Here is a 112,274-nt window from a genome sequence, read left to right as displayed (position 1 = left end):
TCGCCCCACCAATACTTGGTTTGCGTTCCGCCGCGAGCCGCGTATTCCCATTCGGCCTCGCTCGGGAGCCGATACGGCTTCTTCGTCGCCTGCGACAGAAAGGCGGCATATTGCTGCGCGTCAGTCCAGCTCACGTTGCTGACCGGCGCATCGTCCTTGCCGGTCGCGGTGAAACCACACGCGCCCGCAGCCGCGCATTCGTTCCACTCCCGCACCGTCACCGGATATTTTCCGATCGAGAACGGCTTGACCGTGACCTGGTGGACGGGACGCTCGGTCGGATCATCATTGCTTCCCATCGCGAAACTGCCGCCGCGAATGGCGATCATTTCGGGCTCGCGCACAGGCGTCGCGGACGCGCTTGGCGCCGGCGCGGGCGATGAAGGCGCCGAAGCCAATGAGGGAGACGGTTGCGGCGCCTGCGGCGCCGCTTCGCGCGGCGGAGCTTGCGGAGCGGGGGACGGCGCCGGAGAAGCGGCGGGCGTTGCGACCTGCTCGCCCACCCTGCCCTGAGGCTGTGCCAGCAAATACCAGAGTGCGCCGGCGGCAATGACGAGCAGCGTGATGCCCAGGAGAAAGATCAGCGTGTTCTCGCGCCGGCTTCTCGTCTTGCCGACGGCATCGGCATCCGGCAGCACCCGATAGACGCGCACGGGATCGGTGATGTTCTTGACCTTGCGGTCGCCGAGCGACTCATAGCCGCACACGACCTTGTGCTTGATCTGTTCGTAGATCGCGCCGGAGATGTAGACCTGCCCCGGCTCGGCGATGCCCTCGATACGCGTGGCGATGTTGACGCCGTCACCATAGATGTCGTCCGGCTCCACGATGACATCGCCGAGATTGACGCCAATCCGATATTCGAGCCGGGAATGCTTGGGAAGCGAGGCGTTGCGGCCGATGAGATTCTGCTGGATGACGATGCTGCATCGGACGGCCTCCACGGGACTGTCGAAGATGGCGATGAAGCCGTCGCCGGTCGTCTTCACCAGGCTTCCATGGTGTTCGATGATGCTGGGCTGGATGAGATCCCGCTCGATCCGCTTGACGCGAACATGCGTGCCTTCCTCGTCGGCCTGCATCAACCGACTGTAGGAAGCGATGTCACCAACGATGATCGCGGCGAGTCGACGAGGCACTCCGCTGTGTGGCGGCGGCTCATCCTGATTTCCGGATCTGAAGTTGCGAATTTCGCCCATGCGGGGAGGACTCCAGAAACTTGCGAGGCTGCCCCAGCTTACGACTGCCAAAGGCGGCCGTCTGTGAAGGCTATCACATTGACGAACCGAGACAATGTCGCAGCGATCGCCGGCGTCGGGTTCCGTCGAACCAAAGCGCTGCGCGCATTGAACCTTCTTGATCGCAGCAATGACTAAAGCCCGGCCCAGAGCCTGCTGGCCCGTGTCCCCTACCCGCGGCTCACACGCGCGACGTGCGAACGTTGAACGCGGTGCAGCTGCCGGGCGTCTAACGGACAGCAGTTCTGTTGTGCTGCGGTAAGGTCGTCACATGAAGCTCTTTCTCATTGCTGCCCTGGCTTTCGCTACCCTGACCGACGTCGCCCATGCCGATGAGGCCGACAAGATCCGGGAGACCACAAAGGCCGAAGCCGACGCCTTCAATGCGCGGCTCCATGCGGGGACGCCCGGCACCAAATCCTATGCCTGCTTCGTCCGCCGCTACGATGCCGAGCATCTGGCGCGGCACTCCAAGCAGAAGGTGGCTTCCATGAAGCTGCTGATCTCGGCGGAGACCGACAAGGAGGACAAGCAGCTGCACAATTCCTTCCGCCTGGGTTTTCGCTATCGCCATCGCTCCGGCGATTTCGACTCCAGCGGCTCATGCGGCAGCCACGCGGTGCTTCTCAGCCAGGGGGACGAGGTCCGCCTGGGCTGCGGCGTCGACTGCGAAGGCGGCGGGATCGAAGTGGCGCTGTCCAAGGACAACAAGTCCGCGATCGTCCGCCTCGAGCGGATCAGGGTCTGGCAGAACAACAAGCCGGACGACGACGCCGAGCAATCGCTGGTCGCCGGCGCCGACGACAAGATTTTCCGTCTCGACCGCACCGACAACAGCGAGTGCGCCTCGCTCGTGACCGACCGCAAGGAACTCGCCGCACTGCGCCACAAGTGATATCTGTCGCGCGAACTCGGTCGAGCCGAAGGAGATCGCCATGAACCGACGGAACATCTTGTGGAGCGCCGTCTCGGCCCTGGGCGCGGCGCTCGGCACCTCCAGCGCGAAAGCTGCGACGGAAGCCGGCACGGGCAACAAGCTGAAGGTCGTCTATCATCTCAACGAGGCCGAGAAGGTCAATTTCGTGCTCGGCAACATCCAGAACCACATCGATGGCGTCGGCGGTCCCGAGCACGTGACCCTCGCGCTGGTGATCCACGGGCCGGCGCTGAAAGCGTTTCACGCGGCGCAGGCCAATCCCGATGTCAGCAAGCGCGTAGGCGCGTTCTCCAGGGACGGCATCGAGCTCGCCGCCTGCGGCAACACCATGAAGGCGCAGAACGTGACGCTCAAGGATCTGCTGCCTGGCTTCGTCAGCGCGGAGAACGGCGGCGTCGTCCGCCTCGCCGAATTGCAGTCGCAGGGATATCTGTATCTGCGGCCTTGAAGCTGCGGACCGCCCACCACGTGGTCATCGCCGCGGAGCAATCCAAAATCTTTCGCGGAGGTTCGCGCTTGACTTATCCATAACTCTGTAGTTATGAGTTTATCCATAACTCCATAGTTATGGATTGCCTATGCCTGCCGCCCACGACCTCCTGTTCCGGACGCTCGCCGACCCGACCCGGCGGGCGATCTTCGAGCGGCTGTGCCGCGAGGGGGAGCAGACGGTCGGGGCACTGACGGCGCAATCCGGCGTGTCGCAGCCGGCCGTGTCGAAACATCTCGGCGCCCTGAAGCAGGCCGGCCTGGTGCGCGACCGCCACGAGGGACGCCAGACCCATTACAGCGCGCGGCCCGGCGCGCTCAATCCGCTGATCGACTGGACCGGCCAGATGGCTTCCTTCTGGCAGAACCGGCTCGACGCGCTCGACGATCTCCTCAAGAGGATGGACCAATGATCGAAACCGCGACCGAGAAGCGTTCAGTCGTCATCGAGCGTGAATTTGCCTATCCGGCTGAACGGATCTGGCGCGCGCTGACGCAGCCGCATCTGATCGAGGAATGGCTGATGAAGAACGACTTCAAGCCGACCGTCGGTCATCGCTTCAACCTGCGCGGCGAATGGGGCGGCGTGCTGGACTGCGAGGTGCTCACCATCGAGCCGCAGAAGACGCTCGCCTACACCTGGAATTTCTCCCACGAGGACGCCGCGTTCGACCTCAAGAGCGTCGTGACCTTCACGCTGACGCCGACGAACTCCGGCACGCATTTGCGCGTCGAGCAGGCGGGCTTCAGCCCCACGCAGAAGCAGGCTTTCGGCGGCGCGCATGCGGGCTGGAAGCAGTTCTTGGCCAGGCTGGACGACGTGCTGGCGCGGGCAGGCTAGCTCCGCTTGCGCCAGTTCCAATCAGTTGCAAGGGAGGCCCCAATGAGCACGCATATGTGGATTCGGCAGATTCATCGCTGGCTGTCGATGGCCTTCACGCTCGCGGTCATCGCCAACATCGTGGCGATGATCATGCAGGTCCAGGCCGTGTGGATCGGCTTCCTCGCGCTGGTGCCGCTGATCCCGCTGCTCGCGACCGGGCTCTATCTGTTCGCGCTGCCCTATGTCCGCCGCGGCACCCGCGTGAACGAGGCGTGATGATGAAGACGGCGAAGAAGACCGGCGCAAAGGACGCGAATGCGGCTTCGCCTTCCAAGATGATCGACGGCCGGATCAAGGAGCTCGGCGACTGGCGCGGCGCGATGCTGGGGCGAATCCGCGGCCTGATCAGGGAGACCGACCCTGATGTGGTTGAAGAGTGGAAATGGCGCGGCGTTCCCGTGTGGGAGCACGACGGCATCATCTGCACCGGCGAGACCTACAAGGAAGTGGTGAAGCTGACCTTTGCCAAGGGCGCTGCGCTGAAGGATCCGGCCGGGCTGTTCAATTCCAGCCTTGATGGCAACGTGCGGCGCGCGATCGATATTCGCGAAGGCGTAGAGATCAACGAGAAGGCGTTCAAGGCGCTGATCCGCGCGGCGGTGGCGCTGAATGCGTCAAAGGCGAAGAAGAAGCCGGCGAAACGATCGGCTTAGAACTTCGTGTAGCCACGAACGCCTTCCTTCTCCCCTTGTGGGAGAAGGTGGCGCGCTTTGGAGCGCAATTGCGCTCCTGAGCGCGCCGGATGAGCGGTCTCTCTCGACACGGGAAAGTGTGGAGAGACACCCCTCACCCCAGTGAGTTTGCGTCTGCCAGCGGCGCTGCCCTCTCCCACAGGGGGCGAGGGCACATCAACGCACATCTCGCGGTATTGCTTCGCCCAATCGGCCGCCTCAGGCCACCGCCGCGGGAATCGGACGCGGGCTGACGACGTATTCGCGCAGGACCTTGTCGTTGGCATCGACCTCGATCAGCGCGACGTCGTAGGTCCAGAGATCGGCGAGGTGCTGGAGCACGCGCTTGGCGTCGGTCTCGTTGAGCTGGGAGCCCTTGATGACGTGGTGATGCAGGATCAGCCGGCGGTCGCCGGCGAGGTCGACGTCGACCACCTCGATATTGGCGTCGATGAAGCCGACATCGTGCTGCCGCGCCAACTCGCGGCGGACGCGGCGGAAACCGCGCTCGTCGTGGATGGCATCGACGCGGATGCCGGCGCGCTCCTCGGGATCGTCGTGCAGGTGGAACATGCGGAAGTGCCGCATCAATTTGGGGCTCAGGAACTGGCCGATGAAGCTCTCGTCGCGGTAGTTGGCCCAGACGTCGCGCAGCACGCCCATGACGTCGTTCTTGCCGGCGATGTCGGGGAACCACTCGCGGTCCTCGTCTTCCGGCCTGGTGACGATGCGCTCGATGTCCTGCATCACGGCAAAACCGAGCGCGTAAGGGTTGAATCCCGAGAAGCGCGGGTCGTCGAACTCGGGCTGGAACACCACGTTGGTGTGCGATCCGAGGAATTCGAGGAAGTTGCCGTCGGTGATGCGGCCCTGCTCGTGCAGCTTGGTCATGATGCGGTAGTGGACGTAGGTCGCCGTCCCCTCGTTCATCACCTTGGTCTGGCTCTGCGGATAGAAATATTGGGCGATGTGGCGGACGATGCGCAAGAGCTCGCGCTGCCAGGGCGCCAGCCGCGGCGCGCTCTTCTCCAGGAAATAGAGCAGATTCTCCTGCGGCAGGCCGAGCAGCTTGCGGCGGCGCTCGATGCTGAGCGCGGACCGGCTCTTTGCGACGCCCTTGGGCACCGTGCGCCAGAGATCGTTGAAGACCTCCTCCTCATGCTGGCGGCGGCGCCCTGCCCGCTTCTCCTCGGCGCGCAGATCGAGCTTCTTCTTGCCGGGATAGCGGTCGATGCCGTGCGACATCAGCGCATGCGCGGCATCGAGCGTGCGCTCGACCTCGATGCGGCCGTAGCGGTCCTCGCACTGCATGACGTAGTTCTTGGCGAAGTCGAGATAATCCAGAATGCCGTCGGCGTCGGTCCACTGCTTGAACAGATAGTTGTTCTTGAAGAAATGGTTGTGGCCGAAAGCCGCGTGCGCGATCACCAGCGTCTGCATCGTCGCCGTGTTCTCCTCCATCAGATAGGAGATGCAGGGCGAGGAGTTGATCACGATCTCATAGGCGAGCCCCATCAGGCCCTTGCGATAGGACGCCTCATGGAAAGCGAAGTGCTTGCCGAACGACCAGTGCTTGTAGAACAAGGGCATGCCGACCGAGGAATAGGCGTCCAGCATCTGCTCGGCCGTGATGACCTCGATCTGGTTCGGATAGACGTCGAGCCCGAGATCCTTCAACGCCACCTCCTCGCAGGCATCGGTGATGCGCTGCAAGGTGTGGAAATCCCAATCGGCGCCTTCGAACAATCGTTCCGTCATGGAGCGGTCTTCTCCTGGGCAGTTTCGCGGCGCTGGAACAAGTCGTGGAACACCGGAAAGATCTCGCTGCGCTCCGAGACTTTGCGCATCGAGAGCGGTGCGCCGCTGTTGCGCAGGCGCTCGTAGAGGGTCCAAAGCGAGGAGTCGGAGAGATCGAAGGCGCTGCCGCCTGCTTCCCCGACCTCGAGATAGGCGAAGAACTGGCAGACCGGCAGGATTTTCTCGGTCAGCAGGAGCCCCGTGAGCTCGCCGTCGGAATAGGAATTGTCGCCGTCGGAGGCTTGCGCGGCGTAGATGTTCCAGTCCGACGGGTTGAAGCGCTCGCGCACGATTTCATGCATCGCCTGGAGCGCGCTGGAGACCAGCGTGCCGCCCGAGGCCGGGCCGTAGAAGAAGGTCTGCTCGTCCACCTCCTCGGCGCGGTCGGTGTGGCGGATGAAGACGATCTCGACATGCTTGTAGCGGCGCTTCAGGAACACGTAGAGCAGCATGTAGAAGCGCTTTGCGAGATCCTTCATGTGCTCGGACATCGAGCCGGAGACGTCCATCAGGCAGAACATCACGGCCTGCGCGACGGGCTTCGGCACCGTCTCGAAGCGCCGGTAGCGGATGTCGAGCGGATCGATGAAGGGGATGCGCTTGGACTTCGCCTTCAGCCTCTCGAGTTCAGCGACCAGCTCCGTGCGCTCGTCCTCGTCCGTGCATGCGGCGATGGCGGCTTCCAGCTCCTCGATCTCGTCCTTGCGGGGACGCTTGAGCGCGATGCGGCGCGCAAGCGCGAGCTTCACCGTCCGGCTCACCGAGATGTTGGCGGGCGAGCCCGACATGGTGTAGCCGGCGCGCTGGATGCCCTCGCTCTCGGTCTGCGCGATCTTGCGCTTGGCGAGATCCGGAAGCTCGAGGTCGTCGAGGAAGAGATCGACGAACTCGTCGCGGGAAAGCACGAAGCGGAAGGCGTCCTCGCTGTCGCCTTCGCCGGGGCCGGAATCCTTGGCGCTGCCCTGGCCGGAGCGCTGCAGATAGTCGCCTTCGACGAACTTCTTGTTGCCGGGCAGGACCATGTCCCGCGTTCCGCCTTCACGGCGGAAGCGCGGCTCGTGCATGCCGTCGAGGGGAATCGTGACTTCACCACCCTCCAGGACGTCCTTGATGTCGCGTTCCTGCGAGGTCTTCTTGACGGCGCCCTGCACCAGGGACTTGGCCCGACGCAAGAACCGCTGACGGTTCTCAAGACTCTTGCCGCCTGGATTCAGGCGCCTGTCAATAATGTGGATGGGCACTTTTCCATTCGCCTCCCAGGCGCATCAACCGGCCTGCTTCACGCGCATGTACCATTCGACGAGCCGGCGAACCTGACGCTCGGTGTAGCCACGCTCCACCATGCGCGCCACGAATTCGCCGTGCTTCTTCTCCGTCTCGCCGTCCTTCTTCGACCCGAAGGAGATGACCGGAAGCAGGTCCTCGACCTGGGAGAATATCCGCTTTTCGATCACATCGCGAATCTTCTCGTAGGAGGTCCAGGTCGGATTCTTGCCGCCGTTCTGGGCCCGCGACCGTAACGAGAATTTGACGACCTCGTTGCGGAAGTCCTTGGGGTTGGCGATCCCCGCCGGCTTCTCGATTTTCGTCAGCTCCTGGTTCAAAAGCTCGCGATCGAGCAGCTGGCCGGTGTCGGGATCCTTGAAGTCCTGGTCCTCGATCCAGGCGTCGGCATAGTCGACGTAGCGATCGAACAGGTTCTGGCCATAATCCGAGTAGGACTCGAGATAGGCCTTCTGGATCTCGTTACCGATGAACTCGGCATAGCGCGGCGCCAGCTCCGCCTTGATGAATTCGAGATAGCGCTTCTCGGTCTCCTCCGGCAGCTGTTCGCGGCGGATCGCCTGCTCCAGCGCGTACATCAGATGCACGGCGTCGGCGGCGACCTCCTGTGGATCGTGGTTGAAGGTCGCAGCCAGGATCTTGAAGGCGAAGCGGGTCGAGACGCCGTCCATGCCCTCGTCGACGCCGGCGGCGTCGCGGTATTCCTGAACGCTGCGCGCCTTCGGGTCGGATTCCTTCAGGCTCTCGCCGTCGTAGACCCGCATCTTGGCGAACAGGGTGGAATTCTCGTGCTTGCGCAGGCGCGACATCACCGAGAACCGCGCCAGCGTCTCCAGCGTCGAAGGCGCACAAGGAGCCGACGCGAGCTCGGAGCCCTGGATCAGCTTCTCGTAGATCTTCTGCTCCTCAGTGACCCTGAGGCAGTAGGGCACCTTGATCACGCAGATGCGGTCGATGAAGGCTTCGTTGTTCTTGTTGGCCTTGAAGCTCGCCCACTCCGCTTCGTTGGAGTGTGCGAGGATGACGCCCGTGTACGGGATCGCGCCGATGTTCTCGGTGCCGATGTAGTTGCCTTCCTGCGTTGCGGTCAGCAGCGGGTGCAGCATCTTGATCGGAGCCTTGAACATCTCGACGAACTCGAGCACGCCCTGGTTGGCGCGGTTGAGGCCGCCGGAATAGCTGTAGGCGTCGGGATCGTTCTGGGCGTAGGTCTCGAGCTTGCGGATGTCGACCTTGCCGACCAGCGAGGAGATGTCCTGGTTGTTCTCGTCACCGGGCTCGGTCTTGGCGATCGCGATCTGGCGCAGCCGCGACGGCTGGATTTTTGCGACCCGGAACTGGGAAATGTCGCCGCCGAAGGCCTCGAGCCGCTTGTAGCACCACGGGCTCATCAGGCCGGTGAGACGACGGCGCGGAATGCCGTACTTCTCTTCCAGCATCGGGCCGAGCTGATCGGGATCGAACAGGCTGAGCGGGCTTTCGAACACGGGCGAGAGTTCGTCGCCGGCCTTGAGCACGTAGATCGGATGCACTTCCATCAGCGACTTGAGCCGCTCGGCGAGCGAGGACTTGCCGCCGCCGACCGGGCCGAGCAGGTAAAGGATCTGCTTGCGCTCCTCGAGACCTTGCGCGGCGTGACGGAAGAAACCGACGATGCGCTCGATGGTTTCTTCCATGCCGTAGAAGCCGGCGAAGGCCGGATAGGTGCGGATAGTGCGGTTCAAAAAAATACGGCCAAGGCGTGGGTCCTTGGCCGTGTCAATCGTCTGAGGCTCACCGATCGCCGCTAGCAGTCGTTCGGCCGCGTTCGCGTATTTCATGGGATCGCTTCGACACGATTCCAGATATTCCGCCATCGACATGTCGTGCTGGCTTCTCGCCTCGAACGACCGAGCGAAAGCGTTGAACAAAGAATCGTTGTACATGATCCCTCTCCGCGTGAGTTCCGCTACAAGCTGAAACGAAAGCAGTTACCGGACCGTTCCTCAGGCCGTTTCGAATCAGCGTGAGCACATGACGATCATTGGACACCCGGGTGCCAACTCGACGCAACGCACAACGTAGGCACTCTATGAGTTACGAACAGGCACATGCCTGTAATTTGTGCGAATCTTTGTCTATATTGGCTCATTTCCAGAAAATGTCACTCGGTCGCAACATCCGGGCATTCCCGGGGATACGTCCATCCGGCAATGCAGCATAGCGATCCGGGCGCGGCGATCTTATGACACTTGTACGGCGAAGCCTTGTACGCCGAGCCTTTTACCTCGAAGCCTTGTACCTCGAAGCCTTGGGGACGGCGTTCATCTTCCTGCTGCAATGCAGTGCGCGGGCTGCTGGCTGCGTGACAGTCGCGGCAAGCGCGCAGCAGTGTATCAAAATCGGTCGCCAGGCCCTCCGACCGGATGACGATGCGATCATCGCGCAACCGGCCAAGGCGCCGATGGCGTACAGCTGCCGCCGCAACGTCGGCGTCTGCACGATCGTCTTGCAGCCGCGGCATTCTCGTGGTCGCCAAGCCCGTCCCACAGTCGAAGGCGAAGCTTGCACTGAGCAGGTCGGGGCAAAGCGTGCCGCGACCAGCAGCCGCGGTTGCGTTGCGCATCGACTGATTTCGAGATCGCACGATGCGTCGACGCTTACGGCGGACGCAACCCATTGCTGGCTGTCGGCGACGGCCAGCGCAAATCTTCATGAGGGCCTGCACGTGTCTCCCGCAGCATCGCCACTCGCGGCCACACCGCATCACAACACCCGCTGGATCGCCATGATCGCGACGGAGTTACACTGGAGGGTATGACGTCCATACCCTTGATTGGTTCCCTCCCGGGAGCATGTAAGCTACAGGATAGCGCGTCAGGACCGGCGCGGAAACCCCTCGTCCGCAGGCTTGGAGATAAATAAGCATCATGAATCCCGTCAAAGAACTGGAAAAGCACGGACAAGCGGTCTGGCTCGACTTCCTGGCCCGTGGCTTCATCGCCAAGGGCGACCTGAAGCGGCTCATCGACACCGACGGCGTCAAGGGCGTCACCTCGAATCCGTCGATCTTCGAGAAGGCGATCGGCAGCTCGGACGAATACGATGCCCCGATCGGCAAGGCGCTGAAGCGCGGCGACCGGAACGTGGCCGACCTGTTCGAGGCCGTCGCGGTCGAGGACATCCAGAACGCCGCCGATGTGCTCCGCCCGGTCTATGACCGCCTCAAGGGCGGCGACGGCTATGTCAGCCTGGAAGTCTCGCCCTATCTCGCGATGGACACATCAGGCACAGTCGCCGAGGCGCGGCGGCTCTGGAAGGACGTCGGTCGCAAGAACCTGATGGTGAAGGTGCCGGCAACGCCGGAGGGCCTGCCGGCGATCGAGCAGCTGATCGGCGACGGCATCAGCATCAACATCACGCTGCTGTTCTCCAAGGCGGTGTACCTCGAAGTGGCCGAAGCATACATCGCCGGGCTCGAAAAATACGTCGCAGGCGGCGGTGACCCCTCGCATGTCGCGAGCGTGGCGAGCTTCTTCGTCAGCCGCATCGACTCGGTGGTCGACAAGCAGCTCGACGAGAAGATCGCGCGCGCCAACGATCCGTCCGAGAAGGAACGGCTCGCCGCGCTCAAGGGCAAGGTCGCGATCGCCAATGCCAAGCTCGCCTATCAGGACTACAAGCGCCTGTTCTCGGGTCCCCGCTGGGAGAAGCTCGCCGCCAGGGGCGCCAGGCCGCAGCGCATGCTGTGGGCCTCCACCGGGACCAAGAACAAGGATTACAGCGACGTCCTCTATGTCGAGGAGCTGATCGGTCCCAACACCATCAACACCGTGCCGCCGGCGACGCTGGATGCGTTCCGCGACCATGGCAAGCCGCGCGACAGCCTGGAGGAGAACGTCGAGGACGCAAGGCGCGTGCTGGAGGAGCTGGAGCGCTCCGGCATCTCGCTCGAGGCGATCACCGAGGAGCTGGTCAAGGACGGCGTCAAGCTGTTCGCGGATGCCGCCGACAAGCTCTACGGCGCCGTCGCGCACAAGCGCGCGGTCGTGCTCGGGCCCGCACTCGACCGCCAGCTTCTCTCGCTCGGCCACGGGCTGGGCAAGGCCGTGACTGAGAGCACCGAGGACTGGCGGGCGTCCGCCAAGATCCGCAGGCTGTGGCAGCGTGACAAGTCGGTCTGGACCGGTGCGGACGAGGACAAATGGCTGGGCTGGCTCGACAGCGCAGCCAAGGCCGACATTGCCGATTACGAGGACTATGCGGGCCGCGTGAAGGGCCAGAAATTCTCCGATGCCGTCGTGCTCGGCATGGGCGGATCGAGCCTGGGGCCCGAGGTGCTGGCCGAGACTTTCGGCAAGAAGCCCGGCTTCCCGAAGCTGCACGTGCTGGATTCCACCGATCCGGCGCAGGTGCGGGCGATGGAGGCGAAGATCGATATCGCCAACACCGTGTTCATCGTCTCCAGCAAGTCCGGCGGCACCACAGAGCCGAACGCGATGAAGGACTATTTCCATGAGCGGGTCGCCGAGGCGGTCGGGACCAAGGTGAAGACCGGCCATCGCTTCATCGCAGTCACCGATCCCGGCTCGTCGCTGGAAAAGGCGGCGAAGAAGCTGAGCTATGCCCGCGTCTTCCATGGCGAGCCCTCGATCGGCGGCCGCTATTCGGTGCTATCGCCCTTCGGCCTCGTGCCGGCGGCGACCGCGGGCGTCGACGTCAAGACCTTCATCAAGCATGCGCTGGCGATGGCCCGCTCCTGCGGGCCGGACGTGCCGCCAGCCGAGAACCCGGGCGTGCAGCTTGGCCTCGCCATGGGCCTGGCAGGCCTCGAGGGCCGCGACAAGGTGACGATCCTGGCGTCGAAGAAGATCGCCGATTTCGGCGCCTGGGCCGAGCAGCTGATCGCGGAGTCCACCGGCAAGGAAGGCAAGGGCCTGATCCCGATCGAGGGTGAGCCGCTCGGCGATCCCGGCGTCTATGGCAACGACCGGTTCTTCATCGACATCCGTGTCGACGGCGAAGCGGATGCCGCCCATGACTCGAAGCTCGCGGCGATCGAGGCGGCGGGTCATCCCGTCGTGCGCATCGTCATGAAGTCGATCGAGCATCTCGGCCAGGAGTTCTTCCGCTTCGAGATGGCGACGGCGGTGGCCGGCAGCATCCTCGGCATCAATCCGTTCGACCAGCCGGACGTGGAAGCGGCCAAGATCAAGACCCGCGAGCTCACCGCCGCGTTCGAGAAGACCGGCGCGCTGCCGGAAGAGCAGCCGGTGGTCAGCACCGACGAGGCCGATCTCTACACCGACGAAGCCAACGCCACCGCACTGCGCGCCGCCGGCGCCAATGGCGATCTCACCTCCTGGCTGAAGGCGCATCTCTCCCGCTCGAACCATGGCGACTATGTCGCCCTGCTCGGCTATATCGCGCGAGACAAGGCGACGATCGACGCGCTCCAGGCCATGCGGTTAGAGGTACGCGAGAAGCGGCACGTCGCGACCTGCGCCGAGTTCGGACCGCGCTTCCTGCACTCCACCGGACAGGCCTACAAGGGTGGCCCCGACAGCGGCGTGTTCCTCCAGATCACGGCGGACGATGCCGGGGATCTGCCGGTGCCGGGTCAGAAAGCCAGCTTCGGCGTCATCAAGACGGCGCAGGCACGCGGCGATTTCGACGTGCTCACCGAACGCGGCCGGCGTGCGCTGCGTGTGCACCTGAAGGGCGGAGTCAAAAAAGGCCTCGCGGCGCTCAATGCGGCGCTCAACGACGCGCTGAACTAAGGGAATCTCTCACATGCAACTCGGCATGATCGGCCTCGGCCGGATGGGCGGCAACATCGTTCGCCGCCTGATGCGACAGGGACATTCGACCGTGGTCTACGACAAGGACGCCAAGGCCGTCGCGGGCCTAGCGGCCGACGGTGCGACAGGTTCGGCGACGCTGGAAGAGTTCGTCGCGAAACTCGAGCGGCCGCGCGCGGCCTGGGTGATGCTGCCTGCGGGACGCATCACCGAGACGACGATCGAGACGATCGCGGGGGTGATGCAGGAAGGCGACGTCATCATCGACGGCGGCAACACCTTCTGGCAGGACGACGTCCGGCGCGGCAAGGCATTGAAGGCGCGCGGCATCCACTATGTCGACGTCGGGACCTCCGGCGGCGTCTGGGGCCTCGACCGCGGTTATTGCATGATGATCGGTGGCGAGAAGCAGGTGGTCGACCGGCTCGATCCGATCTTCGCCGCGCTCGCGCCCGGCGCCGGCGACATTCCGCGCACGGAGGGACGCGAGGGCCGCGATCCCCGCATCGAGCAGGGCTACATCCATGCCGGCCCCGTGGGCGCCGGCCACTTCGTCAAGATGATCCACAACGGCATCGAATACGGCCTGATGCAGGCCTATGCCGAAGGTTTCGACATTCTCAAGAATGCCAGTATCGAGGCCTTGCCGGCGGATCACCGCTACGATTTCGATCTCGCCGACATCGCCGAAGTGTGGCGGCGCGGCAGCGTGATTCCGTCCTGGCTGCTCGACCTCACCTCGACGGCACTCGCCGACAGCCCCCAGCTGTCGGAGTACTCCGGCTTCGTCGAAGATTCCGGTGAAGGCCGCTGGACCGTGAATGCGGCGATCGACGAGGCGGTGCCGGCCGAAGTCTTGACGGCGGCGCTCTACACACGTTTCCGTTCCCGCAAGGAACACACCTTCGCCGAAAAAATTCTCTCTGCGATGCGTGCAGGGTTCGGTGGCCACAAGGAGCCGAAGCAGCCGGGCGCGGCGAAGCCCAAATGAGATCGAGCAGGACGTAACAAGCGAAGGCCGAACATTCGTGACAAAAGACCCGCAGCCAAAGCGCAAGCCGGAAAATTGCGCCTTCGTCATCTTTGGCGTGACCGGCGACCTCACCCATCGGCTGGTGATGCCATCGCTGTACAATCTGGCGGCCGAGAATCTGTTGCCGGAAAAATTCTGCGTCGTCGGCGTCGCCCGCAAGAGCCAGTCGGATGACGAGCTGCGCGACAGCCTGATGAAGGGCCTGCGCGAATTTGCGACGCGGCCTGTCGACGATGACATCGCCAGGCAGCTGCTGCAATGCGTCACCTTCGTCGAGGCCGATCCGAAGGACCCGCCGTCGTTCGACCGCTTGCGCGCGCATCTGGATTCTCTGGAGTGCTCGCAAGGCACCGGCGGCAACCGCCTGTTCTACCTCGCGACCCCGCCGGCCGCATTCGCGCCGACCGCGCGGGAGCTCGGCCGCACCGGACTGATGAAGGAGAACGGCGCCTGGCGGCGGCTGGTGATCGAGAAGCCGTTCGGCACCGATCTCGCCTCGGCCCGCGCGCTCAACGCCGAACTCCTGAAGATCATGGACGAACACCAGATCTACCGGATCGATCACTATCTCGGCAAGGAGACGGTGCAGAACATCCTGGTGCTGCGCTTTGCCAACGGCATGTTCGAGCCGATCTGGAATCGCAACCACATCGACCACATCCAGATCACGGTGGAGGAGAAGCTCGGCGTCGGCCATCGCGGCGGCTTCTATGATGCCACCGGTGCATTGCGCGACATGGTGCCGAACCATCTGTTCCAGCTGATGTCCCTCGTCGCGATGGAACCGCCGACGCGCTTCGATGCCCATTCGGTCCGCTCCGAGAAGGCCGAGGTGCTCACCGCGATCCAGCGGCCGAGCCGGGACGAAGCGCTGAAGAGCTCGGTGCGCGCGCAATATCTCTCAGGCCGCATCGGCGACGAGGAGATTCCGGACTATCGCAAGACCGCGGACGTCAAGCCCGGCAGCACCACCGAGACCTATGTCGCGCTCAAGCTGATGATCGACAATTGGCGCTGGGCCGGCGTGCCGTTCTATCTGCGCACGGGCAAGGCGCTGGCGCACAAGCGCACGGAAGTCGCGATCAAGTTCAAGCAGGCGCCGCTGTCGATGTTCTCAGGCACGGCGGTCGACCGCCTGTCGCAGAACTTCCTCACCATCGGCATCGCGCCGACCGAGACCATCGAGCTTCAGTTCAACGCCAAGATCCCCGGACCGAGCGTCACCATCGACGGCGTCGAGATGAAATTTCGCTACGGCGACTATTTCCGCGCCGATCCCTCGACCGGCTACGAGACGCTGATCTACGACTGCATGATCGGCGACAATATCCTGTTCCAGCGCGCCGATGGCGTCGAGGCCGGCTGGCAGGCGGTGCAGCCGTTCCTGGACGCCTGGACAAGCGCCGGCACCAACGGGATCGAAACCTATGAAGCCGGCAGCGACGGCCCCGCCTGCGCCGATGAGCTGCTGCGGCGCGACGGGCGAAGCTGGCGGAAGTACTCGTGATGGCCGCGGCCGACCAGCCGAAGCTGATCGTCGAAGCTGATGCCGAAGCTCTTGCCCGCGCCGCGGCCGAACGGGTGATGGCGCGGCTCGCGGCCAATTCCGGACGGATCGCGATCTGCCTCACCGGCGGCTCCAGCCCGAAGAAGCTCTATCAGCTGCTCGGCAGCGAAGCCTGGCGCGGCCGGATTCCATGGGACCGCGTGCACTGGTTCATCGGCGACGAGCGCTTCGTACCCGAGAGCGATCCGCTCAACAACATGGCGATCGCGCGCGCGGCGTTTCTCGATCGCAATGCGCCCGCCGGCCATATCCACCCGATTCCGACCGCAGCCGAGAATCCTGATGCCGGCGCGGAAGCCTATGCGCGCGAGCTGCAGGCCTTCTATGGCGCAGACCGGCTCGATCTGCAGCGCCCGCTGTTCGATCTCGTTCTGATGGGCGCCGGGCCCGACGGCCACACTGCCTCGCTATTTCCGGGCTATCCCGAGATCGAGGAGACCCGACGCTGGGTCGTCGGCGTCGCCAGGGCCAATGTCGCGCCCTTCGTGCCGCGGGTGTCGCTCACCCTGCCCGTTCTGGCCTCCTGCCGCGAGATGCTGTTCGAGATTGCCGGTCACGACAAGCAACCGATCTTGACGCGCCTGCTCAATGGCGAGAATCTGCCGGCCTTGCGCGCGCGCTCGAATGGCGAGACCGTCTGGCTGGTCGATGGGGCCGCGCTTCCGGAGGAAATTCGTGGGCCGCGCTGAAGCACCTTGTGCATTGATCGTGATGGGCGTGTCGGGTTCGGGCAAGAGCACGGTTGCGAAGGCACTCGGCGAGCGGCTCGGCTGGCGTTTCGAGGACGGCGACAGCTTCCATCCCGCCAGCAACGTCGAGAAGATGCGGGCCGGCCATCCGCTCACCGACGAAGACCGCTGGCCCTGGCTGAACGCCATCGCCGACGAGATCGCGCGCGTCTGCGGACGCGGCGAGCACGTCATCATCGCCTGCTCGGCGCTGAAGCATACCTATCGCGACGTGCTGCTGCGCGGTCGCGACGACGTCCGCTTCGTCTTCCTGAAGGGCACGAAGGAGCTGATCGCCGAACGGCTGGCGCATCGCAAGGGGCACTTCATGCCGCCGGATCTGCTCGCGAGCCAATTCAATACGCTGGAGCCGCCCGAGGCCGGCGAGCACGTCGTCACCGTCTCGATCGACGAGACCGTCGAAGCGATCGTGGACGGCATCGTGCGGCAGCTGAAACCGGGCCGCGCAACACCCAAGGTTCTGCCATGACACCCATCTCGCTCGTGGTCTCCGACGTCGACGGCACGCTGCTGACCAAGGACAAGACGCTGACCGAACGCGCGAGAGGCGCGGTGCAGCGGCTGCACCAGGCCGGCATCGGCTTCACCATCACCTCCAGCCGCCCCGCGATCGGCATGCGCTTCCTGATCGAGCCGCTGGCGCTATGGCTACCGGTCGGCCCGTTCAACGGCTCCTCGATCGTCGATCCCGAGATGAGGCCGGTCGAGCAGCACCTGATCCCCGCGCGCGCGGCCGAGCGGTCCTTGCAGATCCTCCGCGAGTTCGGCGCCGACATCTGGCTCTTCACCACCGATAAATGGCTGATCGACAATCCCAGCGGCAGCTACGTCGCCCACGAGCAGCACACGATCCGCGCCGACCCCACCATCGTGTCCGATTTCTCGCCCTATCTCTCGAGCGCCTGCAAGATCGTCGGCGCCAGTGCCGATGCCGCGGGGCTCGCGGCTTGCGAGAAAGCGATGCAGGAGGCGCTCGGCAGCGAAGCCACCGCGGTGCGCTCGCAGACCTACTATCTCGACGTCACCCCGCCCGGCTTCGACAAGGGCACCTTCGTCGAGGCCATGGCAAAGCGCCTCGGCATCGCGACCGACGCGGTCGCCACCATCGGCGACATGCAGAACGACCTCGCAATGTTCCGCGTCAGCGGCACCTCGATCGCGATGGGCAACGCCGCCGACAACGTCAAGGACCAGGCCACCCACGTCACCGCGAGCAACGAGCAGGACGGTTTTGCCGAGGCGATGGAGATGATCCTGAAGTGGAATGGGGTTGGCTGAGCTTGCTGCGCGCTCGTTCAACCTCTCCCGCTTGCGGGAGAGGTCGCCGCGCAGCGGCGGGTGAGGGTTCTCGCCTCTCGGGGGCTCTCGCCAGCGGAGAGAGCCCTCACCCCAACCCTCTCCCGCTTTTGCAGGCGGGAGAGGGAGCGCACCTCCCTCGGAGCGCCCAGCTTACTTCGATCGCTGCACCGCCGCCTTCTCGCTCTCCTGCCTTGCCGTCGACAGGTTCTGTGCCGTGTTGATCAGCGCGATGTGGGTCAGTGCCTGCGGGAAGTTGCCGGTCTGTCGGCGGGCCACGGAATCGTATTCTTCGGCCAGCAGCCCGACATCGTTGGCGATGCCGACCACGCGGTCGAGCAGAACTTGCGCCTTGTCGAGATCGCCGGCCAGCACATAGGCATCGGCGAGCCACAGGCTGCAGGCCAGGAACGCGCCTTCGAGCGGCGGCTGGTCCGCCGGCAGCTCGCGCGGATCGTGCCGCAGCACGAAACCGTCGCGCATCAGGCATTTCTCGACGGAGGCGATGGTGCCGCGGATGCGCGGATCGGAGGGCGGCAGGAAGCCGACGGCGGGCAGCAGCAGCACGCTGGCATCGAGCAGCTTCGAGCCGTAGCATTCGACGAAGGCGTTCTCCTCCGCATCGAAGCCCCTGTTGCAGACGTCGCGATGAATCGCATCGCGCAAGGTGCGCCAGTGCAGGAGCGGCGCCTTGAAGCCGAAGGTTTCGGCGCTCTTGATGCCGCGATCGAATGCGACCCAGGTCATCACCTTGGAGAAGACATAGTGCTTGGGCTGTCCGCGCCGCTCCCAGATGCCGTGATCGGGCCGGTCCCAGACCTCGGCCAGATGATTGAGTACGGCGCATTCCAGCGCCCAGGTCTCGTCGTCGAGTTGGAGCTTCGCCATGCGCGACTGGTGAAAGGCATCGATCAACTCGCCGTAGACGTCGAGCTGGAGCTGCGCATGCGCGGCGTTGCCGACCCGCACCGGCTGGGCACCCTCGTAGCCGCCGAGCCAGCCCGCCTCCCATTCCAAGAGCCGTCGCTGGCCCCAGATGCCGTACATGATCTGCATGTTCGAAGGCGATCCGGCGGCCGCGCGCAGCAGCCAATTGTGCCAGGCCAAGGCTTCCTCGGTGTAGCCCGAGTTCATCAGTGCCAGCAGCGTGAAGGTGGCGTCGCGCAGCCAGCAGAAACGGTAATCCCAGTTCCTGCTGCCCCCGAGCTTTTCCGGCAAGGAGGTGGTGGGTGCCGCGACGATGCCGCCGGTCGGCGCGAAGGTCAGCGCCTTCAGCGTGATCAGCGAGCGCAGGACGAGATCTTGATAGTCGCCGTCGCGGGTGCAATGGCTGCACCAGTCCTGCCAGAACTTCTCGGTCTCCTGAAGCGCCAGTTCCGGATCGATCGGCGCAGGCGGGTCAAGATGCGAGGGACCGTAAGTCAGCACGAAAGGCACGGTCTCGCCTTCCTTCACCTCGAAGTCGGAGACGGTGGTCAGGTCCTCGCCGCGGGTCTCGACCGGCGTGCGCAACACCGTCATGTCCTGGCCGGCGATGGCCATCAAGGAATGGTCGATCCGTCGCACCCAGGGAATGTCCACGCCGAAGCCGAAGCGGATCACGAGCTCCATCCGCATCTTCACGGTGCCACGGATGCCGCGGACCAGCCGCACGATGTCCGACGCCTTGCCGCGCGGCGGCATGAAGTCGATCAGCGCGACGGTGCCGCTCTTCGTCTCAAAACGCGTTTCGAGAATGAGGGTATTGCCGAGATAGCGCCGCGAGATGCGGGTCGCGGTCTCGCTCGGCGCGATCAGCCAGCGCCCGTTCTTGTGCGTGCCGAGGATAGCGGCAAAGCAGGCGTCGGAATCGAAGGCAGGCCAGCACAGCCAGTCGATCGAGCCGTTGCGCCCGACCAGCGCCGCGGTCTCGCAATCGCCGATCAGCGCATAGTCCTCGATCCTCTGAGACAATGTGCAAACCCTGAAAATCCCCGGCCGGTCAACTCCCGCCGGGCAATGAACGTTCCCGCGTCGCGGCCTTCAAGGCCGCGAGATCGATCCTGGACGCGATCTTGTCGAGTGCAACAGGAAGGCGCTGGCGCCAGTTCGGGTGCTCGTCGATCGTGCCGGGAATGTTGGGCTGGTCGATCACGCCCAGCAGATCTTCCATCGACACCGCGAGCAGCCGGGACGGCGTGCGCGACAGGAAGGCGAGCACCGAATAGAGGTCGTTCGCCCTGATGCCGTTCTGCCGCAGGATCTCGTCGAGCCTGCCGAGCGCATCCCAGCGCGCCTGGTCGTTCTCGCCGGGATCGAGCCCGAGCGAGCGCTTCATCCTGAGATCGCTGAAGGAGCGCCAGCCGGCATAAGTCGACAGGTCATGCGTGTTCAGCGTGACCAGCGCATTGGGCCTGTAGTGGTCGGCATTGCGGAAATGGCCGGCATCGTCGCGCTCGAACATCATGACGAGATAGGACCAGATGCCGAAATCCTGCATCATCTCGCGAAAACCTTCAGGCACGGTGCCGAGGTCCTCGCCGATCACGATGCATTTGTGGGCCGCGCTCTCGCGCGCCACGGCCGCCAGCAGCGCCTCGAACGGCATCTGCACATAGGCGCCGTTGTCGGGCTTGAAGCCGCGCGGCACCAGATAAAGCCGTTTCAGGCCCAGCACGTGATCGAGCCGGATGGCGCCGGCATGGCGCATCGACGCCGCGAGCATGTCCGCGAACGGCACGAACGACTGCGCTTCGAGCCCCCCGGCGTTGAAGCCGGCGAGACCCCAGTCCTGTCCGATGGTGTTGAGCACGTCGGGCGGCGCGCCGACGGCGAGATGGCGGGAAATCGCCGTCTGCTCGTTCCAGGCATCGAAGCCGTTGGACTGCACGCCGACGGCGACGTCGAGATAAAGGCCGACCCGCATGCCGAGCTGGCTGGCGAGCTCCTTGGCGGCATGCAGCTGGCTATCGGCGGTCCATTGCACGAATTCGACGAACTCGACCTCTCGCTTGGCCGGGCCATTGCGCAGCTCAGCGCATTTCGCCTGATCCGGCTGCTGCCATTCCGACGGCCATTCCCACCAGGGGGCGTTGAAGCGATGGCGCAGCACCTCGAAGCAGGCAAAGCGGGACAACAGCGGCGCGCGGGCGGCGCGGAAGCCGTCAAACGCCTTGCGGCGCGCCTCGCTCGCGCTTGTCACGAAGCTGTCAAAGGCGGCGCGAAGACCCCGCCATTTCAACGCCGCCATGTCGGCATAAGGGACGCGATCACCTTCGCGCAGGCGGGCGGCCGTCGCGGCCGCGTCGGGCACGAGGTCGGCCGAGAATTCGGGAATCGCCTCGACATCGATATAGAGCGGGTTGAGAAAAAGCCGGCTGTTCGGCGAATAGGGGCTGCAATCGGCCGGGTGGTCGTCGAACAGGACATGCAGCGGATTGAGCCCGACGCCGTCGGCCCCGAGCTGCTTGGCAAGCCGGACCAGCCCTGCGAGGTCGGTGAAGTCGCCGATGCCCCAGTTGCGGTCCGAACGAACGCTGTAGAGCTGGACGGCGAGCAGCCAGCCGCGGTCGAAATCGCCGCCGAAGGCGCGCTCGGGCGCCACGATCATCGGCACCTCTTCCGTCACGCCTTCGGCATCGGTCAGTGTCAATCTGTGATATCCAAGCGGCAGGCCGGCAGGCCAGGCGATGACGGGCTCGCGTGCCTCGCCCTGGGCGATCACATTGCCGTTGCCGTGGATTTTCCATTGCAGCGGCGGCGCACCGATGGCCGCCAATTCCGTGCGCGGATGCCCCAATGCGCGGACCACGACCGGCCCGCTGACGAAGCGGTAGACCCGCCTTTCCGGCAGGGCGTCGAGGATGGATTTGAGCGCCTCGGGCGCGGTGACCCGCAGCTTGCCGAGGGCGTCAACGAATTCGGACTGAACGCCCTTGATCCGGGCTTGAGCTAAAAGATCCATTCGGCACGCAGCTTGCAGGCCATTGTTTGGCCAAGGGCATCGATTTTAACGAGGTCGCGGAAGAGGTTAGTCAGGGGTAACTCGCAAACTGCGCTTGCCGTTCCCCAAGGAACCAATGACACACAAGCGGCTTTCTATAATGATACCAAGCGTCGGTTCCCGGCAAGGGAAACGGGCTCCTGCTTTCTTGTCAATGGCATCACCGTGAACAAGACAATTCAAACTGTCGAAAGTGCCGCAGCCGGCAGCGCTTTCCTGATCGAGGACGTCTATCCCTCGATCGACGGCGGCCGCTTTGCCGTGAAGCGGATCGCCGGCGAACCAGTCGAGGTCTGGGCCGACATTTATCGCGGCGGCGACGCCGTGATCGCCGCCGCTCTGATCTGGCGCCGCGAGCAGGAGCGCGAATGGCGGAGCGAACCGATGACCCATCACGGCAATGACCGCTGGGCCGGTGCGTTCACGCCCGTTGAGCCCGGCCAATATGTCTACGCGATCGAAGCCTGGACCGATGAGTTCGCCACCTGGTCTCACGCGGTCGCGCGCAAGCGGCGCACCGGGGCCGATGTCAGCCTCGATGCGATCGAGGGCGCCGGACTCCTGACCAAGGCGCATGGCGCGCAACAGGACGCAGCGGCGGTCATCATCAGGCAGTGCGAGGACTATCTCAGAAACGGCGACGTCGCTTCGCTGCTCGCAACCGAGCTCGGCGAAGCCATGGCCGAAAGCCAGTCCCGGCCCGACCTGACGCGCTCGCAGCTCTTCCCGCTGACCATAGACCGCGACAAGGCGCGCTTCGGCGCCTGGTATCAGATGATGCCGCGTAGCCAGAGCGCATTGCCGGGCCGGCATGGCACGCTGCGCGACTGCATCGCGCGTGTGCCTGATATCGCCGCCATGGGCTTTGACGTGCTCTACTTCACGCCGATCCATCCCATCGGCCACACAAGCCGCAAGGGCCGCAACAACGCGCCGGTGGCGCGTGACGGCGATCCCGGCTCGCCCTATGCGATCGGCTCGGCCGAGGGCGGCCACGATGCCCTGCATCCCGAGCTCGGCACGATCGAGGATTTCCGCGCGCTGGTCGCGACCTGCCTGGAATACGGCCTCGAGCTGGCGCTCGACTTCGCCGTGCAGTGCTCGCCGGACCATCCCTGGCTGACGCAGCATCCGGAATGGTTCAAATGGCGGCCGGACCGCTCGGTCCGGACGGCGGACGGCCCTTATTCCGACATCGTCATCCCCGATTTCGGCTCGGTGGATCGGGCCGGCCTGTGGAACGCGTTTCGCGATGCCATGCTGTTCTGGATCGACCATGGCGTCACCATCTTCGCCATCGACAATCACGACACGGCGCCGCTTGCGTTCTGGGAGTGGCTGATCCGCGACATCCGCCACCGTCACCCCGAGGTGATCCTGTTCTCCAAGACCTATGCACGGCCAAAGCTGATGAGGGGCCTCGCCAAGCTCGGCTTTGCGCAGTCGTTCACCTATTTCCCCTGGCGCACGGAAAAGTGGGAGCTGGAGCAATATCTCGGCGAGCTGACGCGCTATCCCGAGCGCGATTTCTATCGTCCGAACCTGTTCATCAACACGCCTGACCTGTTGCCCTACCACCTCCAGAGCGGAGAGGCCTGGGCATTCAAGTCGCGCGTCGCGCTGGCGGCGACGCTCTCGGGCAATTACGGCATCTACAGCGGCTTGGAGCTGCTGGAGCATGAAGCGGTTCCCGGCCGCGAGGAATATCTCGATTCCGAGAAGTACCAGATCAGGCAGCGCGACTGGGACAAGCCCGGCAACATCAAATCCTACATTGCCGAGCTCAACCGCGTCCGCAACGAGAACGCGGCGCTGCGGCAGACGGCCAATCTGCGCTTCCTCGCCATCGAGGACGGCGAGACGATCGCCTTCGCGAAGGAGGCGGCTGATCCCGCCAACACCATCGTCATCGTGATCGCGCTGTCACGCCGGGTGCGCGAGTTCTGGCTGCCGCTCGGCGACGTCACCATTGACGCCGGTGGACGGCGCCACCATGTGACGGAACTCGAAGACCTTCTCACCGGCGAACGGTCCCGCATCGAATGGGGCGGGATCAGGTTGCGTATCGATCCCGACCGCGATCCGGCGCTCCTGTTCCGTTGCCTGGCGTAAGGGTTCACGCCATGAATGTTCTGTCTTCCGTCGACACCAAGAAGGCTGAGGCTGCCGAGATCGTGGATGAGCTCTGGTACAAGGACGCCATCATCTACCAGCTCCACGTCAAAGCCTTCGCCGACAGCAACAATGACGGCATCGGCGACTTCGCCGGACTGACCGAGAAGCTGCCCTATCTCCAGGAGCTCGGCGTCACCGCGCTGTGGCTGCTGCCGTTCTATCCCTCGCCCGGCCGCGACGACGGCTACGACATCGCCGATTACGGCTCGGTCAATCCCGATTTCGGGACGATGAAGGATTTCAAGCGCTTCATCCAGGAGGCGCAGAAGCGCGGCCTGCGCGTCATCACTGAGCTCGTCGTCAACCACACCTCGGACCAGCACAAATGGTTCAAGCGCGCGCGGCGCAGCCATCCCGGCTCCAGCGCCCGCAACTGGTATGTCTGGAGCGACACCGACCAGAAATACCAGGGCACGCGCATCATCTTCACTGACACGGAGAAATCGAACTGGACCTGGGATCCCGAGGCCGGCGCGTTCTACTGGCACCGCTTCTTCTCGCACCAGCCGGACCTCAATTTCGACAATCCACGCGTGGTCAGCGCCCTCATCCAGGTCATGAAGCGCTGGCTGGACGCCGGCGTCGACGGCTTCCGGCTCGACGCCATTCCCTATCTCTGCGAGCGCGAGGGCACCTCGAACGAGAACCTGCCCGAGACCCATGCCATCATCAAGCGGCTGCGCCAGGAGCTCGACGCCTACGCCAAGGGCAAGCTGCTGCTGGCCGAGGCCAATCAATGGCCGGAGGACGTGCAGGAATATTTCGGCCGCGGCGACGAATGCCACATGGCCTACCATTTCCCGCTGATGCCGCGCATCTACATGGCGATCGCGCAGGAGGACCGCTTCCCGATCACCGACATCCTGCGCCAGACGCCGGATATTCCCGCGACCTGCCAATGGGCGCTGTTTCTGCGCAACCATGACGAGCTGACGCTGGAGATGGTCACGGACGTCGAGCGCGACTATCTCTGGACCACCTACGCCAACGATCCGCGCGCGCGCATCAATGTCGGCATCCGCCGGCGCCTTGCGCCGCTGATGGACAACGACCGCCGCAAGATCGAGCTGATGAACTCGCTGCTGCTGTCGTTCCCGGGCACGCCGATCATCTATTACGGCGACGAGATCGGGATGGGCGACAACATCTATCTCGGCGACCGCAACGGCGTGCGAACGCCGATGCAGTGGAGCCCGGACCGCAACGGCGGCTTCTCGCGCTGCGACCCGGCCCGCCTCTATGCGCCGCTGATCATGGATCCCGTCTACGGCTATGAGTCCGTGAATGTGGAGGCGCAGTCGCGCAGCCTGTCCTCGCTGCTCAGCGCCACCAAGCGGCTGATCTCGGTGCGCAAGTCGACGCTCGCCTTCGGCCGCGGCAGCATGACCTTCATCCGCCCGGCCAACCGCGCCGTGCTGGCCTATGTCCGGCAATACCGCGACGAGGTGATCCTCTGCGTCGCCAATCTCTCGCGCGCCGCACAGGCGACCGAGCTCGACCTGTCACCCTGGAAGGACCGCATCCCGCAGGAGATGCTCGGCCGCACCCGCTTCCCCGCGATCGGCGAGCTGCCCTACATGATCACGCTCGGGCCCTACGGCTTCTACTGGTTCCAGCTGCTGGAACGCGACAAGTCCGAGCCGGTGGTGCCGCGCGCGGTGCCGGAGTTCGAGACGCTGGTCGTGCCGGTGAACTCGAACTGGGTCTCGCTCGCCCGCGAGCGCGGCGTGTTCGAGCGCGACGTGCTGCCGGGCTTCCTGTCACGGACGCGCTGGTATCCCGAGCACAATCCCAAGCAGATCAAGGCCACGCTGACCTCGGCGGTGCCGTTCAGCGACATCGGCGACAACAGACCCTGGATCGCGTTCTTCGAGACCACGCGGAACGAAGTCATCACGCGCTACGTGATGCCGATGCAGATCGAGTGGGCGCGCTTCGACCGAGAGCGCTTCAACCCGAGGGCGCTGGCCGCCGTGCGCCAGGGCGCGCGCGAGGGCACGCTGCTCGACGTCGCAACCGAGCAGATCTTCATTGGCCTGTTCCTGCGGGGTCTGTCGCAGAACCTGGTGGTTGAGGAGAACAATCTGCGGCTGGAGTTCAAGGCGACCAGCCGGTTCGGCGACTACACCATCAAGGAGCCCGAACGCATCCGCGCCATCGAGCAGTCGAACAGCACCGCGCTGGTCGACAATCAGTACGTCGCCAAGATCTACCGCCGGCTCGAAAGCGGCATCAGTCCCGAGATCGAGATCGGCCACTATCTCACCGAGGTCGCGCGCTTCGCCAACACGCCGGCGCTGCTCGGCAGCGTCGAGCTGGTGGACCGTGACCAGCACAGTGCGCTCGGCGTGCTGCACGCCTATGTCGAGAACCAGGGCGACGGCTGGACCGTGACCACGGGCTATCTCGATCGCTATATCGACGAGCAGCGCGTGTTGCCGGCGGGCGAGAAGCTCCGCGAGACCCAGGGGCAGGCGCCTTACCTGCACTTCGTCGCGCAGATCGGCCGGCGGCTCGGCGAGCTGCATGTCGCTCTCGCGGCGGCAAAGCCGGACGATCTCGCTCCGGAGCCGATCGGCTCCGCATACATCAGGCAGCTGGTATCCAACCTCAAAGCACGCGCCGAACGGGTTCTGGACCGGCTGGCCGATAGCCGCGACGGCCTGCGGGAGGCGGACCGCCCGCTGATCGATCAGCTCGCGGAGGCCCGTGCGAGCCTGTCCGACCGACTGAATGCGCTATTGCCTTCCGGCATCGGCGGGTTGAACATCCGTCATCATGGCGACTTCCGCCTGGGGCAAACTCTGATCGTGAAGGACGATATCTTCATCATCGACTTCGACGGCGATCCTCGTGTGCCGCTGGCCGACAAGCGGCGCAAGGCGCCGGCTGCGCGCGACGTCGCGGGCCTGATCCACTCGATCGAGGTATCGATTGACACGGCCCTCAATCGCGCGCTCAAGGGCGCCTCCGACGAGCAGGGTCGGCTCTCGGCGGCGCTCGACGAATGGCGCGAGCGCGCTACCGCAACCTTCTTGTCGGCCTATCACGAAACCATGACCGATCGGCGGCTCTGGCCGGAAGATCGGCAAGCCGCGGAAGGCCTGTTGAGGTTCTTCCTGCTTGATCACGCATTCAACGAAGTAGGGTACGAGCTGTCCCACCGGCCTGAGGGGCTGCATGCGCCGCTGACCGGACTGCTTCGCATTCTGTCCAGTACCGAGAGCGAAGCCCATGCCTAAACTGCCTGCCGAGGCCTATGCGATCATCGAGGGCCGCCATTCCGATCCCTTCCACTATCTCGGGCTGCATCCCGAGGGTGGTCGAAGCGTGGTGCGCGCGTTTCTACCCGAGGCCGTCAACGTCGAGGCGGTCGGCGAACATGGCGAGGTCGCCCCGCTCGACCGCGTCCACGATTCCGGCCTGTTCATCGGCGCCCTGCCCAATGGCTCGAAGCACTACCAGCTCCGCGCCAAGTTCGGCAACGACGTCTTCGAGTTCGAGGATGCCTACCGTTTTCCGCCGATCCTGACCGATTTTGATCTCTACCTGCTCGGCGAGGGCACCCATCAGCGCCTCTACGACAAGCTCGGCGCGCATCCGATGCAGCTCGATGGCGTCGACGGCATCGGCTTCGTGGTGCTGGCGCCGAATGCGCGCCGCGTGTCCGTGGTCGGCGACTTCAACTTCTGGGACGGTCGGCGTCATCCGATGCGGGTGCGCGGCAGCGGCTATTGGGAGCTGTTCATCCCGCATGCGAAGGCCGGCGATCACTACAAGTTCGAGATCATCGGCCCGCATGGTCATCTGATTCCGCTGAAATCCGATCCGCTGGCGTTCGCGAGCGAGGTGCGGCCGAAGACGGCGTCCATCGTGTTCGACGAAGCGCACCTGCCGCGGCCGCGGCCGGCGCCCGACGGCATCAATTCACTGTCGGCGCCGATGTCGATCTACGAGGTCCATCTCGGCTCGTGGCGGCGCAAGAACGACAATGAATGGCTGACCTATCGCGAGCTGGCCGAGCAGCTGCCGGCCTACGCCCGCGACATGGGCTTCACCCATCTCGAATTCCTTCCCGTGAGCGAGCATCCCTTCGACGGCTCGTGGGGCTACCAGCCGACCGGACTCTATGCGCCGACCAGCCGCTTCGGCACACCCGACGAGTTTGCGACACTGGTCGATGCCTGCCACCGCGAAGGCATCGGCGTGCTGCTCGACTGGGTGCCCGGTCATTTCCCGGACGATCCGCACGGGCTCGGCCATTTCGACGGCACCTCGCTCTACGAGCACGCCAATCCGCTGCAGGGGCGCCACCTCGACTGGGGCACGCTGATCTACAATTACGGCCGCACCGAAGTGACGAACTTCCTGGTGTCGAATGCGCTGTTCTGGCTGGAGCGCTATGCGATCGACGGCCTGCGCGTCGATGCGGTCGCGTCCATGCTCTATCTCGACTACAGCCGCCCGCCCGGCGCGTGGATTCCGAACCAGTATGGCGGCCGAGAGAACATCGAGGCGATCGACTTCCTGCGCCGCTTCAACACGGAAGTGTTCGCCCGCTTCCCGCAGGCGACCACCGCCGCCGAGGAGTCCACCGCCTGGCCGCAGGTCTCGCGCCCGGTCGAATTCGGCGGGCTCGGGTTCGGCTACAAGTGGAACATGGGGTGGATGCACGACACGCTGAGCTACATCAGCAAGGATCCGATCTACCGCAAGCACCATCACGGCGAGATCCTGTTCGGCCTGCACTACGCCTTCTCCGAAAACTTCATCCTGCCGCTGTCGCATGACGAGGTCGTGCACGGCAAGCGCTCCATCCTCGGCCGCATGCCCGGCGACGAGTGGCAGCGCTTCGCGAACTTGCGCGCCTATTACAGCTTCATGTTCGGCCATCCCGGCAAGAAGCTGCTGTTCATGGGTGCCGAGATCGCGCAGAGCCGCGAATGGAATCACGACCAGTCGCTCGACTGGCACCTGCTCGAATACAAGTACCATTCCGGCGTCCAGGCGCTGATCCGCGACCTCAACCGGCTCTATCGCGCGGTGCCGGCGCTGCACCAGATGGATTGCGACCAGGCCGGCTTCGAATGGCTGGTCACCGATGACGCCAACCGCAACGTGTTCGCCTGGCTGCGCAAGGGATTCGACGAGCACGCGCGGTGCCTGGTGATCGTCAACTTCTCGCCGAACGTCTACCAGAACTATCGCGTTCCCGTGCCCCTTGGCGGCAAGTGGAAGGAAGTGCTCAACTCGGATTCCGCCCATTATGGCGGCAGCAATGTCGGGAATATCGGCGAAGTTCTTGCCGAGGACGGCGAGCTCCGCCTCACCATTCCACCGCTCGCTGCGATCTTCCTCGTTCCGGAAAGCTGACTGATGCGCCTGACTGCTGGATCGCCCGCACGCCTCGGCGCAAGCTGGGACGGACGCGGCACCAATTTCGCGCTGTTCTCCGCCAACGCGCAGAAGGTCGAGCTCTGCCTGTTCGACGCACAAGGCCGCCGCGAGCTCGAGCGCGTCGAATTGCCAGAGAAGACCGAGGATGTCTGGCACGGTTATCTCAACGACGTCTCCCCCGGCCAGCTCTACGGCTACCGCGTGCACGGGCCGTACGAGCCCGAGCACGGTCACCGCTTCAACGCCAACAAGCTGGTGCTCGACCCCTATGCCAAGCGGCTCGCCGGACGGCTGGTCTGGAGCGATGCGCACTTTGCCTACCGCACCGGGAGCCCGCGCGAGGACCTGTCCTTCGACCGGCGCGACAATGCGCGGGGCATGCCGAAGGCCGTCGTGGTCGACGAGACCTTCAACTGGGGCCGCCGCGAGATCCGCCCCAACATCCCCTGGGAGGACACCATCATCTACGAGGCGCACGTCAAGGGCCTGACGCAGAAGCGCGACGACGTGCCGCCGAATCTGCGCGGCACCTATGGCGGCCTGTCCTCGCCGGCGATGATCGAGCACCTGAAGAGGCTCGGCGTCACCACGGTCGAGCTGCTGCCGATCCACAGCTTCGTCGACGACCGCATCCTCGTGGAAAAGAAGCTCGCCAATTACTGGGGCTACAATACGCTGTCCTTCTTCGCGCCCGAGCCGCGCTACGCCCAGGACAATGCACTGGATTCCTTCCGCACCACGGTGGCGCGGCTGCACGATGCCGGCATCGAGGTGATGCTCGACGTCGTCTACAACCACACCGCCGAGGGCAACCATCTCGGCCCGACGCTGTGCTATCGCGGCATCGACAACGCCTCCTACTACTGGCTGAACCGCGAGAACCCGCGCTATTACGACGACTTCACCGGCTGCGGCTCGTCGGTGAACCTCACCCATCCGCGCGTGCTGCAGATGGTGATGGATTCCTTGCGCTACTGGGTCGAGGTCTGCCACGTCGACGGCTTCCGCTTCGACCTCGCCACCACGCTGGCACGCGGGCCGAACGGCTTCGATCGCGGCAGCTCGTTCCTGACCGCGGTCCGGCAGGACCCGGTGCTGGCGACCGTCAAGCTCGTCGCCGAGCCGTGGGACCTTGGCCTCGGCGGCTACCAGGTCGGCGCCTTTCCCTCGCAATGGTCGGAGTGGAACGACCGCTATCGCAGCGCCATGCGCCGTTACTGGAGCGGCGAAGGCAGCCTGATCGGCGACATATCCAGCCGCATGACCGCCTCGTCCGACCTGTTCAATCACGACGGACGGCGACCGCGCGCCAGCATCAACCACATCACCGTTCACGACGGCTTCACGCTCGCCGACCTCTTCAGCTACAACGAGAAGCACAACGAGGCCAACGGCGAGGACAATCGCGACGGCTCCAACGACAATCACAGCAACAATTGCGGCGTCGAGGGGCCGACCGACGATCCTGATATCATCAGCTTGCGCCGGCAGCTGCGCAAGAACGTGCTGGCCTGCCTGATGCTGGCGCAGGGCGTTCCGCTGATCCTCGCCGGCGACGAGGTCGGCAACTCGCAGTCCGGCAACAACAACGCCTATTGCCAGGACAACGAGGTCGGCTGGGTCGGCTGGGACAACCTCGGCAAGGACGGCGACGACATGATCGACTTCGTCGCCCAGCTCGCCGACATCCGCCGCCGGTTCTCGCAGCTCCGCAGCCATCGCTGGCTCGATGGCCGCCCCAAGGACGGCATCTCCTACGGCGCATTGTGGCTGACGCCTGAGGGCAACGAGATGACGGAGAGCGACTGGACATTCCCGGACGGGCGGTTTCTCTCCTATGTGATGGGCCCGATGGAACCGGGCGGGGCTGCGATCTTTATCGTACTGAACGCCGCTCCCGAAGAGATCGCATTCAAATTGCCCAAGATGACCGAATACAAGAGCTGGCAGCAGCTCCTGAACACGACCGATGCCAAGCTGAATACGATCGACTTCCTGCCCGGGAGCGATAGCAAGGCGCCGCCGCGCTCCGTGCTCGCCTTCGCAGGCGCGCTATGAGACCGTCCTTCGGGGCGAGGCCGACGAAGGACGGCGTGTCGTTCCGACTATGGGCGCCCGCCGCGCGCCGCGTCGACCTCCTGCTCGACCGCGGACACGCGATGCAGCGCCGGCAGGATGGCTGGTACGTCGCCGAGATTGCCGGCCTCTCGGCCGGTAGTCCCTACAAGTTCAGGATCGACGACGAGATCGACGTGCCGGACCCTGCTTCGGCCTTTCAGCCCGAAGACGTGTTCGGCCCGAGCGAGGTGATCGATCACGACGCCTTCACATGGCGCGCGCGCGAATGGCGCGGCCGTCCCTGGGAAGAGACGGTGCTGATCGAGACTCATGTCGGCACCTTCACACAGGAAGGCACCTACCGCGCCATGATCGACAAGCTCGATCATCTCGCGGCGACCGGCATCACCGCGCTCGAATTGATGCCGCTGGCCGATTTCGCGGGCCGCCGCGGCTGGGGCTATGACGGCGTGCTGTGGTATGCGCCCGACAGCGCCTATGGCCGGCCCGAAGACCTGAAGACGCTGATCGACGAGGCCCATCTGCGCGGGCTGATGGTGTTTCTCGACGTGGTCTACAATCATTTCGGCCCGGAAGGAAACTACCTCGGCCGCTATGCGCCAACCTTCTTCACGGATGCGCACACGCCGTGGGGCAGCGCGATCGATTATCGCGTGCCGCAGGCGCGAGCCTTCGCCGTCGAGAACGCGCTGTCCTGGCTCGGCGACTACCGCTTCGACGGCCTCAGGCTGGATGCCGCCAACCACATCATGGCGATCCCCGGCGAGCAATCGATGCTGCAGGACCTGAGCGTTGCCGCCGGCGAGCTCGCCAAGGCCACGGGACGCCACATCCATCTCGTGCTGGAGAACGGCGACAACCGCGCCAGCCTGCTCGACGCCGCGCAGGAGCCGCCGAACGGCAAGTATCGCGGCCAGTGGAACGACGACTATCATCACGTCTGGCACGTGATGCTGACCGGCGAGCTCGCCGGTTACTACGCCGACTACCAGACGCCGCGCATGGACCTCGCACGCGCGCTCGCCTCGGGCTTCGTCTATCAGGGCGAGATCTCGGAATTCTGGGGCAAGAGGCCGCGCGGCGAGCCGAGCGGTGAGCTGCCGCCGGCGACCTTCGTCAATTTCCTGCAGAACCACGACCAGATCGGCAACCGTCCGCTTGGCGAACGGCTGGAAAGCCTGGCATCGCCAGAACAGATCGAGGCCGCCCTCGCAGTGACCCTGCTCGCGCCGATGGTGCCGATGCTGTTTCAGGGCGAGGAATGGGGCTCGACAGTCCCCTTCCCGTTCTTCTGCGATTTCCACGGCGGACTCGCCGAGGCCGTGCGCAAGGGTCGTAGGCAGGAATATGGCTGGGCTTACGAGAAATACGGTGACGAAGTGCCCGACCCGTTCGATCCGGCAACGCTGCAATCCGCGGTGCTCGACTGGACCGGCCGCACGCCGCAACAGGACACACGGCTCGCGCTGGTGAAAGACCTGCTCGCGCTGCGTCGCAAGGAGATCGTGCCCCGGCTCAAGGGCGCAAGCTTCGGCGACGCCGAGGCGGCCGACAACGGCCTCGTCACCGCGCATTGGCGGATGGGCGACGGCACGACGTTGCGCCTCGTCGCCAATCTGTCGGATCACGAGATCACCTCCACCCTCAGCGCCGGCACGCCGATCTGGGGCGGCGCCGGCGAGCGGCTCGCGCCCTGGTCGGTGGTCTGGCGCCTCGGAGGTTAGAATGCCTCCCGCCATTCCGCTCGCGACCTACCGGCTCCAGCTCACCGCGGATTTCGACTTCGACAAGGCTGCCGCGGTCGTCCCCTATCTCAAGGCGCTAGGGATCACGCACCTCTATGCTTCGCCGGTGATGAAGGCCCGCAAGGGCTCGACCCACGGCTACGACACCGTCGATCACAGCCAGTTCAATCCCGAGCTCGGCGGCGAGGCCGGCTTCGCACGACTGAGCGAGGCGCTGATCAAGCACGACCTCGGGCTCATCATCGATTTCGTGCCCAACCATGTCGGCGTACATTTCGCCGACAATCCCTGGTGGCTCGACGTGCTGGAATGGGGCCAGGCCTCGCCGCACGCCGCCTCCTTCGACATCGACTGGGATCAACTGGCCTTCCGCGCCCGCGGCGGCGTGCTGCTGCCGATCCTCGGCTCGTCCTACGGCGAGGCGCTGGAGCGCGGCGACATCGAGCTGCGCTACGATCCCGACGAGGGAAGTTTCTCCGCCTGGTATTTCGAGCATCGCCTGCCGATCGCACCGGAGCGCTATGGCGAAATTCTGCGCGTGATCGTCAAGGAGGCGGACGCGGCGGAAACGGAGCCCGGCAAGCGCCTGCTGTCACTCGCGACCCGCTACACGGGGCTGCGCCGTCCCAATCGCAAGGAAGCTCCCGGCTTCAAGACCGAGCTCAAGGAGATCGCGGGCGCCTCCGACGTCATCGGCCGCGGCCTTGCCGCCTATCGCGCCGGCAAGGACCGCCCGGCGCAGACGTTGACGCTGCATCATCTGCTGGAGCGCCAGCACTACAAGCTCGGGCACTGGCGGCTTGCCTCCAGCGACATCAACTATCGTCGCTTCTTCGACGTCAATGGGCTCGCCGGACTGCGCGTCGAGGATCCAGGCACATTTGCCGCCACGCATCGGCTGGTGAAGCAGCTCATCGCCGACGGCAAATTACAGGGAATCCGGCTCGATCACATCGACGGCCTGCGTGACCCCGCACAATATTGCCAGCGATTGCGCCGATTGGTGCGCGACGCCCAGGGCAACACGAAGCCGTTCTATACCGTGATCGAAAAGATCCTGTGCGAGCACGAGCGCCTGCCGAAGTTCGCCGGCGTCCAGGGCACCACGGGCTATGAATGGATGAATGTCATCACCCAAGTGCTGGTCGATCCCAAAGGCCTCGAAGCGCTGGACGAGACCTGGCGGCAGATCAGCAACCGGCCGCCGCGGCTTGCGCCTTACGTCAAGGACGCCAAGCGGCGGGTCCTGGAGACGTTGCTCGCCAGCGAATTCACCGTGCTGTCGCGTCTGCTCGCGCGCATCGCTAACGGGCACTATTCCACACGGGACTTCTCGGCCGACAGCCTGCGACAGGCGCTCGAGCTCTATGTGCTGCATTTCCCGGTCTATCGCACCTACCTCACGCACAGCGGCCCGACGGCACCGGACCGCAAGCTGATCGAGGACACCATCGAGCGCGCCCGCGGGGAGTGGTTTGCCGCCGACGAAGGCATTTTCGACTTCCTGCGCGACGCCCTCACCATGGACCTGCTCAAGCCCGGCCGTCCCCCGCACAGCGCCCCGCGCGTGCGCCGCTTCGCGCTGAAGGTGCAGCAATTCACCGGGCCGATGATGGCAAAGTCGCTGGAGGACACCGCGTTCTATCAATTCCACCGGCTGCTTGCGCTGAACGAGGTCGGCGGCGATCCCGCGAGCACCGGCCTTGCCATTCCCGCCTTCCACCAGGCCATGCAGACGCGCGCCAGGGAATGGCCGCAAGGCATGACCGCGACCGCCACCCACGACACCAAGCGCGGCGAGGATGCCCGCGCGCGCATCGCGGCGCTGAGTGAGATTCCCGGCGAATGGACCAGCGCGGTAGCACGCTGGAAAGTGTTGAACGCACCGCATCTCGCACACCAGGGTAATTTCCGCGCGCCGTCGGCGACGTTCGAATACATGCTCTACCAGATTTTGCTCGGCGCTTGGCCGCTCGAGGAGCCGGCCGATGCCGCTTTCGTCGAGCGCATCCAGGCCTATGCCCTCAAGGCCGCGCGCGAGGGCAAAGAGGAGACGAGCTGGCTCAATCCGCATGAAGCGTATGAGAATGGCATCCGGGACTTCGTCGCGAAGATCCTCGATCCCGCCCGGTCCGCAGAATTCCTGGAGGCATTGCAAACGCTGGCTCGCCGCGTCGCACTGCTCGGCACGTTGAATTCGCTGAGCCAGCTCACGCTCAAGGCGACGCTGCCCGGCGTGCCGGACTTCTATCAGGGCACCGAGTTCTGGGACCTGTCGCTGGTCGACCCCGACAACCGCCGTCCGGTCGACTTTGCCGCGCGCCACGCCGCACTGACCTCACTGGAAGCTCCGGACTGGAGTGGCGTGATCAAGTCCTGGCCGAACGGCCAGCTCAAGCTGGCCTGGACGCGACATCTTCTCAAGCTGCGCAATGGACTCGCCGACGTATTCGCCCGGGGCGACTATCAGCCGCTCGAGGTGCGCGGCGCACATGCCGACCACGTGATCGCCTTTGCGCGCCGTCATGGCCGCGCGGCCGCGATCGTCGTGGTCGGGCGTCATTTCGCGCCATTCACGCAAGGCGGCCGGGAATGGCCCGCGATGCAAGGCATCGATGCGACCGTCGACATCGCCGGCTACACCGCGACGGGCCTTGCGGGGACCGAAGTACCGGTCGCGCAGGCCTGGCGCGATCTTGCCGTAGCCGTCATCGAAGCGCGGACAGCGAACGCGGTGAAGCCGATGCGGCAGCGCGTGCGCGGCTGAAGCTACTTGCCGCCGTCCTTGGTCAGCAGCAACTGGCCGCGCTTCCTGATCGTCGCCTGCGCCATCTCGGCAAAGCGCTGCAACAGCCAGGGCAGCATCACCTCGACCCTGACCTGATCGTCGGCGACGTCGACCTGACCGGTCGCGATCTGCCCGAGCGCGCGGATGCGGAAATTCATGCTGTCGCCGCTCCAGCGTTCCTCCTCGACCTGCATCACCGGAATGCTTGCCGCGGCGCGGCCAAGCCCCGTCTTGAGCCGGCGCACCGCCTCCTCGCGGCCGAGACGATGCGGGATTGAAACGACAAGCGGTGCTGACATGATTGCTGTCCGGTGATGGCTCTTCCCACATAGTCATGCCCGCCGCACCTGCAAAGGTTCCATGCATGTTGGACCCTCGGCCTTGTTTCAACGCGGGAACTTTACAACCTGCGGCAAGTTGCCCCCGCACGACGGGACAGGTGCAAACGACCCTTGCAACAGAGGGCTGGAGGAGACTCGCATGTCAATCGGCACGATCATTCTGATCATTCTGATCATCGCCCTGCTTGGCGGTTTCAGCGGCATCGGCGGCGGGCCGTTCTACGGCACCGGCTATTATGGCGGCGGCGGCCTCGGGCTCGTCATCATCATCCTGCTGATCCTGCTGCTGATGGGACGGATCTAGGACGGGACTCCGTGGGGTGGGTTAGCCGAGCGGACTGCGCGAAGCGCAGACTGCTTGGCGTAACCCACCACTTCTGTCTCTGCGGAAACCAAAGAGGTGGGTTACGCCTTGCGGCTAACCCACCCTACTTCTTCCCCGCCAGCTTCTTCATCGCCGCCTTGATCGAAGCGGCGGCATCGTCATAGTCCTCCCACGCCTTCGACCGCGGCAACAGGCCCGGGACGGTGCGCAGCGTGTAGCGCTTGGGATCGAGATCGCTCTTCACCTGCGCCCAGGTCAGCGGCATCGATACCGTGGCCCCGGCGCGCGCCCGGGGCGACAACGGGGCCACCGCCGTCGACATGCGGTCGTTGCGCAGATAATCCAGGAAGATCTTTCCCTTGCGCAGCTTCTTCGACATGTTGATCAGGTAGCGTTCGGGATCGTCGTCGGCCATCCACTGACAGACGCCTTGTGCGAAGGCCTTGGCCTCCTTCCAGCTCACCTTGTCGCGCGCGCCGTGGAGCAGCGGCACCACGACGTGCAGGCCCTTGCCGCCCGTGGTCTTGCAGAAGCTGTCCATGCCGATGTCGGAAAGGCGCTGCCGCATCTCCTTGGCCGCCTCGACGACGTCGGCGAAGTCGACGTCGGGCGCGGGATCGAGATCGAACACCAGCCGGCCCGGCGTGTCATAGGCATAAGGCGCGCAATTCCAGGGATGCAGCTCGACGCCGCCGATCTGCGCCACGGCGGCGAGCCCCTCGATCCGATCGATCTGGAGGTAGGGTTTGCGATCGCCGGAGACCCTTGCGAGTTCCAGAAGGTTCGACGTCCCCTGCATCGCATGGCGCTGGAAGAAGCATTCGCCCTTGATGCCATCAGGCGCGCGGATCAGCGAACACGGCCGGCCCTTGAGGTGCACGATCATCCATTCGCCGACGGCTTCGAGATAGCGGGCAAGGTCCAGCTTTGTGACGACGCCGCCATCGCCGTCGTCGGGCCAGAGCTCCTTGTCCGGCTTGGAGATGACGACACCCATGACCTCGGCATTTTGAGCGGTCTGCTTCGGTTGCCGGCCCGCCTTCGTGCGCGCGGCCTTCCTGGCGGAGGGCTTGGCGAGCTCGGTATCGACAGGCTTTTCCGCCTCGACCTCCTCGGCCGGCTTGTCCTGCCGCAATCCCTTGAACGCCGCCTGGCGAATGTTGCCGTCGGCAGTGAAGCCCGCGAACTCGATCTCGGCGACGAGCTCCGGCTTCAGCCAGTGCACGTCGCGGGTCTTCTTCGGCGCATTCTTGCCGCCGAAGGGGCTTTCCTTGGCCGTCATGGCTTTCAGCTCCGGCATGATGCGCTTGACCTTGTCCGCGCCGAAGCCGGTGCCGACCATGCCGACGAAGGCGAGATGATCGCCGCGCTGCACGCCGGCCATCAGGGAGCGGAACTTGCCGTTCGTGGTCTTGTAGCCGCCGATCACCACCTCGTGGCCGGCGCGACATTTCGACTTGATCCAGCTCTCGGTGCGCCCCGAACGATACGGAGCATCCAGCTTCTTCGACACCACGCCCTCGAGCTCGAGCTTGCAGGCCGATTGCAGCACGGCATCGCCGCCGCTCTCGAAATGCTCGACATAGCGGATCTGGCTCGATTTCCGCTTGCGCTGGTCCAGCAATTCCTTCAGCCGGGCCTTGCGCTCGTCGAGCGGCAGCCGGCGGTAGTCCTCGCCTTCGGCGAAGAGAAGGTCGAAGGCGAAGAAGATCAGCTCGTCGGTCTTGCCGTCCGACAGCGCAGCTTGCAGCGAGGAGAAGTTCGGCGCGCCATTATGGTCGAGCGCGACGATCTCTCCGTCGATCATCACGTCGGGCAGCGCAGCCGCTTCCTTGGCAATGGAGGCGAATTTGCCGGTCCAGTCGAGACCCTTGCGCGTCTTCAGCGTCGCCTCGCCGTCCTCGACCCTGAGCTGCACGCGATAGCCATCGAACTTGATCTCGTGGCACCAGCCCTCACCGGTCGGCGGCCGCTCCACCAGCGTACAGAGCTGCGGCGCGACGAAATCCGGCATCGCCGCGACCTTCTTCGCGTTGGTCGCCGTCGTGGCCTTCTTCTTCGCCGCCTTGGTCTTGGAGGTCTTGCCGACCTTCAACGCCGCGCGTGGTGCCGGCTTGACCGTGTGCCCCCTCGCGTCCCCGGCACGGTTGGACTGCCAGACGGCGTCGGCTTTGCCCTTGGCGCCCTTCGCCAGCATGAACGGCTTTGGCGCGCGGCCCTTGCCGTCGGCGATCTGCTCCATCGCGCGGCCGGAGGCGACGGACCTGTCTTGCTCGAGAATGTCGTTGTCCGCGCCTTCGCGGACATATTCGTCACGATGCTTGATCAGGAGCCAGTTGGTCCGCTTCTCACCGCCGCGGTTGCGCATCCGCACCAGGACCCAGCTTCCATGCAGCTTCTCGCCGTGCAGGGTGAACTTCAGATCGCCCTTCTTGAAGCCGGCTTCCGGATCGTCCGATTCCCAGGTGCCGCGGTCCCACAGCATCACGGTGCCGCCGCCGTACTGGCCTTCCGGAATCGTGCCTTCGAAATCGCCATAGTCGAGTGGATGGTCTTCCACCTCGACTGCCAGCCGCTTGTCGTGCGGATCGAGCGAGGGTCCCTTCGTCACCGCCCAGGACTTGAATACGCCGTCGAATTCGAGTCGCAGATCGTAGTGCAGGCGGCTGGCGTCGTGCTTCTGGATGACGAAGCGCCGCTGCTTCGACGGCGCCACGGCGCTCTTGCCCGATGGTTCGGGCGTCTTTTCGAAATCCCGCTTCTGTCGGTAAGTGGAGAGTTTTTGCAGCACGACCGGTCCCGCTTCTCTTTCGGCATTAAGCCTATCACGGCGAAAGTCCCGCCCGGAACCAAAACCCTATGGGACGGTTGGGGTTCCAAAACGCCTTGAAAACGCTGGAGAACGGAATGGCCCCGCGCGCCTATTGGAAGGGAACGTTGAAGCTGTCGCTGGTCAGCTGCCCGGTCGTGCTTTATCCGGCGACGACGGCGGCCGAGAAGACGCGGTTTCATCTGATCAACCGCGAGACCGGGAACCGGCTCAAGCAGCAGATGATCGATTCCGAGACCGGTGACGTCGTCGAGAGCGACCAGAAGGGCCGAGGCTACGAGCTGCGCAAGGGCAAATATGTCGAGATCGAGCCGGAGGAGCTCGAAGCGGTCCAGATCGAGAGCAATCACACCATCGACATCGAGAGCTTCGTGCCGCGCGATGAAATCGACCAGCGCTATCTCAACCATCCCTACTACATCGCGCCCGACGGCAAGGCCGCGGTCGACGCCTTCGCCGTGATCCGCGACGCCATGAAGGACGAGGAACGCGTTGCGCTCGCCAAGATCGTGCTGACCAACCGCGAGCACGTGATGGCGATCGAGCCGCTCGGCAAGGGCCTGCTCGGCACGACGCTGCGTTTCCCCTACGAGCTGCGCGAGGAGGACCAGTTCTTCGACGACATCAAGAGCCCGAAGATCACCAAGGACATGGTCGAGCTCGCCGGCCATATCCTGCGCACCAAGGCGGCGCATTTCGACCCCGGCAAGTTCAAAGACGAGTACGAGGACGCGCTGAAGGCGCTGGTGAAGCGCAAGGCCAGCGGCAAGAAGATCGAGCTGCCGGAGCCCGAGGAGCGACCGAGCAACGTCGTCAGCCTGATGGACGCGCTGAAACAGAGCTTGAAGGGACGCGGCGGGAAGAAGACGGCGACGAAGTCGCATGCGCGGCGCGCGACCGGACGGCCGCGAGGCGCGAAGAAGGCGCATCGGTCCACGGCGCGGCACAGGAAGGCGGGGTGACAACCCAACCGTCATTCCGGGGCGATGCAAAGCATCGAGCCCGGAATCCATCATGCCAAGCGTGACGGGAGGAGAAATGGATTCCGGGCTCGCGCCAAGAGGCGCGCCCCGGAATGACAACGGGGATCAATCCCCCGCCTTCAGCCGATACCCGATCCCGGTTTCCGTCAGCACGTATTGCGGCCGTTCCGGGTCGGATTCGATCTTCTGGCGGAGCTGGCGGACATAGACGCGCAGATATTGCGCGTCGGTCAGTTCGTCCCACAGCTCTTTCAGCAGAAAGCGGTGGGTGAGCACCTTGCCGGCGTGCTGCACCAGCACGCGTAACAGGTCATACTCCTTCGGCGAGAGCTTCACCTCGCGCTCGCCGACCTTGACGATGCGGCGGACCAGATCGACGGAGAGATCGCCGGTTCGGAACACAGGGCGCTCGCCCTTGACCTGAAGCTGGTGGCGCAGCGCGGCGCGCAGGCGCGCCAAAAGCTCCTCCATGCCGAACGGCTTGGTCAGATAATCGTCGGCGCCGAGATCGAGCGCTTGGACCTTGCCGGCCTCGTCGCCGCGGCTCGACAGCACCACGATCGGCACGGCTTCGTTGCGGGCGCGGATGGTGCGGAGCAGTTCGTGCCCCTGAACGTCGGGCAGGCCGAGATCGAGGATGATCAGCGCCGGCTCTTCGTCAAGCTTCTCCAGCGCAGTCCTGCCGTTCGACGCCTCCAGGATCTCATAGCCTTGCGTGGTCAGCCCCATCCGCAGCAATTTGCGGATCGGCGGCTCGTCGTCGATGACCAGGACCTTGATCGGAGCAGCGCTCATGCGGCGGTATCCAATGCGGGGCTCTCTGCCGGAATGGGCAGGCGAATGGTGAGGATCGCGCCGCTCCGCTCGCCGCGATTGGCAGCGGAGATCGTGCCCCGCATCGCCTCGACGAAGCCGCGGGAGATGGCGAGCCCGAGCCCCGTGCCGGGACGGATGTGATCGCCCTTCTGAACGCGATAGAATTTGTCGAACACGCTCTCGAGCTCGCCGGGCGGAATGCCGGCTCCCTCGTCCGCGATCTCGAGCACGACATGACCGCCGTCGCGCCGGCCGCGGATCGAGATCATGGTCTCGGGTGGCGCGTATTTGGCAGCATTGTCGAGCAGATTGAACAGCACCTGCTCGAACAGCACGGCATCGAGCAGGAGCATCGGCAGATCGGCGGCCAGCACCAGCTCGACCTTGTGGCGGTTGAGTATCTTGCTGGCGCGCCTGAGCGCGCTGCCGACGATCTCGCCGAGATCGTGCAGCGCCGTGTTGGGCACGATGGCGCCGGATTCGAGCTTGGTCATGTCGAGCAGATTGGCAATGAAGCGGTTGAGCCGCTCGGATTCGTCAATCACGGTGGCGAGCAGGTCGCGCTTCTCGGTGTCGGAGAGGGCACCGGAGAGATCGCGCATGGTGGAGGCCGCCCCCAACACAGAGGCGAGCGGCGTCTTCAGGTCATGCGAGATCGAGGTCAACAGCGCCGAGCGCAGCCGCTCGGATTCGACGGTGCGCTTGACGCGGTCCATGTCCTCGACCAGCAGCACGCGCTCGATCGCGAGCGCGCCCTGGTCGACCAGCGCATCGAGCAGCCGACGCTGGTCCGGCGTCAACAGCGGGCCGGTGCGATCGTTGTCGATGCCGATGACACCGATCGGACCCCGCCCGGTGCGCATCGGCAGGAACAGGCGTTTTGCTCCCGGCAACGTGTCCGAGCCGCGGCCGGCGGGGCGATCGTTGCTCCAGGCCCAGTTGGCCGCCGCGAGGTCGGCCTGGTCGAGCTCGTCCTCCGGCGGGTAGCCGGACTTCACCGTGAGCAGCCCCTCCTCCGGCAGCAGCAGCACTACGCGCACCTTCAGCATCAACGCGATCTGATAGGCCGTCGCCCACAGCACGTCGTCGAGCGTGGCGGTGCCGGCGAGCTTGCGGCTAAAGGCATGGAGCTGCTCGGTCATCCTGATCCGGCCGATCGCAGCATCGGCCTGCGTGCGCACGCGCGCTGCGACATTGGAGACGATCATCGCCACCACCATGAACAGCACGAAGGCGGCCACGTTGGTCGGATCCGTGATCGTGAACGTGTAGATCGGCGGAATGAAGAAGAAATTGTAGCAGAGCGAAGCCGCGACCGTCGCCAGCAGGGACGGCCACAGGCCATAGCGGACCGCGACCGCGACCACCGCCGTCAGCAGCACGAGGTCGACGTTCTCGATGCCGAACCGCGGCTGAATCAGCTCGGCCGCGCCGAGACCGATCAGCACGATGCCGAGTGCCTTCAGATAGGGCAGCGGATCAAACGGCTCCGAGCGCGCGGCAGTCTGCACCGCCGTCTTTGGCGCAGCCTCGCCGGGCAGCTCGTCACCGGCGATGACGTGGACGGTGATGTTGCCGGCGCGGCGCACCAGGTCGTGCACGACGGAGCCGCGCGTCATCTCGAACCAGCGCGAGCGCGTCGACTTGCCGATCACGATCTGGGTGACGTTGTTGCCTTGCGCGAAATTGACGACGTCGTCGGCGATACGCCGGCCGACGGCGGGAATGGTCAGCGCTTCGCCGCCGAGAGCTTCCGCCAGCCGCAACGTGTCGGCCAGCCGATCGCGCTCCTCGTCGGACAATTGCAGGGATCGCCGCGTCTCGATCGAAATCGCGGTGAACGGCGCATGCAGCCGGTCGGCCAGCCGCTTGGTGTAGCGCACGAGGCCGGCGGCGCGCGGATCCTCGCTGACGCAGACGAGGATGCGCTCACCCGCGGCCCAGGGCCCGGCAATGGCATTGGCCTGCATGTGGGTGAGGAGCTGCTCGTCGACCCGCTCGGCGGTGCGCCGCAGTGCAAGCTCACGGAGCGCGGTGAGATTGCCCGGCGAGAAATAATGCTCCAGCGCCCGCTCGGCCTGCTTGGGCACATAGACCTTGCCCTCCTTCAGCCGCTGGATCAGATCGTCGGGCGTGAGGTCGATCAGCTCGATCGCATCGGCACGGTCGAACACCGAATCCGGCACGGTCTCGCGGACCCGGACATGGGTGATCTGGGCAACGACGTCGTTCAGGCTCTCGATGTGCTGGATGTTGACGGCCGTATAGACGTCGATGCCGTGGGAGAGCAGTTCCTCGACATCGAGATAGCGCTTGGGATGGCGGCTGCCGGCCGCATTGGTGTGGGCGAGTTCGTCGACCAGCGCAATCTGCGGCCGTCGCGCGATGACCGCGTCGAGGTCCATCTCCTCGACGATCTGGCCGCGGTATTCCAGCCTCTTGCGCGGGACCACTTCGAGATCGCGCACCAGCGCCTCGGTCTCGGCGCGGCCATGGGTCTCGACGAAACCGACCACGACATCGATGCCGGCCTTGCGCTTGGCATGGGCGCTTTGCAGCATCTCGTAGGTCTTGCCGACGCCGGGCGCGGCGCCGACGAAGATCTTCAGCTTGCCGCTCGCGCTCTCCTCCCGGCGCGCGGCTTCCAGCAGCGCTTCGGGAGAGGGACGTTGTTCGGGATCGCGGCGCTCTCGGACCATCAGGGCGGTTACGGCTCGTTAGGTTGTTCGCCTGCCTCTTCGCCTCTCCCCGCGCGCGGGGAGAGGCCGGAATTCAAGCGCAGCTTGAATTTCGGGTGAGGGGGAGCCTCCACGAGTCCAATTGTCACCGTCGTCGTGGAGACTCCCCCTCACCCCAACCCTCTCCCCGCAAGCGGGGAGAGGGAGAAGAAGGCTTCGTCCCAAATATAACCATCCGGGCGCCGCGAGCCTAGACTGCTACTTGGCGGCGATGCGATCGAGCGCGAGATTCAGCGCCAGAACGTTAACCCTGGGTTCGCCGAGCACGCCGAGCAGACGGCCTTCGGTGTTGGCGGTCACGAGCTGCCTGACCTGATCCTCAGGCAGATTCCGCGCCTTTGCCACGCGCGGCACCTGGAATTGCGCCGCTTCCGGCGAGATGTTCGGGTCGAGCCCGCTGGCCGAGGTCGTCACTAGGTCGACCGGCACGGGGGCGTTCGGATTCTCGGCCCTGAGCTTGGCCACATCTTCCTTCAACCGATCGGCCAGCGCCTTGCTGGTCGGGCCGAGGTTGGAGCCGCCCGAATTGGCGGCGTTGTAGGGGGCCGACACCGTCTTGGTCGAATCATTCGGGTCCGGCGCAACCGTCGCCGAGGGGCGGCCGTGGAAGTATTTGTCGTCCTTGAACTCCTGCCCGATCAGGGCGGAGCCGATCACCTGGCCGTCCTTTTCGATGAGGCTGCCCTGAGCCTGCACGGGAAACAATGTACCGGCAATGGCGGTCATCGCCAGCGGATAGGCAAGACCGGTGATGGCGGTGAGTGCCAGCAAGAGGACGATGGCGGGGCGGATTTCTCTGAGCATGTTGGGTCTCCTATTTACTTCGTCACTGCAAGCACGAGTCAGAAATTAGACCCTCACCCTGAGGAGCCGCGCTTGGGCGGCGTCTCGAAGGGCGAGGCCACCAGCGGGGCCTTCATCCTTCGAGACGCGCGTTCCGCGCTCCTCAGGATGAGGAATTGGCCCTCCGGATGCCTCGTTGCTCGCATTGACATGTCAAGCCAAGTGCAAGGCGGTCACCACGAGGTCGATCGCCTTGATGCCGATGAAGGGGATGACGATGCCGCCGAGCCCGTAGATCAACAGGTTGCGTCGCAGCAGCGCGCCGGCACCGACGGCGCGATAGGCGACGCCCTTCAGCGCGAGCGGGATCAAGCCAATGATGATCAGCGCGTTGAAGATGATCGCCGACAGGATGGCGCTCTGCGGACTCGACAGATTCATGACGTTGAGCACGCTGAGCTGGGGGTAGAACGCCAGGAACATCGCCGGGATGATTGCGAAATACTTGGCGACGTCGTTGGCGATCGAGAACGTCGTCAGCGCGCCGCGCGTCATCAACAGCTGCTTGCCGATCTCGACCACCTCGATCAGCTTGGTCGGGTTGGAGTCGAGGTCAACCATGTTGCCGGCCTCGCGGGCGGCCTGGGTGCCGGTGTTCATGGCGACGCCGACGTCGGCCTGCGCGAGCGCCGGCGCGTCGTTGGTGCCGTCGCCGCACATGGCGACCAGCTTGCCCTTGGCCTGCTCGTCGCGGATCAGCTTGAGCTTGTCCTCGGGAGTTGCCTGCGCCAGGAAGTCGTCGACGCCGGCCTCGGCCGCGATGGCGGCGGCCGTCATCGGATTGTCGCCGGTGATCATGATGGTGCGGATGCCCATGCGACGCAGCTCGGCGAAGCGCTCGCGAATGCCGCCCTTGACGATGTCCTTGAGCTGGACGATCCCGAGCAGCTTGCCATCCCTGGCGACGGCCAGCGGCGTGCCGCCGGACTTCGACACGTCATCGGCGATGGCCTGGATCTCGCGGCCGAGCTCGGACAGCGCTGCGGGCTGCATCGCCCGCGCAATGTTGCCGGAAGCGACCGCGGTCGGAGCGCCGCCGCCGACATGGTTCAGCATGGCGTCGACCGCACCCTTGCGTACCGACGAGCCGCCGGCATCGACGCCGCTCATGCGGGTCTGCGCCGTGAACGGGATGAAGGTGGCCCCGAGCTCCGCCATGTCGCGGCCGCGGATGCCGTACTTCTCCTTCGCCAGCACGACGATGGAGCGGCCTTCCGGCGTCTCGTCCGCCAGCGAGGAGAGCTGGGCGGCGTCGGCCAACTCCTGCTCGGTGACGCCGCGCACCGGACGGAACGCGGTCGCCTGCCGGTTGCCGAGCGTGATGGTGCCGGTCTTGTCGAGCAGCAGCGTGTCGACGTCGCCGGCGGCTTCGACCGCGCGGCCGGACATCGCCAGCACGTTGAAGCGCACCAGGCGGTCCATGCCGGCGATGCCGATGGCCGACAAGAGCGCGCCGATGGTGGTCGGGATCAGCGTCACGAACAGCGCCACCAGCACGATCACCGAGATCGAGCCGCCGGCATAGGCGGCGTAGCTCGGGATCGTCACGGTGGCGAACACGAAGATGATGGTGAGGCCGGCGAGCAGAATGTTGAGCGCGATCTCGTTCGGCGTCTTCGCCCGCTCCGCGCCCTCGACCAGCTTGATCATGCGGTCGATGAAGGTCGACCCCTGGGCTGCCGTGATGCGAACGCGGATCCAGTCCGACAGCACCTGCGTGCCGCCTGTCACCGCCGACCGGTCGCCGCCGGATTCGCGGATCACGGGCGCCGACTCGCCGGTGATGGCGGCCTCGTTGACGGAGGCGACGCCTTCGATCACTTCGCCGTCCGAGGGGATCGTGTCGCCCGCCTCGACCAGCACGAGATCGCCGACCTTCAGGCTCGTGCCTGATACGAGCTTGTAGTCGCGGCCTGCGCCGCTCAGGAGCTTGGCCTGGCTCTCGGTACGAGTCTTGCGCAGCGTCTCGGCCTGCGCCTTGCCTCGGCCCTCGGCCACCGCTTCGGCGAGGTTGGCGAACAGCACGGTGAACCACAGCCAGAGGATGATCTGGAAGGTGAATCCGAGATTTTCCCCGCCAGTCAGGAGATCGCGCAGGAAGATCACGGTGGTGAGCGCAGCAACGATCTCGACCACGAACATGACCGGGTTCTTGATCATGGCGCGCGGATCGAGCTTGGCGAAAGCCGCGCCGATCGCCGGCATCACGATCCCTGGATCCAGCATCGCCGAGACCGGCATGCGCTTGTTGGGTTTATGGACGGGTTCCATGGAGGTCACTCCGAAAGAGCTGGATCAGAACAGGTTGCCGGCGTTCATCGCGAGGTGCTCGACGATGGAGCCGAGCGCGAGCGCCGGGAAGAACGTCAGGCCGCCCATGATCAGGATGACGCCGACGACGAGACCGACGAACAGGCCTCCGGTGGTCGGGAACGTGCCCATCGACGGCGGGATCGACTTCTTCTCCGCGAGCGAACCCGCGATCGCCATCGCCGGCACGATCATGAGGAAGCGGCCGACGAACATCGCGGATGCGCCCGTCAGGTTATAGAACAGGGTGTTCCCGGTCAGACCCGCGAAGGCCGAACCGTTGTTTCCGGTCTGCGAGGAATAGGCATAGAGCACTTCCGAGAAGCCGTGCGGACCGGCATTCGCCATCGAGGCAACGCCCGTCGGCAGCACGACCGCGACGGCCGACCAACCCAGGATCATCAGCGGCAGGATCAGGATCGCGAGCATCGCCATCTTGACCTCCCGCGCCTCGATCTTCTTGCCGACATATTCCGGCGTGCGGCCGACCATGAGGCCTGCGACGAAGATCGCGAGGATGACGAACAGCAGCATGCCGTACATGCCGGCGCCGACGCCGCCGACGATGATCTCGCCGAGCTGGATATTGATCAGCGGGATCATGCCGCCGAGCGCGGTGAAGCTGTCATGCATCGCGTTGACGGCACCGCAGGACGCGGCGGTGGTGATCACGGCGAACAGCGAGGACGCGACGATGCCGAAGCGCACTTCCTTGCCTTCCATGTTGCCGCCGGACAGGCCGAGCGCATGCATGGTCGCGGTGCCGTTGGCTTCCGCCCAATAGCAAATGCCAACGCCGGCGACGAACAGCACGCCCATCACGGCGAGAATCGCCCAACCCTGGCGCTGGTTGCCGACCATGCGGCCGAACACATTGGTGAGCGCCGCGCCGAGCGCGAAGATCGACAGCATCTGCACGAAGTTCGACAGCGCGGTCGGGTTCTCGAAGGGGTGCGACGCATTGGCGTTGAAGAAGCCGCCGCCATTGGTGCCGAGCATCTTGATCGCGACCTGCGAGGCGACCGGGCCGACCGCGATGGTCTGCTTGGCACCTTCGAGCGTGGTCGCCTCGACATAGGCCCCGAGCGTCTGCGGCATGCCCTGCCAGACCAGGAACAACGTGTAGACGATGCAGATCGGCAGCAGGATGTACAGCGTGCAGCGAGTGACATCGACCCAGAAGTTGCCGACGGTGCGCATCGAGGCGCGGGCAAAGCCGCGGATCAGCGCGACCGCGAGCACGATGCCGGTCGCCGCCGACAGGAAATTCTGGTGCGTGAGGCCGACCATCTGGGTCAGATAGGACAGCGTGCTCTCGCCGCCGTAGTTCTGCCAGTTGGTGTTGGTGATGAAGGAGATCGCGGTGTTGAAGGACAGATCCTCGGCGACCGCGGATTGCCCGGCCGGGTTGAACGGCAGCACGGCCTGCAGCCGCATCAGGCCGTAGATGATGAGGAAGCCGCCGACATGGAACAGCAGCATCGCGACCGTGTAGGTCAGCCAGTGCTGCTCGCGCTTCTCGTCGACGCCGGAGATCCAGTAGATGCCGGCCTCGATCGGGCGCAGGACGGGCGACAGGAACGTGCGCTCACCGTTGAACACGCGCGTCATATACCAGCCGAGTGGCTTGGTCAGCGCGACGATGATGGCGCAGTAAAGAATGATCTGGAACCAACCGATCACGGTCATTGTATCAACCCTTCAGGCTTTGGGTCCGGCGCAACAGCGGCAGGAGGAGCGCGAGCAGGCCGGCGACGAGCGCGGCCTCGGCCAGCAGCAATTCGACGAGCAGCAGCATGGACTAGAACCGCTCGGGACGCAGCAGCGCGTAGGTGAGGTAAAGCAGGATGCCGAACGAGACGGCGCCGGCGAGCGCATAATCGAAGATCATGGTCGCTCCCTCACAGACGTTCGCAGGCGTAGGTGTAACCGATGGCGAGCGCGAAGAGGCCGAAGGCCAGCGCCAGCATGAGAATGTCCATCATGGAAGTACTCCTCGTTGCGCTCTGTCTTTGACGCAACCATGTCTCTGATTCCGGCGGGCTTGCCATGGATCAACCACGGCACTTGTCCCAAGGCGCCCGTCCGGAACTTTCACCGCTCTGAAGTGCCACCGGCGACATAGGTTTTCGAGATGAGGGCTATGGCGAAGTTATAGGAATCTCATAAAAGCCACCCTCTCCACGCGCGGTCACACGCCAACTGATCGGCTGCCCTCTCGGCCTTCCCTGGCGAGCGGAGTGTGGCCACGCCCCGCACCTTTTATGAGATCCCTATATCTGCCGCCCCCTCGTCATCTCGTTTTCAAATGCTGTTCCAGCCATCTTGGAGAGGCCGGCCGACTGACCGACGCCAACTCCAGGAGGCCTGACATGATCGCTGCTCTCCGCCGCTACGATCCACCATCACTCGGCAACCGCCTGCGCAACGCGCAGGCGATGACGCGACCGTTGATGATCGAGATCATGGAAACGGCCTGCCGGCGCATCCCCTCGCTCGGCCAGAGCGGCCGCACCGAACACCTCACACGCCTGATCGACGCCGAGGCATGGGCGGACGCGGCGCTGGTCCTCATGGAGCTGGAGCTGCCGATGTGGCAGGTCCGCCGCATCGCCTATGATGATGGCGAGTGGCATTGCGCACTGTCGCGCGAGCGCGAACTGCCGGACTGGCTGGATGCAGCGGTCGAGGCGCGCCATGCGTACCTCGCGCTCGCCCTGCTGTCGGCGTTCCTCGAGGTGCGGGCGCTGGCGACGGATGTGTCGCGGCCGAGCGTTCCTTCCGTCCGCCCTTTGCCGGATCCGCTTTGCGAGCCGGTCGCCTGCGATCACTACGGCTAGACCCGACGCCATGTCGCAAGCTCCGGACATGCCGCGCACGCTGAGCCCGGCGCGCGTGATCGCGCGCTTCGTCGTCCGCCTCGCCCTGCTCATGGGCTTTGCCGCATTCGGCAGCGTCGGCTTCGGCCGGAGCCTCGCCGTCCTGCTCTGGATGTCGATCGTCCTGTGCGCGCTCGCCAGCCTCGTCAGGCGGGAGCCGCTGTTCGGAGCTGCGCTCAATCATTGGGACGAGGCTGTCGCGTTCGGCGCGCTGTTCGCGCTGGTCCACGTCGTCATCGATCCGGCCTGAACCGCACAGTTCCGGCTTTATGATCTTCCTATGAGATCGCGCCTCGCCCGCCCTCGAAATCATATTCGCGACTGAGGATATTGAGCACGCCGGCAAGGACCTGCGTCCGAAGCCGGCGTCGTTCAGAAGGATCAAACCCGTGAAACTCGTCGAACCTCCCTCGTGCAGCTCGCCTTCGACCGTCGTCTTCATCGGCAGGAATCGCCGGGGACAATGGGTCGCCCAGGAACAGAACGGCCTCTATGGCGGCCTGTTCGTCAGCCGCGCCCAGGCGATCAAATATGCGCTGTTCGAGAACGGACAGCATCCCGAAACCATCGTCGAGCTGCCGCGCGAGATCGAGCTCGACATGGGCAAGCGCCCAAACAGCACCGTCGCGCAGCGCGCCGCCTGAGCAACGGGAAAAATCATGCTGGTCCCTCCCGCCGCCTGGTTCACCGGATTCATCCCCGACCTGCCGACCCCGTTCGACGCAGCAGATGCAATCGATCTCGAGGCGTTCGCCACACTGTGCGAGCGACAGGTCGCGGCCGGCGTGCCGGCCATCGTGGTCTGCGAGACGGCGGGAGAAGCGCCGACGCTCTCGCCGGCCGAGCAGGAGCTCGTCATCCGCACCGCGGTCGACGTCTCCCGCGGCCGCGTGCGGGTCATCGCAGGCGCGGTTTCCAACGCAACCAGCCACGCCATCGAACTTGCGCGGCGCGCGGAGGCGGCCGGCGCCGATGCCGTGATGTCGGTCGTGCCCGCCTACAACAAGCCGATGCAGGAGGGCATGCTGGCACACTTCCGGGCGGTCGCCGGCGCGATCGGACTGCCCGTGATCCTGCACGACATTCCCTCCCGCACGCTGCGCCCGCTTGCCGACGAGACGCTTCTGCGTCTGCTCGAATCCCGTCAGTTCGTCGCTCTGCGCGACGGGAGCGGCGACATCACCCGTCCGATGCGGCTGTCACGCAACTTGCCGGAAGGTTTTCGCTTTCTCTCCGGCGACGACACCACCGCATTCGGCTTCATCGCGGACGGCGGCGACGGCGCGATCTCGGAAGTCGCCAACATCGCGCCGGATCTCTGTCGCACGATCTTCTCGCACGTCAGGCAGGGCCGGCTGCAATCCGCCCGTTATCTGCACAAGCGCCTGATCCCGCTGATCGCCTGCCTGTCCAGGGAAAGTCCGGCCGCGCTCAAATACGGTCTCAACCTCCTTGGCCTGATGTCCGCCGCGACCAGGCTTCCGATCGTGCCGCTGGACGCAGCCGCGCAGAGAGGCGTGGTGCGCGCATTCGCTGCGATCGCCGACGAGGAATTGATCGACAGCGTCGGAGTCTGACTGGCGGGACGTTCCATTTCGTTCTCTCGATTTCCGTGACGTATCTCGAAGGCACCTCCACGTCTGGCAGACGCGGGCGCGAGGATCGGCATCCCTATGACATTCCTATGCGGGAACGCCGGCGCTCATCTCGCAATCCTACGCGGCGATCGACATCCTAAGCGGCAGATCGGCGCGGCCGTCTTGCCGCACCAGTAACGAGGACTTCCACCATGTCGATCCTGACACATGACCTTGACCGGCCTCTGGCTGAACACCCGGTGCGCATCTCCCACGCACGCAAGGCGCAGCTCTCGCGCATCGCGCTCCAGGCGCTCGGCCTGCTCTCGATGGGCAGCGTGCTCACCGCGCTGATCGCGCTGAGAACCGCAATCCATATCTGGCACCTCCCCGCCTGACCGGCGCGGCAGAGATCATGACCTTACAGATCCGTGAGGAGGCCGCCATGGCCGCGATCGCCCTCCCGCAGCGCGGTCGCGAGGCCCAGTTGAAGCCGGCTGTCTCGCGAAAAAGGCGTTGCCTAAAAGTACCTGCCCGATCTGGCGCAATTTCATGGAACGGTGTAGAGCGGTTTCATGAACACTGGCAACGTCAACGTCGTCGCCCACCCCCTGGTCCAGCACAAGCTCTCCCTGATGCGGGAGAAGGACCGCTCGACCAAGAGTTTTCGCGAGATCCTGAACGAGATCGGGATGCTGCTCTGCTACGAGGTGACGCGCGACCTGCCGCTGGAGCTTGTCGAGATCGAGACGCCGATCGCGCCGATGCGGGCGCCCAAGATCGCCGGCAAGAAGCTCACGCTGGCGCCGATTTTGCGCGCCGGCGTCGGCTTCCTCGACGGCATGCTCGCCCTGATGCCTTCGGCGCGCATCGCCCATATCGGGCTCTACCGCGACCCCGAGACGCTGCAGGCCGTGGAATATTACTTCAAGGCGCCGCAGGACCTGTCCGACCGCACCGTGATCCTGATGGACCCGATGCTGGCGACCGGCAACTCGGCCTGCGCCGGCGCCTCCCTGCTCAAGGCGCGCGGCGCCCGCGACATCCGTTTCGTCTGTCTTCTGGCCGCGCCCGAGGGCATCGCCCAGTTTCAGAGCGAGCATGGCGACGTGCCGATCTGGACCGCCGCGATCGACGAGCGGCTCAACGACCACGGCTACATCGTGCCGGGCCTGGGCGATGCCGGCGACCGGATGTTCGGCACCAAGTAGACAGCTTGGCGATCGGGTTACTCCGATTGCCATGAGCGCCAACGATTTTTCGCTGCAATCGCTGATCCGGATCGAGACCGCCGATCCTACCCTGGTATTCGACGGTAGACCCGTCTCTCGCGCGGAATTCTCGACGAAGGTCGAGCAGACCGCCGTCTGGCTTGCGGCCCAAGGCATCGGCAAGGGCGACGTCGTTGCGGTCTGGCTGGTCAACCGGATCGAGTGGCTGGCACTGCTGTTCGCCGCCGCACGGCTCGGCGCGGTCGTCGCCGCCGTCAATACGCGCTACCGCGGCGCGGAAGTCGCGCACCTGCTCAAGGTGTCCGGTGCCAGGCTGATGGTGGTCGAGGCCGCATTCCGCTCGATCGACTTTGCCGCCATCCTCGCCGATATCGCCAAGGCCGAGGTGCCCGCGCTGCAAAGGCTTGCCGTGGTCGGCGCGGATGCGATCCCGGCGCACTGGCCCTGTGTGCGGTTCGATGCCTTCGACAAGTCCTATCCGCCTGCCCCGCCGGCTCAAGACGATGTCGACCTGCCCGTGCTGCTGTACACCACGTCGGGCACCACCAAAGGCCCAAAACTCGTCGCGCATTCGCAGCGGACGCTGGCGACGCACGCCGCCTCCGTCGCCCACGCGCTCCGGCTCGATCACCAGCGTCACTCGTTGCTGGCCATGCTGCCGTTCTGCGGCACCTTCGGCATGACCAGCCTGCTCGGTTTCATCGCAGCCGGCGCCACTATCCATGTACTCGACGCCTTCGAGGCGGCGCCGGCCCTGAAGATCCTTGGCGCGCACGGGATCACGCACTCCTTCGGCTCGGACGAGATGTTCCGCCGCATTCTCGCCCTCACCGATGCGCCACGCCCATTTCCAAATCTCGAGGTCTGCGGCTTCGCCGCGTTCCAACCCGGCTGGCGGGAGCTCGCCGCGGAGGCCGAGACGCGCGGCATGCCGTTGTTCGGCCTCTACGGCTCGAGCGAGGTGCAGGCCCTGTTCTCGATCGCCCGCCCCGGTGATGTCTTCGCCGACCGCATCGAGGGCGGCGGCTGGCCGATGTCGCTTGATGCGAAGGTGCGCGTGCGCGACACCGAGACCGGCGAGCTTGCGGGCCAGGGCGTCTCCGGAGAGATCGAGATCACCGCGCCGTCACGCTTCCTCGGCTATTTCAACAATCCCGAGGCGACGCGCGAGGCGATCACCGCCGACGGGTTCTTCCGCACCGGCGACATCGGCCGGCTGCGCGGCGATGGCTCCTTCGTCTACGAGACGCGCGCCGGCGATGCGATGCGGCTCGGCGGCTTCCTGGTCGGGCCGGGCGAGATCGAGGACGAGCTCAAATCGTGCACCGGCGTGGCCGACGCCCAGGTGGTTGCTGTTGATCTGAAGGGCCAGGCGCGCTGCGTCGCCTTCGTGATCCCGGCAGGGGAGCCGCCGCAGCAGGAGGCGCTCACGGCGCGTCTGCGCGAGCGGCTCGCCGGCTACAAGGTGCCGGCGCGGATCTATGTCGTGGACGCTTTCCCCGTCACCGACAGCGCCAACGGCGTCAAGATCCAGCGCGCCAGGCTCCGTGCCATGGCGATGGAGCGGATCGCTGCCGAATAGGCCGCCTATCTGGTTTGCGCCAAAAAGACTCGTTCAGTACGACTTCGCGAGCCCCAGCACCTTTTCCGCGATGAAGCTGAGCGCGAGCTGCGGGCTGACCGGCGCGATGCGCGGGATCAGCACTTCGCGCAGGTAGCGCTCGACGTGGAATTCCTTGGCGTAGCCGAAGCCGCCATGGGTCATCACCGCCTGCTCGCAGGCCGAGAAGCCCGCTTCGCCGGCGAGATATTTCGCGGCATTGGCCGCGGCGCCGCACGGCATGCCCTTGTCGTACTGCCAGGCCGCCGACATCACCATCAGCCAGGCGGCCTCGAGCTCGACCCAGTTCACTGCGAGCGGATGCTGGATGCCCTGGTTCTTGCCGATCGGGCGATTGAACACGACGCGGGTCTTGGCGTATTCGGTGGCGCGCGACAGCGCGAGCTTGCCGAGGCCGACCGCCTCCGCGGCAATCAGGATGCGCTCGGGGTTCATGCCTTCGAGGATGTACTCGAAGCCCTTGCCCTCTTCGCCGATCCGGTCCTCCATCGGAATTTCAAAGTCCTCGAAGAACAGCTCGTTGGAGTCGACGATCTTGCGGCCCATCTTCTCGATCTCGTGGACCTTGATCCTGTTGCGGTCGAAATCGGTATAGAACAGGCTGAGGCCATGGGTGGGCGAGCGCACCTCCTCCAGCGGCGTGGTGCGCGCCAGCAGCAGGATCTTGTGCGCGACCTGCGCGGTCGAGATCCATACCTTCTGGCCGTTGACGATGTAGCGGTCGTTCTTGGCGACCGCACGGGTCTTGAGCTGCGTGGTGTTGAGACCGGTGTTGGGCTCGGTCACGGCAAAGCACGCCTTCTCGCGGCCCTCGACCATCGGCGGCAGCATGCGCCTGCGCTGCTCCTCGGTGCCGAACACGACGACGGGATTGAGGCCGAACACGTTGATGTGGACCGCGGAGGCGCCGGACATGCCGGCGCCGGACTCCGCGATGGTGCGCATCATGACCGCGGCTTCGGTGATGCCGAGCCCGGAGCCGCCATATTCTTCCGGCACGCAGATACCAAGCCAGCCGGCGTCCGCCAGCGCCTTGTGGAAGTCGTGCGGGAAGCCGCCGTCGTGATCCTTCTTCAGCCAGTATGCGTCGGGAAAGCCCTCGCAGATCTTGGCGACGGCGTCGCGAATGGCTTCCTGCTGATCGGTGAGCGCGAAATCCATGTCCGTGATCTCCTTCTTGGGAGCCGCGACCGCGCCATCTCCCTTCTTTCGCGTTCCCCACGCAAAGGCCGTGGCCGCTTGCTGCGCCCTGACGCCTCGCCTGGGTTCTTTAGCTTGAAAAACCGGGTACAGATACGTGAAATTGGCGATCAACTGTGTCTACCATGCATAGCGTCATGCGGCGCGAAGGTATGCGCGCGCCGTAATTTCGCAGGGAGGAAACCGCGATGGCCGGACTTTATTTCGAAGACTTTTCCGTGGGCCAGGAGTTCAGGCATCCTTTGACCCGGACCGTCACGGAGATGGACAACACCATGTTCAGCCTGCTGACGCTCAACCCGCAGCCCCTCCACATCGACGCGCATTTCGCCGAGAAGACCGAGTTCGGCCAGCGCATTTTCAACAGCCTTTACACCCTCGGCATCATGATCGGCATGACGGTCTATGATACGACCATGGGGACCACCGTCGCCAATCTCGGCATGACCGACGTCACCTTTCCCAAGCCGGTCTTCCATGGCGACACGTTGCGGGCCACGACAAAGGTGCTCTCGGTGCGGGACTCCAAATCGCGGCCCAAGGCCGGCATCGTCGAGTTCGAGCACCAGGCCTTGAACCAGAACGACGAGATCGTCGGCAAATGCCGCCGCATGGCGATGATGCACAAGAGGCCGGTCTGATGCGTTCGATGCTGTTCGTGCCGGGCGATTCCCCGCGCAAATTCGAGAAGGCGAGCGAAGGCAAGGCCGACGCGCTGATCATCGATCTCGAGGACTCCGTCGTCACCGAGAAGAAAGCGGAGGCGCGCGGGCTGACGCTTGCGATGCTGAAAGGCCGCAGCAAGCCACATCAGCTCTACGTCCGGGTCAACGCGCTCGACACCGGCATGACGCTGGCCGATCTCGCCGCGGTGATGCCGGGCAGGCCGGACGGCATCGTGCTGCCGAAATCGCAAGGTGGCGACGACGTGCGGCAGGTCGCGACCTGGCTCGAAGCCCTGGAAGCAGCAGCCGGCATCGTGATCGGCACGACCCGTATCGTCTGCGTCGCGACGGAGACCGCCGGCTCGATCTTCGGGCTCGGCAGCTACAAGGGCTGCTCCCCTCGCCTTGCCGGCCTGATGTGGGGCGCGGAGGATCTTTCCGTCTCGCTCGGCGCGACCGAGAAAGCGAGCGGCGGCGTCTTCCACAGCCCCTATCGCCTCGCCCGCGATCTCTGCCTGATGGCCGCGGCGGCGGCCGAGGTCGCGCCGATCGACACGGTCTACACCGACATCGACAACCTCGCGGGCCTCGAAGCCGAGACGCGCGCGGCGCGGCGCGACGGCTTTTCGGCCAAGGCGCTGATCCATCCCAAGCACGTCGACATCGTCAACGCGGCCTTCGAGCCGACGGACACCGAGCGCAAATGGGCAGAGAAGGTGATCGCGGCGTTCGCGAGCAATCCCGATTCCGGCACGCTGCGACTCGACGGCCAGATGATCGACAAGCCGCACCTTCGCGCCGCGAGGAAGATCCTCGGCCAACCCTAGACCGGGATGCAAGCCTCGCCAGCTCGATCGGCTGCGCCCGAAGCTTCGACTTGAGGTCCCGGCCTCAGTCGAAGCCCTGAACGGGCGGCGCCGAGGTTGGGGCTGGCACGGCAGACGCGGCTTGAACCGGTGGGGCCGGATTGCCGGCAGCTCGCATCTGACCGTTGGCTGCCATCGCCTCGCGCGTGCGCGGCGTGCCGCCGGTGGCGGCGGCGCGACGCGGCGGCTGCCGATGCCGTGCCGACTGCGAACCTCTCAGGCCCCAGGAGCGGGCGATCGAGGGTCCGGCCGTGTAGCCGATCAAGGCTCCGGCGACCGCGCCGACCGGGCCCAGCACGACCGCGCCCGACACCGCGCCGAGCGCCGCATCGCCCGCGCGCTCCTGCGCGAAAGCGCTCGCGGGCACGCAGGCCAGCATTGCGACAGCAGTGATCAGTGCTTTGGTCATCGGAGCGCCTCCCTCGCGGGAGATCACTCCTGTTCAAATATGGCCGCACGAGGTTCGCTTGCTGGCCAACAAGAGGCAATCGCTGGCGGAACCTAGCCGCCCGGGCCCTTGGCCGAGCATCGATCTTCAGGACCCCAGCAACAAGGACAGGCGCGCCGACATCTTGACAGCGTTCACCCACCGCCTATTTTTTTCGCCGAGAAGAGACTTTCTCACCCTCGACATCAAAGGAATTAACGCGACCGTCTGGAGAGACGATGATGCTCGATGAGAATCTGGCCCGCATTCGTGCGCACCGCAACAACATCCACCGCTACCGGCGTCTGCTGAAGACCAGGCTGTCGGAGCTGGAGCGCCATTTCGTCGAGAGGCGCCTCGCGGAAGAGCAATCGGCGCTCGATGGCCTGACCGCGGCGACCTTCCCTGTCAGCTTCCGCGCTTCCGGAGCGCCGGCCAATGCGACGGGGATGGCGCAATGAACAGCCAGCGAGATCTGCTCATTCGAGGCAGCGAGAAGGTCATCGGCCATTACGAGCTGCTTCTTGCAAGCACCAGGACCGAGCATGAGCGCGAGCTCTACCGCCAACGCATCGAACGCGAGCGGCGGCTGATCCGGGACCTGCAAGGCGGACGGGATCACCGCGCCGCCTGAGCTGGGAGATCACGCGGCCCGTCATCCCAGGGCAATCGCATTTGGATTTTGCAGAGGTCGTCATGCCCGGGCTTGTCCCGGGCATCCACGTTCTTTTTGCCGCGTGGAAAGGCGTGGATGGCCGGGACAAGCCCGGCCATGACGCTGTGGAGACAGCCAGTACCCATAGCGACATCTCATATGCGATGGCCCTGCCGTCGCAGGGGGACGAACCGCTTCCGCGGTTCGTCCCCGCATTCGTTTCAGCGAACGAGGCGATTGGGGCCTGCGAGCGCGGTGCTGGGCTCAGTCGCCGGCGCCACTCTCACCGTGGCGGTGAGCGGCGCACCCTTGCGCAGCAGAGTGAGCTTCACGTCCTCGCCGATGCGCGCAAGGCCGATCGTGTTGCGGAGCTGGGCGGCGGTGCGTATCGGGCGGTCGTCGGCTCCGGTGACGATATCACCCTTGCGCAGGCCCGCCTTCTCCGCGGGCGAATCCGCCGCGATCTCGGCGACGACCGCGCCCTGGTTCAATCCCTTGTTGACCGACGGATGCAGATCTTTCAGCGAAACGCCGATGCGGCCGCGCTCGACGCGGCCGTTGGCGACGATCTGCTCCATCACCTTGCGCGCCATGTTGACCGGAATGGCAAAGCCGATGCCGACATTGCCGCCCGCGGGTGAGATGATCGCAGAGTTGATGCCGACGAGTTCGCCCCGCAGGCTGACCAGCGCCCCGCCGGAATTGCCGGGATTGATCGCCGCATCGGTCTGGATGAAATCCTCATAGCCCTGCTTGCCGAGGCCGGTGCGGCCCAGCGCGCTGACGAGCCCTGACGTCACGGTCTGGCCGAGGCCGAAGGGATTGCCGATCGCAAGGACGAAATCACCGACCTCGAGCCCGTCGCTGTCGCCGAAGGGAAGCGCCTTGAGCCCGGCCGGGTTCTGGACCTGGAGCACCGCGACATCCGTCGGCGGGTCGCGGCCGATGACCCTGGCGGAGAACTGGCGGCCGTCCTTCGTCGTGATCTGAACGGCGGAGGTGCCCTCGACGACGTGATTGTTGGTAAGCACGTAGCCGCGCTGGGCGTCGACGATGACCCCGGAGCCGGTCGCATTGACCTCCTTCTCGATTTGCCTCGGGACGTCGAAGAATTCGCGGAAGAGCGGATCGCGGTAGAGCGGGTTGTCCTCGCGCACGCGGCCGTGCACGGAAATGTTGACCACGGCGGGCGTCACCTGGCGCACCAGCGGCGCCAGGGTCGGCACCGGGCCGCCGGTCTTCAGATCCGGAATCTGGCCGGCGGCAGGCTGCGACGCCGTGAGCGTCAGCACCAGCAAGGCCAGCAAGAGCAGACGCATAGCACTCATCATCGTCACCTGCCGCTTGTGTTGTGAGGATAGTTGGAACCTTGGTGCTTCAGCCTTCGTCGCCTGACGCGACGATCCAGCCCTGCAGGGCCAGAAACGGAACGGCCCAGGCAGCCGCGGACTGGCCGAGCAGCACGAGCCCGAGTACGGCGGGCGTGAACATCATGCCGCTCGCCTTTCAGCGGCGGCCCAGGGCCGCCGCAGCCGCATCGGCACGCCGCCGCCCCGCGGCGGGTCGTCATTGTCGTTGTCGCCGTCGAGCTTGCGCAAGGCGGCCAGAATATCGGCGAGCCGGACCGTGTGGCTCATGCCGGGAATCTCGCGCAGGGCGGGACAGGATTCGACCGCGTACATGTCGGATGCCCAGGACGACAGGATGATGCGCTTCTCGGGTGAAGAGAGCTCCGGCGCATTCAGAACGTCGGCAGGCGACTCGTAGTGGGCCGCAGGATGAAACAGCGGATTGAGACCGCCGGGATTGGTATTCACGTTGGTCATCGGTGTGCCTCCCTCATGCTCCTTTCCGGGGGGACGATTTTTTTGACGATGGGACGGCGGCGCCAACCGCCGCCGTCCCGCTTGACATCAATGCGTGTTGATCGCGATGCGCTTGACGCCTTCGCGCGCCTTCTCCGATTTCGGCAGCGACACGGTCAGGACGCCGTTCTTGAACGACGCCTCGGCCTTGTCCTCCTCGACGCCCTCCAGCGGGATCTGCCGCTCGAAGGCGCCGTAGTAGCGCTCGGTGAAGAACCTGCCTTCGCCGTCGCGCTCCGCCTTCTTCTCGCCGCGGACGGTCAGGACGCCATTGGCGATCTCGACCTGGACGTCCTTCTCGGTGAGGCCGGGAAGCTCGGCCGAGACGGTCAGCGTCCTGTCGGTCTCGCTGAGCTCGACCTTCGGCCAGCCGAAGCGGCCTTCCATCAGCGGCGACAGGCCGGTCCCGCCGAAGCCGCGGAAGACGTCGTCGAACAGACGGTTCATCTCGCGGTGAAGCGTCAGGAACGGATCGAAATTGTCGCGCGCCGACGCAAGCTCCTGGTTTCTCGACCAGGGAATGAGATCACGAAACGCCATGGTTCTCTCCTTCATGCATCGGGAGCGCGGCCCGCGCATCCGCGCGCCGCGTTCCGCCATTCGATCGATCGAGCGTCTAGGCTGCTTTCTTCTGCTCGATCTGCGATGCCGCAGGAGCGCCGCCGGCGATCGGAATCCGGCGCGGCTTCATGGCTTCCGGAACCTCGCGGACGAGGTCGATGATCAGGAGCCCGTCCTGGAACGAGGCCTGCTTGACCTGGACGTAGTCGGCGAGATTGAACACGCGCCGGAACGGTCGCGCGGCGATGCCCTGGTACAGATATTCGCGCGCGGCGGTCTCGGGCTTCTTGCCCTCGATGGTGAGCGCGTTCTGCTCGGCCGTCACGGTGATGTCGCTGGCGCCGAAGCCTGCCACCGCGAGACTGATCCGGTAATGGTCTTCGCCGGAACGCTCGATGTTGTAGGGGGGATAGTTGTCCTCGGTCGCCTGGCGCAGCGTGCTGTCGACGAGGTCGGCCAGGTGGTCGAAGCCGATGGTGGAGCGCCACAGCGGCGCGAAGTCGAAACTGGTCCTCATAACCAAGTCCTCCTGAGAGCAAGATGGATACGAAGGAGCGCAAGGCGGGTATTCAGACAGGTCCGAAACGACCAGCCCGGCGCCCGTGCCGGACCCGATTCTGGCATCCGGCACACCGCTCTCGCGGCGAAAAACGACTTAGAAAATCCGAGACCGCTTTCAAGAGGGGGCGGAGAAAAATTTCGGGCGCACCCCCTGGCGGGGCTGACCTTCAGGATCTCAGCGGGCCCCGCGCCGTCTCCGGCGCCAGCAGCGTTGCCAGGATCGTGACGATCGACAGTGCTATAATATAGACCGACACCGCCCAGTACGAGCCGGCCCATGCCAGCAGCCCGGCCGCGATCAGCGGCGAGAAGCCGCCGCTCAGCGCTGCCGCGACGTTGGCGCCGAGCGAAGCACCGCTGTAGCGCACCTGGGTGCGGAACAGCTCCGGCATGAACGCGGCCTTCGGCCCGAACAGCAGCGCATGGGTCAGCGTCATCGTGACGACCAGCGCGAGCGTGATCAGCGCCGGCTCCCTGCTGTCGAGAAACCAGAACAGCGGAAAGGCCAGCGCCACCGAGAAGACGCCGCCGGCGAGATACAGCGCCTTGCGTCCGAAGATGTCGGACAGCCAGCCGGCCAGCGGCAGCGTCGCGAACTCGACGATGGCGGCATAGACCACCGCATCCAGGATCACCTGCCGCGGCAGGCCGAGCCTAGTCGTGGCATAAACCACGGTGAAGACGGTGAGGAGATAAGCGAGCCCGACCTCCGACACCGTGATGCCGATCGCGAGCAGAAAGCTGCGCCAGTCGCGGCGCAGCACCTCGAGGGCCGGCTGCGCCAGCACCTCCTTGCGTTCGACGATCTCCTTGAAGTGAGGCGTCTCCGCGAGCTTGAGACGCACGATGAAGCCGACGCCGACGAGTAGAATGCTGATCAGGAACGGCACGCGCCAGCCCCAGCTGAGGAAGTCCGCCTCGGGCAGCTTCGTCATCAGAGCGAAGATGCCCGTGGAGGCGGCGACCCCGACGGGAAAGCCGATCTGCACCAGGCTGCCGTAGAAGCCGCGGCGATTGCCGGCGTGCTCGATCACCATCACCACCGCGCCGCTCCACTCGCCCCCGAGCCCGATGCCCTGAACGAAACGGAGGATCACGAGCAGGACCGGGGCCCAGAGGCCGATCTGGCTATAGGTCGGCAGGCAGCCGATCAGGAAGGTGCCGAGTCCCATCGCGATCATGGTCGCGACCAGCATGGTCTTGCGGCCGAGCCGGTCTCCGTAGTGCCCGATGATGGCGCCGCCGATCGGCCGCGCCACGAAGCCGACCGCATAGGTCGAGAACGCCGCCAGCGTGCCGACGAAGGGATCGAAGCTCGGAAAGAACAGCTTGTTGAAGACTAGCGCTGCCGCCGTGCCGTAGATCAGGAAATCGTACCACTCGATGGCGGTGCCGAGCGCGCTCGCCCACACCACATGCGCCGTCGTCGATTTCTCCGCGGAAGCGGAAATCCCCGTTGCTGTCGTCATGCCCTGCCCCAAAAGATTCCATGAGCATCATGAATAGTTGGGGTGAGGGTTGCAACCTGCCCGGGCACTTCATCGCTCTCGTGCCCCGGACGCTGCGCAGCGCCTCTTCGGCGGTGCGCCGCAGAGCCGGGGCCCATCTTCCTCAAGCCGTCCGTGCGGCATGGGTCCCGGCTCTGCGCAGCAGCGCAAGAGCGCTGCAGCGCGTCCGGGACACGAGAGGTTTGCATGCCGCAATAACGGAACTCGCCACGCCAATACTATTCGCCATTGACAAACTTATTCGCTATTATCTAATTTACCTCCACAACAAACCCGCCGCGCCAAGCGGCCAATAAGAGAGGAAACGACGATGAGAGGGCTCTTGGCCTGCACGATGCTCGCGGCCATGACTTCCGCGGCGATGACCACGGCCGCCACCGCGCAAATCTCGGACGACGCAGTGCGGATCGGCGTGCTGACGGATCTGTCGAGCTGGGGCCGCGACAACAGCGGGCCGGGCTCGGTGGAAGCCGCGAAGATGGCGGTGGAGGAGTTCGGGCCGACCGTGCTCGGCAAGCCGATCGAGGTCATCAGCGCCGACCATCAGATGAAGACCGACGTCGGCGTGCAGATCGTGCGCGGCTGGTTCGACAACGGCAAGGTCGACGCCGTGGTCGACATTCCCAATTCCGGCATCGCGATCGCCGTGCACAACATGGTGCGTGAGCGGGGCAAGATCGCCCTGCTGTCCGGTCCCGGCGCGAGCTCGCTGACCGACGAGCTGTGCAGCCCGAACACCGTGCACTTCACCTATGACACCTACGCGCTGTCGAAGGTGACGGCCTCCGCCGTCATCAAGGAAGGCGGCAAGTCCTGGTACTTCATCACCGCTGACTACGCCTTCGGCCAGCAGCTCGAGAAGGACGCAACCCGCTTCATCAACGAGATGGGCGGCAAGGTGCTCGGCGGCGTCAAGCATCCGACCAACACCGCCGACTTCTCCTCCTTCGCACTCCAGGCGCAGAGCTCGAAATCCGACGTGGTCGCCTTCGCCAATGCCGGCCAGGACACCGACAACGCCATCAAGCAGTCCGGCGAGTTCGGCCTCGTCCAAGGCGGCCAGAAGCTGGTCGGCCTCCTGATGTTCGACACCGACGTGCACGCCATCGGCCTGAAGGCCGCGCAGGGCACCTACATGACCACGGCTTCCTACTGGAACATGGACGAGGCCACGCGAGCCTGGTCGAAGAAGTTCTACGAGCGCACCAAGGTGATGCCGACCATGATCCAGACCGGCGTCTACGGGTCGGTGCTGCACTATCTGAAGGCCATCAAGGCTGCCGGCACCGACGAGTCCGCCAAGGTGATGGCCAAGATGCGCGAGCTGCCGATCGAGGATATCTTCGTTCACGGCGGCAAATTGCGCGAGGACGGCCGCGTCATCCGCGACATGTATCTCGCCAAGGTGAAGACGCCCGAGCAATCGAAGGAACCGTGGGACTATCTGGATATCGTCAAGACCGTGAAGGGCGAGGACGCCTTCCGCCCCGTCTCCGAATCCAAATGTCCGCTCCTGAAGAAATGAGGTGAGACATGACCGGCAACGAGCATGGCGCCATTGAGACTTACGAGTGCGATGTGCTCGTGGCCGGATCGGGCTGCTCCGGCATGTCGGCCGCGATCACCGCACGCTCCCGAGGCCTCGATGTGCTGATCGTCGAGAAGGAGCCGCGCTTCGGCGGCACCACCGCGCGCTCCGGCGGCTGGCTCTGGATTCCCGGGACGTCGCTGGCGAAGGCCTACGGCATCGAGGAGACGCCGGAACAGGCCCGCACATATTTGCGCCACGAGGCCGGCAACAATTACGACGCCGCGCGCGTCGATGCCTTCCTGAGCGCCGGCCCCGAAGCGGTCGATTTCTTCACGACCAGGACCGCGTTGCGCTTCGACATGCCGCTGGTGTTTCCGGACTATCACGCGGAGGCGCCCGGCGGCGCGCAGGGCGGCCGCTCCATGGTGACGCGGCCGTTCGACGGCCGTGAGCTCGGCGACCTCATCAAATCGCTCGGCATGCCGCTGCCCGAGCTGACCGTGTTCGGCATGATGCTTGGCTCCGGCAAGGAGATCATCCATTTCATGCGGGTGACGAAGTCGCTGACCTCCGCGGTCTACGTCGCCAAGCGCCTGTCGCGGCACCTGATGGACGTGCTGCGCTACGGCCGCGGCATGACGCTCACGAACGGCAACGCGCTGGCGGGACGCCTCGCCAAATCCGCGCTCGACCTCAAGATTCCGATGTGGCTGTCCTCGCCGGTGCGTGAGCTGACGGTCGAGAACGGCACTGTCACCGGCGCCATCGTGTCGCGCGAGGGACGTGAGGTGCGCGTTCGCGCTCGCCGGGGTGTCGTGCTCGCCTGCGGCGGCTTCCCGCATGACGTGGAGCGACGCAAGACAATGTTCCCGCACGCGCCGACCGGCCATGAGCACTATTCGCCGGGGCCGACCGGCAATACCGGGGATGGACTACGCCTTGCGGAGGCCGCCGGCGGCCATGTCGAGAATCGCTTGCCGAACGCGGCGGCCTGGGTGCCGGTGTCGCTGACCACGCGCAAGGACGGCTCGAAGGGCGTGATGCCGCATTTCATCGACCGCGCCAAGCCCGGCGTGATCGCGGTGATGGGCGACGGCAGGCGCTTTGCCAATGAAGGCAATTCCTATCACGACTTCGTCCAGGCCATGGTCAAGGCGGCCAGGCCCGGCGAGGAGATCGCCGCCTTCCTCGTCTGCGATCACAAGACGCTGCGCAAATACGGCCTTGGCTGCGTGCCGCCCTTCCCGATGCCGCTGGGCCATCACCTGAAGTCCGGCTATCTCATGCGCGGCGACACGCTGGAGGCGCTGGCGGCCAGGGCCGGGATCGATACCAAGGCCTTCGTCGAAACGGTCAGGCAGTTCAATGCGACCGCGCCACTCGGTCACGATGCCGCCTTCGGCAAGGGCTCGAAGGCCTATAACCGCTACCAGGGCGATGCACTGCACGGCCCGAACCCCTGCGTCGCGCCGATCGAGAACGGGCCGTTCTACGCCATCAAGATGGTGATCGGCGATCTCGGCACTTATGCCGGCGTCGTCACCGACGAGAACGCGCGAGCGCTCGACGCCGAGGGCCGCGTGATTCCCGGCCTCTATGCCGCCGGCAACGACATGGCGAGCATCATGGGCGGCAATTATCCAGGCGCCGGCATCACGCTTGGGCCGGCGCTGACCTTCGGTTACATTGCCGGACGGCATCTTGCCGACAGCGCCGCCAGGCGCGACGCAGCGTAGGCCACCCGCCAGGAGGCGCATGAAGAGAGAAAGCCGCGGCATCCAGTCGATCGAGGTCGGTGGAGAATTGCTCCGCGCGCTCGCAAGATGCGGCGAGCCGATGATGCTGCGCGATCTCGCCCGCGAAGCCGGCATGACGCCGGCGAAGGCGCATCCCTATCTCGCCAGCTTCTCCCGCATCGGCCTGATCGAGCAGGACGAAACCACCGGCCGCTACGAGATCGGCGCGCTGGCGCTCGAGCTCGGCCTGATCAGCCTGCGCCGGCTCTCGGGCGTGCGCATCGCGCGTCCCAGGATCGCGGCGCTCGCGAACCAGATCGGGCATGCCGTCTCGCTCGCCGTCTGGGGCACGCACGGTCCAACCGTGGTGCAGCTCGAAGAGCCGGCCCAGCCCGTCCACATCGTGATGCGGGCCGGTTCGGTGATGGCGCTGCTGGAGACCGCGACGGGCCGCGCCTTTGCGGCGTTCCTGCCGGAGAAGACGATCGCTGCCGCGCTCGAAAGCGGGCTCGATCGTCGCGGCGTCGGCTACAATCCGAAGCGCGCGGTGAAGGGCGCGAAGGTCGCCGAGATCCTCGCCGAGGTCCGCAAGCACGGCCTTGCCCGCGCCCTCGGCGATCCCCTGCCCGGCGTCAACGCATTCTCGGCGCCCGTGTTCGACCATTCCGGCCATGTCGCGCTGGTCATCACAGCGATGGGGCCGGAAGGCACGTTCGACGCGCGCTGGGACAGCCCGATCGCGCACGCACTGCGCGACTGCGCGGGGGGCATCTCGAAGCGGCTGGGCCACGGGATGACGGTTGCGGCGGAGTGAAGGGCGAGCTGCCCGCCTCACGACGACTGTCATTCCCCGCGAAAGCGGGGAATCCAGTACGCCGCGGCCCATCGATTCAACCCACGACCGCCTCGGAGTACTGGATCGCCCGCCTTCGCGGGCGATGACACCGAGTGTGGGGCGACAACGCCCTACTTCTCCTTCACCGGCACCGTGTAGTTCAGGACCAGCCGGCCGCCATCGGGATAGATCGTCTGGCCGGTGATGTAGGACGCATCGTCGCTGGCCAGGAACGCCACGACGGCCGCGACCTCGCTCGGCTCGCCGCCACGGCCGGCCGGCGTGCGTGACATCACGGTCTTGCGGGCGTCATCCGACGTATAGATCGACGACTTCACCATGTCGGTCAGGATCGTGCCGGGGCCAACCGCCACCACACGAATGTTGTGCGGAGCGAGCGCGACGGCCGCGACCGAGGTGAGCTGCTTCATGCCGCCCTTCGACATCGCGTAGGTCGCAAGCGCCGGGATCGCCAGCAGCGCATTCACCGAGGACATGTTGATGATGACCCCGCCACCGCCCTGCGCGATCATTTGCCTCGCCGCCGCCTGCACGCCGAAGAACGCGCCTTTCAGATTGATGCCGATGATCTCGTCGAATTCCTCTTCGGTAATGTCGAGGATGTCCCGGTTGCGGGCGACGCCGGCATTGTTGACCATGATGTCGAGCCGGCCGAACTCCTTCACCGCGGTCGCGACCAGCTGATCGACATCAGCACGCTTGGCGACGTTGCCGACGATGGTGCGCAGCGCATCCGGCCGTCCCAGCTCGGCGGCCGTGGCAGCCAAGCCCTCGGCATCGACGTCGGAGATGACGACCTTGACGCCGTCGTCCAAAAATCTCTTCGCGCAGGCCTTGCCGATGCCGCGCGCTGCGCCGGTGATGGCGGCGACCTTGCCGGATAATTTCATGGGTTCACTCCTGGACTAAAGCGCGATGAGATGACGACGAATCGTCATCGCGCTTTGGGTTATTGTTTGAGCATGATCTTTTCGGAAAACCGCTGCGCACTTTTCCGGATCATGCTTTAGTGACGATCTCGCGGACGCGTTCACGTAAAGACGCGCGGGCGCAGTCCGGCGTGAAACCAGGTGATCATGGAATAGATGTCGTAGACCGGCAGCCCGACTTCGGCCTGAAGCGCTGCGGCATAAGGCGGCATGTTGGTGCATTCGAGCACGATGGCACCGACATCCGGATTCCTGGCGACGAGCGCCTTGCCGGCCTCGACCACGTCGCGCTCCGCTTGCGCGACGTCCATGTCGTCCTTCTCGGCCTTGATCAGGACACGGAAGAACTCCTTGCCGTTCTCGGTGCCGACCAGCGGCGTGTCGAGCGGTACGCCGGCGCCTTCGAGATGGGCCGGCGTCAGGGTCGAGCCCGACACCGTGACGAGGCCGACGCGCTTGCCGGGCGGCAGGGTCGCCTGCACCCACGGCACCTGCATCAGCGAGGAGGTCGCCACGGGAACGCCGACGGCCGCCGCGATCTCTTTCTGGAACAGCGAGAGGAAGCCGCAATTGGTGGTGATGGCCTCGGCGCCTAACCGCACCAGATCCTTGGCCGCGTCGATGAAGTCGGGCAGCAGGCCGGCGGCGCCTTTCAGCACCACTTTCTCCGGCGAGGCGCCGCCCACCACACGATAGAGCACGGGGAACGGCCAGGTCGTGCCGTTGCCCATGTCGCCGGGAATCCGGGGGAAGCGCGCCTCCAGCATCAGGATGCCGAGCGGCGCGCCATAGATGGCCTTGCCACCACGGGCGATGCGGGAGGACGGGCTGGCTGAGACGGTCATGATGCGCTCTCAGAGGAAACGATCGGGCGCGAACGGCGCGAGTGGAATCTCAGGCTGCTTGCCGCTCACAAGCTGGGCGACAAGACGGCCGGTGCGGGCCGAACCGACCAGGCCGACATGGCCGTGGCCGAAGGCATAGACGATGTCGCGCGAGGCGCGCGCGTAGCCGATACAGGGACGCCCGTCCGGCATGCTCGGGCGATGGCCGAACCAGGTCTTGATGCGCGAGGCCGGGATGTCCTTCGGCAATTTCGGGAACATGCCGAGCAGATGGTTGCGCAGGATCTCGGCGCGTTTCCAGTTCGGCGCGGCCTCCAAGCCGGCGATCTCCACCGTGCCGGCGGCGCGTAGACCTTTGTTGGTCCAGTTCACCACCATCTTGGCGTCGGACGCCATCATCGAGCTGCGCGGGCCCGATTCCGGATTCTCGATCACGACGTGATAGCCGCGCTCGGTCTCCAGCGGCAGGGGATCGCCGACCGATGCCGTGAGCTGCCTGGATCGCGCGCCGGCGGCGATCACCGCGGCATCGCAGGCAATCTCGCCGGTCTCGGTAATGACGGCGACGAGCTTGTTGCCGGAGAGCTTGAGGCCGGTTGCCTTGGCCCTCACATGCTTCGCACCGCTGGCGAACGCGTGCTGGGCAAGGGCCGCAACGTAGGCGCCGGGATCGCGGCACCGTCCGGCCTCCTCCACCACCACGCCAAAGGTGTAGCGCGGATGCAGGTCCGGCTCGCGCTGCCGCATCTCGTCCGCGTTGAGCTCGAGCCATTGGACGCCGACCTTCCTGCGCAGGCGCCAGCCGAGGTCATTGTCGAAATTGCCGCGCGAGGGGAAGACGTGCATCACGCCGTTGCGCTCGATCAGTTCAGGCACGCCGGCCTCTTCCGCGAGCTTCCGGTGCAGCAACGGCGCGTCCTTCAGGAGGTCGCGTAGCGCAAACGCCGTCCTCTCGACGCGCGACTCAGTCCAGCCCGAGAGCAGGTACTTGATCAGCCAGGGCAGCGCCTTCGGCAGGTAAGACCAGCGGATCGCGAGCGGCCCGAGCGGATCCATCAGATAGCCCGGCACCTTCCTCCAGATGCCAGGCTCCGCTGGCGGGATCACCGAATGCGACGACAGCCAGCCGGCATTGCCGTAGCTCGCGGCCTGTTCGCCGCCGGGCTCGCCTGGATCGATCAGCGTGACGCGATGGCCCTCGCGGAGCGCCTCGATCGCGCTGATCACACCGATCGCGCCGGCACCGATGATGGCGACGTGGCGGCCGGCCAGCATCGCTTTAGGCCTTCACAGCGGGCGCGAAATCCTTGCCGACCGAGATCGCGCGCGGATCGATGATGCAGTGGAGGATCGACGGCTTGCCCGAGGCCAGCGCCCGCTCGAAGGCGGGAGCGAACTCTTCGGTGCGTTCGACGCGCTCGCCATGGCCGCCGAACGCCTTCGCATACATCGCGAAATCGGGATTCTTCAGCTGCGTGCCGACGACGCGGCCGGGATAGTCGCGCTCCTGGTGCATGCGGATGGTGCCGTATTGCGAATTGTCGATGACGATCACGATCAGCGGCGCGTCATACTGCACTGCCGTCGCGAATTCCTGGCCGTTCATCAGGAAGCAGCCGTCACCGGCGAAGGCGACGACGACGCGATCCGGACACTGCCGCTTGGCGAGCACGCCCGCCGGCACGCCATAGCCCATCGAGCCCGAGGTCGGCGCCAGCTGGGCGGCAAAGCTGTGGAAGCGGTGATGGCGATGGATCCAGCCGGCATAGTTGCCGGCGCCGTTGCAAACGATCGCGTCCTTCGGCAGGCGGTCGCGCAACCAGGTCATCACCTGGCCGTACTGGAACGAGCCCGGCAACTCGCGCGCCTTCCCGGTCCAGGCGAGATAATCGGCGTGCGCCTTGGCAGCCTCGCCCTTCCAGGCCACCGCGCTAGCCGGCTTCAGCGTCTCGACGGCGGCAGCGAATGCGGCCGGCGTCGCCTGGATCGCAAGCGCCGGCTGATAGACCCGGCCGAGCTCTTCGGAGCCCGGGTGCACATGGATCAGCTTCTGTTGCGGGGTCGGAATGTCGAGCAGCGTATAGGACGAGGACGGCATCTCCGACATGCGGCCGCCAATCAGCAGAATGACATCGGCACCCTCGATGCGCGCCTTCAGGCCCGGGCTCGGCCCGATGCCGAGATCGCCGGCATAGTGTGAATGATCGGCATCGATCAGCGAGGCCCTGCGGAATGAGGTCGCGACCGGCAGGTCGAACCGCTCGGCAAAGCGCGCAATGCTTCTGGTCGCCTCCTCGGTCCAGCGCGAGCCGCCGAGAATGACGAGCGGCGCCTTGGCGCTCGCAAGCATCGCACCGACGCGTTCGATATCGGCAGGTGCCGGCCAGCTCACGGCGGGCTCGATGCGCATGGCATCGGCAACGGCGGCGGTCTCGGTCAGCATGTTCTCCGGCAGCGCGATCACCACGGGACCAGGGCGGCCCTGCATGGCGACGCGGAAGGCGCGCGCCACCAGCTCCGGAATGCGATCAGGGCGATCGATCTCGACCGCCCATTTCGCCATGGAGCCGAACACCGCCTTGTAGTCGAGCTCCTGGAACGCCTCGCGATCGCGCATGCCGGTGTCGACCTGGCCGACGAACAGGATCATCGGCGTCGAATCCTGCATCGCGATGTGGACGCCGTGGCTGGCATTGGTCGCGCCGGGCCCGCGGGTGACGAAGCAGACGCCAGGCCGCCCGGTGAGCTTGCCATAGGCCTCCGCCATCATCGCCGCGCCGCCTTCGGCCCGGCAGATCATGACGTCGATCGGGCTGTCATGCAGTGCGTCGAGCGCCGCCAGATAGCTCTCGCCCGGCACGCAGGTGACGCGCTCGACGCCTTGGGCGACGAGCTGATCGATCAGGATCTGGCCCCCGGTGCGGGTGTTGCGAATGGTCATGTCGGCTCCCTCGAGACTTCGGCGATGCCCCTCACCGCCTCGCAAAATTACGTTCGGACGTGGCGTAGGACAGGCCGACAGGACGCGCAAGATCGAAAGGCTTTTCGCAGCCTGCGCAGGCGGCATGCCCGTCCCTGCCGTTTGCACGACCGCCCGTATCGCGGCCACGCAGAACCAGATCCGTGAGCAGATACCGATGGGCTTGGAGCTCGCGGCTTCAGCGAGGAGCGCGGCGTGCCTTTCTTACCCGGTGCCGGCCTAACTCCGCTCCGGCCGAATCCAGCCGGTTGCAATCGCGCTCGCCCAGGTGAGCAGGCCCTTGCTGCGCGCCAGTGCGGCCATGGCCGCACTATCGTAGGGCACGTAGCGGATCGTCGCGGTCCAGGCTCGTCCGGCATGCTCCAGCAGGGCGTAGCAGGCGTGGGGCGTGCCGACCTCAACCACGTAGGGCACAGGAAACTTCCCGTCGTAGCCGGGCAGCCCGACGCTGCCGGGATTTACGACCAGTCGCCCATCCCTCAGACGAACGACCCTCGGAATGTGAGTGTGCCCGCACAGGATGACTTCGGCCGTGATCCCCTCGGCCTCGGACTCGATCGCCTCGATCGGACTGGCGCGCACGCTGCCGTCCTCGGCTATCTGATCGAGCCAAAAGGCGGCATCGTTCCTGGGTGACGCATGGCACAGGAACACCCGGTCTCTGTACATCAGCGTGGGTGGCATGCTTGCCATCCAGTCGAAATGCTTGCGCGCGAGTTGCTGGAAATCGCCGCGCGCCGAAGTGCCCGCCTGCCGGAGCTCCAGGAGGATTCGATCCTGATCGCCCCGCACCGACGGAAAGCCGCGCTCGATGAGCAGGTCTGCAGTTCTTGCGGCCTCGAGCGGCCCGCTGACGTGGTCTCCAAGATTTACGACGTCGTCGATACCGAGCGCGGCAATGTCCGCAAGGACGGCGTCCAGCGCCGGACGATTCCCGTGCACATCCGCGATCGCAGCAAATTTCATGTGACCCTCCCAGTCGAGATGGCCGACGATTCACGCAATGCGGGACGATGCAGGGATAGCGGTTCTCTTTAGCTGCATTTGTAGAAGCGCCCGCAAGCTGAGGATCAAATCGGCGCTGGGGAACAATGACACGACGAAGGTGCCGCAATCAAGGGACGGCTACCGGGCTTCGGCGTCTTCGTTTACGATCCGGCCGAGCCAACTCGTCCGGAGCACTGGAATGCAAACCATCGGCCTGATCGGCGGCATGAGCTGGGAGAGCACCGCGCTCTACTACAAGCTGATCAACGAGCGGGTCCGCGACCGCATGGGCAAGCTGCATTCGGCACCATTGTTGATGTATTCCTACGATTTCGAGGAGATCAAACAGATGCAGTATGCCGGCCGCTGGCAGGAGGCGGCGGCCAGCCTGGCGGAGGTCGCACGGCGGCTCGAAAGCGCCGGGGCGCGTGCGATCGTGCTCTGCACGAACACGATGCATAAACTGGCGCCCGAGATCACGGCCAGCGTGACCGTTCCGTTCATCGACATCGGCGACGCGACGGCGCAGCGGATTCGGGCCAAGGGATACCGGCGAGTCGGGCTGCTCGGCACCAAGTTCACGATGGAGCAGGATTTCTACATCGACCGGCTGCGCGCGCATGATCTCGATGTGCTGATTCCTGCGGCCGACGAGCGCGCCGACGTGAACCGCATCATCTACGACGAGCTGTGCCTCGGGAACGTCGCCGCTCCCTCGCGCCGTCGCTATCAGGAGGTGATGGCGGCCCTCGTCGCCCGCGGCGCCGAGTGCATGATCCTCGGCTGCACCGAGATCACGATGCTGGTCGGCCAGGACGATACCTCGGTCGAGACGTTCGACACGACGGCCATTCACGCGGAGACCGCAGCCGATTTTGCGATCGGATGATGCCTCTTCGCCCGCCTTCCCCCGCGTGAACCGCCCATAGAGCGGGCGCGAACTCGAATGCTGCACTGCGGCCAAAATCGACGGAAGTCGCGCTTGATTTTTGCCTGTCCTTGCCCCACCCCGGAGGCATGGCAAACGACAGCAAGGTCATCGCCGCCAACGCGGCCTTCTACGCCGCCTTTTCGACCGGCGATTTCGACGAAATGCAGCGGATGTGGGCGGATGACGACGCCATCTCCTGCATCCATCCCGGCTGGCCGGCCATCATCGGGCGCGCCACCGTGATCGGAAGCTGGCGCGACATCCTGCAAAACCCGGAGCGGCCGCAAATCGTCTGCGCCGAGCCGCAGGTGATCGTCGATGGCGACAGCGCGCGGGTGCTCTGCATCGAGATCGTCGACGGCACCGCCTTGGCTGCCGCGAACCATTTTCGCCGCGTCGGCGACGACTGGCGCCTCGTGCACCATCAGTCCAGCCCGATCGCGCAGATTGTCGAACAGGCCGAGGACGATAGAGCGAGTCACCGCGTCCACTGACCGCAGCGATCACGTAGGCGTGATCTACTGTGCATGGGGTTGTTCCTCAGTTTTTGTGGCGGCACCGAGTTCCGACAGGTCGTCCAGCACGACCCGCGCCGCGGTGAAGTCATCGTCCCCAAAGAACATGCTGCGCGTGATCAGAACCGGGATGCCGGCACGCGAGGCCGCAATCAGGCCGTTGGCGGAATCCTCGATCGCGACGCAGTCCGGCGCGCCGAGCTTCAGCCGTGCCAGGATATCGAGATAGACGTCCGGCGCGGGCTTCTTGTGCCGCACGTCATCGCCGGCGACGATCGCCTCGAAATCCGCGGCCCAGCGCTTGCCCAGCGCCTGCGAGAGCAGCGCATCGATATTGCCGTGCGAGGTGGTGGTCGCGATGGCAAGCCGCTGGCCGCGCGCACGGGCCGCAGCGAGCAGATCCCGCACGCCCGGTCGCAAGGGACAGCAGCCAGTTTCGATCAGCTCGGCATAGTGCGCGGCCTTGACGCGATGCAGCTCTGCGATGTCCATGTCCGACAATGGCGGAGCGGCCCCCAGCCTCGTGTGGTAGGCGCGCATGCGCTCCTTGCCGCCCGTGACCCGCAACAGCTCCTTGTAGACGGCACGGTCCCAACGCCAGTCGAGACCGCGGCGGGCGAAGGCGAAGTTGAAGGCCTGCCGATGCAGCTCCTCGGTCTCGGCGAGGGTGCCGTCGACGTCGAAGATCAGCGCAGCCGCGCGCCGGATCAGCTCGTTGGCATTGCATCGCACTGCCGCGGGCGCTTCCACCTGCATGATCGACCCGGTCGCCAACGACGCCTCCCTCCCGAGCTGCCTGTGACGAGCGAGCATCGCCCGAAGCGGCAGGCGCGACAAATCGCAATATCTTTTGCCGGACCCAAAAATCTCTTATGAGCGGAAGGCGCCACGGCGCGAGCGGGAACTCCGACCTGCACAGGAGACGCATGCGGCTCTTCATCCTCGGCCTCGGCTACAGTGCCCGGCACTTCGTTCGCCAATACGGCGGCAGCTTCTCGCATGTCGCCGGCACCGTGCGCGACCCCGCGCAACGGAACGATTTCGGCCGCATTGAGGTGCATCCGTTTTCCGGCAGCCGTCCGTCGCAAGAGACGGTTCAGCAAGTTCGCGACGCCGATGTCCTCCTGGTGTCGATCCCACCCGGCAACGCCGACGATCCCGCGATCAAGGCGTTCGGCGACGTGCTGCAGGAAGGCCGCCGCAAGGTCGTCTATCTCTCCACCATCGGCGTGTACGGCGATCACGGCGGCGCGTGGGTCGACGAGGGCACGCCGCCGCAGGCCGTCCTCGACCGCACGCGCATGCGGGTTGCCGCGGAGCAGGCCTGGACGGACGCGGCGCGCGGCGATGCGGCGATCCTGCGGCTCGCGGGCATCTACGGTCCCGGTCGCAACGCCCTCGTGACGCTGCACGCGGGAACGGCGAGGCGCATCATCAAGCCGGGACAGGTGTTCAACCGCATCCACGTCGACGACATCGCCAGCGCGATCATGGCCGCCATTCGTTACCCGAACGGCGGCACCTGGAACGTCTGCGATGACGAGCCCGCGCCGCCGCAGGACGTGATCGCCTATGCGGCGGAGCTGATGGGCGTGGCGCCGCCGCCAGAAGAAGCGTTCGCGACCGCCGAGATGTCGGCAATGGCCCGCAGCTTCTATGCCAGCAGCGCCCGTGTCTCCAACGTGAAACTGAAGCGCGAGCTCGGCGTCTCGCTGGCCTACGCCACCTATCGGCACGGCCTCGACGCGCTGCGGCGGGCAGGCGAAGGACGATAGGGTTCCTGCACTCCCGTGCCTCCCAGACATGCCTTGCCCGCGCTTGACTTCATCCCGGTGCGGTCGTGATCTAGCCATCGAACGAGCCACCCCACAACGAGCTCGCCTCCTGGGAGAATGCAATGAACAAGACGATCGCCATGATCGCTGCGACTGCCGTCATCGCGCTCGGCGCGGCACGCGCCGCGCCGCTGCCCGAAGCCAATCCCGACGACGTCGGTTTTTCGAAACAAGGCCTTGCGCGCCTCGATAGCTTCTTCGCGCGCGAGATCGCGGCCAAGCGCGTACCCGGCGCAGTGGTCGCCATCGCGCGCGACGGCAAGCTCGTCCACTACAGGGCCTATGGCATGCTCGATCCCGCCAAGAGCACGCCGATGCCGAACGATGCGATCTTTGCGCTGGCCTCGATGACCAAGCCGATGGCCGCGGTCGCCGGCCTGACGCTGATGGAGCAGGGACGGCTGCCGCTCCAGGCCAAGCTGTCCGACTACTATCCGGGCTTCGCCGACATGAAGGTCGGCGTTCCCCAGGCCGACGGTTCGCTCAAGCTCGAGCCGCAGGCCTCGCCGATCTTCATCCACGATCTCTACCGGCATACGTCGGGATTGATGTATGGCGGCCGCCCGGATTCATCGAGCCCGGTGGCGCGGCAATATCCCGACGGCGTCGCGCCGGCGATCGAGGGCGACACCCAGGCCTTCATCGACCGCATCACCAAGCTGCCATTGGCGCATCAACCCTCGACCGAGTTCGAGTATGGTTTCTCGATCGACGTGCTCGGCGCGGTCGTCGAGAAGGTGAGCGAGCAGAAGCTCGGCGACTATCTCGCCGCCAACGTCTGGCAGCCGCTCGGCATGAAGGATGCGACCTTCCACCCGACCGACGCCCAGCGCCCTCGCCTTGCCCGCCCGTTCACGAACGATCCGCTCACCGGCAAGCAGCAGGCCATCAAGCTCCTGGATACCCCGACCAAGTTCGATTGTGGCGGCGCATGCTCGTTCGCGACGGTCGGCGACTACATCCGCTTCGGACAGATGCTGCTCAACGGCGGTGAGCTGGACGGCCAGCGCATCCTCGGTCCGAAGACCGTGCATCACATGACGTCCAATCACCTCGGCCCCGAGATCAAAAACAAGGTGGCCAATGTCGAACCGCATCGCGGCGGCTTCGGCTTCGGCCTTTCGGTTGCGGTCCGGACCAGCGAAGGATTGTCTTCAGTCCCCGGCAATCCCGGCGAGTTCACCTGGAATGGTGCCTACGGAACGCAGTTCTTCTGCGATCCCAAGGAGCGTCTCGTCGTGGTGGTGGGGACGGCCGCCCCTGGTGAGCTCAGGAAATATTACCGCGAACAGGTCCAGGACATCGTCTACGGCGCGATGGTGAAGTGAGGTCGCTGCGTGCAAATCAAAGGGCGGCCGATCGGGCCGCCCTTCGAAACCATGCATCAACTCAACACGCCGTACTTCTTGAACCATGCCTGCGCCTGCTTCCAGGCGTCTTCTGCGGCGTCCTTGCGGTAGCTCCCGCGATAGTCGGCATGGAAGCCGTGCGGCGCTTCGGGATAGATCTTGAATTCGGCCGTCTTCTTGTTCTGCTCGAGCGCTGCCTTCATCTGCTCGACCTGGGCGACGGGAATGCCGGTATCAGCGCCGCCGTAAAGGCCGAGCACCGGCGCCTTCATCTCGGGCGCGAGCTGCATCGGGCTCTTCGGCCACGCCGGATTGGCAGGATCGACCAGCGTGCCGTAGAAGGCGACGCCCGCCTTGAGAGCGCCGCTATGGGCGGCGTACTCCCAGACCGTGCGGCCGCCCCGGCAGAAGCCGATGATGCCGAGCCTGGTGACGTCGCCGCCTTGCGACCCAGCCCACGCCACCGTCGCATCGAGATCCGACATCAGTTCGGCGTCCGGCTTGGCATTCACCACAGCCAGCAGATCCTTGATCTCCGAGACCTTGGTCAGGTCGACGCCCTTGCGGAAATAATAGTCGGGCGCGACCGCGAACGCGCCGAGCTTGGCCAGGCGCCGCGTCACGTCCTTGATGTATTCGTGCAGGCCGAAAATCTCCATCGCCACGACGATCACCGGCGCCCTGGTATTGCCGGCCGGGCGGGCGAAATAGGCGGGCATCTCCTCGGAGCCGACCTTGATCTTGGCATCACCGGCCTCAAGACCGTTGGTATCGGTCGTGACCACCTCGGCGCGCACAGGCCCGGCCGCAAGCGTATAGCCCGCCGCCACGGCCGCGGTGGCGCTCATGAATCCGCGACGTGAGACGGGGGCGCTCTTGGTCAGCCCGACGACGTCGGATGTCATGGTGGTTTCGAAGCTCATCGGTCCATTCCTTCCTGCTGCCTGCTACCCCTGGGGCGACGCATTCGCCAATAGTTACCGGCGAAACGCAAATCACCAGCCTGCGAGCACGAATCGTCGAATTCCAGGATATTGCCGGCCATAGCAATGAAGGCGCCACGTTTTTGTCGTTGAACCGCGCGGCTTGTCCAATGCCCAACGACACCCTGACATTCCCTGGATCGCGCGTGTGCCGGACTTAACCGTCTAGCTGCATTGCATCGCAACATCCATTAACCGAAAAAGTCGGTTCTTTCCCGGCCTTCCACGCCGCCAGAGGTTGCGAAGAATGCCCCTGTTCGCACACTCGACATGATCAGCCGCAACAAATGGCCATTGGAGCGGCGGCAACGACACATCATGTTGCTCGCGCATCGTACAACATCGCCAATTACCGGGCGAACCGTCGTCATTTGATTGAAATTTTCTGAGGATCCGAGCTGCGCGATTTACTCGAACTTACTTTGTGACGCCCTAGTTCCACGGCCGGAAGTTCCATCTCCGAAACGGAAAGGCTTCTTCCCCCAGCAATCCGCCGCCCGCCAAGGACGAAGGAGCGCCCGCGGGATTCATTCTCGTCCACTCAGATTGCGCTACCCAAAGCTCAATTGAATGGACGCTTATACGACCTGGAACTGAAATGAATTTGGCTCGCGAATCGATTGAACTGTTGGAGCAGGCCGCGCGAATCCTGTGGTTCGAAGGCACCAAGCACGGCTTGCGCGACCGCGAATGGATGGCGCTGCGCTTTCTCTCCCGGGCCAACCGGTTTTCCCGAACGCCATCGGCGCTGGCGAGCTACGTCGGCACCACGCGGGGCACCGCCTCGTTCATCATCGGCGAGCTCGAGCGGCTCGGCTACCTCGAACGAAAACGTTCGGCCACGGACAAGCGGTCGGTGATGTTGAGCGTGACCCAGCAGGGCAAGAAGTTCCTGGTGCGCGACCCCGTCAACGTTCTCATCGAGGCGATTGCCGTTCTCGACGACGACGTCAAGATCCGCTTCCGCGACACGTTCCGGCACGTGCTGGATCAGTCCGACGCAGCCGAGCAGCGGCATCACACCGACGTTTGCAGGCGATGCATCTTCCTGCGGGAAGATCGCACCACCACGGACGGCAAGACGACGGTCGAGTTCAGCTGCCGCCTGTTTCGTGCACCGATCGCGGAGACGGAGGTCGATCTGCTATGCACCAGCTTCGAGCATCACCGTCAATAGAAGGCTGCTCAAGGCGTCGCCTTGCGTGACGAATAGATGACGCCGCCGCTGGATTCCACCACCAGGCGCCCGTTCTCGTTTCTGATCTCTTCGATGCGACCGAGACCGGGCACCTGTTGTCCCAGCACGGCCTCGATGACCCCGTTCGGGCCTTGCAGGATCGCAATCCCCTCATAGGCCTGGCGGACCGACCAGCCCTTGATCGTCTTGCGCGGCACCGACGTACGCTCCGCCGCAGGCACCGAGCCCGTGAATTCGGGCGCCGCGACCGAAGCCACCATCGGTCCGTGCTGCGACGGCGGCTGCGATTGCACCATTGCCGGAGCCGGAGCCTGGGCCTGAGCCTGTGCTTGGGCAAGCTTGTCGAGCTTCGCCGTCGAGGACGAGCTCACCCGCTCGATCCGGTCCAGGTTCTCGGCAAATCTGCCGAAGCGATCATTCGTCGCCTTGCTCGATTGATCGACCGCAGTGCGCAATCCATCGAGATTTTCGGACACGCCCGACAACTGCCTGCGCAGTTGCGCCACGGTTTCGCGCAGATTCCTGATCTCGGTATTGGTCGCAGCGTTGCTCTGAGCGGGCTGGGTGGTGAGATAGGCGATCACGCCGGTGCAGGCGCAGACCACCAGCATGGCAGCGACCGCCAGGGTTGCGAGCGGTGCGACCCATGTCGGACGGGGCGGCGGTGGCTTGGCCACGATCACGGCCGGCTTGATCACGGCCGGCGCTGGTTTCGGGATCGCCATCTTGTCGAGGCGCGCCTTGGCACGAATGCGCTTCAGCCCCTCGAGAGCTTCCTTCGCGAGAGCTTCGTCGCTCGCCGCGGCCGATACACGCTTTGCGCTCGCGACGGGCTTGTCCGCTCGCGTCGCACCATCCTTTGTATCGCGCGCCTCCGGAGCCGGCTTCGCCGCCGCGGAAGCATCCGCGGTCGCGTTGGGACGAGCTTGTCCATCGGACAACATGTGAAAATGCTCCGTTCGTTCGATCTGTCGAACGGTGACGTTATTTGCCGAAGCTTGCCTGAGACGTGTGCATCGAAACTTTCCATAGCGCGCGATGCGGAGCTGCGAGTCGGATCACGTCATACACGCGGCGATAGTGCGACTCGAAAGACACACACTCGCCAAGATTTCACCAAGCTGGAGTCGTGTCGCCACAAGTGAGTCGACTTGTCGCATGTGGAAGGACAATCGCAAGAGTCAATCCGGGGTTGAAGAGGGCTCGATTTGCAAGACGGTTGCTCTACTGAAAACAGCTGTAATTGCACGGGGATGCGGAACTTTACATCCGCTGCGGTGCAAAACTAGTTTGGAAATCAAATCAACTGATGCGATTGAACACACCAAGAAACAACCGGAAATGAATCAACAGCATCAAGCACGTGTAGCAACCGCTTTGCTGCGCACGCTTGATCGGAAATCGGCAATTGTTACGGTCCTACTCAAGTGATTCTCGCCAGTTGGCGAGGAGATCGACACGGTTCAGCAGTGTTCGGAAGCGATGAGCAACTTGGCGCAACTGATCTAGGTCGTTTCTCAATCCGCTCCGCGAGGTGATCCGCAAGGCACCCGCCGGGCCTCACGCCAGTAAGCGTTCAGTATCGAGTTGATGTAGCAGGCCTGCGTGACGCAGGCACTGAATGCGTAGGGCTGCCCGCGAATATCGAAACCATAACAACGGTTCGCGGGAAGGAATGTCGTCAAACAGCATCGTTGCCGAGCCGGAGCATCACAACAACCATCCGGCCGCAACAAGTGCGAAACAGGGGCGAAAGACTGATGTATATTATCGTTGATGATCGCGAGAGCGTCGCGAACAGCTACGTTGGAGGGCTGGTTCGCGAAGGCGTGTCGTCGATCGGCTTCTCTTCCGGAGAATTCTGGGACTGGCTGCAATCCGCGAGTGAATCGGATTTGGCGGCGGTGGACGCCTTTCTCCTCGGGGATTGCGATGCACGCGGAAGTCTGCCACGGGCGATGCGCAAGCGTTCCTCGGCGCCCATCATCGCCGTGAGCGGCCAGAAGATGCTCAAGAACACGCTGGAGCTGTTCGAATCGGGCGTCGACGACGTCGTGCACGTGCCGGTTCACTTGCGGGAGATCCTCGCCCGAACGGCCGCGATCGCGCGGCGCCGGGTAGGCGAGCTGCCGAGACCCTGCGAGAGCAGGATTCAAGTCTTCTTCAACGGCCGTGACCCCGAGATCGCGGGCCACGCCCTCACCCTGCCCCGCCGCGAATTGCGCATTCTCGAATATATGGTCGCCAACCACGGCAAGTGGATCACCAAGACGCAGATCTTCAACGCGGTCTACGGCATCTTCGAGTCCACCTTCGACGAGAGCGTGATCGAGAGTCACGTCAGCAAGCTGCGCAAGAAGCTCCGCGACCGCCTCGGCTTCGACGCGATCGTGGCCCGACGCTACGTCGGATACCGCCTCAATATCCCGGCCGGCGAGACCCTCGACGAGCCGGTGCAGGAACTCGACGAGGTCGGGATCCTCCTGAACAGAGCCCATGCCGCCCCGGCGGCCTATCCGGCCGGAAACTGACACGGCAGGAGGCTACCGCCAAACCTGCAACGGCCTCTGCGAGCAACTTCGCAGAGGCCGTTGTACTTTCAGCGGCAGAGACGGCAGGACATATGCGTGCATTCGCGGCGCGACTGTCGTGGCGCCGGCGTCAGCTGGCCATTTGGGGCACGATCCTCCCGGAAACGCCGTTCCGGATGGCTTGCTCTACGGCTTCTGCTGGAATTCTTCCCTGGACACGTAGTTGAAATCCTCGACCAGGACGTCCTGGACCACTTCAGCCTGCATCCGTTCGTTGACGCGCTGCTTGATGGCCGTGGTCAGGATGGACAGGTCGTAACGGGCGAGCTTCCTGAAGTCGAGGCGCTCGTCGGCATAGATCCTACGGAAGGCCTCGTCGACGACGAACGGCTCCGGCGGAACGTTCAGCTGGCGCATGGTCCGCCCCTCGACGGTGTAGACGAAGCGCGCGACGATGTAGCCCTGCACATTGCCGTTCTCGACCATGGGCACGCTCAGTGCCCGCGTCTTCTGATATTGCAGCCCGTCGAGATATTCGTCCTTCGCCGGCAGCAGGCTGCCGTTCTCTTTCCAATAGGCGACGGCATAGCTCGTGCCCGCGGTCAGGATGCATACCCAGAGCCCGGCCAGCACCAGTCTGATCATTTTCCGTCCTGCGCTGCGCGACCGGTATAGGTGCCGTCCGACTCGGCCTCCTTGATCGCCTTGACGATGATGCTCGCGACCTCACGCACCGCATCGTAATGCATTTCCAGAATGGAACGATTCCGCTCGAGCTTCTCGCGCAGCCGCTGAATCTCCTCGGTGATCTCGACTTCGCTGCCGAGGTGCATCCGCGCCCGCATCAGGCGGACGAATTCGAGCATGCTCCGGCTCTTCCGCGCGCTGAAATCGTCGAAATCGATCTTCCGACCCGTCGCGAGCGCGGCCGTCTCCTCCTCGACGATACTCGCGAGCCGGCGGATTGCGGCCAGCAGGCCGCGCACCTCGTCCGATCTCACCGCATCCGCGGCCTCGACCACCGCCTCGCCGCCCACGATCGGCAGCAGGACGGGCAGCAGCGCATCGCTTGCTGCTGCTTCCGTCGTCATCATTTCGCTGTCCGCGACCGCCTGGTCCATCGTCATGGCCGCCGCACCTTCTTGTGCCTGCATCGGAAATTCACCCCTCAACTTCTGTCACCCGTTCGCAGATCATGATCCAGCCTTTCCCGCCGCGTCCGGTCCGGCCGGATGTGCGGCGGCGAGCTGCCTGGCAATGCCAATGCCCTTGCCCTTTGCCAGCTGGTTGCCGAGCTGCTCTGCAAGCATCGACTTCCAGACGCCGCCAGCCGTGCCCTTGCCAAACACCTCCTCCGACTCCTTCGGCAACATCGTTTCGACGAAGGTCTGGAGGATGAACGCTTCGAACTTGCGATAAACATCGCCGGATCCCGGCGCCTTGATCACCTGCACCGGCGGACCGTTCACTGCACCCGGCTGCGATTCCGAGACCTTCGCGGATTGATCGGCGGCAGCCTTGCCGATCTCCGCGTCCATCGCGGCGGCGAAATCGGCATCGGCGGATTTCAACGTGTCGAGCTTCGCGGTCGCCGCGCGCTGCGTCACGGGATCGGCGGCTTCGAGGACATCGAGAACGAGGTCGGGTGTCGCGGTCACGATCATGTCTTGTCCCGGTTGGCTGGCCGTGGCATCCAGGCGCGCACGGCAGGGCTTATTCCCGTCATCTCCTCGAGCGCACGCTTCTCCGCGTCACGGAGCTTGTCGGCGAGCGCGGCCTTCGCGACCTCCTCGAGCTGCTTCATGCGACGGCTTTCCGCGCGGACATGGTCGAGCTGCTGCGCGGCCTGCGCCTGCACCGCGCGTGCGCCGACGCTCGTCCTGTTCAGGCGCCGCGCGATCGATTCGCTCGACGATCCCGTGGGCGGCCTGCCGTCGTTCAGGGCTCCGACCAGCCATTCCTGCTCGTCCTGCAGGCTGCGCTCCTGCTGCCGCAGTTGCGCGAGCTGCCATTCGGACAGCCGAAGCTGGAGCTTCACCAAGGAGACCAACCGGCCGAGCTTGTCTGCGCGCGACGTCATGACCGGATCACTCCGCCAGCCAGGAGGAGACGCCGAGCATGAATTGCGTCAGCAGTTCGTCGCTGGTGAGGTAGAGCAGCAGGAAGCCGCCGAACAGCACGAACGGCACGGAGATGAAATAGACCGGGATCGCCGGCGTCAGCTTGTTGATCAGGCCGACCGCCAGGTTGACGATCACCGAATAGACGATGAAGGGACTGGTGATCCGCAGCGTCAGCACGAACGCTTCCGAGAGACGGCCGACGAGCAGCTCGAGCGCCATGCCGCCACCAAGCTTGCTGCCGGGCCGCCAGACGTCGTACGAGTTCATCAGCCCGCGCAACACCTGCCAATGCTGGTCGGTCATGAAGAACAGCGTGGTGACGGCTGCCATGATCAGCGGCACCAGGGCCGGCGCCGGATCGGTGTCGGCGATCGGGGTGCCCGGGATGTTGCTGAGCCCGATCGCACTGGCCATCATGGTCGCCATGGTCTGGAGCGCGAGGAAGAACACGCGTCCGCCGAGCCCGATGACGCTGCCGACCACGAGCTCCGAGCAGATCAGGAGCGCCAGCGTCAGCGGTGCCGCGTTGTCCGTGAGCGGCTTCAGGACCGCGATCAGGATCGGTGTCAGCGCAAACGTCGTGACCAGCGCGACGAACAAGCGCACCTGGGGCGGAACGTTGACGCTGGAATAGCCGGGCACCAGCATCAGGCAGGCGCCGATGCGGCAGAACACGATGAACGTCACCAATACGCTGTCGGCGAGGCCGCTGATCACGATACGGCTCCGAGCGCCCTGATCTCGGCACTGCGCGCGACTTCGACATGCGACAGGATCGGCAGGGTCGGGAACACCCGCTCCAGGATCATCCGGACATAGGGACGGGCTTCGGGGGTCACCGCCAGCACCACGCTGGTGCCGTTCTCGGTGAACTTGCGGATCCCGGCGCTGGCTTCGGTCGCGAACTGCTCGATCAGGCGTGGGTCGGCGTCGAACTCGACGACGTCGCCCTTGGCATCGCGCTTCAGGCTCTGGTGGAACGCCAGGTCCCAGCGGTTGCCGAGACGGATCACGTTGAGCACGCCATTGTCGGAGAGGTCGCCGCAGATTTGCTGGGCAAGCCGCGTTCGCACGTGTTCGGCGACCTGCTCGGAGCGCCGCACATGGGGCGCGATCTCCGCGATCGCCTCGAGGATCAGGTGAAGATTGCGAATGGAGACTCGCTCCGCCAGCAGGATCTTGAGGATCGTCAGCAGGCCCGAATAGGAGATCTGCGAGGGGCAGAGATCCTCGACAAGGCGCTTGTATTCGGGATCGAGCCGGTCGAGCAGCCCGCGCATGTCCTTGTAGGACAGGAGCTGGGCGAGGTTCGCCCTGATCACTTCGCTCAAATGGGTGAGCAGCACCGACAGATTGTCGACCGGCTTGCAGCCCTGCCGCTTGACCTCGTCGGTGAAGGCTTCCGTCACCCACAGCGCCTTCATGCCGAAGGCAGGCTCGATCACCTCGTCACCCGGCACGTCGGGCTTGCCGTCCTTGTCGACCAGCACCAGCACCTCGCCGAGCCTGAGCTCGCCATGGGCAACGCGCGTGTCGTGGATCCGGATCTGGTAGCTCTTGGGATCGATCGACAGATTGTCGGTGAGCTTGATCTCGGGAATGACGAAGCCGTACTGCTTGGCAAACTTCTTGCGGATCTTGGCCACGCGGTGGGCGAGCTCGGTGCGCGAGCCCAGGAGATGGACCGAAAGGTGGCCGCCGAGCGCCAGCTCGATCTCGGCGGTCTTGAGCTGCTCCTTCACCGATTCCTTGGCCTCAGCCTGGGCGCGCTCGTCGGCCTTGGATGCCGCCTCCTTGCGCTCCCGCGCCGCCTGCCGCCTCGGCAGCGAATAGCCGACGAAGGCCATGACACCGCCAAGCAGCACGAACGGCGCCATCGGCAGCCCCGGCATCAGGGCGAGCACGAACATCATCAGCGCGGCAGCCGACACCGCGCGCGGATAGCCGCCGAGCTGCCGCAGCACCGCCTGCTCCGCCGAGCCTCTGGTACCACCCTTGGAGACCAGGAGGCCCGCGGACAGCGACACGATCAGCGCCGGCATCTGCGATACCAGACCGTCGCCGACGGAGAGCTTGGTGTAGACGTCGGCGGCGCGGGAGAGCGTCAATCCGTGATGGGTAACGCCGATGACGATGCCGCCGAAGATGTTGATCGCAGTAATGATGAGGCCGGCGATGGCGTCGCCGCGGACGAACTTCGAGGCGCCGTCCATGGCGCCGAAGAACGCGCTCTCCTCTTCGAGCTCGCGCCGACGGCGCTGGGCTTCCTTGTCGTCGATCAGGCCGGCGGACAGGTCCGCGTCGATCGCCATCTGCTTGCCGGGAATGGCGTCCAGGGTGAAACGGGCGCCGACCTCGGCGATACGCGTCGCACCCTTGGTGATCACGACGAAATTCACGGTAACAAGGATCGCGAAGATGATCAGGCCGATGACGAAGTCGCCGCCCATGACGAACTTCGAGAAGCCGGCAACGACATGACCTGCGGCCTGCTCGCCCTCCCCGCCCCGCGACAGGATCAGTCGCGTCGTCGCGATGTTCAGCGCCAGGCGCAGGATCGTCGCGATCAGCAGCACTGTGGGGAAGGCCGAGAAGTCGAGCGGTCGCTGAATCCATAGCGCGACCATCAGGATCAGCGCCGACAGCGCGATCGAGAATGCGAGGCCGAGATCGATCAGGATCGGAGGAATCGGCAGGAACAGGATCGTGAGCATGGCCACGATGCCGGCCGCGAAGAAGGCGTCCGCTCCGAGACGGCGCGGGCTGGGCAGGCTGGCAGCTAACGTATCGGCCATGGGTCACCGGCAGAAGGGTCCGGTTCGCAATCTGCCGCGCAAAGCTTACGCGAGGGTGGTGCCGGGGCTGTCCGGATCAGAAGCCGTGCTCGATCCGCGAATAGACCATCTCGGTGAAGGTCGACAGATGCGCACCGATGAAGGAGCCCGAGACGGCAACGACGAGGAGAATGACGATGATCTTCGGAACGAAGGTCAGCGTCACCTCCTGGATCTGGGTCAGGGCCTGGATCAACGCGATGACGGTGCCGACCAGCATCGCGGCGCCGACCGCGGGACCGGAGGCGACGATGATGGTCCAGATCGCGGCCTGGACGATATCGAGAGCGTCCCGCTCGTTCATGACTGGCTGATCGTGAGTCCGGGCCCGACGGCGACCTTCGTGCCGTCCGCGAGCGTCGCGATGGAGCCGTCGCTGTTGATGGAGACCGAAACGACCTTGCCGCTGAAACTGGCACCGGTCGAATCGGTGAAGCTGACCGTCTTCCCGATCAGCCCGTTGGCCTGCGACAAGGACTGCGAGGACAGCAACGCATCCAGCTTCGAATTCGTCTGCATCGCCTGCTCGACCGTCGAGAGCTGGGCGAACTGGCTCATATATTGCGAGGTATCCATCGGATTGGTCGGATCCTGATTCTTCATCTCGGCGATGAGGAGCTGAAGAAACGTGTTGTAGTCCACGCTGTTGCTCGACGTCGGCGAGTTCGTGCTGTTCGAACTGGAGCTATTTCCGGTCGTGTCGGTTGCGCTGGTGACGTTCATCTGGCCTCTCCGCTGTCAGGCAGCCTCAAATGGGGCAACGGTGGCGGCGCCGGCCAGGATGGCCTGCTCCACCGGGAACAGGGCTCGAATCCGCTTGAGCGCTTCGAAGTAGCGGGTCGCGCTTACCAGCTCGTCGACGACACCAAGTCCGTCCAGCATCTCGCGGCTCTCGCACACGGCACACAGGGCCGCGTGATGTTGCGCGTAGAGCGCCGCGGCGTCGCGGACGTCGGTCGGGTTCATCAGCATGAGCTGGACGATGAAATAGAGCTGCCGCAGCGCCGTGGTGGCGTCGGAAGCCTGCATGATCTGCCCTTCGAGCAGGAACATCACGTCGTTGACGAGCTCGACGGAGACCTTGCGGTCCACGCGAAGGACCGCGCCGTTGATGTAGATCCGCTCGCCCGCCCGCAAGGAAATCTTCATTAGAGCGCGTCTCTGATCAGGCGGTTGATTTCGATGAGCTGCACCACGTCGTTCGACCTCTGCTCGCGAAGACGGTCGGCTTCCTTCACGACCCATAGGCCGATCGAGATGATGTCGGCGCGCAGCTTGTCCGGCAGCCCGTTGTCCGGGTGCGCGAGATCTTCGATGAAGATCGTCCACAGCCGCCGCACATAGAGCAGGCTCTCGACCAGGTCCTCCGCGCTGAAGCGACCCTTCTGGATCCGCTCGAGCCGGTCGATTCCGAGAGTGAGCGCCTGCCGTTCGCGGCTTCGCGCCTCATAGCCACTTTCGTCAACGACCGCTTCATAGGCTTCAAACGTCATCAGGATCACTCTTCACGGGAGACCGAACAGCTGGACGAAGATTTCGAGCCTCGACAAGGCGTCCTTGGCTCAGAGATAGTTGATGAGGCTGATCTTCTGGAGCTGCGAGGTGAGCGCCAGTGCCGTCTGGATCTGAGTCCGCAGGGTTTCGACCCGAACCGAGGCTTCGGTCGGGTCGACCGCTTCAATCCCGACGATCTGATTGTTCAGAATGTCCTGCTGCGTCTTGAGCTTGGCGGTTGCGGTGGTGACCCGCTGCTGGACCGTGCCGACGCTGCCGCCGAGCGCAGCGAGGTCGTTGATCGCCGTGCCGACGAGGCCGATGGCCTTGTCCACGACGACCTGGAACGTCTCCTGGCTCAGGTTCACATTGCCGAGATCGGCCATCATGGTGTAGGCCTCGGCGAGCCTGCGGAAGCCGATCTCGTTGGCGCTCACCGACGTCTCCGCGATCTCGGTGGTGGAGATGCGGCTTTGCATGGTCTGATCCGTCGCCGACGACCAGTTGGTGTTCCAGGCCGGGCTCGCGAACTCGGCATCGAAGGTGGTGTCGAGGAAGGTCTGCATCTGGGCCGGAGTAATGGTGGCCACGGCGGGGGAGGATTGCGGGAAGCCGAACGTCGCGAGAAAATCCGCATCGACCTGGTTCTTGCTGGCCGAGCCTGCGGTGTACGGCGTGATCGGCGCGTTCTGCGTGTTGATGCCCGAGAACAGCGACGAGCCGTTGTAGGAGACATTCAACGCGCCGATCAGGTCCTGGAGATTGGAGGCTGCAGGCGGCAGGATGACCCGCCCGCCGCCGTCGGTGCTGCGGGCCGCGATCAGATCCTTGAGAAAATCGGTCGCGGTCTTGTTGAGCTGGGTGATGCGGTTCTGCGTCACGTCCAGGCGTCCCGCAACGAGCCCGTTGGTGTCGACGAGCTGGTCGGCAAAGCTCCAGTCCGCCCGCAGCGTGAGGTCGCTTCCGGTCGTGGCACCGAGCTCGAGGCCGACGTCGTAGAAGCGTCCGGTGGTCGCCTCCGTCGTTGCCCTGCTCAGCGCCGCCTGGTTGTTCGTGATCGAGAACCTCAAGGACGAGGACAGCATCAAGGTCGAGACGTAGTTCGCGCTCATCATGGCTTAGTTCCCCACGGCAGCCAGCAGGCTCTGCAGCATTTCATCGACGGTCGAAATGATCTTTGACGAGGCCGAATAAGTGCGCTCGACCTGGAGCATCAACGCCATCTCGTCGTCCATGTTGACGCCGTTGACGTTCGACAACGCCGTGATGCTGCGATTGAGCAGCGTGTTCTGGTACTCGGAGTTGTCGTTGGCGGTCTTGCGCTGGTTCTCGATCCAGCTCGTCGACGACGATGCGAAGTCGATCAGGTTGCCGCTCGGCTTGCCTTGCGTTGTTGGATCGAACGGCTGCGACGCATCCATGCCGTCGATGAGCTGCTGCAGCCGGGTCGAGTAGCCGCCGTTGCCCGCGGTGTTGTATTGGTAAGCGGGGTTGCCGCTGATCGCGCCGTCGCGCAGCAGGTTCGGGTTGCCGCCCAGGGCCGGATCGACCGATGCCGCGACCGAGATCGTGCCGGCGAGGCCCACCGAGACGGTGGCGCTCGCGGGCATGGCCGGCGCGCCGGGATAGGTGAACAGACCGGGGACGTCGGGCAGCGCGGCGGCGGTCTGATCGATCTCCCTGAAAGTGTTGATCAGGCCGCGCGCAATTTCGTCGAGCTGGCTCTGATAAGTGACGGCGTCCTGGTCACGCAGCTGGGCGAGACCCGCGAGCTTGCCCGACTTCAGCGGCATCACCGAATTGGCCCCGGTCACGGGGACGCCGTCGATGTAGACCGCATTGCCCGTGGTGCCGGCGGTGTAGGCATTCGTCGGCGCAAAGCTCACGGTCCGCGCCGTCTTGTCGAACAGCACGACGCCGCTGTCGGCGTAGAGCGCAGCGTCGCCGTTGGGACGGATCGACATCGTGACGCCGACCTCCTGCGACAGCTGCGAGACGATGTTGTCGCGCTGGTCGAGGTAATCGGTGATATCGTCGCCGGAGATCGTGCCCTTCACGATCGCGGTATTCACGGTCTCGAACTGGGAGAGCAACTGGTTGATGTTCTGAACCGACGTCCTCATGTCGGCATCGGCGCCCTCGCGGACCGACTGCACGGTCCGGGTCGCCTGGTTCAGCGCGGTGGCCATGTCCTTGGCGGACGCGACCGCCGCCTGCGCCAGCGTGGTGTTGTCCGGGGCGTTGGCATATTTCTGCAGCGCCTGCTTCAGCGCATTGAGCTGCGCCGTCGGCGATTGATCCAGCTCGGGATCATCTACGGTCGATGCCGCGATCTTCTGGAGACCGTCATAGATCACGCTTTGCTTGGCGGACGCCGAGGTCGCGGTCAGGACGTTGGTGAACAGGCCGCCGCTCGCGGCGCGCTGGATAGCCGCGACGTAGACGCCGGCACCTGGCAGATTGTCCAGCACGGCGATCTTGCGCGAATAGCCGGCAGCGCTGGCACCGGCGATGTTGCGCGAGATCGTCGAGGACTGAATGCCCGACGCCATGAGCGAAGCGCGAGCGGAGTCGAGAGCGGAGGTCAGGGACATGGGTTGCTCTTGCCCGGAATGGGCGCTGAAGAATTCAGCGCTTCAAGTTGACGACGACGTCGAGCAGGTCGGCACCGGTCTGGAACGATTTCGAGTTCGCGGTGAAGCCGCGCTGGGCCTCGATCATCCCGGTGAGTTCGTCCGCGAGGTCGACGTTGGAGGCTTCCAGGGCGCCGGACTGGATCGTGCCGAGCCCGCCGGTGCCGGCATTTCCTGCCTGCGCATTGCCGGAATCCAGGTTGGTCGAATAGACGTTGCCCGGCTCGGGCGTCAGATTGTCGGGACTCGCGACGTCGGCAAGCATGATCGTGTAGAGCGTCAGCTGCTGCCCGTTCTTGAGAATCGCCGTCACGTGGCCCGCATCGTCGACGTCGACCTTGTCGATGGCAGAGGGAACGCTGCCATTGACGGTCGCCTTGAAGCTGAAGTCGGTTCCGACCTGCGTCATGTTCGACAGGTCCATGGTCAGCGCCGCACCGCCGGGGACGGTCACGGTGAGACCGGTCGGGCTCGCCGCGTCCAGCGCGCCCCTGCCGGCCGCCGTGGTATCGAAGGTGAACGTGGTGGCGGCGCCGAGCGAGGTGCCCGTCGCGGAGTCATAGACCTGAATCTGCCAGGTATCCGAGCCGGCAGCCGTCGCCGTATGGGACATATAGACGTCGAGCGTAACGGCCTGGCCGATATTGTTGTAGGCCACGATCGAGCTCTTCGATGAGTATGACGCCGGGCCGGGCGGACCAGCGATAACAGCCGCCTTCGGATCCAGATTTCCGGTCGTCAGCGTTGCCGCCGTCGACGGCACAGGCACCTGCGGAACCTGGGCAACGTTGACGATCTGCATGCCGGACAGGCTGTTCTGCGAGAAGTTGGTCACGAGACCGGGCTGCCCTAGAAGATAGTAGCCGGCCGCGTTGACCAGATTGCCCTGGGCGTCCGGCACAAACGAGCCGGCGCGCGTCAGATATTGCTGCGTGTTGTTGGCGTTCGAGACCACGAAGAAGCCGTTGCCCTGGACGGCGAGGTCCGTGGTCGACGTGGTGAACTGCGTGTGTCCCGCGTCGCTGATGGCGTAGCGGACCGTGGTCTCGACGGCGCCGGAATCGTAATTACCGGAGCCGCTCTTCAGGATCAGCGAGGAGAACTCCGTGGAAGCCCGCTTGTAGCCGGTCGTGTTGACGTTGGCGATGTTGTCCGAGACCGTCGACAGCTTGTTGGACTGCGCAGACATACCGGAAACGCCGGTGCGCATAACACCATACAGGCTCATGAATTGGGCTCCTTTGGTAGGTTGCAGCTACAATGGGGGGTCTTGCTTGCGCGGGGCTGATGATTGGAAGCGATGCACAACTTCATGTTGTCATGTCGTTTTCGGCTGACAGAACGAGCGCGCTTTGTCGGTCCAGGCGCCGAACCCGCTCGAGACGAGATGAGCGACGATGTGACAGACATAGCGTTTCTGCGCCGGCTGGTTGTTGGGACCGGCATTGTAGCGCGCGACTGCCATGGTCCAGCTGCCTTCGCGCTGCTTCAGCTCCTTCAGGAAGCGCGCGGCGTAGTCGACGTTCCCGGCGGGATCGAACATCGCCCGTACCGAAGCGAACTTGTCGCCGTGGTAATAGTGGTTGATCTGCATGCAGCCGAGGTCGATCAGCTTGATCCCCTTGCTGCGCATCGTCTCGAAATTCGCGATTGCGTCATCCATGTCCTTGGCGAACACGGTCTGGCCGTCGGCGCCGAGGGCGTAAGGATGCAGCGCGCCGCGCCGGCCGGTCTCGGTGAGGCCGACGGCGTAGAGAATGCCGAGCGGAATCCCGTGCTGCCGAGCCGCGCGCGCCATCTCGCGTTCGCAGGGGCGCGCAATGTCGGCGGCCGCCTGGACAGCGCTCGCACTAGAGATAAACAGGGCCGCGACGATGATGCGGCGCCACGTCCTGATCATGACGCGTCTCCTGGTTGAACTGGCGCTCCTGCCGGGCCTGCTTCGCGCCGCCGTCGGGTTGTCCCGACGACGTGCCGGCGCCGCCGAACGTGCCTTGCGACTGCGACGAGGGCTGGTGCTGGCCCGAGAGCTGCGACTGCGATTGGCCGGAGCCGCTCTGGAATCCGTCCAGCGAGCCGTGCTGGACCGGCGCGACGTCGGCGACGTAGCCCGCCGACTGCATGAGATCGCGGATCTGGTCGCGCTGCTGGTCGAGCATCTGGCTCGTGTCCTTGCGCTCGGCCGCAAGCTGGACGGACACTTCGGTGCCGACGAGACGCAGGCGCACGGTGACGTTGCCGAGTGCCGGCGGTTCGAGATTGACGGTCAGGATCTTGAGTGGCTGATCCCGCGCATTGGTCTGGGAAGCCGCAAGGTCCGGCGCAGCCAACGCCACCGGCGCCGAAGACTCCTTGAGCTCGGCGACGACTGCATTAGCGACCTGTTGCGGGGCGTTGAACTGCGCCGGCGGCAGATGGGTCTCCTGCTGAACCACGGTGACCTTGGTCGTCTCGGGCAGCGCGGCGCGCGCCGAGGCCTTGGCGGCGCGCTCGACATTAGCCGTGACCGCCTCGAAGCCCGCTGATGCGGGCATTGCGCTCGAAGCCTCGATGCCTTGCGTCGGTGCCGATTGAGCCGCGCCCATCGCTTGCGAAGCCGCAGCCTGCGAGCGCGCGGCGGCGGGAACGACACCGGACGGGGCGGTGTCGACCGTCGCCACCTTCGCCGCGCCCGTGCCGGAAGCCTCGCGCTTCGTCGTGGAGGAGCGCTCGTCGCGGGCGGGTCCGTCCTTGTCGGCGGACAGCAATTGCAGCTGCGTCTTCACGGCAGGCGCGGCAACGATCTCCTGCCCGACCACCACGGCAATGCCCGATTGACCCTGGACGTCCGCCCCGGCGGCTTGATCCACCGGCCGTAGTTTCTCCGACGACCTGTCGGCCTTGTTGTCGGAGGACTCCTCTATGGCCTCTGGTCCCTCGGACGCCGCGATGCGTTCGCGCAGCGTCGCGTCCTTCGGCTTCTCCTGCTCGTTGGAATGGGCCAGACGCGTGCGCAGCGTTCCTGTCTTCGCGGTCGTGTCGCCGGCACCATCGCTCAGTGCCTGCTTCGCGAGATTCGAGACGGTGTGGAGCAGATCGTTGAACGAATTTGCCGGCGATTTGGTCCCGGCGCTCTTTGCGGATCGTGACGTCCCGCGCAGGTTGAGGCTCTCGGCGAGACCCGAGAAGAGCTGTCCGGAGGTTCCACTGAGCTTGGTCATGGACGGCGGTCCCTGGTAAGGAGTTCGAGCTCGGCGAGCTGCTTCTGCGCGCGCGCGAGCGTCACGGTCGATGAGGACAGATCGAGCCGCGCCGGCGTTGCCGGAGGCTTGTCGGCAGCCGCAACGGATCCGCCCGCGAACGGCTTGCGGACGTCGAGCGCGAGCTGCACCGTGGCATTCAGAAGGGGGACGTCGCGCTCGGGCAGCTTCGACCGGTCGAGTGCCTTCAGCTCGGCGAGACCGCCGTCATATTCGTCGGTGAGCACCCGCGAGGCGCCGCGGAAGAAATGGGCGCGCTCGCGATCGGCCGAGGCGTCGGCGCTGAGCGCCAGCGCCCGTTCGCCGGCAAGCCGGGTCACGTCCAGCCGTCCGCGCACCATCGCGGCGCGCGCGATCACGAGGTACAGCTTGAGGCGGCTCGCACGATCGATCTGCTCCAACAGGGCTGTGATCCGTGCAAAACGGCGCTCGTCGAGCGCCAGGCTCGACTGCGTCAGCCCCGCGGAGAATCGCCGCCAGAAGTCGCCGGCATAGATCGAGTTGCGGTAATGGCGGATATAGGCCAGCGTCAGGAACTCGAACTTCTCGAAATCCTCCGCCTGCCCCACCAGCAGGATCTCGCGCCGCAGCGCCGCCTCCTCGACGAGCGTGCCGGGCAACAGCAGGCGCGCATCGTCCAGACGCTCGATCGCGAGCGATGCCTCGGCGCGCGCGAACAGCGCGCCCTGGACCAGCGCGACCTGTCCGCCAAGGCCCGAGGGAATCGTCCGCGGCTTGACGTCCTTGAGCAGCTCCCGCGCGTCGTCCTGACGACCCTCGACATAGGCGAGCGCACCATTGAACAGCCGCTCGTCGACGTTCATCCTGTCGCGCGGCAACTTGCGGACGACCTGCGGCGCACCGCCGCTGAGCAGGTAGATGACCACGGCCTGGCTGTTCTGCGGATTGCTCCACACGGCGGGATCGGCCGCGAGAAACTTCTCGCCGATCTGCCGGATCAGCGCGATGTGGCTGCTGTGCGCGGCGGTGTCGCCATTGGCGATGCCGTCCTGCACCGCCTGTAGCGCACGAACGAGCTCATAGGGCTCGCCGGACTGGGGCGCAGGCTGGGCAAATACGCTCGCCGCCGTGAACGGCAGCAGCAGCAAGGTGGCGCGGCGCAGCAGCCTGATCAAGGGCGTTTCTCCCGGATCAGGATCTCGATCCGGCGGTTCTGTGCGGCCGCCGGATCGTTCGGAAGCTTCGGCCGCCGGTCGGCGTAGCCTTCGATATGCTCGATCCGCCGCGCATCGACGCCGGAGCGAACCAGCATGTAGTAGGCCATCTGCGCACGGGCGGTCGACAGCCGCCAGTTGTCGTAGGTTTCCGAACGATACGGCCGATTGTCGGTATGGCCGCGGACGATGATCATGCCCTGGCGCTTGGTCAGCAGCGGTCCGATCCTGTCGATCACGCGGATCAGCTCGGGCCGCGGCTCGGCCGAGCCGACCGCGAACATGCCGAAGCTCGTATCGTCGGTCAGGCTGACCAGGAGTCCTTCCTCGACCTGACGCACCTCGGCCGCTGGCCCCGCGCCCGCTTTGATGTCCGACAGCGCGTCCGCGATCGCGGACTGAAGCTGCTTGAGGGTGGGCTGCTGCGTTTGCGCCGCATCGCGCTGCTCGGACTCCTTCGCCGCCTCGTTGGGACGCGCCTGCGGGGCCGCATTGGCCTGGACGCCGGCCTGAGCGGCGCTGCCGTCGCGTGAGGATTGCGTCGGCGCGGGGCCCGGCGGCAGCAGGGGCGACAGGCTTGCGGACGGGCTCTCCGCGTTCGGAGCCACGCTTCCGCCGGCCTCTTCCGCCTTGGCCCGGCGCGCCTGCGGCTCGCCCGGGTTTGGTCCGGCTGCACCGTCGCGCGCGGAGGCATTCGGCTTGGGCTCGCTCTCGATGAAACGATCGGCGTCCTTGGACGCCTGCGGCGCCAGCTTCCAATAGCCGGGATCGAAGGGATCGCGGTAGGCGTCGCCGCCCTTGAGGCCGTCCTCTTCGACGGACGTCAGAGCGCCAGCACGCCGCTGACCCGTGGACTGGTTCGCGCTGTTGGCGATCTCCGCGAGCGTCGCATAGGGATCGCGGAACAGGACCTTCTCCTCGTAGGAGGCCGGCTTCTCGGCCGTCGGAGAGTCGCCGCGACGTTCTTCGTTCGGCCCGGCCGGCTGACGCTTGCCGTCCTGGCCTTCGAGCGAGGACGGCTCCTTCTTGGAGAGATCCTTGAGACCCTTTGGGGCAGGCGCGTTCTCGGCGAGCTTGATCGGGTTGAAGTAACTCGCGACCACCTGCTTCTGGTCCTGGTTGAGCGCATTGAGCAGCCACATGACCAGGAAGAACGCCATCATCGCGGTCATGAAGTCCGCATAGGCGATCTTCCAGACGCCGCCGTGATGCGCCTCCTCGGCGAAGGCGCTGCGGCGGCGGACGATCACGATCTCATGCTTGACCTCTTCCATGGCGGACTACCGGCGCGCTTCCTTGAGGCGTTCACTCCAGGCGGAGATCTGTGTCTCGATCACGGTCTGGTCGGCCACGACGCGGACCTCGAAGGTGTCGGCGGCCTCGTACGCGATGCCGGTTCGCCGGGAAGCCTCGAGCTGCGTCTTCACGAGGTCGAGCAGCTCGCTCGGGCCCGTGACCTTGAAGACCGGCACCGGTGAACCGCCGGTCAGCACCGCAATCTGCTCGACCAGCGACCCGATTGCCTTGTCGCGCACCGCCTCGGTGAGGAACGGCAGCAATATCCGCGCAACGGAGCTTGCGATGTTGCTCTCGATCTCCCGGCAGGCCGCCTCGAAGCCGCCGACGATCGCGACCGCCTGCTGGTCGGACCATTTGGCCCGCTCCTCTCCGAGCCGGATCGCACTGCGGACGCGCTCCTCCGCCAACTTGGCCTCGCCCTCCGCGACGCCGGCGGCGTGGCCGCGCCGATAGGCATCGTCCAGGAGGTTGGCGGGCGGAGCTTCCGTCGCGGGCGCCGGAGGCGGCGCCTGTAGCTGCGGTTGCGGCTGGGTCTGGGGCTGCGGTTGAGGTTCGCGCCGGGCTTCCTTCGCCCTCGTCAGCACGTCCTGGATTTTCGGCGACGGAGGCGGCGACGACTTGACCCGGCCATTCGCGTCGAACTGCGTCAGGAGTTTTCCGATTGCCGCGTTCATGCCGCCTCCTCACGTCGCATCCAGTCTTTAAGGATCGCAGCCGCCTGCATCTGATCGAGCCGGACGATCTGCTCCAACCGCTTCTGCGGCGTTCGCTGCATCTTGCCTTCGAGGTCTTCGACGAGGTTGAGCTCGGCCTCCTCGCTGTCGGGCAACGCAAGGGCCGCCGCAGCCTCGATTTGGGCGGCCTCAGCCGCCTCGGCCTGCTCCTGCTCCGCGCGATGGGTCAGAATGCCGTTGACCGCGGGCCGGAGCCCGAACCAGACCAGCATCGCAGCAACCGCCAGGATCGTCACTGCATTGATGACGCTGCCGAGCTGCTTGTTGATCATCTCGACGAAGCTGATCGGGGGCACCGGCGCCAGCTCACGCGAGCCCTCGATGAAGTCGACAGCCGTCACCTGAATCTGGTCGCCGCGCGTCTTGTCCAGTCCGCCCGCCGTCGCCGCGAGCTGACTGATCTCTGCAAGCTTGCTGTCGACGATGGCCTGATTGCTCTTGTCGCCGAGATCGGCGACCAGCCGCGCACGGTTGACCAGGACGGCGATGAAGAGCTTCTTGACCGAATAGCCGTCGCTTACGGTCGTCGTGGTCTTGGACGAGACCTCGAAATTGGTGACGTCCTCGCGGCGGCTCTTGTCCTCGCTGGAGTTCTTGCCGCCGCCGGCATTCACCTGCTGGTCGGGAAGATTCTGCTGCACCGTGGTCGGCGTCGAGCGGTCGGCATTCTGCGACGATTCCTTCTCGCGTACGTTCCGGACCGAACGTTCGGCGCGGCTCTCGGGATCATAGACCGTCTCGTTGATCTGCCGCTTGTCGGTGGAGAGCTGCGGTGCAACGCTTACCTCGAAATTGTCGAGGCCGAGATACGGCGTCAGGGCCTTGCGGATATTCTCCTGCACCATGCCGCCGACCGTCTTCTGAAGGCTGGCCATCTTGGTCGGCGCGGCGCTCGCCTCGTCCTCTTCGGCGAGCAGCATCGATCCGTCGGCGTCCAGCACCGTCACCTTGTCGCGGCTCATGCCGGGGATGGCGGCGGCGACGAGATGACGGATCGACTGCGCCGTGCGCGCCTCGATCGCGCCGTCGGTGCGCAGCACGACCGAGGCCGATGGCGGCTGCTGCGTCGCGCGGAACGAGCCGCGGACCGGCAGCACGATATGCACCCGCGCCGCCTTCACGCCCTTCATCAGTTGCACCGTGCGCGCAATCTCGCCCTCCAGTGCACGGAGCTTGGTGACTTCCTGCATGAACGACGTCAGGCCGAGCGAGCCGATCTTGTCGAATAGCTCGTAACCGGAGTTGGCACTGGTCGGCAGCCCCTTCTCGGCAAGCAGCATCCGCGCCTGCATGGTCTGGCTCGGGCGCACCGAGACCGCATCGCCGGCGGAATTGACGTCGAAGGTGATGTTCTGCTCGCGCAGCGCCGCGCCTATGCGCGTCACGTCTTCGCGGCTGAGGCCGGTATAGAGCGTTTCGAACTCGGGGCGGCTGAGATAATAGGTACCGCCGACGACGGTGACGAGAACGGCAAAGCCGATCAGTCCCAAGGCCATCAGGCGTCGCGGCCCAAGCTCCAGCAGATTGTTGAGCAGTTGCTGTACCTGCGCACGACTGAGCATATGACCTCGTACCAATGCGAACGTACAGGACACTCAGCTGCCAACCTTGTCTGAAGGTTGCGCGATGCCACGAATGTGTCAGTTCGCTGGCGAGGCGTTGCAATTTTGCAGGAAACCGGCACGACGCAATCCGTTCGGCGGCCGCAAGCCGGCGCTCGGGCGCATGGCAGCGCTATCGGCTGCGGCGTATTGCGTGAAGTCTGGCGTCGGAAGGTCGATACCGGCGTGTCGTGTGCCGTCGCATCCGCCGATCATGGCGGGGACCGTGCTCCCTGAGGGAGCACGGTCGTTTTCGAGAGCGCCGCTTAGCCGCGGAACAGCGACAGGATGCTCTGGCTGTTCTGGTTGGCGATCGAGAGCGCCTGAACGCCGAGCTGCTGCTGGGTCTGCAGAGCCTGGAGACGGGTCGATTCCGCGTTCATGTCGGCGTCGACGAGCTGGCCGACACCGCGGTCAACGGAGTCCATCAGGGTCTTGACGAACTCCGAGTTGGTCGAGATGCGGTTCTTGACCGCGCCGAGATCGGCAGCGGCCGAGCTCACCGAGTTGATCGCCGCGGTGACCTGCGCGATATAGGTATCGAGCGTGGTCTGGTCGGCGGCCGAGTCGGTCAGCGCGGAGATGTTGATCGTGTCGACCGACGCACTGCCGGCCACGGTGTCCAGAATGCCGGTCTGCGTGGTCGAGTAGAGCGTGTAGTTGGCCGTCGTCACCGTGATGGAGCCGATGGTGGGCGTGCCGCCGACACGCGAATACGACGATACGAGATTGAAGCTCGTCGGAGTGGTACCGGTCGTCGTGCTCAGCCAGTTGATGCCGTTGAAGGTGGCCGAATTGGCCTTGAGCTTCATATCCTGCTGGATCTGGGTGATGTCGGCCTGGATCTTGGTGCGGTCGATACCCGCGGTCTTGGCTTCGACCAGCAGCGCCTGCAGCTTGGTCAGGCCGGATTCCTTGTCACCGATCACCGAGGTCAGAGCGGTATATTCGGTGTCCACGGTCGCGGCCGACAGGCCGAGCGAGTCGGAGACGGCGGAGAGCGCGGCGTTGTCGGAGCGCATCGACGTCGCGATCGACCAGTAGGCGGCGTTGTCCGAAGCGGTGGCCACGCGCTGGCCGGTGGAGATCCGGTTCTGGGTGGTGGCGAGTTGCGCGCTGACAGACCGCAGGGTCTGGAGCGCGGTCATGGCGGAGGAGTTGGTGAGGAGACTAGAACCCATTTTGATGTCCCTTTGAAGATTGAATCGAGCTTGGGGGACATACCGGGCTTGCACCGGTACGACAGGGCGGCGTCATGCCTTTGGGCTTCCCGCAATCGCGGGTTCAAGGCCCAATCTGTCGTAGCGGCGAGGTTAGCGAGCGAAGCTTGTGCGAGGCTTGTGGCGCTGTGCTCCAGCGGCAACAGGGAGCGGAAATGACGCCGTGCGCGTGGCGTCACGCCCCAACGAAAGGGCCGCGCTTCGCGAGAAGCGCGGCCCTCCTTGGATGACTTCCGTCTTAGCGGAACAGCGACAGGATGCTCTGGCTGCTGTTGTTGGCGATCGAGAGCGCCTGCACGCCGAGCTGCTGCTGGACCTGCAGGGCGGCCAGGCGGGTCGATTCCGCGTTCATGTCGGCGTCGACGAGCTGGCCGACACCGCGGTCAACCGAGTCCATCAGCGACTTCACGAAGTTTGTGTTGGTCGAGATACGGTTCTTGACGGCACCGAGATTGGCAGCGGCCGAGGCCACCGAGTTGATCGCGGTCGTGACCTGCGCGATGTAGCCATCGAGCGTGGTCTGGTCGGCGGCCGAGTCGGTCAGCGCGGAGATGTTGATGGTGTCGACCGACGCACTGCCGGCCACGGTGTCCAGAATGCCGGTCTGCGTGGTCGAGTAGAGCGTATAGTCGGCCGTCGTCACCGTGATCGAGCCGATGGTGGGCGTGCCGCCAACGCGCGAGTAGGACGACACCAGGCTGAAGCTCGTCGGTGTGGTACCAGTCGTGGTGCTCAGCCAGTTGATGCCGTTGAAGGTCGCCGAGTTGGCCTTCAGCTTCATGTCCTGCTGGATCTGGGTGATGTCCGCCTGGATCTTGGTGCGGTCGATACCTGCGGTCTTGGACTGGACCAGCAGCGCCTGGAGCTTGGTCAGGCCCGAGTCCTTGTCGCCGATCACCGAGGTCAGAGCGGTATATTCGGTGTCCACGGTCGCGGCCGACAGGCCGAGCGAGTCGGAAACGGCGGAGAGCGCGGCGTTGTCGGCGCGCATCGACGTCGCGATCGACCAATAGGCGGCGTTGTCCGAAGCGGTGGCCACGCGCTGGCCGGTGGAGATCCGGTTCTGCGTGGTGGAGAGTTGCGAACTCACAGACCGCAAGGTCTGGAGTGCGGTCATGGCAGTCGAGTTCGTAAGCAGGCTTGACATTGCGAATGTCCCTTTTTTGTACGCGATACATTTTCACGAGGGGACATACCGGGCTTTCACCGGTACGGAGGGACGGCATCATGCCTTTGGACTGATGTGGGTGGGGTCCAACCCGCCGTGCCGCATTGCTAGCACGCCGAATCTTGCCTCCGGATTAAGATCGGATAGAATTTCGCTGTAAAATCATATGGTTAACATTACTCAACGCTAACCATATCCCGCGCCTATCGCTTAACCATATCCAGCCGGTCAGCGATCTCGGCTCTTACGAGAACGAGCGTACCAGTCCGGAGGCCAGCAGGTTCCAGCCGTCGATCAGCACGAAGAACAGCATCTTGAACGGCAGCGCGAGGATCGTCGGCGGCATCATCATCATGCCCATCGACATGGTCAGCGTCGCCACGATCATATCGATCACCAGGAATGGCAGGATGATGAGGAATCCGATCTCGAACGAGCGCCTGAGCTCGGAGATCATGAAGGCCGGAATGATGACACGCAGATCGACGCGCTTGTCGTCGAACTTCTTGCGGAAGCTTTCCGCGGCGAGCGCTTCGAAGGTCTGGAGATCCTTGTCGCGGACATGAGCCAGCATGAACTCGCGGAACGGATCGGTGATCTTCAGATAGGCTTGCTCTTCGGAGATCTCGTTCTTCATCAGCGGCTGGACGCCGGTCTCCCAGGCCCTGTCGAAGGTCGGTGCCATGACGTAGAAGGTCATGAACAACGCGAGACTGATCAGCACGAGGTTGGCAGGTGTGGTCTGGAGGCCGAGACCGGCGCGCAGGAACGACAACGCCACCGCAAATCGCGTGAAGCTCGTCACCATGATGAGCAGCCCCGGCGCCACCGACAGCACCGTGATCAGCGCCATCAGCTGGATGATGCGGCCGCTGGTCGAGCCGTTTCCCGGCGGCAACAGGGAATTCAGGTCCGGAATCTGGGCCAGCGCCACTTCGGGCAGCACGACCAGGACCAATGCGAGCAGCAGGACTTTCACTCTCACTGGATCACCAGCGTCTCGATGATCAATTCGCGGACCTTGCCCGACGAGCGGATGTTGGCGCGCTCGGTCAGGTCTTCACGCAGATGCTGGAGCCCGCGCGATCCCTCGAATTGCGCGACCGTCGCCGACCGCAGGTAGGCCACGATGTCCTCGCTGATGTGGGCGGCCAGAATGCCGGCATCCTCGTCGCTCATGCTGTCGGTCACCATGGAGGCTTCGATGCGCGCCCAGTTGTTGGCCGGCGCGGCGAGATTGGTCACGATCGGAGACAGTTTCCTGAGCCGCGCGCTGCCGGCGTAGCTCGAGACGATCGGCGGCGGCGTGTCGCTCTTCTTCGCATCGGCAACGCGCTCGGCGGTCGCGATCAGATGCAGGCCGGCAACGGCGCCCGCGCCGACCGCGATCAGGGTCAGCACGACGATGGCGGCAATCAGGCGCATGGCGTCCCCCGCGATCACGACGCGACCCGACCGGCGCGGGACTCAGAATGGTGCCACGGCATCATAGATCCGGTGTCCCCATCCAGGCTGCTGCACGTCCGATAGATTTCCGCGCCCGCCATAGGACACGCGCGCCTCGGCGATCTTGTCGTAGGAGATCGTGTTGGTTCGCGAGATGTCGCGCGGACGTACGATGCCGCCGACGTTGAGCACGCGCATCTCCGTGTTGACGCGAAATTCCTGCGAGCCGCTGATCATCATGTTGCCGTTCGGCAGCACGTCGGTGACGATGGCCGCGATCGACAGCTTGATGTCCTCGGTGCGATCGATCTGGCCGTTGCCCTTGATCTGGGTATTGGTGCTGAGGTTGGCGTTGGCCTGGCCAGTGTCGCTCCAGCCTGCGACGTCCATCAACCAGTCGAGCCCGAACTTGACCTGGGAATCGCGGGAACGGCCGGTCTTGTTGTCGAGCTTGGCCTTGTCCTGCATCGAGATGATCACCGTCACGACGTCACCGGTGCGCCGGGCGCGGGGATCGCGGTAGAGATCGGTGCCGTCGTCCCAGGTCGAGCGAAAGCTGACCGGCGTGCGCATGCGCGGCGTCACCGGGATCGGATCGGCCTGCATCCTCAGGCCGCTGCCGACGGGCGACATTTGCGGGCCGATCAGGACCTCGGCCGGGTCATGGTAGCATCCGGCCAGGACCACGGACGCCAGCAGGAGCGAGGGGATGAGGATCGGCTTGTTCATCTATTTGGTCTTTCCGTCATCCACGCGACGCATGCCGCCGAGCAGGTCGGCGAGGTGGGCCGCGCGCGCCGTGTCCATCTCGTTGAAGATCGCGCTCGAGCTCCTCGGGCTGAGCTTGGCGAGCACCGCGGCGGCGGTCTCGTCGCTCATGCCGGCGATCTGGGTCGCCGCGGCCTCGGGCTTCATGCGCGAATAGATCTCGACCATGCTCGCTTCGGCCTTCTTCAGGAAGTCGTCGCGCAGCGCCATCCACTTCTCGTATTCGGCGCGCTTGGCCTCGACTTCGGCAATGCGCTCGCGCAGCTGGCTCTCGGCCTTCTCCAGCTCCTTGAGCTGCCAGGCCAGCCTTGCGTCGACGGCGGGATCGGCGACGTTGCTGCAGAACAGGGCGATTTCGTTGTCCGGGGCCGGCGCAGCCTGCGGCGGCGCAGGCTTCGGCGGCGCCGTGACGCTGCCGGGCCTGGCCGGACGGACCGGTGCGGGCGCAGGCGCGGGCGTCGGGGTCTCGGAAGCCGGCATCGCCCCGGTGACCGCGGGTCCCGACTCTTCGGCCGCCCATGCCGTCGCCCGGATCGAGGCACTCTCGCCGGAATTCGGGGCGGCCGGCACCTGCGGCTTCTGCGGTCCCGCCGCGCGGGCGCGCGCGAAGGAGAGCAGGTTGAGCGGCTTCGACGGCCTGGCCTCGTCCAGCGCCAGCACGGGCGATGCGCTCGCGAGCATTGAGGCCGCGGCCAGCAGGAGGAGTTTGGCTTTGTGATCCAGCTTCAGCATCGGGCCGCGTGCGATTCTCGGTCGAGACTTGAGCATTGAGCGACCAAGCTTGCACGACGCTTATGCATCATTGCACGATGACGTCGGCCTGGAGCGCACCTGCCGTCTTGATCGCCTGGAGGATCGCGATGATCCCCGATGGCTTCAGGCCGATCTGGTTCAGCCCGCGCACCAGGCGCTGGAGATCGACCCCGCTCAGGATCGCCACCTGCGCTCCCGCCTCGTTGGCCTCGACCACCGTCTGCGGGACGACCACCGTCTGCCCTCGCGAGAACGGCGCCGGCTGCGACACGACCGGCATCTCCGTGACACGAACCGTCAGATTGCCGTGGGTCACGGCAACGGTCGATATCCGCACGTCGCGCCCGATCACGACCGTGCCGGTGCGCTCGTTGATCACGACCCGCGCCGGCGTATCCGGCTCGACCGTCAGTTCGCCGATCTCGGCCAGGAAACGGACAGGACCGATGTGGCGCGGCTTCGACAGCACGATGGTGCGGAAGTCGCGCTCGAAGGCGATCTGCGCGCGGTAGCGTCCACCGGCGTATCGGTTGATGGCGTCGAGGATGCGCGTCGCGGTGACGAAGTCGGGGTTCTTCAGCTCCAGCACCAGGAACTCCATCTCGCGGAGACTTCCCTGCACCTCGCGCTCGACCAGCGCACCGTTCGGGATGCGCCCGGCCGTCGGCGTACCCTGGCTGACATTCTGCGCCTGGCCTCCGACGCTGTAGCCGGCCACCGTGATCGCGCCCTGCGCCACCGCGTAGACGGCGCCGTCCGCGGCGCGCAGCGACGTCATGACCAGCGTGCCGCCGAGCAGCGACGTCGCATCGCCGAGCGACGAGACGGTGACGTCCATGCGCTCGCCGGGCCCGATCGATGGCGGCAGGTCCGCGGTCACCATCACCGCCGCGACGTTGCGCGTGCGCAGCGTCGTCGGACGCGGCGGGTTGTTGGTGCTGGTGGTCTCGTTCCTGACGTTGATGCCCATGTTCTCGAGCATCGATTGCAGGGACTGTTCCGTGAACGGCGCGTTGCGAAGCGTGTCGCCGGTGCCGTTCAGGCCGATGACGAGACCGTAACCGACGATCTGGTTCTCGCGCAAGCCCTTGATGTCCGCGATGTCCTTGACGCGGACGGCGGCCTGGGCGCCGGCGACCGACATGAGCAGGACCAGCGCAAGCAGGAGTCTTGTCATGACCCGTCCACGACCTTGACGGTGCCGTCCGGCTGGACGACGCCCCTGATGATCACCCCGGTATCCGTATTGCGTACCGGGATGAGCGCGCCGGCCGCGCCCGACTGCATCGCCGAACCGTAGGTGACGATGGACAGGCCGCTGTCTTCGACCACAACCTTGACCGTGGCGCCGCGGGCGACGGTCCAGGGGTCTTCCACCGCATTGGTCGGAATGGGCTGGCCCGGAAACAGAGCGCGCCGCGCCATGCGGCCGACCAGGACCTGACGGCCCTCGATGAACATGGCGACGCCGAGCAGGCTCGGCGCGAAGGCGCGTTCGGTGATCATCTCCTCCCGGATCAGCTCGCCGGCGCGGATCGAGACGGCCGGCACGGGAAGCCGCTTCTCCTCGGCCGCAGCGCCGCGCGCCGCGACGAGAACCAGCAGCACGGCGGCCAACCCGCGTATGATCAGGCCCACCCTGTTCAACATCGAGACACCGGAACTAGCGCATGCCCTTCGAGACCGTCTGGGCCATTTCATCCGAGGCCTGGATGACCTTGGCGTTCATTTCGTAAGCGCGCTGCGCCGAGATCAATTCGGTGATTTCCTTGACCGGATCGACGTTGGAGGCTTCGAGCCATTTCTGGTTGATCTTGCCGTAGCCGGCATCGCCGGGCAGCCCGACGACCGGCGTGCCGGACGCCGTGGTTTCGCGATAGAGATTTCCGCCCAGCGGCTCCAGGCCCGCTTCATTGGCGAAGTTGGCGAGGTTGAGCTGACCGATCTGCCGCGGGTTCACTTCCGTATCCAGCTTGGCAAACACCTGGCCGGTGGCGTTGACCGTGACCTCGACCGTCCCCTGCGGCACGGTGATCGCGGGATCCAGGAGATAGCCGTCGATCGTGACGAGCTGAGCATTGGCATTGGTATTGAACGAGCCCGCGCGGGTGTATTGCACCTCGTTGTTGGGGCCGAGCACCTGAAACCAGCCGCGACCGTTGATCGCGAGGTCGTAGGGGTTGCCGGTCTGGGTCAGCGCGCCCTGGATGTGCAGCTTGCGGATCGCCGCCGACTTGACGCCGAGGCCGAGATTGGCGCCTTCCGGGATCGGCGAGGAGCCGTTGACGTTCGCGACGCCCTGCATGCGGTCCATCTGGTAGAACAGGTCGGTGAACTCCGCGCGCGCCCGCTTGTACGAGGTCGAGTTGATGTTCGCGATGTTGTTCGCGATGACTTCGATGTTGGTCTGCTGGGCGTTCATGCCCGTGGCCGCAATGGCGAGCGATTTCACTTATTTCATTCCTTCAGGTCAGATCGACATCCGAACGACTTCTTGGTAGGCCTGCACGACCTTGTCGCGAACCGCGACCGCCGTCTGCAGGGCCTGCTCGGCCGACATCAACGCCTCCACGACGCGACGCGTCGATTCCTTGCCCTGCATCGCCGAGATCGACGCCGCCTCGCCCGCCTTCAGCGTCCCGATCGCGTCGGTCGTCACCTGCTTCATCACGGATTCGAAGCCGACGTCGTCACCGGTCTGGATCGCCGTGGACGCCGCGGGCGAGACGGCCTGCGTCTCGGTCGCGCGGGTCGCCGCCTGGCCAGCGGATATCGCCGTGGATGAAATCGCCTCAAGCATTGTCAGCTCCTCAGAAGATCGATGGTCATGCCGAGCATGGATCTCACCTGCTTCACGACCTGAAGATTGGCTTCATAGGACCGGTTGACTTCCCGCATGTCGGCCATTTCGATCATCATGTTGACATTCGGCAGCTTGACGTAGCCGGCCTTGTCGGCAGCGGGATGTCCCGGATCGTACTCCACGCGATACGGCGTGGTGTCGACCCCGATCTCCTTGACCTTCGCGAGCTGCGCGCCCGAGGCTCGGTCCATCGCGGCATCGAAGGTGATGGTCTTGCGCTGATACGGATCGGCGCCGGCAATGCGCCCGGTCGAGGTGGCGTTCGCGAGATTCTCCGAGACGATGCGCATGCGCGTCGACTGCGCTTCGAGCCCGGAGCTCGCGACCGTCAACGAAGCTTGCAGTGAGTCCAGCATGTCAGTTCACCTCAGGCTTTTGCGCTCGACAGAACCATGCGGTGGAACGACCGCACGATCGCCGAGTTCATCGAATAGTCGCGATTGACGTCGCTGCCCTTGATCATTTCCTGCTCGAGACTGACGGAGTTGCCGGAGTGAACCACCTCCCAGCTGTCCTTCTTCGCGGTCGCCCGCGTATCGGTCTCGGTCGCGGACAATTGCATGTGCGACGGCGACGTCGTCGCAAGCCTGACCGGCATGCCGTCGAGCACCTTGTTGAACGGCTCCACGTCGCGCGCCCGAAAGCCCGGCGTGTTGGCGTTGGCGACGTTCGTGGCGATGGTCGACTGGCGGAGTTCGAGGTACCGCGCCTGCGACGATGCGAGTTCGAAGAGATAAAGCGGTCCCACGACAGCCCCATTCTGGTCCATTCGAGGGAAGCTTAGGGCGTCAAGCTTTCGTCAGGCTGATGAGGCGGGCGCCATCCTCAGAAAATTCTACTGGACCTTCTCCGGCCGCGGCGTCTGCTTGGATTGGAGGAAGTAGATGATCTCGGCGACGGGTCGGAAGAATTCGGCCGGAATCACCTGATCGACCTGGACCGCCTCGTAGAGCGCGCGCGCCAGCGCCTTGTTCTCGATAACGGGGATTCGGTTCTGCTCGGCGACCTCGCGGATCTTCAGCGCGATCACGTCCATGCCCTTGGCCACGACGAGCGGGGCGGCGCTTTCCTCGCGCTTGTAGCGCAGCGCGATCGCGAAGTGCGTCGGGTTCGCGATCACCAGCGTCGCGCGCGAGGCCGAGGCGATCATCCGCTGGCGCGAACGGTCGCGCGCCAGCGAGCGCAGCCGCGCCTTGATCAGCGGATCGCCTTCCGCCTGCTTGTGCTCGTCCTTGATCTCCTGCTTCGTCATGCGCAGCTCGCGCCGCCAGTGAAAGCGCGCCCAGGCGAGATCGATCGCCACCAGGACGATGGTCGCGATGCAGATCGCCGAGACGATCCGCATCGCGATGTTGAGGATCATCTCCGGCAGCGCGACCGGATCGGTGTACATCGCCTCGAACGCCCTCGCTTCGGACGAGCGCAGCACGAAGGCGACGACGGCGCTGACCGCGCCAAGCTTGAACAGCGACTTGGCGAACTCGATCAGGCCCTGCGTCCCGAACAACCGGCTCCAGCCGCTGATCGGGGAGATCCGGTTCAAGTCCGGCTTGATGCGCTCGAGCACCACGCGCGGGGCGTTCTGCAGCAGCGAGGCGGCGAGCCCGAACACCACCAGGATGACGACCAGCGGCACCAGGAACCTGAGCGCCTGGAGTCCGACCACGGTGAGCAGGTTCTGTGCGTCTGCGCCCGTGCTGAGCGGGAAGCCCTCGGGATCGTCGAGGAGGCTCTTCAGCGTCGGCGTCAATTGCTGCACGCCCTGGCCGATCAGGAAGGCCTGGATCACCATCAGCGCGGCCATCGAGGCGAATATGGAGGCCTCCCGAGAGACCGGAATCTTGCCCTGCTCGAGCGCATCACGGACTTTCTTCTCGGTCGGCTCTTCTGTCTTGCTCTCCGGATCGGATGTTTCTGCCATGCCCGTTCAGCGGTCAGCGGAAGACCAGCTCATCCTCCTGCTCGGGGTTGAGCTCGATTTCGCCCTTCTCCGCCAGCTCGAGCGCAAGATCGGTGATCACGCGTCGCGCCTCCAGCACATCGCGCTGGTTCGACGGCTCTCCGATGGCGAGCTCGTGCTCGACGACGCGGCGGACGCGCGAGGCGACCGAGGACAGGATCAGCTCGCGGAAATGCTTGTCGGTGCCCTTCAGCGCGACGACGATGCGATCGGTCGGCACCTGGTCGAAGATCATGGTGCGCGCCTTCGGCGTCAAATTGACCACGTCGTCGAAGGTGAACAGCAGTTCCTTCAGCACTTCGGCCGACTTCGGCCGCTTCTCCGACAGGCTCTTCAGCATGTCCTCGATATGACCGCGCTCCATCTTGTTGATGATGTCGGCGACGCGGGCGTAGGTGTCGGCACCGAGGTTGCGGGCGAAGTTCAGCGTCAGGTCCTCGTGCAGCGTCTTCTCGATGATGCGCATGGCGTCGTCGACGATCGGCTTGAGGCTCAGAACGCGCCGCATCAGTTCGTTGCGCAGGCTCGAGGGCAGCTGGCTCATCACCTTGGCGGCGCAGGCCGGCTTGACCTTGGACAGGATCAGCGCCGCCGTCTGCGGATGCTCCTTGGACAGATAGCTCGCGAGCGAGTTTTCAGACACCGACGAGACCCGGTCCCATACCGACCGACTCGAATTGCCGAGCAGATCCGACATGATCTGCGAGACCTGGTCGGCCGGAAGCACGTCGCCGAGCACGGCTTCCAGGCCGCCAAGGGTGCCCAGGATGTTGGCGCCCATCGAGAACTGCTGGGCGAACTCCTCGACGATTCCCTCGAGCTCCTGCGCGGTGATCGGCCGCAGCTCCGCCGCAGCCTTGGTGACGATGCGGATCTCCTGCGGCTCGAACTGCTGCAGCACGCTCGCCGCCGCCTGCCGGCCCATCGCCAGCAGGAGCGCAGCAACCTTTTCCGTGCCGCCCAGCGTGGTAACACCTCGCTGCTTGGCTGGCGCGATGCCGACCGGTGCCGCCATGATCAGGTATCACCCTGGCCCAGCGGACCAACAATCTCCGTGAGCGAGACGCCGAAGCGGGAATTGTCCTCTTCGACGACGACCACCTCGCCGCGGGCGACGATGCGGCCGTTGACGACGACGTCGACGGGCTCTCCGACCCGGTGATCGAGCGGAACCACCGCGCCGCGGCCGAGCTTCATCAGGTTCGCCACCGGAATGGTCGCCGAGCCGAGCACCACTTGCATGGTGACGGGGATCCGCAGGATGGCGTCAATATTGGCGAACTTGCCGGTCTCCTCGGCCGTGCGCTGGGCGATCTCCGCCAGCCGCTCGAGGGGAGACGTTTCGGCCTCTGCCGATGCGGGTGCAGATTCATAGTCGAAGGATTGCGCCATCTGGTATCGCCTCTTGGTATGTCCGCTGCCGGAGCGCCGTGGCGTTCCGATCGTAGTCGTCCTGCCGACTTCGGCTTCAATGCTTGTTCAAGTCGGCGCCGCCTGCGGTCGCGGCGGGTGCGAGGCCGCTTCTGGCATCGAGCGCCGCGATCGCCTCGTGGGCCTGATCGATCTTCGTGCTCAGCACGTTGGCGAGCCGTCCGAGATTTGCGGTGGAATCGTGCGCCGCCGTGATGACCGTGTCGAAGGCGCCCGCCGTCTCGTGCACGATGGTCGAGAACTCGCCCTGATAGCTGCGCAGCCGCGCCAACTCGCGGTGCATCCTGGTCACCCGCATGCTGGTGAAGGCGAGCGCGATCAGCAGCACGGCATCAACGAGATAGGATATCATCGACGAACTCCCGTTTCTGGTCGACCGGATCTGCCACCTGCATGGCGTAATAGCCGTCAAGCTGGCCGATCTGACACCAGAACAGCACCTGATTGTTGCTTTCGAGACGGGCCAGCGTGCGCGGCGTGGCCTCGAGCTCGAGCACCTGCCCGACCTCGAACTTCACGACGTCGCCGAGAGACACCGTCTTCTCGTCGAGCACCGCGCTGAGCGTCACCTCGGTCCGATGCACCTCGCTTTCCATCTGCTCGCGCCAGCGTGGGTCGGCGGCGCGACCGTCGCTGACGACCACGTGAGCGAGCTTCTGGCGAAGCGGATTGAGCGCGGAGTGCGGGATGATGAGGAACATCTGGCCGCCGCGGTAGAGCGCCTGCAGCATGATGTTCGCGCAGATCGACATATTGCCGCTTCGCCCGATCGCCAGCGAAGCCATCGCCGTCTCGACCCGCTCCACGCGAAAGGTGACGTTCGAAGTGCCGGCGAAGGCGGATTGCAGCGCCTTGGCGAACCGTTCGAACAGTGCCTGCACAAGGCGAAGCTCGATGTTGGAGAAAGAGCGCTCGACGTCAAGCGGCGGCTCGGCGCCGTCGGAGCCGAACATCGCCTCGACCATGGTGAACACGAAGTCACGGTCGAGCATGATGATGATGCGGGAATCCCACTGCTCGGCATAGAGGACCGCCGCGACCGCGTTGGCCTCGTAGTCCTTGATGATGTCGCCGACGCGGTCGTTGGTGATGCCGTTGACCGAGAAATAGCAGGGTGTTCCAGCCATCGGCTGGAGACTGTCGGTGCACGATGCCGCCATGCGATCGAAGATCACATTGAGCATCGGCATACGATCGATCGATATGCCGGCGGCGTCCAGCAGGTAGTTCGGCAGCTGCTTCCGCTGATCCACTTCGGCGTCTTCCATCATCATGCGCGTGCGGCCTTGGGTTCGGCCTCGACCGCGACGGGTTTGGGACCTGCGATCGTCTCATTCTCGACGACGTCGATCGAGGGACGCTCGCTGCTCGCGATCATCTTGCGGCCGTGCTCGACCGCGATTTGCGGCATGGCGCCGTTCATGAATGCCAGCAGCGTCTGTTTGACGATGATGTAGGGCCGGCACTTCTTCTCGCGAGTCATCTTGATCTTGATAGCGAAGGGCGAAAGCACGCCGTAGGACAGGAAGATGCCGGCGAAGGTGCCGACCAGGGCGGCGCCGATGAAGCCGCCGAGCAGCTTCGGCGACTGATCGAGCGCGCCCATCGCTTTGATGACGCCGAGCACGGCGGCG

General features: G+C 65.0%; 107 protein-coding genes and 1 pseudogene (2 of these 108 cut by a window edge). 41 read left to right on the top strand and 67 right to left on the bottom strand.

Annotated elements, in window-relative coordinates; genetic code table 11:
* Nucleotides 1-1,199, bottom strand: partial view of an SUMF1/EgtB/PvdO family nonheme iron enzyme gene (locus EDE08_RS15155; protein ID WP_131869614.1) — the 5' portion only. Its footprint begins 331 nt before the window's first position; 1,199 of the gene's 1,530 nt are visible here — the first part of the coding sequence; its start codon is at nt 1,197-1,199; the stop codon falls past the left edge of the window.
* 310 nt (nt 1,200-1,509) lie between these two features.
* On the opposite strand from EDE08_RS15155, the gene EDE08_RS15150 reads away from it, so the two are divergent.
* The 6 genes from EDE08_RS15150 to EDE08_RS15125 all read left to right on the top strand — a co-directional run bounded on the left by EDE08_RS15150 (nt 1,510) and on the right by EDE08_RS15125 (nt 4,200).
* Nucleotides 1,510-2,133, top strand: coding sequence for a hypothetical protein (locus EDE08_RS15150; RefSeq protein WP_131869613.1), 624 nt, complete (start codon nt 1,510-1,512; stop codon nt 2,131-2,133).
* A gap of 40 nt (nt 2,134-2,173) precedes the next feature.
* Complete coding sequence (locus tag EDE08_RS15145; RefSeq protein WP_131869612.1) at nt 2,174-2,623, top strand: DsrE family protein; 450 nt, start codon at nt 2,174-2,176, stop codon at nt 2,621-2,623.
* Nucleotides 2,624-2,753: 130 nt separating this feature from the next.
* Nucleotides 2,754-3,077 carry an ArsR/SmtB family transcription factor gene (locus EDE08_RS15140; RefSeq protein WP_131869611.1) on the top strand — a complete coding sequence of 108 codons (324 nt, stop codon included), beginning with the start codon at nt 2,754-2,756 and terminating at the stop codon, nt 3,075-3,077.
* On the top strand, nt 3,074-3,505 hold the full coding sequence (locus tag EDE08_RS15135; protein ID WP_131869610.1) for an SRPBCC family protein: 432 nt from the start codon (nt 3,074-3,076) through the stop codon (nt 3,503-3,505). The genes EDE08_RS15140 and EDE08_RS15135 overlap by 4 nt, the downstream gene beginning before the upstream one ends.
* A gap of 42 nt (nt 3,506-3,547) precedes the next feature.
* Complete coding sequence (locus tag EDE08_RS15130; protein WP_165935947.1) at nt 3,548-3,763, top strand: hypothetical protein; 216 nt, start codon at nt 3,548-3,550, stop codon at nt 3,761-3,763.
* A gap of 2 nt (nt 3,764-3,765) precedes the next feature.
* On the top strand, nt 3,766-4,200 hold the full coding sequence (locus tag EDE08_RS15125) for a DUF1801 domain-containing protein (protein WP_502700611.1): 435 nt from the start codon (nt 3,766-3,768) through the stop codon (nt 4,198-4,200).
* A 237-nt stretch (nt 4,201-4,437) separates the two neighbouring features.
* Here EDE08_RS15125 and EDE08_RS15115 read toward each other — a convergent pair whose 3' ends face one another.
* The 4 genes from EDE08_RS15115 to EDE08_RS15100 form a co-directional block, all read right to left on the bottom strand.
* Nucleotides 4,438-5,976: a SpoVR family protein gene (locus EDE08_RS15115; protein ID WP_131869607.1), complete on the bottom strand. Its 1,539-nt coding sequence runs from the start codon at nt 5,974-5,976 to the stop codon at nt 4,438-4,440.
* Nucleotides 5,973-7,250, bottom strand: coding sequence for a YeaH/YhbH family protein (locus EDE08_RS15110; protein WP_207913020.1), 1,278 nt, complete (start codon nt 7,248-7,250; stop codon nt 5,973-5,975). Before EDE08_RS15110 ends, EDE08_RS15115 begins: the two co-directional genes overlap by 4 nt.
* A gap of 30 nt (nt 7,251-7,280) precedes the next feature.
* A complete protein-coding gene (locus tag EDE08_RS15105) occupies nt 7,281-9,224 on the bottom strand; it encodes a PrkA family serine protein kinase (protein ID WP_131869605.1) in 1,944 nt (647 codons plus the stop codon).
* Between the two features lie 218 nt (nt 9,225-9,442).
* Complete coding sequence (locus EDE08_RS15100) at nt 9,443-9,904, bottom strand: hypothetical protein (protein ID WP_245524795.1); 462 nt, start codon at nt 9,902-9,904, stop codon at nt 9,443-9,445.
* Between the two features lie 304 nt (nt 9,905-10,208).
* Between EDE08_RS15100 and EDE08_RS15095 the strand changes: the two genes are divergently transcribed.
* From EDE08_RS15095 to EDE08_RS15070, 6 genes are read left to right on the top strand one after another with little or no spacing between them, the layout of a single operon-like run.
* Nucleotides 10,209-13,058 carry a bifunctional transaldolase/phosoglucose isomerase gene (locus tag EDE08_RS15095; protein ID WP_131869604.1) on the top strand — a complete coding sequence of 950 codons (2,850 nt, stop codon included), beginning with the start codon at nt 10,209-10,211 and terminating at the stop codon, nt 13,056-13,058.
* A 13-nt stretch (nt 13,059-13,071) separates the two neighbouring features.
* Nucleotides 13,072-14,070 (top strand): phosphogluconate dehydrogenase (NAD(+)-dependent, decarboxylating), encoded by a 999-nt coding sequence (gnd, locus tag EDE08_RS15090; RefSeq protein WP_131869603.1) that lies wholly within the window; start codon nt 13,072-13,074, stop codon nt 14,068-14,070.
* 37 nt (nt 14,071-14,107) lie between these two features.
* Entirely contained in the window at nt 14,108-15,619 is a 1,512-nt protein-coding gene (gene zwf / locus EDE08_RS15085; protein ID WP_131869602.1) for a glucose-6-phosphate dehydrogenase, read from the top strand.
* A complete protein-coding gene (pgl, locus tag EDE08_RS15080; RefSeq protein WP_165935948.1) occupies nt 15,619-16,368 on the top strand; it encodes a 6-phosphogluconolactonase in 750 nt (249 codons plus the stop codon). Before zwf ends, pgl begins: the two co-directional genes overlap by 1 nt.
* Nucleotides 16,369-16,390: 22 nt before the next feature.
* Nucleotides 16,391-16,897, top strand: a complete 507-nt coding sequence (locus EDE08_RS15075) for a gluconokinase (protein ID WP_502700610.1) — start codon at nt 16,391-16,393, stop codon at nt 16,895-16,897.
* Entirely contained in the window at nt 16,894-17,706 is an 813-nt protein-coding gene (locus EDE08_RS15070) for an HAD family hydrolase (protein WP_131869599.1), read from the top strand. Before EDE08_RS15075 ends, EDE08_RS15070 begins: the two co-directional genes overlap by 4 nt.
* Nucleotides 17,707-17,877: 171 nt before the next feature.
* On the opposite strand, the gene EDE08_RS15065 is transcribed toward EDE08_RS15070, so the two are convergent.
* Together EDE08_RS15065 and malQ are read right to left on the bottom strand one after the other, a co-directional pair.
* Nucleotides 17,878-19,677 (bottom strand): glycoside hydrolase family 15 protein, encoded by a 1,800-nt coding sequence (locus EDE08_RS15065; protein WP_131869598.1) that lies wholly within the window; start codon nt 19,675-19,677, stop codon nt 17,878-17,880.
* Nucleotides 19,678-19,705: 28 nt separating this feature from the next.
* Nucleotides 19,706-21,667 carry a 4-alpha-glucanotransferase gene (gene malQ, locus EDE08_RS15060; protein WP_131869597.1) on the bottom strand — a complete coding sequence of 654 codons (1,962 nt, stop codon included), beginning with the start codon at nt 21,665-21,667 and terminating at the stop codon, nt 19,706-19,708.
* A 204-nt stretch (nt 21,668-21,871) separates the two neighbouring features.
* Here malQ and EDE08_RS15055 point away from each other — a divergent pair, with 204 nt between their 5' ends.
* From EDE08_RS15055 to treY, 6 genes are read left to right on the top strand one after another with little or no spacing between them, the layout of a single operon-like run.
* Nucleotides 21,872-23,818: a maltotransferase domain-containing protein gene (locus tag EDE08_RS15055; RefSeq protein ID WP_131869596.1), complete on the top strand. Its 1,947-nt coding sequence runs from the start codon at nt 21,872-21,874 to the stop codon at nt 23,816-23,818.
* Nucleotides 23,819-23,829: 11 nt separating this feature from the next.
* Nucleotides 23,830-27,123, top strand: coding sequence for a maltose alpha-D-glucosyltransferase (treS, locus tag EDE08_RS15050; RefSeq protein WP_131869595.1), 3,294 nt, complete (start codon nt 23,830-23,832; stop codon nt 27,121-27,123).
* Nucleotides 27,116-29,254 carry a 1,4-alpha-glucan branching protein GlgB gene (gene glgB, locus EDE08_RS15045; protein ID WP_131869594.1) on the top strand — a complete coding sequence of 713 codons (2,139 nt, stop codon included), beginning with the start codon at nt 27,116-27,118 and terminating at the stop codon, nt 29,252-29,254. Before treS ends, glgB begins: the two co-directional genes overlap by 8 nt.
* A 3-nt stretch (nt 29,255-29,257) precedes the next feature.
* Complete coding sequence (gene glgX / locus EDE08_RS15040) at nt 29,258-31,336, top strand: glycogen debranching protein GlgX (protein WP_131869593.1); 2,079 nt, start codon at nt 29,258-29,260, stop codon at nt 31,334-31,336.
* Nucleotides 31,333-33,081 carry a malto-oligosyltrehalose trehalohydrolase gene (treZ, locus tag EDE08_RS15035; RefSeq protein ID WP_131869592.1) on the top strand — a complete coding sequence of 583 codons (1,749 nt, stop codon included), beginning with the start codon at nt 31,333-31,335 and terminating at the stop codon, nt 33,079-33,081. The genes glgX and treZ overlap by 4 nt, the downstream gene beginning before the upstream one ends.
* A 1-nt stretch (nt 33,082) precedes the next feature.
* Nucleotides 33,083-35,869, top strand: coding sequence for a malto-oligosyltrehalose synthase (gene treY, locus EDE08_RS15030; RefSeq protein WP_131869591.1), 2,787 nt, complete (start codon nt 33,083-33,085; stop codon nt 35,867-35,869).
* A 2-nt stretch (nt 35,870-35,871) separates the two neighbouring features.
* Here the strand turns inward: treY and EDE08_RS15025 are convergent, their stop codons facing one another.
* A complete protein-coding gene (locus EDE08_RS15025; RefSeq protein ID WP_131869590.1) occupies nt 35,872-36,189 on the bottom strand; it encodes a polyhydroxyalkanoic acid system family protein in 318 nt (105 codons plus the stop codon).
* Between the two features lie 181 nt (nt 36,190-36,370).
* Between EDE08_RS15025 and EDE08_RS15020 the strand changes: the two genes are divergently transcribed.
* Nucleotides 36,371-36,535 (top strand): DUF3309 family protein, encoded by a 165-nt coding sequence (locus EDE08_RS15020; protein ID WP_074117325.1) that lies wholly within the window; start codon nt 36,371-36,373, stop codon nt 36,533-36,535.
* A gap of 124 nt (nt 36,536-36,659) precedes the next feature.
* Here the strand turns inward: EDE08_RS15020 and ligD are convergent, their stop codons facing one another.
* Nucleotides 36,660-39,347 (bottom strand): DNA ligase D, encoded by a 2,688-nt coding sequence (gene ligD, locus EDE08_RS15015; RefSeq protein ID WP_131869589.1) that lies wholly within the window; start codon nt 39,345-39,347, stop codon nt 36,660-36,662.
* A gap of 116 nt (nt 39,348-39,463) precedes the next feature.
* On the opposite strand from ligD, the gene ku reads away from it, so the two are divergent.
* On the top strand, nt 39,464-40,348 hold the full coding sequence (ku, locus tag EDE08_RS15010) for a non-homologous end joining protein Ku (protein ID WP_131869588.1): 885 nt from the start codon (nt 39,464-39,466) through the stop codon (nt 40,346-40,348).
* 126 nt (nt 40,349-40,474) lie between these two features.
* On the opposite strand, the gene EDE08_RS15005 is transcribed toward ku, so the two are convergent.
* The 6 genes from EDE08_RS15005 to EDE08_RS14980 all read right to left on the bottom strand — a co-directional run bounded on the left by EDE08_RS15005 (nt 40,475) and on the right by EDE08_RS14980 (nt 48,967).
* The gene (locus tag EDE08_RS15005) at nt 40,475-41,164 is read right to left on the bottom strand and encodes a response regulator (RefSeq protein WP_131869587.1); all 690 of its coding nucleotides are present in this window, start codon (nt 41,162-41,164) and stop codon (nt 40,475-40,477) included.
* Nucleotides 41,161-43,884: a DUF4118 domain-containing protein gene (locus EDE08_RS15000; RefSeq protein WP_131869586.1), complete on the bottom strand. Its 2,724-nt coding sequence runs from the start codon at nt 43,882-43,884 to the stop codon at nt 41,161-41,163. Before EDE08_RS15000 ends, EDE08_RS15005 begins: the two co-directional genes overlap by 4 nt.
* Before the next feature lie 237 nt (nt 43,885-44,121).
* A complete protein-coding gene (locus EDE08_RS14995; protein ID WP_131869585.1) occupies nt 44,122-44,727 on the bottom strand; it encodes a K(+)-transporting ATPase subunit C in 606 nt (201 codons plus the stop codon).
* A 192-nt stretch (nt 44,728-44,919) separates the two neighbouring features.
* On the bottom strand, nt 44,920-47,037 hold the full coding sequence (gene kdpB / locus EDE08_RS14990; protein WP_131869584.1) for a potassium-transporting ATPase subunit KdpB: 2,118 nt from the start codon (nt 47,035-47,037) through the stop codon (nt 44,920-44,922).
* Between the two features lie 24 nt (nt 47,038-47,061).
* A complete protein-coding gene (kdpA, locus tag EDE08_RS14985) occupies nt 47,062-48,765 on the bottom strand; it encodes a potassium-transporting ATPase subunit KdpA (protein ID WP_131869583.1) in 1,704 nt (567 codons plus the stop codon).
* A gap of 112 nt (nt 48,766-48,877) precedes the next feature.
* Nucleotides 48,878-48,967 (bottom strand): K(+)-transporting ATPase subunit F, encoded by a 90-nt coding sequence (locus EDE08_RS14980; protein WP_131869582.1) that lies wholly within the window; start codon nt 48,965-48,967, stop codon nt 48,878-48,880.
* 481 nt (nt 48,968-49,448) lie between these two features.
* Between EDE08_RS14980 and EDE08_RS14975 the strand changes: the two genes are divergently transcribed.
* From EDE08_RS14975 to EDE08_RS14945, 7 genes are all read left to right on the top strand, one after another.
* Nucleotides 49,449-49,916 (top strand): hypothetical protein, encoded by a 468-nt coding sequence (locus tag EDE08_RS14975; RefSeq protein WP_165935949.1) that lies wholly within the window; start codon nt 49,449-49,451, stop codon nt 49,914-49,916.
* 10 nt (nt 49,917-49,926) lie between these two features.
* Nucleotides 49,927-50,205, top strand: a complete 279-nt coding sequence (locus EDE08_RS14970; protein WP_165935950.1) for a hypothetical protein — start codon at nt 49,927-49,929, stop codon at nt 50,203-50,205.
* A 139-nt stretch (nt 50,206-50,344) separates the two neighbouring features.
* Nucleotides 50,345-50,599: a hypothetical protein gene (locus EDE08_RS14965; protein ID WP_165935951.1), complete on the top strand. Its 255-nt coding sequence runs from the start codon at nt 50,345-50,347 to the stop codon at nt 50,597-50,599.
* A gap of 15 nt (nt 50,600-50,614) precedes the next feature.
* Nucleotides 50,615-51,532, top strand: coding sequence for a 4-hydroxy-tetrahydrodipicolinate synthase (gene dapA, locus EDE08_RS14960; RefSeq protein WP_131869579.1), 918 nt, complete (start codon nt 50,615-50,617; stop codon nt 51,530-51,532).
* Nucleotides 51,533-51,744: 212 nt separating this feature from the next.
* Nucleotides 51,745-51,930 (top strand): hypothetical protein, encoded by a 186-nt coding sequence (locus EDE08_RS14955; RefSeq protein WP_131869578.1) that lies wholly within the window; start codon nt 51,745-51,747, stop codon nt 51,928-51,930.
* A gap of 177 nt (nt 51,931-52,107) precedes the next feature.
* A complete protein-coding gene (upp, locus tag EDE08_RS14950) occupies nt 52,108-52,743 on the top strand; it encodes a uracil phosphoribosyltransferase (protein ID WP_131869577.1) in 636 nt (211 codons plus the stop codon).
* Between the two features lie 31 nt (nt 52,744-52,774).
* On the top strand, nt 52,775-54,346 hold the full coding sequence (locus EDE08_RS14945; RefSeq protein WP_131869576.1) for an AMP-binding protein: 1,572 nt from the start codon (nt 52,775-52,777) through the stop codon (nt 54,344-54,346).
* A 33-nt stretch (nt 54,347-54,379) separates the two neighbouring features.
* Here EDE08_RS14945 and EDE08_RS14940 read toward each other — a convergent pair whose 3' ends face one another.
* Entirely contained in the window at nt 54,380-55,546 is a 1,167-nt protein-coding gene (locus EDE08_RS14940; RefSeq protein WP_061877093.1) for an acyl-CoA dehydrogenase family protein, read from the bottom strand.
* Between the two features lie 224 nt (nt 55,547-55,770).
* On the opposite strand from EDE08_RS14940, the pseudogene EDE08_RS14935 reads away from it, so the two are divergent.
* Together EDE08_RS14935 and EDE08_RS14930 are read left to right on the top strand one after the other, a co-directional pair.
* Nucleotides 55,771-56,226 (top strand): annotated as a pseudogene (locus EDE08_RS14935) (MaoC family dehydratase); the annotation flags it as partial.
* The gene (locus tag EDE08_RS14930; protein ID WP_165935952.1) at nt 56,226-57,077 is read left to right on the top strand and encodes an HpcH/HpaI aldolase/citrate lyase family protein; all 852 of its coding nucleotides are present in this window, start codon (nt 56,226-56,228) and stop codon (nt 57,075-57,077) included. The pseudogene EDE08_RS14935 and the gene EDE08_RS14930, both read left to right, overlap by 1 nt.
* A 64-nt stretch (nt 57,078-57,141) precedes the next feature.
* On the opposite strand, the gene EDE08_RS14925 is transcribed toward EDE08_RS14930, so the two are convergent.
* Nucleotides 57,142-57,525, bottom strand: coding sequence for a hypothetical protein (locus EDE08_RS14925; protein WP_165935953.1), 384 nt, complete (start codon nt 57,523-57,525; stop codon nt 57,142-57,144).
* Nucleotides 57,526-57,782: 257 nt separating this feature from the next.
* On the opposite strand from EDE08_RS14925, the gene EDE08_RS14920 reads away from it, so the two are divergent.
* Both EDE08_RS14920 and EDE08_RS38455 read left to right on the top strand, forming a co-directional pair.
* Nucleotides 57,783-58,004: a hypothetical protein gene (locus tag EDE08_RS14920; RefSeq protein ID WP_502700601.1), complete on the top strand. Its 222-nt coding sequence runs from the start codon at nt 57,783-57,785 to the stop codon at nt 58,002-58,004.
* Complete coding sequence (locus tag EDE08_RS38455; RefSeq protein WP_165935954.1) at nt 58,001-58,177, top strand: hypothetical protein; 177 nt, start codon at nt 58,001-58,003, stop codon at nt 58,175-58,177. Before EDE08_RS14920 ends, EDE08_RS38455 begins: the two co-directional genes overlap by 4 nt.
* Nucleotides 58,178-58,419: 242 nt before the next feature.
* Here EDE08_RS38455 and EDE08_RS14915 read toward each other — a convergent pair whose 3' ends face one another.
* The 5 genes from EDE08_RS14915 to EDE08_RS14895 form a co-directional block, all read right to left on the bottom strand.
* Nucleotides 58,420-59,526, bottom strand: a complete 1,107-nt coding sequence (locus tag EDE08_RS14915) for a trypsin-like peptidase domain-containing protein (protein WP_131869572.1) — start codon at nt 59,524-59,526, stop codon at nt 58,420-58,422.
* A 162-nt stretch (nt 59,527-59,688) separates the two neighbouring features.
* A complete protein-coding gene (locus tag EDE08_RS14910) occupies nt 59,689-60,024 on the bottom strand; it encodes a hypothetical protein (RefSeq protein ID WP_131869571.1) in 336 nt (111 codons plus the stop codon).
* Nucleotides 60,025-60,111: 87 nt separating this feature from the next.
* A complete protein-coding gene (locus EDE08_RS14905; RefSeq protein WP_131869570.1) occupies nt 60,112-60,603 on the bottom strand; it encodes an Hsp20/alpha crystallin family protein in 492 nt (163 codons plus the stop codon).
* Nucleotides 60,604-60,679: 76 nt separating this feature from the next.
* On the bottom strand, nt 60,680-61,141 hold the full coding sequence (locus EDE08_RS14900; RefSeq protein WP_122401819.1) for an Hsp20 family protein: 462 nt from the start codon (nt 61,139-61,141) through the stop codon (nt 60,680-60,682).
* Nucleotides 61,142-61,352: 211 nt separating this feature from the next.
* Nucleotides 61,353-62,654, bottom strand: coding sequence for an MFS transporter (locus EDE08_RS14895; RefSeq protein ID WP_131869569.1), 1,302 nt, complete (start codon nt 62,652-62,654; stop codon nt 61,353-61,355).
* Between the two features lie 349 nt (nt 62,655-63,003).
* Here EDE08_RS14895 and EDE08_RS14885 point away from each other — a divergent pair, with 349 nt between their 5' ends.
* From EDE08_RS14885 to EDE08_RS14875, 3 genes are read left to right on the top strand one after another with little or no spacing between them, the layout of a single operon-like run.
* Entirely contained in the window at nt 63,004-64,218 is a 1,215-nt protein-coding gene (locus EDE08_RS14885; protein ID WP_131869568.1) for an ABC transporter substrate-binding protein, read from the top strand.
* Between the two features lie 8 nt (nt 64,219-64,226).
* The gene (locus tag EDE08_RS14880) at nt 64,227-65,960 is read left to right on the top strand and encodes an FAD-dependent oxidoreductase (RefSeq protein ID WP_131869567.1); all 1,734 of its coding nucleotides are present in this window, start codon (nt 64,227-64,229) and stop codon (nt 65,958-65,960) included.
* Nucleotides 65,961-65,979: 19 nt separating this feature from the next.
* Nucleotides 65,980-66,774: an IclR family transcriptional regulator gene (locus EDE08_RS14875; protein WP_131869566.1), complete on the top strand. Its 795-nt coding sequence runs from the start codon at nt 65,980-65,982 to the stop codon at nt 66,772-66,774.
* A 152-nt stretch (nt 66,775-66,926) separates the two neighbouring features.
* On the opposite strand, the gene EDE08_RS14870 is transcribed toward EDE08_RS14875, so the two are convergent.
* From EDE08_RS14870 to EDE08_RS14850, 5 genes are all read right to left on the bottom strand, one after another.
* Complete coding sequence (locus tag EDE08_RS14870) at nt 66,927-67,706, bottom strand: SDR family NAD(P)-dependent oxidoreductase (RefSeq protein WP_131869565.1); 780 nt, start codon at nt 67,704-67,706, stop codon at nt 66,927-66,929.
* 140 nt (nt 67,707-67,846) lie between these two features.
* Nucleotides 67,847-68,590 carry an aspartate/glutamate racemase family protein gene (locus tag EDE08_RS14865; protein WP_131869564.1) on the bottom strand — a complete coding sequence of 248 codons (744 nt, stop codon included), beginning with the start codon at nt 68,588-68,590 and terminating at the stop codon, nt 67,847-67,849.
* A 9-nt stretch (nt 68,591-68,599) separates the two neighbouring features.
* Nucleotides 68,600-69,865, bottom strand: a complete 1,266-nt coding sequence (locus EDE08_RS14860; protein WP_131869563.1) for an NAD(P)/FAD-dependent oxidoreductase — start codon at nt 69,863-69,865, stop codon at nt 68,600-68,602.
* A gap of 4 nt (nt 69,866-69,869) precedes the next feature.
* Nucleotides 69,870-71,531: a thiamine pyrophosphate-binding protein gene (locus tag EDE08_RS14855; RefSeq protein ID WP_131869562.1), complete on the bottom strand. Its 1,662-nt coding sequence runs from the start codon at nt 71,529-71,531 to the stop codon at nt 69,870-69,872.
* A gap of 258 nt (nt 71,532-71,789) precedes the next feature.
* The gene (locus tag EDE08_RS14850; RefSeq protein WP_131869561.1) at nt 71,790-72,536 is read right to left on the bottom strand and encodes a metallophosphoesterase family protein; all 747 of its coding nucleotides are present in this window, start codon (nt 72,534-72,536) and stop codon (nt 71,790-71,792) included.
* Between the two features lie 220 nt (nt 72,537-72,756).
* On the opposite strand from EDE08_RS14850, the gene EDE08_RS14845 reads away from it, so the two are divergent.
* Together EDE08_RS14845 and EDE08_RS14840 are read left to right on the top strand one after the other, a co-directional pair.
* The gene (locus EDE08_RS14845) at nt 72,757-73,446 is read left to right on the top strand and encodes an aspartate/glutamate racemase family protein (RefSeq protein WP_131869560.1); all 690 of its coding nucleotides are present in this window, start codon (nt 72,757-72,759) and stop codon (nt 73,444-73,446) included.
* 128 nt (nt 73,447-73,574) lie between these two features.
* The gene (locus EDE08_RS14840) at nt 73,575-73,982 is read left to right on the top strand and encodes a nuclear transport factor 2 family protein (protein WP_131869559.1); all 408 of its coding nucleotides are present in this window, start codon (nt 73,575-73,577) and stop codon (nt 73,980-73,982) included.
* A gap of 24 nt (nt 73,983-74,006) precedes the next feature.
* On the opposite strand, the gene EDE08_RS14835 is transcribed toward EDE08_RS14840, so the two are convergent.
* Entirely contained in the window at nt 74,007-74,759 is a 753-nt protein-coding gene (locus tag EDE08_RS14835) for an HAD family hydrolase (RefSeq protein ID WP_131869880.1), read from the bottom strand.
* A 170-nt stretch (nt 74,760-74,929) separates the two neighbouring features.
* On the opposite strand from EDE08_RS14835, the gene EDE08_RS14830 reads away from it, so the two are divergent.
* Nucleotides 74,930-75,778, top strand: coding sequence for an SDR family oxidoreductase (locus EDE08_RS14830; protein ID WP_131869558.1), 849 nt, complete (start codon nt 74,930-74,932; stop codon nt 75,776-75,778).
* A 122-nt stretch (nt 75,779-75,900) separates the two neighbouring features.
* On the top strand, nt 75,901-77,166 hold the full coding sequence (locus EDE08_RS14825; protein WP_131869557.1) for a serine hydrolase domain-containing protein: 1,266 nt from the start codon (nt 75,901-75,903) through the stop codon (nt 77,164-77,166).
* 56 nt (nt 77,167-77,222) lie between these two features.
* Here the strand turns inward: EDE08_RS14825 and EDE08_RS14820 are convergent, their stop codons facing one another.
* Nucleotides 77,223-78,110 (bottom strand): dienelactone hydrolase family protein, encoded by an 888-nt coding sequence (locus EDE08_RS14820; RefSeq protein WP_131869556.1) that lies wholly within the window; start codon nt 78,108-78,110, stop codon nt 77,223-77,225.
* Between the two features lie 658 nt (nt 78,111-78,768).
* On the opposite strand from EDE08_RS14820, the gene EDE08_RS14815 reads away from it, so the two are divergent.
* Nucleotides 78,769-79,347 carry a MarR family winged helix-turn-helix transcriptional regulator gene (locus EDE08_RS14815; protein WP_061877114.1) on the top strand — a complete coding sequence of 193 codons (579 nt, stop codon included), beginning with the start codon at nt 78,769-78,771 and terminating at the stop codon, nt 79,345-79,347.
* Nucleotides 79,348-79,355: 8 nt separating this feature from the next.
* Here EDE08_RS14815 and EDE08_RS14810 read toward each other — a convergent pair whose 3' ends face one another.
* Nucleotides 79,356-80,312, bottom strand: a complete 957-nt coding sequence (locus EDE08_RS14810) for a hypothetical protein (RefSeq protein WP_131869555.1) — start codon at nt 80,310-80,312, stop codon at nt 79,356-79,358.
* 214 nt (nt 80,313-80,526) lie between these two features.
* Here EDE08_RS14810 and EDE08_RS14805 point away from each other — a divergent pair, with 214 nt between their 5' ends.
* On the top strand, nt 80,527-80,799 hold the full coding sequence (locus tag EDE08_RS14805; RefSeq protein WP_131869554.1) for a hypothetical protein: 273 nt from the start codon (nt 80,527-80,529) through the stop codon (nt 80,797-80,799).
* Between the two features lie 329 nt (nt 80,800-81,128).
* The gene (locus EDE08_RS14795; RefSeq protein WP_035670259.1) at nt 81,129-81,899 is read left to right on the top strand and encodes a winged helix-turn-helix transcriptional regulator; all 771 of its coding nucleotides are present in this window, start codon (nt 81,129-81,131) and stop codon (nt 81,897-81,899) included.
* A gap of 186 nt (nt 81,900-82,085) precedes the next feature.
* On the opposite strand, the gene EDE08_RS14790 is transcribed toward EDE08_RS14795, so the two are convergent.
* The 37 genes from EDE08_RS14790 to motA form a co-directional block, all read right to left on the bottom strand.
* Nucleotides 82,086-82,544 carry a hypothetical protein gene (locus tag EDE08_RS14790; RefSeq protein WP_061877116.1) on the bottom strand — a complete coding sequence of 153 codons (459 nt, stop codon included), beginning with the start codon at nt 82,542-82,544 and terminating at the stop codon, nt 82,086-82,088.
* Nucleotides 82,541-83,053: a flagellar biosynthesis protein FlgN gene (locus tag EDE08_RS14785; RefSeq protein WP_131869553.1), complete on the bottom strand. Its 513-nt coding sequence runs from the start codon at nt 83,051-83,053 to the stop codon at nt 82,541-82,543. Before EDE08_RS14785 ends, EDE08_RS14790 begins: the two co-directional genes overlap by 4 nt.
* Nucleotides 83,054-83,092: 39 nt before the next feature.
* Nucleotides 83,093-83,563 (bottom strand): rod-binding protein, encoded by a 471-nt coding sequence (locus tag EDE08_RS14780; protein WP_165935955.1) that lies wholly within the window; start codon nt 83,561-83,563, stop codon nt 83,093-83,095.
* Entirely contained in the window at nt 83,560-83,979 is a 420-nt protein-coding gene (locus EDE08_RS14775; protein ID WP_131869551.1) for a hypothetical protein, read from the bottom strand. Before EDE08_RS14775 ends, EDE08_RS14780 begins: the two co-directional genes overlap by 4 nt.
* Nucleotides 83,980-83,986: 7 nt before the next feature.
* Nucleotides 83,987-84,739 (bottom strand): flagellar biosynthesis protein FliR, encoded by a 753-nt coding sequence (fliR, locus tag EDE08_RS14770; RefSeq protein ID WP_131869550.1) that lies wholly within the window; start codon nt 84,737-84,739, stop codon nt 83,987-83,989.
* Nucleotides 84,736-86,817, bottom strand: a complete 2,082-nt coding sequence (gene flhA, locus EDE08_RS14765; protein ID WP_131869549.1) for a flagellar biosynthesis protein FlhA — start codon at nt 86,815-86,817, stop codon at nt 84,736-84,738. The genes fliR and flhA overlap by 4 nt, the downstream gene beginning before the upstream one ends.
* Nucleotides 86,818-86,893: 76 nt before the next feature.
* A complete protein-coding gene (gene fliQ, locus EDE08_RS14760; RefSeq protein WP_027572776.1) occupies nt 86,894-87,160 on the bottom strand; it encodes a flagellar biosynthesis protein FliQ in 267 nt (88 codons plus the stop codon).
* Nucleotides 87,157-87,579 carry a flagellar hook assembly protein FlgD gene (flgD, locus tag EDE08_RS14755; RefSeq protein WP_131869548.1) on the bottom strand — a complete coding sequence of 141 codons (423 nt, stop codon included), beginning with the start codon at nt 87,577-87,579 and terminating at the stop codon, nt 87,157-87,159. The genes fliQ and flgD overlap by 4 nt, the downstream gene beginning before the upstream one ends.
* 15 nt (nt 87,580-87,594) lie before the next feature.
* Nucleotides 87,595-88,005: a flagellar biosynthesis repressor FlbT gene (gene flbT, locus EDE08_RS14750; RefSeq protein ID WP_131869547.1), complete on the bottom strand. Its 411-nt coding sequence runs from the start codon at nt 88,003-88,005 to the stop codon at nt 87,595-87,597.
* The gene (flaF, locus tag EDE08_RS14745) at nt 88,005-88,349 is read right to left on the bottom strand and encodes a flagellar biosynthesis regulator FlaF (protein ID WP_165935956.1); all 345 of its coding nucleotides are present in this window, start codon (nt 88,347-88,349) and stop codon (nt 88,005-88,007) included. The genes flbT and flaF overlap by 1 nt, the downstream gene beginning before the upstream one ends.
* Before the next feature lie 69 nt (nt 88,350-88,418).
* The gene (locus EDE08_RS14740) at nt 88,419-89,465 is read right to left on the bottom strand and encodes a flagellar hook-associated family protein (protein ID WP_131869545.1); all 1,047 of its coding nucleotides are present in this window, start codon (nt 89,463-89,465) and stop codon (nt 88,419-88,421) included.
* A 3-nt stretch (nt 89,466-89,468) separates the two neighbouring features.
* Entirely contained in the window at nt 89,469-90,944 is a 1,476-nt protein-coding gene (flgK, locus tag EDE08_RS14735; protein ID WP_061877125.1) for a flagellar hook-associated protein FlgK, read from the bottom strand.
* A 34-nt stretch (nt 90,945-90,978) separates the two neighbouring features.
* Nucleotides 90,979-92,211, bottom strand: a complete 1,233-nt coding sequence (locus EDE08_RS14730) for a flagellar hook protein FlgE (RefSeq protein ID WP_131869544.1) — start codon at nt 92,209-92,211, stop codon at nt 90,979-90,981.
* Between the two features lie 90 nt (nt 92,212-92,301).
* Nucleotides 92,302-92,883 (bottom strand): transglycosylase SLT domain-containing protein, encoded by a 582-nt coding sequence (locus EDE08_RS14725; protein ID WP_131869543.1) that lies wholly within the window; start codon nt 92,881-92,883, stop codon nt 92,302-92,304.
* On the bottom strand, nt 92,834-94,183 hold the full coding sequence (gene fliK, locus EDE08_RS14720) for a flagellar hook-length control protein FliK (protein ID WP_131869542.1): 1,350 nt from the start codon (nt 94,181-94,183) through the stop codon (nt 92,834-92,836). Before fliK ends, EDE08_RS14725 begins: the two co-directional genes overlap by 50 nt.
* Nucleotides 94,180-95,358 (bottom strand): chemotaxis protein, encoded by a 1,179-nt coding sequence (locus tag EDE08_RS14715; protein WP_131869541.1) that lies wholly within the window; start codon nt 95,356-95,358, stop codon nt 94,180-94,182. Before EDE08_RS14715 ends, fliK begins: the two co-directional genes overlap by 4 nt.
* Nucleotides 95,355-96,671 carry a MotB family protein gene (locus EDE08_RS14710; protein WP_131869540.1) on the bottom strand — a complete coding sequence of 439 codons (1,317 nt, stop codon included), beginning with the start codon at nt 96,669-96,671 and terminating at the stop codon, nt 95,355-95,357. The genes EDE08_RS14715 and EDE08_RS14710 overlap by 4 nt, the downstream gene beginning before the upstream one ends.
* Nucleotides 96,672-96,677: 6 nt before the next feature.
* Nucleotides 96,678-97,370, bottom strand: a complete 693-nt coding sequence (locus EDE08_RS14705) for a hypothetical protein (RefSeq protein ID WP_131869539.1) — start codon at nt 97,368-97,370, stop codon at nt 96,678-96,680.
* Nucleotides 97,367-98,992 carry a flagellar basal-body MS-ring/collar protein FliF gene (gene fliF, locus EDE08_RS14700; RefSeq protein ID WP_165935957.1) on the bottom strand — a complete coding sequence of 542 codons (1,626 nt, stop codon included), beginning with the start codon at nt 98,990-98,992 and terminating at the stop codon, nt 97,367-97,369. Before fliF ends, EDE08_RS14705 begins: the two co-directional genes overlap by 4 nt.
* Before the next feature lie 305 nt (nt 98,993-99,297).
* Entirely contained in the window at nt 99,298-100,212 is a 915-nt protein-coding gene (locus EDE08_RS14695; RefSeq protein WP_061877133.1) for a flagellin N-terminal helical domain-containing protein, read from the bottom strand.
* Nucleotides 100,213-100,489: 277 nt separating this feature from the next.
* Entirely contained in the window at nt 100,490-101,398 is a 909-nt protein-coding gene (locus EDE08_RS14690) for a flagellin N-terminal helical domain-containing protein (protein ID WP_061877134.1), read from the bottom strand.
* A gap of 265 nt (nt 101,399-101,663) precedes the next feature.
* Nucleotides 101,664-102,404: a flagellar type III secretion system pore protein FliP gene (gene fliP, locus EDE08_RS14685; protein ID WP_035670203.1), complete on the bottom strand. Its 741-nt coding sequence runs from the start codon at nt 102,402-102,404 to the stop codon at nt 101,664-101,666.
* The gene (locus EDE08_RS14680) at nt 102,401-102,844 is read right to left on the bottom strand and encodes a flagellar basal body-associated FliL family protein (RefSeq protein WP_131869537.1); all 444 of its coding nucleotides are present in this window, start codon (nt 102,842-102,844) and stop codon (nt 102,401-102,403) included. The genes fliP and EDE08_RS14680 overlap by 4 nt, the downstream gene beginning before the upstream one ends.
* A 42-nt stretch (nt 102,845-102,886) precedes the next feature.
* The gene (flgH, locus tag EDE08_RS14675; RefSeq protein ID WP_131869536.1) at nt 102,887-103,594 is read right to left on the bottom strand and encodes a flagellar basal body L-ring protein FlgH; all 708 of its coding nucleotides are present in this window, start codon (nt 103,592-103,594) and stop codon (nt 102,887-102,889) included.
* Nucleotides 103,595-104,365: a MotE family protein gene (locus EDE08_RS14670; protein WP_165935958.1), complete on the bottom strand. Its 771-nt coding sequence runs from the start codon at nt 104,363-104,365 to the stop codon at nt 103,595-103,597.
* Between the two features lie 67 nt (nt 104,366-104,432).
* Nucleotides 104,433-105,563: a flagellar basal body P-ring protein FlgI gene (flgI, locus tag EDE08_RS14665; RefSeq protein WP_131869534.1), complete on the bottom strand. Its 1,131-nt coding sequence runs from the start codon at nt 105,561-105,563 to the stop codon at nt 104,433-104,435.
* Nucleotides 105,560-106,036, bottom strand: coding sequence for a flagellar basal body P-ring formation chaperone FlgA (gene flgA, locus EDE08_RS14660; protein ID WP_165935959.1), 477 nt, complete (start codon nt 106,034-106,036; stop codon nt 105,560-105,562). The genes flgI and flgA overlap by 4 nt, the downstream gene beginning before the upstream one ends.
* 13 nt (nt 106,037-106,049) lie before the next feature.
* Complete coding sequence (gene flgG, locus EDE08_RS14655) at nt 106,050-106,838, bottom strand: flagellar basal-body rod protein FlgG (RefSeq protein ID WP_035670189.1); 789 nt, start codon at nt 106,836-106,838, stop codon at nt 106,050-106,052.
* An 18-nt stretch (nt 106,839-106,856) separates the two neighbouring features.
* Nucleotides 106,857-107,186 (bottom strand): flagellar hook-basal body complex protein FliE, encoded by a 330-nt coding sequence (fliE, locus tag EDE08_RS14650; protein ID WP_131869532.1) that lies wholly within the window; start codon nt 107,184-107,186, stop codon nt 106,857-106,859.
* A 2-nt stretch (nt 107,187-107,188) separates the two neighbouring features.
* Complete coding sequence (gene flgC, locus EDE08_RS14645) at nt 107,189-107,605, bottom strand: flagellar basal body rod protein FlgC (protein WP_035670180.1); 417 nt, start codon at nt 107,603-107,605, stop codon at nt 107,189-107,191.
* An 11-nt stretch (nt 107,606-107,616) separates the two neighbouring features.
* Nucleotides 107,617-108,018: a flagellar basal body rod protein FlgB gene (gene flgB / locus EDE08_RS14640; protein ID WP_061877140.1), complete on the bottom strand. Its 402-nt coding sequence runs from the start codon at nt 108,016-108,018 to the stop codon at nt 107,617-107,619.
* A gap of 66 nt (nt 108,019-108,084) precedes the next feature.
* Nucleotides 108,085-109,170 carry a flagellar biosynthesis protein FlhB gene (gene flhB / locus EDE08_RS14635; RefSeq protein WP_131869531.1) on the bottom strand — a complete coding sequence of 362 codons (1,086 nt, stop codon included), beginning with the start codon at nt 109,168-109,170 and terminating at the stop codon, nt 108,085-108,087.
* A 13-nt stretch (nt 109,171-109,183) separates the two neighbouring features.
* Nucleotides 109,184-110,224 (bottom strand): flagellar motor switch protein FliG, encoded by a 1,041-nt coding sequence (locus EDE08_RS14630; RefSeq protein WP_035670173.1) that lies wholly within the window; start codon nt 110,222-110,224, stop codon nt 109,184-109,186.
* 2 nt (nt 110,225-110,226) lie between these two features.
* Nucleotides 110,227-110,601, bottom strand: coding sequence for a flagellar motor switch protein FliN (gene fliN / locus EDE08_RS14625; RefSeq protein WP_061877142.1), 375 nt, complete (start codon nt 110,599-110,601; stop codon nt 110,227-110,229).
* Between the two features lie 76 nt (nt 110,602-110,677).
* Nucleotides 110,678-110,992: a hypothetical protein gene (locus EDE08_RS14620; protein ID WP_035670167.1), complete on the bottom strand. Its 315-nt coding sequence runs from the start codon at nt 110,990-110,992 to the stop codon at nt 110,678-110,680.
* Nucleotides 110,973-111,914, bottom strand: coding sequence for a flagellar motor switch protein FliM (locus tag EDE08_RS14615; RefSeq protein ID WP_131869530.1), 942 nt, complete (start codon nt 111,912-111,914; stop codon nt 110,973-110,975). Before EDE08_RS14615 ends, EDE08_RS14620 begins: the two co-directional genes overlap by 20 nt.
* A protein-coding gene (gene motA / locus EDE08_RS14610; protein ID WP_165935960.1) for a flagellar motor stator protein MotA crosses the window boundary here: on the bottom strand, nt 111,911-112,274 show its 3' portion. Its footprint extends 533 nt past the window's final position; only the last 364 of its 897 coding nucleotides appear in the window; the start codon falls outside the window, past its right edge — the gene reads right to left on this strand; its stop codon occupies nt 111,911-111,913. The genes EDE08_RS14615 and motA overlap by 4 nt, the downstream gene beginning before the upstream one ends.

The sequence above is a fragment of the Bradyrhizobium sp. R2.2-H genome (assembly GCF_004346455.1).
GTDB classification, from domain to species: Bacteria; Pseudomonadota; Alphaproteobacteria; order Rhizobiales; family Xanthobacteraceae; genus Bradyrhizobium; species Bradyrhizobium diversitatis.
The sequence above is the reverse complement of the archived record's forward strand: the minus strand, read 5'-3'. Positions and strand labels throughout refer to the sequence as shown.

Excerpts from the sequence above, each read along its gene's own strand:
- EDE08_RS15150 (WP_131869613.1), top strand. The coding sequence starts at position 1,510 with ATGAAGCTCTTTCTCATTGCTGCCCTGGCTTTCGCTACCCTGACCGAC.
- EDE08_RS15145 (WP_131869612.1), top strand. The coding sequence starts at position 2,174 with ATGAACCGACGGAACATCTTGTGGAGCGCCGTCTCGGCCCTGGGCGCG.
- EDE08_RS15140 (WP_131869611.1), top strand. The coding sequence starts at position 2,754 with ATGCCTGCCGCCCACGACCTCCTGTTCCGGACGCTCGCCGACCCGACC.
- EDE08_RS15135 (WP_131869610.1), top strand. The coding sequence starts at position 3,074 with ATGATCGAAACCGCGACCGAGAAGCGTTCAGTCGTCATCGAGCGTGAA.
- EDE08_RS15130 (WP_165935947.1), top strand. The coding sequence starts at position 3,548 with ATGAGCACGCATATGTGGATTCGGCAGATTCATCGCTGGCTGTCGATG.
- EDE08_RS15125 (WP_502700611.1), top strand. The coding sequence starts at position 3,766 with ATGAAGACGGCGAAGAAGACCGGCGCAAAGGACGCGAATGCGGCTTCG.
- EDE08_RS15115 (WP_131869607.1), bottom strand. The coding sequence starts at position 5,976 with ATGACGGAACGATTGTTCGAAGGCGCCGATTGGGATTTCCACACCTTG.
- EDE08_RS15105 (WP_131869605.1), bottom strand. The coding sequence starts at position 9,224 with ATGTACAACGATTCTTTGTTCAACGCTTTCGCTCGGTCGTTCGAGGCG.
- EDE08_RS15100 (WP_245524795.1), bottom strand. The coding sequence starts at position 9,904 with ATGCGCAACGCAACCGCGGCTGCTGGTCGCGGCACGCTTTGCCCCGAC.
- EDE08_RS15095 (WP_131869604.1), top strand. The coding sequence starts at position 10,209 with ATGAATCCCGTCAAAGAACTGGAAAAGCACGGACAAGCGGTCTGGCTC.
- gnd (WP_131869603.1), top strand. The coding sequence starts at position 13,072 with ATGCAACTCGGCATGATCGGCCTCGGCCGGATGGGCGGCAACATCGTT.
- pgl (WP_165935948.1), top strand. The coding sequence starts at position 15,619 with ATGGCCGCGGCCGACCAGCCGAAGCTGATCGTCGAAGCTGATGCCGAA.
- EDE08_RS15075 (WP_502700610.1), top strand. The coding sequence starts at position 16,391 with ATGGGCGTGTCGGGTTCGGGCAAGAGCACGGTTGCGAAGGCACTCGGC.
- EDE08_RS15070 (WP_131869599.1), top strand. The coding sequence starts at position 16,894 with ATGACACCCATCTCGCTCGTGGTCTCCGACGTCGACGGCACGCTGCTG.
- malQ (WP_131869597.1), bottom strand. The coding sequence starts at position 21,667 with ATGGATCTTTTAGCTCAAGCCCGGATCAAGGGCGTTCAGTCCGAATTC.
- treS (WP_131869595.1), top strand. The coding sequence starts at position 23,830 with ATGAATGTTCTGTCTTCCGTCGACACCAAGAAGGCTGAGGCTGCCGAG.
- glgB (WP_131869594.1), top strand. The coding sequence starts at position 27,116 with ATGCCTAAACTGCCTGCCGAGGCCTATGCGATCATCGAGGGCCGCCAT.
- glgX (WP_131869593.1), top strand. The coding sequence starts at position 29,258 with ATGCGCCTGACTGCTGGATCGCCCGCACGCCTCGGCGCAAGCTGGGAC.
- treZ (WP_131869592.1), top strand. The coding sequence starts at position 31,333 with ATGAGACCGTCCTTCGGGGCGAGGCCGACGAAGGACGGCGTGTCGTTC.
- treY (WP_131869591.1), top strand. The coding sequence starts at position 33,083 with ATGCCTCCCGCCATTCCGCTCGCGACCTACCGGCTCCAGCTCACCGCG.
- EDE08_RS15025 (WP_131869590.1), bottom strand. The coding sequence starts at position 36,189 with ATGTCAGCACCGCTTGTCGTTTCAATCCCGCATCGTCTCGGCCGCGAG.
- EDE08_RS15020 (WP_074117325.1), top strand. The coding sequence starts at position 36,371 with ATGTCAATCGGCACGATCATTCTGATCATTCTGATCATCGCCCTGCTT.
- ku (WP_131869588.1), top strand. The coding sequence starts at position 39,464 with ATGGCCCCGCGCGCCTATTGGAAGGGAACGTTGAAGCTGTCGCTGGTC.
- EDE08_RS15005 (WP_131869587.1), bottom strand. The coding sequence starts at position 41,164 with ATGAGCGCTGCTCCGATCAAGGTCCTGGTCATCGACGACGAGCCGCCG.
- EDE08_RS15000 (WP_131869586.1), bottom strand. The coding sequence starts at position 43,884 with ATGGTCCGAGAGCGCCGCGATCCCGAACAACGTCCCTCTCCCGAAGCG.
- EDE08_RS14995 (WP_131869585.1), bottom strand. The coding sequence starts at position 44,727 with ATGCTCAGAGAAATCCGCCCCGCCATCGTCCTCTTGCTGGCACTCACC.
- kdpB (WP_131869584.1), bottom strand. The coding sequence starts at position 47,037 with ATGGAACCCGTCCATAAACCCAACAAGCGCATGCCGGTCTCGGCGATG.
- kdpA (WP_131869583.1), bottom strand. The coding sequence starts at position 48,765 with ATGACCGTGATCGGTTGGTTCCAGATCATTCTTTACTGCGCCATCATC.
- EDE08_RS14980 (WP_131869582.1), bottom strand. The coding sequence starts at position 48,967 with ATGATCTTCGATTATGCGCTCGCCGGCGCCGTCTCGTTCGGCATCCTG.
- EDE08_RS14975 (WP_165935949.1), top strand. The coding sequence starts at position 49,449 with ATGATCGCTGCTCTCCGCCGCTACGATCCACCATCACTCGGCAACCGC.
- EDE08_RS14970 (WP_165935950.1), top strand. The coding sequence starts at position 49,927 with ATGTCGCAAGCTCCGGACATGCCGCGCACGCTGAGCCCGGCGCGCGTG.
- dapA (WP_131869579.1), top strand. The coding sequence starts at position 50,615 with ATGCTGGTCCCTCCCGCCGCCTGGTTCACCGGATTCATCCCCGACCTG.
- EDE08_RS14955 (WP_131869578.1), top strand. The coding sequence starts at position 51,745 with ATGTCGATCCTGACACATGACCTTGACCGGCCTCTGGCTGAACACCCG.
- upp (WP_131869577.1), top strand. The coding sequence starts at position 52,108 with ATGAACACTGGCAACGTCAACGTCGTCGCCCACCCCCTGGTCCAGCAC.
- EDE08_RS14945 (WP_131869576.1), top strand. The coding sequence starts at position 52,775 with ATGAGCGCCAACGATTTTTCGCTGCAATCGCTGATCCGGATCGAGACC.
- EDE08_RS14940 (WP_061877093.1), bottom strand. The coding sequence starts at position 55,546 with ATGGATTTCGCGCTCACCGATCAGCAGGAAGCCATTCGCGACGCCGTC.
- EDE08_RS14930 (WP_165935952.1), top strand. The coding sequence starts at position 56,226 with ATGCGTTCGATGCTGTTCGTGCCGGGCGATTCCCCGCGCAAATTCGAG.
- EDE08_RS14925 (WP_165935953.1), bottom strand. The coding sequence starts at position 57,525 with ATGACCAAAGCACTGATCACTGCTGTCGCAATGCTGGCCTGCGTGCCC.
- EDE08_RS14920 (WP_502700601.1), top strand. The coding sequence starts at position 57,783 with ATGATGCTCGATGAGAATCTGGCCCGCATTCGTGCGCACCGCAACAAC.
- EDE08_RS38455 (WP_165935954.1), top strand. The coding sequence starts at position 58,001 with ATGAACAGCCAGCGAGATCTGCTCATTCGAGGCAGCGAGAAGGTCATC.
- EDE08_RS14915 (WP_131869572.1), bottom strand. The coding sequence starts at position 59,526 with ATGAGTGCTATGCGTCTGCTCTTGCTGGCCTTGCTGGTGCTGACGCTC.
- EDE08_RS14910 (WP_131869571.1), bottom strand. The coding sequence starts at position 60,024 with ATGACCAACGTGAATACCAATCCCGGCGGTCTCAATCCGCTGTTTCAT.
- EDE08_RS14905 (WP_131869570.1), bottom strand. The coding sequence starts at position 60,603 with ATGGCGTTTCGTGATCTCATTCCCTGGTCGAGAAACCAGGAGCTTGCG.
- EDE08_RS14900 (WP_122401819.1), bottom strand. The coding sequence starts at position 61,141 with ATGAGGACCAGTTTCGACTTCGCGCCGCTGTGGCGCTCCACCATCGGC.
- EDE08_RS14895 (WP_131869569.1), bottom strand. The coding sequence starts at position 62,654 with ATGACGACAGCAACGGGGATTTCCGCTTCCGCGGAGAAATCGACGACG.
- EDE08_RS14885 (WP_131869568.1), top strand. The coding sequence starts at position 63,004 with ATGAGAGGGCTCTTGGCCTGCACGATGCTCGCGGCCATGACTTCCGCG.
- EDE08_RS14880 (WP_131869567.1), top strand. The coding sequence starts at position 64,227 with ATGACCGGCAACGAGCATGGCGCCATTGAGACTTACGAGTGCGATGTG.
- EDE08_RS14875 (WP_131869566.1), top strand. The coding sequence starts at position 65,980 with ATGAAGAGAGAAAGCCGCGGCATCCAGTCGATCGAGGTCGGTGGAGAA.
- EDE08_RS14870 (WP_131869565.1), bottom strand. The coding sequence starts at position 67,706 with ATGAAATTATCCGGCAAGGTCGCCGCCATCACCGGCGCAGCGCGCGGC.
- EDE08_RS14865 (WP_131869564.1), bottom strand. The coding sequence starts at position 68,590 with ATGACCGTCTCAGCCAGCCCGTCCTCCCGCATCGCCCGTGGTGGCAAG.
- EDE08_RS14860 (WP_131869563.1), bottom strand. The coding sequence starts at position 69,865 with ATGCTGGCCGGCCGCCACGTCGCCATCATCGGTGCCGGCGCGATCGGT.
- EDE08_RS14855 (WP_131869562.1), bottom strand. The coding sequence starts at position 71,531 with ATGACCATTCGCAACACCCGCACCGGGGGCCAGATCCTGATCGATCAG.
- EDE08_RS14850 (WP_131869561.1), bottom strand. The coding sequence starts at position 72,536 with ATGAAATTTGCTGCGATCGCGGATGTGCACGGGAATCGTCCGGCGCTG.
- EDE08_RS14845 (WP_131869560.1), top strand. The coding sequence starts at position 72,757 with ATGCAAACCATCGGCCTGATCGGCGGCATGAGCTGGGAGAGCACCGCG.
- EDE08_RS14840 (WP_131869559.1), top strand. The coding sequence starts at position 73,575 with ATGGCAAACGACAGCAAGGTCATCGCCGCCAACGCGGCCTTCTACGCC.
- EDE08_RS14835 (WP_131869880.1), bottom strand. The coding sequence starts at position 74,759 with ATGCAGGTGGAAGCGCCCGCGGCAGTGCGATGCAATGCCAACGAGCTG.
- EDE08_RS14830 (WP_131869558.1), top strand. The coding sequence starts at position 74,930 with ATGCGGCTCTTCATCCTCGGCCTCGGCTACAGTGCCCGGCACTTCGTT.
- EDE08_RS14825 (WP_131869557.1), top strand. The coding sequence starts at position 75,901 with ATGAACAAGACGATCGCCATGATCGCTGCGACTGCCGTCATCGCGCTC.
- EDE08_RS14820 (WP_131869556.1), bottom strand. The coding sequence starts at position 78,110 with ATGAGCTTCGAAACCACCATGACATCCGACGTCGTCGGGCTGACCAAG.
- EDE08_RS14815 (WP_061877114.1), top strand. The coding sequence starts at position 78,769 with ATGAATTTGGCTCGCGAATCGATTGAACTGTTGGAGCAGGCCGCGCGA.
- EDE08_RS14810 (WP_131869555.1), bottom strand. The coding sequence starts at position 80,312 with ATGTTGTCCGATGGACAAGCTCGTCCCAACGCGACCGCGGATGCTTCC.
- EDE08_RS14805 (WP_131869554.1), top strand. The coding sequence starts at position 80,527 with ATGTGGAAGGACAATCGCAAGAGTCAATCCGGGGTTGAAGAGGGCTCG.
- EDE08_RS14795 (WP_035670259.1), top strand. The coding sequence starts at position 81,129 with ATGTATATTATCGTTGATGATCGCGAGAGCGTCGCGAACAGCTACGTT.
- EDE08_RS14790 (WP_061877116.1), bottom strand. The coding sequence starts at position 82,544 with ATGATCAGACTGGTGCTGGCCGGGCTCTGGGTATGCATCCTGACCGCG.
- EDE08_RS14785 (WP_131869553.1), bottom strand. The coding sequence starts at position 83,053 with ATGCAGGCACAAGAAGGTGCGGCGGCCATGACGATGGACCAGGCGGTC.
- EDE08_RS14780 (WP_165935955.1), bottom strand. The coding sequence starts at position 83,563 with ATGATCGTGACCGCGACACCCGACCTCGTTCTCGATGTCCTCGAAGCC.
- EDE08_RS14775 (WP_131869551.1), bottom strand. The coding sequence starts at position 83,979 with ATGACGTCGCGCGCAGACAAGCTCGGCCGGTTGGTCTCCTTGGTGAAG.
- flhA (WP_131869549.1), bottom strand. The coding sequence starts at position 86,817 with ATGGCCGATACGTTAGCTGCCAGCCTGCCCAGCCCGCGCCGTCTCGGA.
- fliQ (WP_027572776.1), bottom strand. The coding sequence starts at position 87,160 with ATGAACGAGCGGGACGCTCTCGATATCGTCCAGGCCGCGATCTGGACC.
- flgD (WP_131869548.1), bottom strand. The coding sequence starts at position 87,579 with ATGAACGTCACCAGCGCAACCGACACGACCGGAAATAGCTCCAGTTCG.
- flbT (WP_131869547.1), bottom strand. The coding sequence starts at position 88,005 with ATGAAGATTTCCTTGCGGGCGGGCGAGCGGATCTACATCAACGGCGCG.
- flaF (WP_165935956.1), bottom strand. The coding sequence starts at position 88,349 with ATGACGTTTGAAGCCTATGAAGCGGTCGTTGACGAAAGTGGCTATGAG.
- EDE08_RS14740 (WP_131869545.1), bottom strand. The coding sequence starts at position 89,465 with ATGATGAGCGCGAACTACGTCTCGACCTTGATGCTGTCCTCGTCCTTG.
- flgK (WP_061877125.1), bottom strand. The coding sequence starts at position 90,944 with ATGTCCCTGACCTCCGCTCTCGACTCCGCTCGCGCTTCGCTCATGGCG.
- EDE08_RS14730 (WP_131869544.1), bottom strand. The coding sequence starts at position 92,211 with ATGAGCCTGTATGGTGTTATGCGCACCGGCGTTTCCGGTATGTCTGCG.
- EDE08_RS14725 (WP_131869543.1), bottom strand. The coding sequence starts at position 92,883 with ATGATCAGGACGTGGCGCCGCATCATCGTCGCGGCCCTGTTTATCTCT.
- fliK (WP_131869542.1), bottom strand. The coding sequence starts at position 94,183 with ATGACCAAGCTCAGTGGAACCTCCGGACAGCTCTTCTCGGGTCTCGCC.
- EDE08_RS14710 (WP_131869540.1), bottom strand. The coding sequence starts at position 96,671 with ATGGAAGAGGTCAAGCATGAGATCGTGATCGTCCGCCGCCGCAGCGCC.
- EDE08_RS14705 (WP_131869539.1), bottom strand. The coding sequence starts at position 97,370 with ATGAACGCGGCAATCGGAAAACTCCTGACGCAGTTCGACGCGAATGGC.
- fliF (WP_165935957.1), bottom strand. The coding sequence starts at position 98,992 with ATGCTCAGTCGTGCGCAGGTACAGCAACTGCTCAACAATCTGCTGGAG.
- EDE08_RS14695 (WP_061877133.1), bottom strand. The coding sequence starts at position 100,212 with ATGGGTTCTAGTCTCCTCACCAACTCCTCCGCCATGACCGCGCTCCAG.
- EDE08_RS14690 (WP_061877134.1), bottom strand. The coding sequence starts at position 101,398 with ATGTCAAGCCTGCTTACGAACTCGACTGCCATGACCGCACTCCAGACC.
- EDE08_RS14680 (WP_131869537.1), bottom strand. The coding sequence starts at position 102,844 with ATGCGCCTGATTGCCGCCATCGTCGTGCTGACCCTGATCGCGGTCGGC.
- flgH (WP_131869536.1), bottom strand. The coding sequence starts at position 103,594 with ATGAACAAGCCGATCCTCATCCCCTCGCTCCTGCTGGCGTCCGTGGTC.
- EDE08_RS14670 (WP_165935958.1), bottom strand. The coding sequence starts at position 104,365 with ATGCTGAAGCTGGATCACAAAGCCAAACTCCTCCTGCTGGCCGCGGCC.
- flgI (WP_131869534.1), bottom strand. The coding sequence starts at position 105,563 with ATGACAAGACTCCTGCTTGCGCTGGTCCTGCTCATGTCGGTCGCCGGC.
- flgA (WP_165935959.1), bottom strand. The coding sequence starts at position 106,036 with ATGTTGAACAGGGTGGGCCTGATCATACGCGGGTTGGCCGCCGTGCTG.
- fliE (WP_131869532.1), bottom strand. The coding sequence starts at position 107,186 with ATGCTTGAGGCGATTTCATCCACGGCGATATCCGCTGGCCAGGCGGCG.
- flgC (WP_035670180.1), bottom strand. The coding sequence starts at position 107,605 with ATGCTGGACTCACTGCAAGCTTCGTTGACGGTCGCGAGCTCCGGGCTC.
- flgB (WP_061877140.1), bottom strand. The coding sequence starts at position 108,018 with ATGGACCAGAATGGGGCTGTCGTGGGACCGCTTTATCTCTTCGAACTC.
- flhB (WP_131869531.1), bottom strand. The coding sequence starts at position 109,170 with ATGGCAGAAACATCCGATCCGGAGAGCAAGACAGAAGAGCCGACCGAG.
- EDE08_RS14630 (WP_035670173.1), bottom strand. The coding sequence starts at position 110,224 with ATGGCGGCACCGGTCGGCATCGCGCCAGCCAAGCAGCGAGGTGTTACC.
- fliN (WP_061877142.1), bottom strand. The coding sequence starts at position 110,601 with ATGGCGCAATCCTTCGACTATGAATCTGCACCCGCATCGGCAGAGGCC.
- EDE08_RS14620 (WP_035670167.1), bottom strand. The coding sequence starts at position 110,992 with ATGATATCCTATCTCGTTGATGCCGTGCTGCTGATCGCGCTCGCCTTC.
- EDE08_RS14615 (WP_131869530.1), bottom strand. The coding sequence starts at position 111,914 with ATGATGATGGAAGACGCCGAAGTGGATCAGCGGAAGCAGCTGCCGAAC.